The 113,039-nt window shown below is 70.7% G+C and carries 112 protein-coding genes, 3 pseudogenes and 1 riboswitch (2 of these 116 cut by a window edge); of the genes and pseudogenes, 42 read left to right on the top strand and 73 right to left on the bottom strand.

Features of this window, described 5'->3' with window-relative positions; genetic code table 11:
* Positions 1–695 carry the 3' portion of a glycosyltransferase family 4 protein gene (locus OG344_RS11935; protein ID WP_405088270.1) on the top strand. It extends 301 nt beyond the left edge of the window, so only the last 695 of its 996 coding nucleotides appear in the window; its start codon lies off the left edge, out of view; its stop codon occupies positions 693–695.
* Between the two features lie 74 nt (positions 696–769).
* Here the strand turns inward: OG344_RS11935 and OG344_RS11930 are convergent, their stop codons facing one another.
* The 11 genes from OG344_RS11930 to OG344_RS11880 all read right to left on the bottom strand — a co-directional run bounded on the left by OG344_RS11930 (position 770) and on the right by OG344_RS11880 (position 15,576).
* A complete protein-coding gene (locus OG344_RS11930) occupies positions 770–1,876 on the bottom strand; it encodes a DegT/DnrJ/EryC1/StrS family aminotransferase (RefSeq protein ID WP_405088269.1) in 1,107 nt (368 codons plus the stop codon).
* Positions 1,877–1,901: 25 nt separating this feature from the next.
* A complete protein-coding gene (locus OG344_RS11925; protein WP_405088268.1) occupies positions 1,902–2,555 on the bottom strand; it encodes an acetyltransferase in 654 nt (217 codons plus the stop codon).
* Positions 2,552–4,030, bottom strand: a complete 1,479-nt coding sequence (locus OG344_RS11920) for an oligosaccharide flippase family protein (protein ID WP_405088267.1) — start codon at positions 4,028–4,030, stop codon at positions 2,552–2,554. Before OG344_RS11920 ends, OG344_RS11925 begins: the two co-directional genes overlap by 4 nt.
* Entirely contained in the window at positions 4,027–5,280 is a 1,254-nt protein-coding gene (locus OG344_RS11915) for a glycosyltransferase family 4 protein (protein ID WP_405088266.1), read from the bottom strand. The genes OG344_RS11920 and OG344_RS11915 overlap by 4 nt, the downstream gene beginning before the upstream one ends.
* Entirely contained in the window at positions 5,277–6,407 is a 1,131-nt protein-coding gene (locus tag OG344_RS11910; protein ID WP_405088265.1) for a DegT/DnrJ/EryC1/StrS family aminotransferase, read from the bottom strand. Before OG344_RS11910 ends, OG344_RS11915 begins: the two co-directional genes overlap by 4 nt.
* Positions 6,404–7,585, bottom strand: a complete 1,182-nt coding sequence (locus OG344_RS11905) for a glycosyltransferase (RefSeq protein WP_405088264.1) — start codon at positions 7,583–7,585, stop codon at positions 6,404–6,406. Before OG344_RS11905 ends, OG344_RS11910 begins: the two co-directional genes overlap by 4 nt.
* A complete protein-coding gene (locus tag OG344_RS11900) occupies positions 7,582–8,574 on the bottom strand; it encodes an NAD-dependent epimerase/dehydratase family protein (RefSeq protein ID WP_405088263.1) in 993 nt (330 codons plus the stop codon). The genes OG344_RS11905 and OG344_RS11900 overlap by 4 nt, the downstream gene beginning before the upstream one ends.
* A gap of 49 nt (positions 8,575–8,623) precedes the next feature.
* Positions 8,624–9,655 (bottom strand): Gfo/Idh/MocA family oxidoreductase, encoded by a 1,032-nt coding sequence (locus OG344_RS11895; protein ID WP_327049293.1) that lies wholly within the window; start codon positions 9,653–9,655, stop codon positions 8,624–8,626.
* 69 nt (positions 9,656–9,724) lie between these two features.
* Positions 9,725–13,441 carry a DUF4082 domain-containing protein gene (locus OG344_RS11890; RefSeq protein ID WP_405088262.1) on the bottom strand — a complete coding sequence of 1,239 codons (3,717 nt, stop codon included), beginning with the start codon at positions 13,439–13,441 and terminating at the stop codon, positions 9,725–9,727.
* 394 nt (positions 13,442–13,835) lie between these two features.
* Positions 13,836–14,849 (bottom strand): TolB family protein, encoded by a 1,014-nt coding sequence (locus tag OG344_RS11885; protein WP_405088261.1) that lies wholly within the window; start codon positions 14,847–14,849, stop codon positions 13,836–13,838.
* A gap of 115 nt (positions 14,850–14,964) precedes the next feature.
* Positions 14,965–15,576, bottom strand: coding sequence for an acyltransferase (locus tag OG344_RS11880; protein ID WP_405088260.1), 612 nt, complete (start codon positions 15,574–15,576; stop codon positions 14,965–14,967).
* Positions 15,577–15,611: 35 nt separating this feature from the next.
* On the opposite strand from OG344_RS11880, the gene OG344_RS11875 reads away from it, so the two are divergent.
* Entirely contained in the window at positions 15,612–16,463 is an 852-nt protein-coding gene (locus OG344_RS11875) for a glycosyltransferase (RefSeq protein ID WP_405088259.1), read from the top strand.
* A 29-nt stretch (positions 16,464–16,492) separates the two neighbouring features.
* Here the strand turns inward: OG344_RS11875 and OG344_RS11870 are convergent, their stop codons facing one another.
* The 7 genes from OG344_RS11870 to OG344_RS11840 are packed head-to-tail and all read right to left on the bottom strand — an operon-like array spanning position 16,493 to position 25,115.
* Positions 16,493–18,250: a WecB/TagA/CpsF family glycosyltransferase gene (locus OG344_RS11870; protein WP_405088258.1), complete on the bottom strand. Its 1,758-nt coding sequence runs from the start codon at positions 18,248–18,250 to the stop codon at positions 16,493–16,495.
* Entirely contained in the window at positions 18,247–19,392 is a 1,146-nt protein-coding gene (locus OG344_RS11865) for a hypothetical protein (protein WP_405088257.1), read from the bottom strand. Before OG344_RS11865 ends, OG344_RS11870 begins: the two co-directional genes overlap by 4 nt.
* Before the next feature lie 39 nt (positions 19,393–19,431).
* Complete coding sequence (locus tag OG344_RS11860) at positions 19,432–20,718, bottom strand: MFS transporter (protein WP_405088256.1); 1,287 nt, start codon at positions 20,716–20,718, stop codon at positions 19,432–19,434.
* Position 20,719: 1 nt separating this feature from the next.
* Positions 20,720–21,580 carry a dTDP-4-dehydrorhamnose reductase gene (gene rfbD, locus OG344_RS11855; RefSeq protein ID WP_327049285.1) on the bottom strand — a complete coding sequence of 287 codons (861 nt, stop codon included), beginning with the start codon at positions 21,578–21,580 and terminating at the stop codon, positions 20,720–20,722.
* A 46-nt stretch (positions 21,581–21,626) separates the two neighbouring features.
* The gene (gene rfbB / locus OG344_RS11850; protein ID WP_405088255.1) at positions 21,627–22,583 is read right to left on the bottom strand and encodes a dTDP-glucose 4,6-dehydratase; all 957 of its coding nucleotides are present in this window, start codon (positions 22,581–22,583) and stop codon (positions 21,627–21,629) included.
* Positions 22,580–23,644, bottom strand: coding sequence for a glucose-1-phosphate thymidylyltransferase (locus tag OG344_RS11845; RefSeq protein WP_327049283.1), 1,065 nt, complete (start codon positions 23,642–23,644; stop codon positions 22,580–22,582). The genes rfbB and OG344_RS11845 overlap by 4 nt, the downstream gene beginning before the upstream one ends.
* A gap of 1 nt (position 23,645) precedes the next feature.
* The gene (locus OG344_RS11840; protein ID WP_405088254.1) at positions 23,646–25,115 is read right to left on the bottom strand and encodes a sugar transferase; all 1,470 of its coding nucleotides are present in this window, start codon (positions 25,113–25,115) and stop codon (positions 23,646–23,648) included.
* A 509-nt stretch (positions 25,116–25,624) separates the two neighbouring features.
* Between OG344_RS11840 and OG344_RS11835 the strand changes: the two genes are divergently transcribed.
* Positions 25,625–26,647 (top strand): LCP family protein, encoded by a 1,023-nt coding sequence (locus OG344_RS11835; protein WP_405088253.1) that lies wholly within the window; start codon positions 25,625–25,627, stop codon positions 26,645–26,647.
* A 25-nt stretch (positions 26,648–26,672) separates the two neighbouring features.
* On the opposite strand, the gene OG344_RS11830 is transcribed toward OG344_RS11835, so the two are convergent.
* The 3 genes from OG344_RS11830 to OG344_RS11820 all read right to left on the bottom strand — a co-directional run bounded on the left by OG344_RS11830 (position 26,673) and on the right by OG344_RS11820 (position 28,838).
* A complete protein-coding gene (locus tag OG344_RS11830) occupies positions 26,673–27,044 on the bottom strand; it encodes a hypothetical protein (RefSeq protein ID WP_327049280.1) in 372 nt (123 codons plus the stop codon).
* Between the two features lie 56 nt (positions 27,045–27,100).
* Positions 27,101–27,715, bottom strand: coding sequence for a GntR family transcriptional regulator (locus OG344_RS11825; RefSeq protein WP_405088252.1), 615 nt, complete (start codon positions 27,713–27,715; stop codon positions 27,101–27,103).
* Between the two features lie 82 nt (positions 27,716–27,797).
* Positions 27,798–28,838: an EamA family transporter gene (locus tag OG344_RS11820; RefSeq protein WP_405088251.1), complete on the bottom strand. Its 1,041-nt coding sequence runs from the start codon at positions 28,836–28,838 to the stop codon at positions 27,798–27,800.
* Between the two features lie 176 nt (positions 28,839–29,014).
* On the opposite strand from OG344_RS11820, the gene OG344_RS11815 reads away from it, so the two are divergent.
* Both OG344_RS11815 and OG344_RS11810 read left to right on the top strand, forming a co-directional pair.
* The gene (locus OG344_RS11815) at positions 29,015–31,165 is read left to right on the top strand and encodes a nitrate- and nitrite sensing domain-containing protein (protein ID WP_405088250.1); all 2,151 of its coding nucleotides are present in this window, start codon (positions 29,015–29,017) and stop codon (positions 31,163–31,165) included.
* Positions 31,162–31,515, top strand: a complete 354-nt coding sequence (locus OG344_RS11810; RefSeq protein WP_405088249.1) for a DUF742 domain-containing protein — start codon at positions 31,162–31,164, stop codon at positions 31,513–31,515. The genes OG344_RS11815 and OG344_RS11810 overlap by 4 nt, the downstream gene beginning before the upstream one ends.
* 83 nt (positions 31,516–31,598) lie before the next feature.
* Here OG344_RS11810 and OG344_RS11805 read toward each other — a convergent pair whose 3' ends face one another.
* Both OG344_RS11805 and OG344_RS11800 read right to left on the bottom strand, forming a co-directional pair.
* Positions 31,599–32,003 (bottom strand): hypothetical protein, encoded by a 405-nt coding sequence (locus OG344_RS11805; protein ID WP_405088248.1) that lies wholly within the window; start codon positions 32,001–32,003, stop codon positions 31,599–31,601.
* 89 nt (positions 32,004–32,092) lie between these two features.
* On the bottom strand, positions 32,093–32,536 hold the full coding sequence (locus OG344_RS11800) for a hypothetical protein (RefSeq protein WP_405088247.1): 444 nt from the start codon (positions 32,534–32,536) through the stop codon (positions 32,093–32,095).
* 269 nt (positions 32,537–32,805) lie between these two features.
* On the opposite strand from OG344_RS11800, the gene OG344_RS11795 reads away from it, so the two are divergent.
* The gene (locus OG344_RS11795; RefSeq protein WP_405088246.1) at positions 32,806–33,159 is read left to right on the top strand and encodes a hypothetical protein; all 354 of its coding nucleotides are present in this window, start codon (positions 32,806–32,808) and stop codon (positions 33,157–33,159) included.
* A 72-nt stretch (positions 33,160–33,231) separates the two neighbouring features.
* Here the strand turns inward: OG344_RS11795 and OG344_RS11790 are convergent, their stop codons facing one another.
* From OG344_RS11790 to OG344_RS11780, 3 genes are all read right to left on the bottom strand, one after another.
* Positions 33,232–33,717 carry a hypothetical protein gene (locus OG344_RS11790; RefSeq protein WP_405088245.1) on the bottom strand — a complete coding sequence of 162 codons (486 nt, stop codon included), beginning with the start codon at positions 33,715–33,717 and terminating at the stop codon, positions 33,232–33,234.
* A 181-nt stretch (positions 33,718–33,898) separates the two neighbouring features.
* On the bottom strand, positions 33,899–34,333 hold the full coding sequence (locus tag OG344_RS11785; protein WP_405088244.1) for a hypothetical protein: 435 nt from the start codon (positions 34,331–34,333) through the stop codon (positions 33,899–33,901).
* A 69-nt stretch (positions 34,334–34,402) separates the two neighbouring features.
* Positions 34,403–34,867 (bottom strand): hypothetical protein, encoded by a 465-nt coding sequence (locus tag OG344_RS11780; protein ID WP_405088243.1) that lies wholly within the window; start codon positions 34,865–34,867, stop codon positions 34,403–34,405.
* A gap of 97 nt (positions 34,868–34,964) precedes the next feature.
* Between OG344_RS11780 and OG344_RS11775 the strand changes: the two genes are divergently transcribed.
* Positions 34,965–35,801 carry an SAM-dependent methyltransferase gene (locus OG344_RS11775; RefSeq protein WP_405088242.1) on the top strand — a complete coding sequence of 279 codons (837 nt, stop codon included), beginning with the start codon at positions 34,965–34,967 and terminating at the stop codon, positions 35,799–35,801.
* A 25-nt stretch (positions 35,802–35,826) separates the two neighbouring features.
* On the opposite strand, the gene OG344_RS11770 is transcribed toward OG344_RS11775, so the two are convergent.
* Both OG344_RS11770 and OG344_RS11765 read right to left on the bottom strand, forming a co-directional pair.
* Positions 35,827–38,316, bottom strand: a complete 2,490-nt coding sequence (locus OG344_RS11770) for a DUF6185 family protein (protein WP_405088241.1) — start codon at positions 38,314–38,316, stop codon at positions 35,827–35,829.
* A gap of 158 nt (positions 38,317–38,474) precedes the next feature.
* Positions 38,475–39,512, bottom strand: a complete 1,038-nt coding sequence (locus OG344_RS11765) for a lytic murein transglycosylase (protein ID WP_405088240.1) — start codon at positions 39,510–39,512, stop codon at positions 38,475–38,477.
* Between the two features lie 205 nt (positions 39,513–39,717).
* On the opposite strand from OG344_RS11765, the gene OG344_RS11760 reads away from it, so the two are divergent.
* From OG344_RS11760 to OG344_RS11715, 10 genes are all read left to right on the top strand, one after another.
* Positions 39,718–40,827, top strand: coding sequence for a HesA/MoeB/ThiF family protein (locus OG344_RS11760; protein ID WP_405088239.1), 1,110 nt, complete (start codon positions 39,718–39,720; stop codon positions 40,825–40,827).
* 117 nt (positions 40,828–40,944) lie between these two features.
* Positions 40,945–41,070, top strand: coding sequence for a hypothetical protein (locus tag OG344_RS11755; protein ID WP_327049265.1), 126 nt, complete (start codon positions 40,945–40,947; stop codon positions 41,068–41,070).
* A 181-nt stretch (positions 41,071–41,251) separates the two neighbouring features.
* Entirely contained in the window at positions 41,252–41,893 is a 642-nt protein-coding gene (locus OG344_RS11750; RefSeq protein WP_405088238.1) for a DUF6879 family protein, read from the top strand.
* Positions 41,894–41,972: 79 nt separating this feature from the next.
* Complete coding sequence (locus tag OG344_RS11745; protein WP_405088237.1) at positions 41,973–43,136, top strand: hypothetical protein; 1,164 nt, start codon at positions 41,973–41,975, stop codon at positions 43,134–43,136.
* Between the two features lie 93 nt (positions 43,137–43,229).
* Positions 43,230–43,658, top strand: a complete 429-nt coding sequence (locus OG344_RS11740; RefSeq protein WP_405088236.1) for a hypothetical protein — start codon at positions 43,230–43,232, stop codon at positions 43,656–43,658.
* On the top strand, positions 43,652–43,885 hold the full coding sequence (locus OG344_RS11735) for a helix-turn-helix transcriptional regulator (protein ID WP_150935945.1): 234 nt from the start codon (positions 43,652–43,654) through the stop codon (positions 43,883–43,885). The genes OG344_RS11740 and OG344_RS11735 overlap by 7 nt, the downstream gene beginning before the upstream one ends.
* Complete coding sequence (locus OG344_RS11730; protein WP_405088235.1) at positions 43,882–44,871, top strand: NAD(P)-dependent alcohol dehydrogenase; 990 nt, start codon at positions 43,882–43,884, stop codon at positions 44,869–44,871. The genes OG344_RS11735 and OG344_RS11730 overlap by 4 nt, the downstream gene beginning before the upstream one ends.
* A gap of 112 nt (positions 44,872–44,983) precedes the next feature.
* Positions 44,984–45,910 carry an SPFH domain-containing protein gene (locus OG344_RS11725; RefSeq protein ID WP_405088234.1) on the top strand — a complete coding sequence of 309 codons (927 nt, stop codon included), beginning with the start codon at positions 44,984–44,986 and terminating at the stop codon, positions 45,908–45,910.
* A 2-nt stretch (positions 45,911–45,912) separates the two neighbouring features.
* Positions 45,913–46,194, top strand: a complete 282-nt coding sequence (locus OG344_RS11720; protein WP_405088233.1) for a hypothetical protein — start codon at positions 45,913–45,915, stop codon at positions 46,192–46,194.
* 14 nt (positions 46,195–46,208) lie between these two features.
* On the top strand, positions 46,209–46,856 hold the full coding sequence (locus OG344_RS11715; protein ID WP_405088232.1) for a GPP34 family phosphoprotein: 648 nt from the start codon (positions 46,209–46,211) through the stop codon (positions 46,854–46,856).
* A gap of 162 nt (positions 46,857–47,018) precedes the next feature.
* Here the strand turns inward: OG344_RS11715 and OG344_RS11710 are convergent, their stop codons facing one another.
* Positions 47,019–47,600 carry a TetR/AcrR family transcriptional regulator gene (locus tag OG344_RS11710; protein WP_405088231.1) on the bottom strand — a complete coding sequence of 194 codons (582 nt, stop codon included), beginning with the start codon at positions 47,598–47,600 and terminating at the stop codon, positions 47,019–47,021.
* An 83-nt stretch (positions 47,601–47,683) separates the two neighbouring features.
* On the opposite strand from OG344_RS11710, the gene OG344_RS11705 reads away from it, so the two are divergent.
* Positions 47,684–48,892 (top strand): FAD-dependent monooxygenase, encoded by a 1,209-nt coding sequence (locus OG344_RS11705; protein WP_405088230.1) that lies wholly within the window; start codon positions 47,684–47,686, stop codon positions 48,890–48,892.
* Between the two features lie 260 nt (positions 48,893–49,152).
* Here OG344_RS11705 and OG344_RS11700 read toward each other — a convergent pair whose 3' ends face one another.
* From OG344_RS11700 to OG344_RS11690, 3 genes are all read right to left on the bottom strand, one after another.
* Positions 49,153–50,964 (bottom strand): family 43 glycosylhydrolase, encoded by a 1,812-nt coding sequence (locus tag OG344_RS11700; protein ID WP_405088229.1) that lies wholly within the window; start codon positions 50,962–50,964, stop codon positions 49,153–49,155.
* A gap of 307 nt (positions 50,965–51,271) precedes the next feature.
* A complete protein-coding gene (locus OG344_RS11695) occupies positions 51,272–51,862 on the bottom strand; it encodes a hypothetical protein (RefSeq protein WP_405088228.1) in 591 nt (196 codons plus the stop codon).
* Between the two features lie 162 nt (positions 51,863–52,024).
* Entirely contained in the window at positions 52,025–52,603 is a 579-nt protein-coding gene (locus tag OG344_RS11690) for a helix-turn-helix domain-containing protein (protein WP_405088227.1), read from the bottom strand.
* A gap of 7 nt (positions 52,604–52,610) precedes the next feature.
* Between OG344_RS11690 and OG344_RS11685 the strand changes: the two genes are divergently transcribed.
* The 3 genes from OG344_RS11685 (at position 52,611) to OG344_RS11675 (ending at position 55,281) form a co-directional block, all read left to right on the top strand.
* Positions 52,611–53,270: a hypothetical protein gene (locus OG344_RS11685; RefSeq protein ID WP_405088226.1), complete on the top strand. Its 660-nt coding sequence runs from the start codon at positions 52,611–52,613 to the stop codon at positions 53,268–53,270.
* Between the two features lie 317 nt (positions 53,271–53,587).
* Positions 53,588–53,747, top strand: a riboswitch (cyclic di-AMP (ydaO/yuaA leader).
* 246 nt (positions 53,748–53,993) lie between these two features.
* Positions 53,994–54,389, top strand: coding sequence for a C40 family peptidase (locus OG344_RS11680; protein WP_327049251.1), 396 nt, complete (start codon positions 53,994–53,996; stop codon positions 54,387–54,389).
* Positions 54,390–54,537: 148 nt separating this feature from the next.
* Positions 54,538–55,281 (top strand): SAM-dependent methyltransferase, encoded by a 744-nt coding sequence (locus OG344_RS11675; protein ID WP_405088225.1) that lies wholly within the window; start codon positions 54,538–54,540, stop codon positions 55,279–55,281.
* A 19-nt stretch (positions 55,282–55,300) separates the two neighbouring features.
* On the opposite strand, the gene OG344_RS11670 is transcribed toward OG344_RS11675, so the two are convergent.
* Together OG344_RS11670 and OG344_RS11665 are read right to left on the bottom strand one after the other, a co-directional pair.
* Positions 55,301–55,576: a DUF4872 domain-containing protein gene (locus tag OG344_RS11670; RefSeq protein WP_405088224.1), complete on the bottom strand. Its 276-nt coding sequence runs from the start codon at positions 55,574–55,576 to the stop codon at positions 55,301–55,303.
* Positions 55,573–56,841 (bottom strand): RNA-guided endonuclease InsQ/TnpB family protein, encoded by a 1,269-nt coding sequence (locus OG344_RS11665; RefSeq protein ID WP_405088223.1) that lies wholly within the window; start codon positions 56,839–56,841, stop codon positions 55,573–55,575. The genes OG344_RS11670 and OG344_RS11665 overlap by 4 nt, the downstream gene beginning before the upstream one ends.
* 106 nt (positions 56,842–56,947) lie before the next feature.
* Here OG344_RS11665 and OG344_RS11660 point away from each other — a divergent pair, with 106 nt between their 5' ends.
* Positions 56,948–57,118, top strand: coding sequence for a transposase (locus tag OG344_RS11660; protein ID WP_405089076.1), 171 nt, complete (start codon positions 56,948–56,950; stop codon positions 57,116–57,118).
* Between the two features lie 167 nt (positions 57,119–57,285).
* Here the strand turns inward: OG344_RS11660 and OG344_RS11655 are convergent.
* A pseudogene (locus tag OG344_RS11655) lies at positions 57,286–57,924 on the bottom strand (BtrH N-terminal domain-containing protein); the annotation flags it as partial.
* A 704-nt stretch (positions 57,925–58,628) separates the two neighbouring features.
* Between OG344_RS11655 and OG344_RS11650 the strand changes: the two are divergent.
* Positions 58,629–59,993, top strand: coding sequence for a cellulose binding domain-containing protein (locus OG344_RS11650; protein ID WP_405088222.1), 1,365 nt, complete (start codon positions 58,629–58,631; stop codon positions 59,991–59,993).
* A 19-nt stretch (positions 59,994–60,012) separates the two neighbouring features.
* A complete protein-coding gene (locus tag OG344_RS11645; protein ID WP_405088221.1) occupies positions 60,013–60,612 on the top strand; it encodes a prolipoprotein diacylglyceryl transferase in 600 nt (199 codons plus the stop codon).
* A gap of 24 nt (positions 60,613–60,636) precedes the next feature.
* On the opposite strand, the gene OG344_RS11640 is transcribed toward OG344_RS11645, so the two are convergent.
* Positions 60,637–61,251, bottom strand: a complete 615-nt coding sequence (locus tag OG344_RS11640) for a histidine phosphatase family protein (RefSeq protein WP_405088220.1) — start codon at positions 61,249–61,251, stop codon at positions 60,637–60,639.
* Between the two features lie 101 nt (positions 61,252–61,352).
* Complete coding sequence (locus tag OG344_RS11635; protein ID WP_405088219.1) at positions 61,353–62,600, bottom strand: PEP/pyruvate-binding domain-containing protein; 1,248 nt, start codon at positions 62,598–62,600, stop codon at positions 61,353–61,355.
* Between the two features lie 58 nt (positions 62,601–62,658).
* On the opposite strand from OG344_RS11635, the gene OG344_RS11630 reads away from it, so the two are divergent.
* The 3 genes from OG344_RS11630 to OG344_RS11620 all read left to right on the top strand — a co-directional run bounded on the left by OG344_RS11630 (position 62,659) and on the right by OG344_RS11620 (position 64,420).
* Complete coding sequence (locus OG344_RS11630) at positions 62,659–63,054, top strand: DNA-binding protein (RefSeq protein WP_405088218.1); 396 nt, start codon at positions 62,659–62,661, stop codon at positions 63,052–63,054.
* Positions 63,051–63,686, top strand: a complete 636-nt coding sequence (locus OG344_RS11625; RefSeq protein WP_405088217.1) for a transcriptional regulator — start codon at positions 63,051–63,053, stop codon at positions 63,684–63,686. Before OG344_RS11630 ends, OG344_RS11625 begins: the two co-directional genes overlap by 4 nt.
* A 167-nt stretch (positions 63,687–63,853) precedes the next feature.
* Positions 63,854–64,420 (top strand): hypothetical protein, encoded by a 567-nt coding sequence (locus OG344_RS11620; protein WP_405088216.1) that lies wholly within the window; start codon positions 63,854–63,856, stop codon positions 64,418–64,420.
* Positions 64,421–64,882: 462 nt separating this feature from the next.
* Here OG344_RS11620 and OG344_RS11615 read toward each other — a convergent pair whose 3' ends face one another.
* Positions 64,883–65,491 (bottom strand): LGFP repeat-containing protein, encoded by a 609-nt coding sequence (locus OG344_RS11615; RefSeq protein ID WP_405088215.1) that lies wholly within the window; start codon positions 65,489–65,491, stop codon positions 64,883–64,885.
* A gap of 378 nt (positions 65,492–65,869) precedes the next feature.
* Between OG344_RS11615 and OG344_RS11610 the strand changes: the two genes are divergently transcribed.
* Positions 65,870–66,028, top strand: a complete 159-nt coding sequence (locus OG344_RS11610) for a VOC family protein (protein ID WP_405088214.1) — start codon at positions 65,870–65,872, stop codon at positions 66,026–66,028.
* Between the two features lie 176 nt (positions 66,029–66,204).
* On the opposite strand, the gene OG344_RS11605 is transcribed toward OG344_RS11610, so the two are convergent.
* Positions 66,205–66,918, bottom strand: a complete 714-nt coding sequence (locus tag OG344_RS11605) for a DUF2306 domain-containing protein (protein WP_405088213.1) — start codon at positions 66,916–66,918, stop codon at positions 66,205–66,207.
* 108 nt (positions 66,919–67,026) lie between these two features.
* Between OG344_RS11605 and OG344_RS11600 the strand changes: the two genes are divergently transcribed.
* Both OG344_RS11600 and OG344_RS11595 read left to right on the top strand, forming a co-directional pair.
* A complete protein-coding gene (locus tag OG344_RS11600; protein ID WP_327049232.1) occupies positions 67,027–67,767 on the top strand; it encodes a TetR/AcrR family transcriptional regulator in 741 nt (246 codons plus the stop codon).
* Between the two features lie 150 nt (positions 67,768–67,917).
* Complete coding sequence (locus OG344_RS11595) at positions 67,918–68,097, top strand: GntR family transcriptional regulator (protein WP_405088212.1); 180 nt, start codon at positions 67,918–67,920, stop codon at positions 68,095–68,097.
* Between the two features lie 613 nt (positions 68,098–68,710).
* Here OG344_RS11595 and OG344_RS11590 read toward each other — a convergent pair.
* Positions 68,711–69,181: a hypothetical protein gene (locus OG344_RS11590; RefSeq protein WP_405088211.1), complete on the bottom strand. Its 471-nt coding sequence runs from the start codon at positions 69,179–69,181 to the stop codon at positions 68,711–68,713.
* Positions 69,182–69,488: 307 nt separating this feature from the next.
* Between OG344_RS11590 and OG344_RS11585 the strand changes: the two genes are divergently transcribed.
* Positions 69,489–69,668 carry a hypothetical protein gene (locus OG344_RS11585; RefSeq protein WP_405088210.1) on the top strand — a complete coding sequence of 60 codons (180 nt, stop codon included), beginning with the start codon at positions 69,489–69,491 and terminating at the stop codon, positions 69,666–69,668.
* A complete protein-coding gene (locus OG344_RS11580; RefSeq protein WP_405088209.1) occupies positions 69,665–70,099 on the top strand; it encodes a type II toxin-antitoxin system VapC family toxin in 435 nt (144 codons plus the stop codon). The genes OG344_RS11585 and OG344_RS11580 overlap by 4 nt, the downstream gene beginning before the upstream one ends.
* Here the strand turns inward: OG344_RS11580 and OG344_RS11575 are convergent.
* From OG344_RS11575 to OG344_RS11565, 3 genes and pseudogenes are all read right to left on the bottom strand, one after another.
* A pseudogene (locus tag OG344_RS11575) lies at positions 70,100–70,201 on the bottom strand (peptide-methionine (S)-S-oxide reductase); the annotation flags it as partial. It lies immediately after the preceding gene.
* A 26-nt stretch (positions 70,202–70,227) separates the two neighbouring features.
* A complete protein-coding gene (locus tag OG344_RS11570) occupies positions 70,228–70,644 on the bottom strand; it encodes a PIN domain-containing protein (protein ID WP_182884504.1) in 417 nt (138 codons plus the stop codon).
* Positions 70,620–70,931: a hypothetical protein gene (locus OG344_RS11565; RefSeq protein WP_405088208.1), complete on the bottom strand. Its 312-nt coding sequence runs from the start codon at positions 70,929–70,931 to the stop codon at positions 70,620–70,622. The genes OG344_RS11570 and OG344_RS11565 overlap by 25 nt, the downstream gene beginning before the upstream one ends.
* Before the next feature lie 243 nt (positions 70,932–71,174).
* Between OG344_RS11565 and OG344_RS11560 the strand changes: the two genes are divergently transcribed.
* Together OG344_RS11560 and OG344_RS11555 are read left to right on the top strand one after the other, a co-directional pair.
* The gene (locus tag OG344_RS11560) at positions 71,175–72,692 is read left to right on the top strand and encodes a recombinase family protein (protein ID WP_405088207.1); all 1,518 of its coding nucleotides are present in this window, start codon (positions 71,175–71,177) and stop codon (positions 72,690–72,692) included.
* 682 nt (positions 72,693–73,374) lie between these two features.
* Complete coding sequence (locus tag OG344_RS11555) at positions 73,375–74,772, top strand: replication initiator (RefSeq protein ID WP_405088206.1); 1,398 nt, start codon at positions 73,375–73,377, stop codon at positions 74,770–74,772.
* A 198-nt stretch (positions 74,773–74,970) separates the two neighbouring features.
* Here the strand turns inward: OG344_RS11555 and OG344_RS11550 are convergent, their stop codons facing one another.
* The gene (locus OG344_RS11550) at positions 74,971–75,240 is read right to left on the bottom strand and encodes a GntR family transcriptional regulator (protein ID WP_405088205.1); all 270 of its coding nucleotides are present in this window, start codon (positions 75,238–75,240) and stop codon (positions 74,971–74,973) included.
* 131 nt (positions 75,241–75,371) lie between these two features.
* Here OG344_RS11550 and OG344_RS11545 point away from each other — a divergent pair, with 131 nt between their 5' ends.
* The 3 genes from OG344_RS11545 (at position 75,372) to OG344_RS11535 (ending at position 77,804) form a co-directional block, all read left to right on the top strand.
* Entirely contained in the window at positions 75,372–75,713 is a 342-nt protein-coding gene (locus tag OG344_RS11545; RefSeq protein ID WP_405088204.1) for a hypothetical protein, read from the top strand.
* Positions 75,714–76,348: 635 nt separating this feature from the next.
* Positions 76,349–77,080 (top strand): DUF6444 domain-containing protein, encoded by a 732-nt coding sequence (locus tag OG344_RS11540; RefSeq protein WP_405088203.1) that lies wholly within the window; start codon positions 76,349–76,351, stop codon positions 77,078–77,080.
* Positions 76,995–77,804: a transposase gene (locus OG344_RS11535; protein WP_405088201.1), complete on the top strand. Its 810-nt coding sequence runs from the start codon at positions 76,995–76,997 to the stop codon at positions 77,802–77,804. Before OG344_RS11540 ends, OG344_RS11535 begins: the two co-directional genes overlap by 86 nt.
* Positions 77,805–79,186: 1,382 nt before the next feature.
* On the opposite strand, the gene msrA is transcribed toward OG344_RS11535, so the two are convergent.
* Positions 79,187–79,849, bottom strand: a complete 663-nt coding sequence (gene msrA / locus OG344_RS11530; RefSeq protein WP_405089075.1) for a peptide-methionine (S)-S-oxide reductase MsrA — start codon at positions 79,847–79,849, stop codon at positions 79,187–79,189.
* 136 nt (positions 79,850–79,985) lie between these two features.
* Here msrA and rarD point away from each other — a divergent pair, with 136 nt between their 5' ends.
* On the top strand, positions 79,986–80,891 hold the full coding sequence (gene rarD, locus OG344_RS11525) for an EamA family transporter RarD (RefSeq protein WP_405088200.1): 906 nt from the start codon (positions 79,986–79,988) through the stop codon (positions 80,889–80,891).
* Positions 80,892–80,965: 74 nt separating this feature from the next.
* Positions 80,966–81,793, top strand: a complete 828-nt coding sequence (locus OG344_RS11520) for a TIGR03621 family F420-dependent LLM class oxidoreductase (protein WP_405088199.1) — start codon at positions 80,966–80,968, stop codon at positions 81,791–81,793.
* Between the two features lie 354 nt (positions 81,794–82,147).
* On the opposite strand, the gene OG344_RS11515 is transcribed toward OG344_RS11520, so the two are convergent.
* The 17 genes from OG344_RS11515 to OG344_RS11435 form a co-directional block, all read right to left on the bottom strand.
* On the bottom strand, positions 82,148–83,143 hold the full coding sequence (locus OG344_RS11515; protein WP_405088198.1) for a polyprenyl synthetase family protein: 996 nt from the start codon (positions 83,141–83,143) through the stop codon (positions 82,148–82,150).
* A gap of 11 nt (positions 83,144–83,154) precedes the next feature.
* On the bottom strand, positions 83,155–84,705 hold the full coding sequence (nuoN, locus tag OG344_RS11510; RefSeq protein ID WP_405088197.1) for an NADH-quinone oxidoreductase subunit NuoN: 1,551 nt from the start codon (positions 84,703–84,705) through the stop codon (positions 83,155–83,157).
* Positions 84,702–86,207 (bottom strand): NADH-quinone oxidoreductase subunit M, encoded by a 1,506-nt coding sequence (locus OG344_RS11505; RefSeq protein WP_405088196.1) that lies wholly within the window; start codon positions 86,205–86,207, stop codon positions 84,702–84,704. Before OG344_RS11505 ends, nuoN begins: the two co-directional genes overlap by 4 nt.
* Positions 86,207–88,048 (bottom strand): NADH-quinone oxidoreductase subunit L, encoded by a 1,842-nt coding sequence (gene nuoL, locus OG344_RS11500; RefSeq protein WP_405089074.1) that lies wholly within the window; start codon positions 88,046–88,048, stop codon positions 86,207–86,209. The genes OG344_RS11505 and nuoL overlap by 1 nt, the downstream gene beginning before the upstream one ends.
* Positions 88,049–88,114: 66 nt before the next feature.
* A complete protein-coding gene (nuoK, locus tag OG344_RS11495) occupies positions 88,115–88,411 on the bottom strand; it encodes an NADH-quinone oxidoreductase subunit NuoK (protein WP_030506864.1) in 297 nt (98 codons plus the stop codon).
* Complete coding sequence (locus tag OG344_RS11490) at positions 88,408–89,379, bottom strand: NADH-quinone oxidoreductase subunit J (protein WP_405088195.1); 972 nt, start codon at positions 89,377–89,379, stop codon at positions 88,408–88,410. The genes nuoK and OG344_RS11490 overlap by 4 nt, the downstream gene beginning before the upstream one ends.
* A complete protein-coding gene (nuoI, locus tag OG344_RS11485) occupies positions 89,372–89,887 on the bottom strand; it encodes an NADH-quinone oxidoreductase subunit NuoI (RefSeq protein ID WP_405088194.1) in 516 nt (171 codons plus the stop codon). The genes OG344_RS11490 and nuoI overlap by 8 nt, the downstream gene beginning before the upstream one ends.
* Positions 89,874–91,232 (bottom strand): NADH-quinone oxidoreductase subunit NuoH, encoded by a 1,359-nt coding sequence (gene nuoH / locus OG344_RS11480; RefSeq protein ID WP_405088193.1) that lies wholly within the window; start codon positions 91,230–91,232, stop codon positions 89,874–89,876. Before nuoH ends, nuoI begins: the two co-directional genes overlap by 14 nt.
* The gene (locus OG344_RS11475; RefSeq protein WP_405088192.1) at positions 91,229–93,625 is read right to left on the bottom strand and encodes an NADH-quinone oxidoreductase subunit G; all 2,397 of its coding nucleotides are present in this window, start codon (positions 93,623–93,625) and stop codon (positions 91,229–91,231) included. Before OG344_RS11475 ends, nuoH begins: the two co-directional genes overlap by 4 nt.
* The gene (nuoF, locus tag OG344_RS11470; protein WP_327049211.1) at positions 93,622–94,908 is read right to left on the bottom strand and encodes an NADH-quinone oxidoreductase subunit NuoF; all 1,287 of its coding nucleotides are present in this window, start codon (positions 94,906–94,908) and stop codon (positions 93,622–93,624) included. The genes OG344_RS11475 and nuoF overlap by 4 nt, the downstream gene beginning before the upstream one ends.
* Entirely contained in the window at positions 94,905–95,576 is a 672-nt protein-coding gene (nuoE, locus tag OG344_RS11465; protein ID WP_327049210.1) for an NADH-quinone oxidoreductase subunit NuoE, read from the bottom strand. Before nuoE ends, nuoF begins: the two co-directional genes overlap by 4 nt.
* Entirely contained in the window at positions 95,573–96,862 is a 1,290-nt protein-coding gene (locus tag OG344_RS11460) for an NADH-quinone oxidoreductase subunit D (RefSeq protein ID WP_405089073.1), read from the bottom strand. The genes nuoE and OG344_RS11460 overlap by 4 nt, the downstream gene beginning before the upstream one ends.
* Positions 96,863–96,944: 82 nt before the next feature.
* Positions 96,945–97,610 (bottom strand): NADH-quinone oxidoreductase subunit C, encoded by a 666-nt coding sequence (locus tag OG344_RS11455; RefSeq protein ID WP_327049209.1) that lies wholly within the window; start codon positions 97,608–97,610, stop codon positions 96,945–96,947.
* A complete protein-coding gene (locus OG344_RS11450) occupies positions 97,607–98,158 on the bottom strand; it encodes an NADH-quinone oxidoreductase subunit B family protein (protein WP_111699578.1) in 552 nt (183 codons plus the stop codon). Before OG344_RS11450 ends, OG344_RS11455 begins: the two co-directional genes overlap by 4 nt.
* A gap of 2 nt (positions 98,159–98,160) precedes the next feature.
* Positions 98,161–98,520, bottom strand: a complete 360-nt coding sequence (locus OG344_RS11445) for an NADH-quinone oxidoreductase subunit A (protein ID WP_111699579.1) — start codon at positions 98,518–98,520, stop codon at positions 98,161–98,163.
* Between the two features lie 70 nt (positions 98,521–98,590).
* A complete protein-coding gene (locus tag OG344_RS11440; RefSeq protein WP_405088191.1) occupies positions 98,591–99,844 on the bottom strand; it encodes a geranylgeranyl reductase family protein in 1,254 nt (417 codons plus the stop codon).
* A gap of 159 nt (positions 99,845–100,003) precedes the next feature.
* Positions 100,004–100,729: a demethylmenaquinone methyltransferase gene (locus OG344_RS11435; RefSeq protein WP_405088190.1), complete on the bottom strand. Its 726-nt coding sequence runs from the start codon at positions 100,727–100,729 to the stop codon at positions 100,004–100,006.
* Positions 100,730–100,830: 101 nt separating this feature from the next.
* Here OG344_RS11435 and OG344_RS11430 point away from each other — a divergent pair, with 101 nt between their 5' ends.
* Positions 100,831–102,066, top strand: a complete 1,236-nt coding sequence (locus OG344_RS11430) for a hypothetical protein (RefSeq protein WP_405088189.1) — start codon at positions 100,831–100,833, stop codon at positions 102,064–102,066.
* On the opposite strand, the gene OG344_RS11425 is transcribed toward OG344_RS11430, so the two are convergent.
* Entirely contained in the window at positions 102,063–102,272 is a 210-nt protein-coding gene (locus OG344_RS11425) for a DUF4229 domain-containing protein (protein WP_111699583.1), read from the bottom strand. The two genes, OG344_RS11430 and OG344_RS11425, sit on opposite strands and share 4 nt — an antisense overlap.
* 259 nt (positions 102,273–102,531) lie before the next feature.
* Here OG344_RS11425 and OG344_RS11420 point away from each other — a divergent pair, with 259 nt between their 5' ends.
* Positions 102,532–102,753, top strand: a complete 222-nt coding sequence (locus OG344_RS11420; RefSeq protein ID WP_036325312.1) for a BldC family transcriptional regulator — start codon at positions 102,532–102,534, stop codon at positions 102,751–102,753.
* Positions 102,754–102,878: 125 nt separating this feature from the next.
* Here the strand turns inward: OG344_RS11420 and OG344_RS11415 are convergent, their stop codons facing one another.
* Both OG344_RS11415 and OG344_RS11410 read right to left on the bottom strand, forming a co-directional pair.
* On the bottom strand, positions 102,879–103,118 hold the full coding sequence (locus OG344_RS11415) for a hypothetical protein (RefSeq protein WP_327049205.1): 240 nt from the start codon (positions 103,116–103,118) through the stop codon (positions 102,879–102,881).
* 9 nt (positions 103,119–103,127) lie between these two features.
* Entirely contained in the window at positions 103,128–104,048 is a 921-nt protein-coding gene (locus OG344_RS11410; protein WP_405088188.1) for a hypothetical protein, read from the bottom strand.
* A 288-nt stretch (positions 104,049–104,336) separates the two neighbouring features.
* On the opposite strand from OG344_RS11410, the gene OG344_RS11405 reads away from it, so the two are divergent.
* Positions 104,337–104,690, top strand: coding sequence for a PLD nuclease N-terminal domain-containing protein (locus OG344_RS11405; protein WP_405088187.1), 354 nt, complete (start codon positions 104,337–104,339; stop codon positions 104,688–104,690).
* Between the two features lie 6 nt (positions 104,691–104,696).
* Here the strand turns inward: OG344_RS11405 and ccsB are convergent, their stop codons facing one another.
* The 8 genes and pseudogenes from ccsB to OG344_RS11365 all read right to left on the bottom strand — a co-directional run.
* Positions 104,697–105,701, bottom strand: a complete 1,005-nt coding sequence (ccsB, locus tag OG344_RS11400; RefSeq protein WP_405088186.1) for a c-type cytochrome biogenesis protein CcsB — start codon at positions 105,699–105,701, stop codon at positions 104,697–104,699.
* 4 nt (positions 105,702–105,705) lie between these two features.
* Positions 105,706–107,478: a cytochrome c biogenesis protein ResB gene (locus OG344_RS11395; RefSeq protein ID WP_405088185.1), complete on the bottom strand. Its 1,773-nt coding sequence runs from the start codon at positions 107,476–107,478 to the stop codon at positions 105,706–105,708.
* Positions 107,478–108,209, bottom strand: coding sequence for a cytochrome c biogenesis protein CcdA (locus OG344_RS11390; protein WP_327049200.1), 732 nt, complete (start codon positions 108,207–108,209; stop codon positions 107,478–107,480). Before OG344_RS11390 ends, OG344_RS11395 begins: the two co-directional genes overlap by 1 nt.
* Positions 108,202–108,789, bottom strand: coding sequence for a TlpA family protein disulfide reductase (locus OG344_RS11385; protein WP_405088184.1), 588 nt, complete (start codon positions 108,787–108,789; stop codon positions 108,202–108,204). Before OG344_RS11385 ends, OG344_RS11390 begins: the two co-directional genes overlap by 8 nt.
* 354 nt (positions 108,790–109,143) lie before the next feature.
* Positions 109,144–109,746 (bottom strand): annotated as a pseudogene (locus tag OG344_RS11380) (histidine phosphatase family protein); the annotation flags it as partial.
* A 12-nt stretch (positions 109,747–109,758) separates the two neighbouring features.
* Positions 109,759–110,667 (bottom strand): LysR family transcriptional regulator, encoded by a 909-nt coding sequence (locus tag OG344_RS11375; RefSeq protein WP_405088183.1) that lies wholly within the window; start codon positions 110,665–110,667, stop codon positions 109,759–109,761.
* Between the two features lie 283 nt (positions 110,668–110,950).
* Complete coding sequence (locus OG344_RS11370; RefSeq protein ID WP_405088182.1) at positions 110,951–112,093, bottom strand: oxygenase MpaB family protein; 1,143 nt, start codon at positions 112,091–112,093, stop codon at positions 110,951–110,953.
* On the bottom strand, positions 112,086–113,039 hold the 3' portion of the coding sequence (locus tag OG344_RS11365) for a polyprenyl synthetase family protein (RefSeq protein WP_405088181.1). Its footprint extends 36 nt past the window's final position; 954 of the gene's 990 nt are visible here — the last part of the coding sequence; its start codon lies off the right edge, out of view — the gene reads right to left on this strand; the stop codon is at positions 112,086–112,088. The genes OG344_RS11370 and OG344_RS11365 overlap by 8 nt, the downstream gene beginning before the upstream one ends.

Raw genomic sequence — 113,039 nt, 5'->3', positions numbered from 1 at the left:
GGCGCGAGCGCCAGCTCGACATCTACGCGCGCGCGACGGGAGTGCTGGCGATGAGCTCCTGGTTCGCCCGGACGCTCGTGGAGGTGACCGGGCTGCCCGCCGGGAAGGTGCATGTCGTGCATCCGGGCATCACGTCCGTGGGCGACCCCTCCCGTCCCCTCCCCGAACGGGAACGGCCCCGGCGGCGGCTGCTGTTCGTGGGCGGGGACTTCCGGCGCAAGGCGGGAGCGCTGGTGGTCGCCGCCACCCGGCTGCTGCGCCGCGACTTCGACCCGTCCCTCACCCTCACCGTGGCGGGACCCCCCGCCTGGCCGTTGCCCGGCGAGCCACCGGAGGGCGTCCGGTTCCTCGGACAGCTGCCCCCCGCCGAGATCGCCGCGCTGTGGGACGAGCACGACCTGTTCGTCATGCCATCGCATCTGGAAGCCTTCGGGATCGTCTTCGCCGAGGCCCTCGCCCGGGGGGTCCCGTGCGTGGGCCGCGACGCCTTCGCCATGCCGGAGATCATCCGCCCGGGTGAGAACGGCGGCCTGGTCCGCGGCGACGACCCGGCCGAGCTGGCGGAGACGATCGTCGGGATCCTGGACGACGACGGACTCTACGCCCGGTGCCGGAAGGACGCCGCCGCGACCGTGGAGTGGTTCAGCTGGGACCGGGCCGCCCGGCAGGCGCTCGAGGTCGTCACCGCCGCCTGAGCGGCCATGCCGCCGAGTTCCCGGGCGCACGGTCCCGCCGGGCGTCCGGGCCGGCCGAGTTCCCGGGCTGAGGGTCACAGCGCCTTGCGGAGCGCCCCGGCCACTTCTTCCTGCTGTTCCGGAGTGATGTGCGGGAAGATCGGCAGTGAGAGTATCTCTCCGGCCGCGCGCTCGGCCACCGGGAAGTCGCCTGCCCGATAACCGAGATCCGCGAACGCCGGCTGGAGGTGCACCGGCACCGGGTAGTGGATCTGGGCCTGCACCCCCTGCTCGTGCAGACCGGCGAGCACGCGGTCGCGGTCGGGCACCCGGATCACGTAGAGGTGCCAGACATGGTCGGTGCTCAGCGCCTCCTCCGGAGAGGCCGGAATGGTCACGCCCGTGTCCACGAGGTCGGCCAGCAACTCGCCGTAACGGGCCGCCGCCCTTCGCCGCCGATCGTTCCACTCGGCGAGCCGCCGCAGCTTCGCACGCAGCACCACCGCCTGGAGAGTGTCAAGGCGTGAGTTGAAGCCGAGCGTCTCGTGCCGATACTTCACGTCGCTGCCGTGGTTGCCCAGCAGGCGCACCCTTCTGGCCAGTTCGGCCGAGCCGGTGGTGACCGCGCCCGCGTCGCCGTACGCTCCGAGGTTCTTGCCGGGGTAGAAGCTGGTGGCGGCGACGGCTCCGAATCCGCCGGAGCCGATTCCGTCGCGGGTCGCGCCCTGGGACTGGGCGGCGTCCTCGATGACCGGGACGTCCCCGGCGACCTCGGCGATCCGATCCATCCGGGCCAGCCGGCCGTACAGATGGACGGGGACGATCGCCGCGGTGCTCGGGGTGATCGCGGCGGCGAGCCGGTCCGGGTCGATCAGCAGGCAGGCCGGCTCGGCGTCGACGAGAACCGGCCTCGCCCCTGCCCTGAGCACCGCCTCGGCCGTGGCCACGAACGTGTTGGCGGGCAGGACCACCTCCGATCCGGGTCCCACCCCCAGCGCTCGAAGCGCCAGTTCGATCGCGTCGGTGCCGTTCGCGACGCCGACGCAGTGCGCGACGCCGCTGAAGGCCGCGTACTCCTCCTCGAACGCGGCCACGTCCGGCCCCTGCATGAAGGCGGTGGAGCCGAGCACGCGGGCGAAGCCGGCGTCGATCTCCTCCGCCACTTCCTCGTGGGCGGCACGCAGGTCGACGAACGGGATCACGGAAGCTCCTTCTGCCATGAGGCTGTCACGTTGGATTCACGGGGGCCGGGCGGAGGTACCGGGCGGGGACCCCCGCCCACACCTCGCCCTCCGGCACGTCACCGGTCACGACCGAGCCCATGCCGACGAGCGACCAGGCTCCGACGGTGCGGTTCTCCCGGACGAGCGCCCCGGCGCCCAGGTAGGCGCCGCGGTGGATCCGCACCCCGCCCGCGAGCCGTACGCCGGAGGCGATGGTGGCGAAGTCCTCCACCACGTCGTCGTGGGTGAGGGTGACATGGGGCATCACCGCGACATGGGCGCCCACCTCGACCGAGGTGGTCAGCACACACTGTGCGTGCACCACCGATCCGGGGCCCACCCGGGAGGTGGCCGAGACCACGGCGGTGGGGTGGACGAGGGTGGCGTACCGTTCGGCGGGCAGGCCGAGCCGCTCCACGATCCGCAGGCGGCTGGCGTAGTCGTCCGGCCGCCCGGTGCAGACGACGAGCCTGGCGTGGTCCGGCAGCGCGGTGACGCCGCCGAGGACCGGCAGGCCGTCCACGAGGGTCCCATGGCGGGCCGGGTCGTCGTCGAGGAAGCCGAGCAGCCGCCATCGGCCGGCGGACGCCAGCGCCAGCTGGGCGGTTTCCCTGGCGAAGCCCCCCGCCCCCACGAGCACCAGATCCTCGGGGATCACGTCGCGGCCTCCGCCGCCACCGCGCCGGCGCCTCGCAGGCCGCGCAGCGCCCCCCTCTTCAGGTAGACGAGCGCACCGACCAACGCCAGCGTGGCGGAACCCGCCACGAGCAGGGCCACCACGTCGATCCTGATCAACCACGCGAGCAGCGCGGCGGCCAGCCCGGCGAGCAGGCCACCGGCGACGCCGGGTGCGACGCTCGCCGCCAGACCAAGCGAGCCGACCCCGACCCGCCTCAGCTCGCGCAGGTAGATGGGCAGCACGACGAGCACCGCGACGGCGACGTGCGCGACGCCCGCCCCGGCGAAGCCGTACGCGCGCACCGTGACCACGAGCGCCGGGGCGAGCAGGACCAGCCAGATCACCTGCACGGTGAAGACCACCCGTGAACAGGCCAGCACCACGAAGTAGTCGTAGACCAGCTCGAAAGCGATCCGCAACGCGCCGAAGACGGCCAGCCACACCAGGGCGGAGGCGGCCGGCTCCCACACCGGGCCGTAGACGAACCGGACGAGCGGCCCGGCGGCCCCCGCCAGCAGCAGGCACACGGGCACCGTCACCGCGACGAGAAGCCCGGCCGTGGAGGTGAAGGCCCCGCGCAGCGCCAGCGGGTCGTGCTGCAGCCGGGCGAAGGCGGCGGGGGCCACGCTGCGCACCGGCTGGGAGAACACGCTCACCGGCCAGTTGGACAGGTTGAAGGCCAGCACGTAGAAGCCGAGGGCGGTGGCCCCCAGCAGATGCCCCACGACGAACTGGTCGAGGTTGGCGACGAGGAAGACGACGATGCTCGACCCCGCGAGCGGCAGGCCGAACCGCAGCAGCCTGCGGGCCACCGAGAGATCGAACCCCAGCCTGAGCCCGCCGGGCGCGAACCCGATGTACAGGAGGGCCGATCCGGCGGCCCCGGCCAGGCGCCCGACCGCGAGGCTCATCGCGCCCCATCCGGCCAGGGCGAGGGCGATCGACACGAGCGCGCCCAGCCAGTTGTTGACCTGGTCGGCGACGGCCTTCCTGTCCTGCCTGAAGTATCTCTGCAGCATGGCGGCGGGGGCGGCCACCGCCCCGCTCACCAGCACGTTGAGGGCGAGCAGCCGCACGACGGGCGCGGCCTGCGGATTGCCCATCGCCGCGGCGAACGCCGGCGCGCCGGCGAAGCAGGCGAGGTAGATCAGGCCGCTCGAGACGAGGGAGACGGTCGCGACCGTGGGAGCGATCTCCTTCGGATCCCCCGGCCAGCGGACGATGGCCAGGCTCACCCCCAGCTCGTTGAAGCTCAGCACGGCCAGCAGGGCCACCATGGCGACGGCGAACGTGCCGAACTCGGCCGGCCCGAGCAGCCGGGCGAGCACGATGCCGATGGCGAGCGTGCTGAGCCTTCCCACGACGGTGTTGACGAGGCTCCAGCCGAGGGCCCGGGACGCCTGCCCGAAAAGAGAGTCGCCGTCCCTCACCCTGATGCTCCGCAACCGGCTCACCGCTTGTCCACCATCGGCTCCCGGGGGGTGGCACGGGCCGCGGCCACGGCGTTGAAGTCGTCGGCGGGCGCCCTGCCCCGCGCCCGCGCGTACTTGCGGCGCACCTTGTAGCCGACCACGGCGGCCGACGAGCCGAGGGCCGAGCGCAGCGAGCCGCGCGGGCCCGCCCCGGTCAGCGCGTCCCGGTAGACACCCTCCTGCACGCGGGCCGCGCTCTGGAGGCTGAAACGGTCCACGACGAGCGAGCGGCCGAAGGCGCCGAGCTCGGTCCGCAGCCCGGCATCGGCCAGCAGCGGGCGCAGTGCCTCCTCCAGCCTGCGGGGACCCTCGGCTGCGCCGTCCCCGAGGCCGTACCAGCCGCCGGTCAGGAAACGATCGGCGGTCCGCGGGGTGAGCGTCTCGAAGAACCCCGCCTCACCCTGCACCACGAGCGGGCAGCCGAAGGCGAGGGCGCGCAGCGCCGACCCGCCCATGCCGATGGCGATCGCGCCGCACGCGTAGGCCGGTCGGGGGTCGAACAGCTCACCGGTCAGCACGACGACCCGCTCGCCCGCCCCGGCGTTGACCTCGGCCGCCCGGCGCTCCACCTGGTCACGGGCCGCGCCGTCGCCGACGACGACCAGCCGGACCGGCAGTTCGGCGGCCAGGCGGCCCACGACGTCGACGGCCGTCAGCAGGCCCTCCAGCTTGAGCTCCGGCACGAGGCGGCACACCACGACGACGTTGAGCCGGTCGTCCCCCAGCCCGAAGCGGGTGGTGAACTCCCCGGACGGGTGCCCGGGCGCGTTGGCGACGACGTCCACCGGCGGCTCGACGAGACGCACGTACCGGCGGCGCCCGGCCTCCAGCTCCCGCAGTTCCTCCGTACCCACGACGAGCGGCAGCTCGGGGGGCAGGAACGGCGCGACGCCGGCGGACATCACCGTGCACACGGCCGCGGCGGGCGACCTGCCGAACGTGGCGAAGTACGCCTCCAGCCCCGGCGGCCACTCGTATCCGTGCACGACGTCGATGCCGCGCTCGGCCACCAGCCTTCTGAGCATCCGGATGGTGGGCGGATCGGGACGCCGCCTCGCCGGGTCCAGCTCGACGTGTTCCAGCCCCGCCGCCGTGACCCGCTCGACGAGGGGCCCGGGATCGCTCACCACCATGACCTCGTGCCCGAGGTCGCGTACGGCGGCCGCGAGCTCGATGGCATTGAGCTGGCTGCCGCCGACCTCCATGGTGTGGGGGTAAACGAGGATCCTCATGCCCGGCTCGCCGCCCTGATGACCTCCACCACGGCCTCCTGCTGCCGCTCGGTCAGGTCGTGGTGGAGCGGCAGGATCAGCGAGTCGCGGGTCAGCCGCTCGGTGACCGGCAGGTCGGCCTTCGCGTCGGAGGCGTACGCGGGCTCCAGGTGAGCCGCCATGATGCCGCGCCGGGCCGACACGCCCGCCTCGCCGAGGAGCCGCAGCAGCTCGTCGCGGCCGACCGGGAAGTCTTCGGGCGGCAGAACCCAGAAGCCCTGGTAGTTGGTCTCGCCGTACCGCGGGTCGCGGATCGCGTACAGGCCCGGGATGTCGCTCAGCAGACTGTGGTAGCGGGCGGCCAGCGACCTGCGGCGGGCGACCATCGCGTCGAGCTTGGCCAGCTGGACCAGGCCCAGCGCGGCCTGCATGTCGGTCATGCGGTAGTTGAAGCCGGTCTCCAGGTACTGCTCCAGGATGGGGGTGGCGCCGGCGGCGTGCCTGTCGGCCGCGCTGACGCTCATGCCGTGCTCGCGCAACCGCCTGGCGCGGGCCGCCCACTCCCCGTTCCCCGTGGTGATCATCCCGCCCTCACCGGTGGTGAGGAGCTTGCGCGGGTGGAACGACCAGGTGGCGACCAGCGCGTCCGCGCCGACCGGCCGGCCCTTGTAGACCGAGCCCGCGGCGCACGCGGCGTCCTCGACGACGGCGATCCCCCGCGGCTCGCAGACCGCGCGCACCGCGTCGGCGTCCGCCGGAGTGCCCGCCTGGTGCACCAGGATCACCGCGCGGGTGCGGCCGGTGAGGGCCGCCTCCACGGTCTCCGCGGTGAGGTTGGCGGTGGTGGGTTCGACGTCCGCGAAGACGGGGACCGCGCGGAGGTAGCGGGCGGCGTTGGCCGTCGCGATGAAGGAGAGCGAGGGCACGACGACCTCGTCCCCCTCCTCCACTCCGGCGAGCAGCAGTGCGAGGTGGAGCGCGGTCGTGCAGGAGGACAGGGCGACGCCGTGGCCGGCGCTCATCCTCGCCGCGAACGCCGCCTCGAACTCCGCGACCCTCGGCCCCTGGGCCACCCAGCCGGACTCCACCGCCGCGGCGACCGCGGCCGCCTCCTCCGGCCCGAACCACGGCTTCATCACGGGTATCACGCCCGTGACACCTCCCTCGTCTCGTTGTCGAGCAGCCCGGCCAGCGCCAGGGCGCGTTGCGACCAGTCGTGCCGCGCGGCGAAGTTCCTGCGGCGCCCCGTCAGGCCGGGGGTGCGCGGCTCCCGCGCCGCCTCCGCGACCGTCCGGGAGAACTCCTCCGGCGAGCGGGCCGTCCTGATCAGTTCCCGGCCGTCCGGTTCGCCCCGCAGCAGCGCGGTGGCCGGCAGTTCGGAGGAGACGACCGCGCGGCCCGCCGCCAGGTACTCCAGCGTCTTCAGGGGAAAGCTGGCCTGGTTGAACGGGGTGTCGGCGTACGGCGTTATTCCCACGTCGATCACCCGCAGGTAGGACGGAAGCTCCGCGAAGGGTTTGTTCCCCACCCATCGGACGGTGGGCCGCCGGATCAGCTCGTCGAACCGGCCGGGGGCGAAGCCCGGCTTCCGGGGGCCGACGAGGAGCAGTGGTCCGGCGGCGGCCACCGACTCCAGGATCGCGATGTCGGTCCGCTCGTTGATGTTGCCCACGAACCCCGCGACCGGGCCGTCCGCCGGAGTGAAGGGCACGTCCGGGGGAGGCGGCGCGTCGTCCACATTCGCGTAGGCGGCCACGTCGCAGCCGTTCGGGACCAGCTCGGCGGTCCGCCCGAGCGCGGCGAAGCGATCGCGCAGCGCGGGGCTGACCACCGCGACCACGTCCGCCCTGCGCAGTTGCCGCGCTTCGGCTCTGACCATGGCCCGCACCGGCAGTCCCATCATCGGGGCGCCGGCCACCAGGTCGTCGGTGGCGTAGAACAGGGTGCGCGCGCCCTCGGCCGTGCCGAGGACGTCGTCGTAGTTCGCGGCGATCACCGCCTCGGCCCGCCGTCCCAGGCGGCGCAGCGCCCGCCGTACCGCATGGCGGGTCAGCGCGACGCCGAGCGGATAGACGCCCGGCCGGCTGCGGGCGGGCGGCACCCGGACGGTGAGCACGGACAGGCCGGGACCCGCCGCGTCCAGCGGCGGGCGGGCCAGCGTGCCCGCCAGCTCCGGCCTCCGCCTGCGGGCCGCCACCGCGACGGGCGGGTTGACGTAGAGCACGTCGCGTCCGGTGGCCAGGCGGTCGGCGATGTGGCGGTCGGTTCCCGCCACGGAGCCGTCGTAGTAGCTTCCCGCGAAGTAGACGAGGAGCCCTTCGCTCACCGCGCCCGGCCTCCCGCCGCCGCGGCCGTCGTCTCCCGCCACCAGGCGACGAGGCGGGAGAGCCCCTCCTCCAGGCCGATCTCCGGCTTCCAGCCGAGGAGGTCCGCCGCGCGGGAGATGTCCGCGAGCCGCCGCGTGACGTTGTTCGCCCGGCGCGGCGGCCCGTACTCCGGCCGCAGGTCGCTGCCCATCACGCCAAGCAGGGCTTCGGCGAGGCCGGTCAGGCTGATCTCGGCGCCGCCGGCGATGTTGAAGACCTCGCCGCTCACGCCGGCCGCCGCCGCGGCCAGATTGGCCCTCGCGATGTCCTCGGTGTAGACGAAGTCCATCGTCTGCTCGCCGTCGCCGAGGATCAGCGGCGGCTGCCCTCCGGCGATCCGCTCCATCCACCGGATGAGCACTTCCGTGTAGAGCCCGTGGACGTCCATCCGGGGGCCGTAGACGTTGAAGTACCGCAGCGCCACGTAGTCGAGGCCGCGCGTGGCCCGGAAGCTGCGCAGCATGCCCTCGTTGTAGAGCTTGGCCGCGCCGTAGAGCGTGTCGTTGTCGTACGGGTGGTGGTTCTCCGAGGTGGGGAAGACCTCGGCCAGGCCGTAGACGGAGGCGGAGGAGGAGGCCACGACCTTGCGCACGCCCGCGTCCACCGCCGCCTCGACCACGTTCAGCGTGCCGTTGACCAGGACGTCGTTGGCCAGGCGGGGCTCCTCCACGCACTGGGTGATGCGGATGGCCGCCAGGTGGAAGACGTAGTCCATGCCCTCGGTGAGCGTCTTGACCAGGTCGCGGTCCAGGATGTCGCCCTCGACGAGGCGCACGGCTCCGCCCGCCTGAGCCAGGTTCTCCCTGCGGCCGCGGACGAGGTTGTCCAGGACGACGATCTCGCCGGCTCCGGCCCGCGCGAGCTGGTCGGCGACGGCCGACCCGATCGTTCCCGCACCTCCCGTGACGAGGCATCGGCTGCCGGTCAGTGCCGGGTACGCGTGTGTCATTGACTCCTCATTCGATTGGTCGGATCACCGGGCGGGGACGGGGGGATGATCACAGTTCGACCCGTACGCCACCATTGTCGAGGCTGCGGGACGCCGCTTCCAGCAGACGCAGGATTCGCAGGCCGGAACGTCCGTCGGTCAACGGCGCCCGTCCCTCCGCGATGGCGCTCGCGAACTCGCTCATCACCCCGCGAAGGGCCTCGCCTTCGGGCAGGGCCGGCACGTGGATGTCACCCAGACGGTAGGAGATGAGGGCCCGGCGGCGCTCGTCGGGGCCGAGCTCGCCGGGCTGCCGGTCCACACCCCGGTCGTAGACGCCGACCCGCTGGGAGGGGTTCAGGTCGTCCCAGACGATCGTGCGACGCGAACCGCCGAGCACCATCGTCCGGATCTTCGTGGGACTCAGCCAGTTGACGTGGATGTGGGCGATGCTTCCGGTGGACAGCCAGAGGGTGAGGTAGGCCACGCAGGTGCGGCCCGCTCCGATCGGATCCGCGCCGTGCGTCGCCACCGCGATGGGCCGCACGTCGTCGGGGAGGACGAAGTCGAGGATGGACAGGTCGTGGGGCGCGAGATCCCACAGGACGTCCACGTCGGGCTGGACCAGCCCCAGGTTGATGCGGACCGAGTCGATGAACTGGACGTCTCCCACGCCGCCGCCGCGAACCAGCTCACGGATGTGCCGGACGGCGGGGGTGTAGCAGTACGTGTGGTCGAGCATGAGTGCCAGGCCCGATTCCTCGGCCAGCTCGACCAGTTTGCCCGCCTCATCCGCGTCCGGTGTGAGGGGCTTCTCAACCAGCACGTGCTTGCCGGCTTCGAGCGCGGCGCGGACGAGTTCGAAGTGGGTGGCCGCCGGGGTCGCGATGGCGACGGCGGCGACGGACGGGTCCGCGAGCACCTGCTCGACGGACGTGGTGGCCCGCACCGTGGAGTAGGACCCGAGCACCGACCGGGCACGGCCGAGGTCCAGGTCGCAGAGCCACTCCAGCCGCAGGGCGGGCGTCGCCTGCGCGTTGCGGACCAGGTTCGGCCCCCAGTACCCGGCGCCGATGACGGCCAGCCCGATCGGTGAAGACACTGCTGTCCCTTCTGTCGAGACGGACGGCGGCGGGCCGGACCGCTTCCCGGTACGGCCCGCCGCCTCCGGCTAGGGGTGGAAGACGACGTCGACCCAGTAGTTGGCGCCGTTGTAGGTGTTCTGCGGGAACTGGGACGCGCCGCCGTAGGCGTACACGCCGTTTCCGGCCGAGCCGCCGCCGTTGGCGAGCGCGGTCAGGTGACCGTTGACGACGGGACCGGAGTTGAAGTAGCCCCCGTCTCCCGAGTAGCGGCCGTTCGGCGCGTAGTAGGACGCGACGTACGTCGTGCCGGCGGTGATCGGCACCGGGGTGGTGAACGTCAGCGTCTGCCAGCCGCCGGACGTCTCGCCGGAGAAGGTGCCGGTGGCGAGTCGCGTGCCGTCCGCCGCCCACAGACTCCCGATGTGGGTTCCGGTGTTACCTGGGCCCTTGTAGAAGCGGACGCCGGTGATCTGACCGTCGACGTCGGACCGGAACTTGACACCGACCTCGATCCCCGAGGCGTCGTTCTCGGCCACGTTGCCGGGGAGAGCGTCGCTCTCCCAGATGGAGCACGGGCAGTCACCGGTCGTCGTGAACGACCACTGGGTCTGCGTCATCGTGTTGTTCGCGTCGTCCTTGGCTCCGCTCACCCGCACCGTGTACTGCTTGCCGTCGCCCAGCGCGGCGGCCGGTGTGAAGGTGAGCACCTTCCGGGAGGGGTCGAGCGAGGCGCCGCCGGTCACCGGCACGCCGCCCGGCCCCTCCACCGTGATCACCGGGGTGCCGCTCTGCACGGCCTCGCTGAAGGTCGCCCGGATGACGGTGGAGGCCGGGACGCCGGTGGCGGCGTCGGCCGGCGCCTTGCGCGCCACGGTCGGCGGGGTGACGTCCGGCGGCACCGAGAACATCGCGTCGACCCAGTAGTTCGAGGCCCCCCACGACCCGGTGGGGAACCGCCGGGAACCATAGGCGTACAGGCCGTTGCCCCCGTCCTGGCCGTTGCCCAGCGCCGTGAGCGGGCCTCGGGTGACGGCCGAGGACAGCCCGGAACTTGTCACCGCGTAGTTGCCCGCCATGGTGTGGTACGACGCGACGTAGGTGGTGCCCTCCGTGACCGGCACCGGCGAGGAGAAGGTCACCTCCTGCCAGCCGAGGGTGGACTCGTTGGTGAACGTGGCCGAGGCGAGAGCGGTGCCCGCCGCCGACCACAGGGTCCCGATGTGGGTCCCGGTGTTCGCCACACCCTTGTAGAAGCGGACGCCGGTGACCAGGCCGTCGACGGAGGCGCGGAACTTCACGCCCAGCTCCACCTCGTTGGGGTCGTCCGTGCTCGCCGTCGCCGGAAGGGCGAGGTCGTCCCAGATCGAGCAGGGGCACTGCCCGGGGGGAAGCGTCGCCTTCGCCGTTCTGAAGGTGAAGCTGTAGGTCCCCTGCATCGTGTTGCCCGCCGTGTCCTTGGCCCCGCTGACGGCCACGGTGTACGTGGTGCTGTTGGCGAGCGTGCTCGACGGGGTGAAGGTCAGCTTGGCGGCCGAGCCGTCGAGCGACGCCGTACCGGGGACGGAGACGCCGCCCGGCCCCTTGACCGTGAGGGTCGCGGAACCGCTCTGGACCGGCTCGTTGAACGTGATCGTCGGGGCCACGTTCGTCGGGACGCTGGAGGAGCCGGCGTACGGCGTCGAGTTGACGACGCCCGGCGGGAAGGTGTCCTGGGTGGCGAACACGACGTCCACGCCGTAGTCGCCGCCCCGGTAGGAGCTGTTGGGGAATCCGGCGCCCACCCGGTAGACGCCGTTGCCGCCGGCCTCCGCGGTGCTGGGCGCGGTCAACGGCGCCCGCGTGTACGACTGGCCCCAGAAGGCCCCGGCGGTCGAGGAGTAGCGCCCGACCGGCGCGTAGTAGGAGGCGACGTAGGTGGTGCCCGCGGTCACGGTGACGGCGCTGGGGAAGGTCATCGTCTGCCATCCGGTCGCGCTCTCACCCGAGAACGTGCCGGTGGCGAGGAGCGTTCCGTCGGGCTTCCACAGGGAGCCCGTGTGGGTCCCGGTGTTGCCCGTGCCCTTGTAGAACTTGACGCCGGTGACCCAGCCGTTGACCGCCGGGCGGAACTTCACGCCGAGTTCGATGGCGGAGGTGTCGGTGCCCGTCGGGGCCGCAGGGACGTGGGAGGGCGGATAGATGCTGCACGGGCACTTGACGGTCACGTTGCGGCCGGCGCCGGGCGTCTCCAGGTTGGCGCTGTCGTCGACCGCCCGGCTCTTGATGTTCACTGTGCCGGACCCGGTGGCCGTCCAGGTGTAGGACCAGCTCTCGCGGCCGTTCGCGGGATGCCACGTGGCGCCGCCGTCGGTGGAGACCTCCACGCCACCGACCCTGCCACCGCCGGAGTCGGACGCGGTCCCGGTGACGGTCACCGTGGCGCCGCTGTTCAGCGAGGCGTTGACCGCCGGGCTGGTGATCGTCGACGTCGGGGCGGTGTGGTCGGACGACGCGGCGACCGTGGCGAGGCCCGGCATCAGCGAGGCGGGCTGCACGCCCATGTCGGCCAGGACGTTGACCGTCGCCTGCTGCATGTTCGGGTCGGCCGCCGGGGTGTCGCCGTCGTGCTCGGCGTCGAGACCCCACGCCCACTGGACGGTGCCCGCGCCGAACACCAGGGCTCCGCTCGCTGCGCGGTACATCGTCAGACTGTGGGTGGCCGTGCCTGCTGCCACGTTCGTGCCCCAGTCCTGGAGCTTCGCCGGGACGTCGACCGTCGTGCTCGACATGCGGAACAGACCGGCGGGGCGCGACCCGTTGTCGACGTCCTCGTCCCACTCGTATCCGAGCGTGCTGTCGGTCAACGTCGTGGACTGACCGAGCGACGCGCGGGTGGCCAGGTTCGTGTTGCGCCAGAGGCGCAACCTGCCGTCGGCGGAGGGGACGGTGATGGAGTAGGTGCAGCAGTTGACCGTCCACAGGGTGCCGGTGAGGCTGTTCTCCGGCTTACCGCCGTCGGCCGGCGGGCTGAAGCGCGGGTCGCGCCAGGTGCCCGTCCAGACCTCGGACGGATCGGTCTTCGCGTTGTCGTGGGTCTCCTTGTAGGTGACCAGCGTCCGGTACGGGACGTCGCCCGCGCCGTTCTCCCACCTGGTCTTCCAGAAGACCTCGTTGCCGCTGAAGAACGCGAGGTTGACCCCGGCGTCCCTGGCCGCGGTGAAGGCATCGCGCTCGGCCCCCGACCAGTACTCGTCGTGCCCGACCGACAGCAGGGTCCTGTGGTTCAGCAGCGCACCGGGGTTCCGGTCCACGTCCATGCTGCCGGCGTAGCTGACGTCGTACCCGTTGCGCTCCAGGAAGCGGATCATCGGGTACTCGGCGTTGAACAGGTAGTCCCTGGCGGTCGTGCCGCTCCGGTTGTGGAACGGGCGGTTGTAGCTCACCTTGACGGCGCGGCCCGTGGCCGTGTTGGCGCTGCCGCCGTACAGGCTGTTGCCGCCCCAGTCGTTGTACGCCTGCCAGGTGGTGTCGGAGGTCTTGAAGAGCACGGCGCTGGTGCTCGCGTCGTTGCGCACCACAAAAACGATCTTGTTGCCGTCGCTCGTGCCGTCCGTGCGCACGAGGTGGGCGAAGTAGACGCCGGAGATCTGCCCGGACGGGACCGCCCAGCTCGTGACGGTGTTCCAGGAGCACTCGGTGAGGCCCGTGGTGTCGTTCGTGGGGCAGGTGGCCGGGTTGGCCCGGGCGACGGCGACGTTCGGCGTCAGCTCCGTGACGAACCGCGCGCCGTTGCCCTGGTAGTAGCCGATCCGGTAAATCTTCACGGTGAACGCCGTGGCGCTCGTACGGATCTTGAAATTGACCGTAGCGCCGCCGGCGACGCTGAATTGATCGGAATAACCCTCAATAGTGGATCCGTCAGAGGTATCACTCTCTGAATCCCATTCGTCCGGAGATGTACCCGGATTGTCGTTCTCACAGGTGATCGCGTTCCCACCGGTGCCGCAGGCCCCCGCCGCCTGCGCCGGGACGGGAATCGCGAACACGGCGAACAGCGCGCCGAGGATGGCGACTCGAAGTCTCATTGACGTTCCTTACGGAGTAGGTGCCGCGGGCGCATCGAACGCCGGACGTGCACCAGAGAAAACCCACATAATCGACGCCACCTCAGCCACGTTGGTTTACCTGCGTCACGGACCAGATGGATCGATCCATCACTCACCCCGCCACCGCGGGGGAGCGGGCGTCGCGCAGGAGCGGACGCGGCCTCCCGGAGCCGTCGGCGGGCACGGTGTAGACGTCGGTGGTGTTCTCGCCGCGGACGCGCGCGTACATCACGTCGTGGTCGTCGAGCCAGGCCGCCTGGTCGTCGACGGAGGCGGTCTCGGCCAGTTCGACGTCGCGTCCGCTGCGCAGATCGAGGACGTGCAGCCGCCAGGTCGCAGTGCCCTCGGCGACCCGCTTCTTGTAGACGACCCGCGTCCCGTCCGGGGACAGCGACGGGCACTCGACGTTCTCCCGCACCGTCTCCATCCGGCGCCTCGCGAAGTCGCCCCGCACCAGGTAGGTGGAGCCCCCGGTCGCCACCGTCGCGTAGAAGCGGTTGTCGTCCCGATCGAAGGTGACCCCCCAGTAGTTCAGGTCGGCCGCCCGGCGCACCTTGTCATTCATCACCAGCGTGAACGACTCCAGGTCCTCGACCAGGGCGCCGGTCCTGGTGTCGAGGACCCCGGTGCGGGTCGAGAAGCCCAGGCCGGCGTAGGAGTCCCCGTTGACGAAGACCGTCCAGGAGACCATGCGGCCGGTCGGCGACACTCGGGCGCGGCTCGGCGCCCCCGGCAGCTCGATCCGCCGCGTCTCCTTCAACCGGCTGTCCACGACGACCGCGTAGAACCTCGCCACCGCCGCGCGCACCGCCGTCAGGCAGACGCCGGAACCGGCCGCGCTGTAGAAGCGCACGCATTCCAGCCCCGACACCTCCCGCGGCCCGTCGGCGGGGACCGGACCGGACGGCAGACCGGTGGAGGCCACCTTGCCGCCACCCGCCCCGGCGGTCACGAACACCAACCGGCCGGGCCGGTCGAGGTCGACGCGGCCGGGCCCGGCGGATGTCGCGGCCGTCGTCTCCTCCTGCCGCACCCTCTCCGCCGCACGGGCCATGTAGACCCACGCCGCCACCGCCAGGAGGACCGCCGCGACCGCCAGGGCCACCAGACGCGTCCGCGTGCTCATATCGTCACTTCTCCGCTTTCCGCCCCTTGCATCCGGCGTCTCGCGAAGCGCTCGCCGCGCCGTGCCGTGCCGTGCCCGACGGCTGCCAGGGCTGTTCGGTGCCGTTCGGGCGCTCTCAGCCGCCTGTTTCAGCAGGGGCGAGCGACCCCGCGTCCTCCACATACCGCTCGCCCGTCTCCGGACAGATCCATCCGCCGTCCGGAGACTCGGCGAGCGGCCGGCCCGCTCGTCCGACCCATCCGATCCGCCGCGCCGGGTTGCCCGCGACCAGCGCGAAGTCGGGCACGTCCCGGGTCACCACCGCGCCGGCGGCGACCAGCGCGTACCGGCCGATCGTCCGCCCGGCGACGATCACGGCCCGCGCTCCGACGGCCGCCCCCTCCCGCACCTCGACGCCGAGGGCCTCCCAGTCGCCGTCGCGCTTGAGCCGTCCGGTCGTGTCGGCCGAGCGCGGGTAGAGATCGTTGGTCAGCACGGCCGCCGGGCCGATGAAGACACCGTCCTCCAGCACCGCGGGCTCGTAGACGAGCGCGTAGTTCTGGAGCTTCACGTTGTCGCCGAGCACGACGCCGGGGCCGACGTACGCTCCCCGCCCGAGAACGCAGGAGACGCCTGTCCGCGCCTTCTCGCGGACCTGCGCGAGATGCCAGACCCTGGTCCCCCGGCCGATGACGGCGCTCGGGTCGACGTCCGCCGAAGGGGCGATAACGGGTTCCTCGGTAGTCATGCCGCTCCTCGGATGTTCGGTGAATAATCCGGTCCATGACCGAGACCGTTCTGGCCACCATGACCGTCGTCGTCCCGGCCCACAACGAGGCCACCGTGATCGGGCGCCTGCTGTCCGGGCTGCTCCGTGACGCCGAGCCGGGTGAGATGGACGTCGTCGTGGTCGCCAACGGCTGCACGGACGGTACCGCGGACGTCGCCCGCGGTTTCCCGGGGGTCCGCGTGCTGGAGACGCCCGTGCCGTCCAAGCGCGAGGCGCTGCGCATGGGGGCCGCCGCGGCCGGCATCTTCCCGATCCTCTACGTGGACGCCGACGTCGAACTCGGCACGGCCGACGCGCGGGCGATGTGCGCCACGCTGAGGGGCGACGGCGTCCTCGCCACGGCCCCCGAGCGCGCGCTCCCGCTGGCGGACCGGCCCTGGCCGGTGCGTTCCTACTACGCCGTCTGGAGCCGCCTGCCCGAGGTCCGGGCGGGGCTGTTCGGCCGGGGCGTCATCGCCGTGAACGAGAAGGGCCAGGCGCGGCTCGACGCCCTTCCCGCTGTGATGGCCGACGACCTGGCGGCCTCCCTGGCGTTCCAGCCGGGCGAGCGGGCCGTGACGGGGACGGCGAGGGTCGTGGTCCACCCGCCGCGCACCCTCGGCGACCTGATCCGCCGGCGGGTCCGCGCGGTGACCGGCGTGGCGGAGCTGGACGGAGGTTCGGGCGGGCGGACGGCGCGCGCGCGGACCGGTGTGCGCGATCTCGTGGGCATGGCCCGCTCCCCCCGGCTGGTCCCCCACCTCGCCGTGTTCCTCGCGGTGACCCTGCTCGCCCGCACCCGCGCCCGCCGTGCCGTACGGCGCGGGGACTTCACCACCTGGCTCAGGGACGACAGCAGTCGCTAGCGCCGTCCCGCCGGCGTCGCGGAGGCCGGTCATGACGACGATCGGGACGGCCATCCCCGCGTCCACTGCGCCCTGGCGGCCCACAGCGCGCGCCAGTCGTCCCGCCGCGACGTGGGACGGCCCTGCCTGGCCGCGTCGGGCGGGCTCATCCATCTGCTCAGCACCGCCCGCAGGAGCACTCCCGACTTCAGCAGCAGGACCGCCACCCACCGCGCGCCCGGGGGGAAGTGCCGCCGGATCAGGCTGACCTTCCCCGTGTGCAGCATGACCTGCTTGCGCAGGCTGCTCGACGACAGGCCGCCCGGGTGGACGAACGCCGCCGTGGAGGTGACCATCGGGCGGTAGCCCATTCGCGCCGCTCGCAGGCACAGGTCGGCGTCCTCGCCGTACATGAAGAACGCGCGGTCGAACCCGCCGAGCTCGTCCCAGGCGTGCCGGTCCACCAGCATCATCGCCCCCGTGACGATCGGCACGGCGAACTCCTCCGGAGCGCCGCCCGGCGCGGGGCCGGCCCACGGCCGGGGCGTCTCGGGGTCGAGAAGCCGGTGGCCGGGGAAGGCCGTGCTCAGGCCCAGGCCGAAGCAGAGCGCCGACCACAGCGTCGGCCGGCCCCACCACGAGCGGGGGTCGCTCTCCCCGCTCTCGGTGACGCACCTGCCGCCGATGATCCCGGCACGAGGATGGCGCCGCGCCGCGTCGAGCAGCGCGGCGACCGCGCCGGGCTCCAGCTCCGCGTCGGGGTTGACGAACAGCAGACGCCCGCCCCTCGCGATCCGGGCGCCGGCGTGGCATCCCCCGGCGAAGCCGTCGTTCTCCTCGCGGGCCACGACGCGGGCGTCGGGCGCCGCCCCCCGCACCACGTCCACCGTGTCGTCACCGGAGGCGTTGTCGACGACGACGAGCTCCCCCGTGACTCCCTCGCCGCGCGCGTGTTCGAGCGCCCTGTTCACCGCCTTCAGGCATCCGGTCACATAACCCGCGCTGTGGTAGGTCACCACGACGACCGAGACGTCCAGATCCGGCCGGGCGGGCCTCGGCGCCGCGGCGCTCGCCCCCCTCAACCGCTCCAGCGCGGTCATGCGGATGAACGCCCCGTTCGTACGGAGATAGCGCGGCCCGAGTCGCCGGGGCTCCTGGAGCAGCCGGTAGAGCCACTCCAGCCCGGCCCGCTGCCAGGCCAGGGGAGCCCGCCTGACGACCCCCGCCAGCACGTCGAAGGAGCCGCCCACGCCGTGCACCACGCTGGCGCCGGTGCGTTCGCCCCAGGCTTCGACGAACCTCTCCTTCCTGGGTGACGACATGCCGAGGAAGAGCAGGTCGGTGCCCGCCGCGCGGATCTCCTCGGCCACGGAGCCCGCCTCCTCGTCCGGGAAGTAGCCGTCCCTCGCTCCGGCCACGACCAGACCGGGGTGACGCCGGTGGATCTCCGCGAGCAACGCGTCGAGCACCTCGCGGGTCGCTCCGAGGAAGAACACCCGGTGGCCGCGGCGTTCGCTCTCCCCGAGCAGCGACGTGAACAGGTCGATGCCGGCCACACGCTCCGGCAGGGGCCGGCCGAGCAGCCGGGCGGCCCACACGACCGCCTGTCCGTCGGCCAGGATCATGTCGCACTGGACGACGGACCGCCGCAGTTCCGGCTCCGCCCGCATGTGCACGAGCTTCGCCGCGTTCACCATGCCGATCGACAGGAACGAGCGCGTCTCGACGGCGGACACGCACCGCTCCACCGCGTCCCGCAGCGTGAGCGGATCGATCGGCGTACCGAAGACCACGGCGGGCGCCCTCACTTCGCGAGCTCCTCGAACAACCAGGCGTAGAGCAGCCACCCCAGCTCGTACGGCCGGCACTCGTGGTCGACCGCGACGGGCGGGTAGACCCTGTCGAGCACGCCGATCCGCGTGCCCCTGCTGACCGCCGTGGACATCGCGCGTACGCCTCTGACGAGCTTGCGCGGATCCTCCCGGGCGGCCTTGCGCCAGGTCAGGCCGAGCTCTTCGACGATCAGTTCCTCGCCGGTCTCCGGTCGCGCGGTCATCCAGCCCAGCCCCAGACGGATCGCGTCGAGGTACGACGTGCCGCCCGCGTCCGCGAGATCGAGCAACGCCATCGGCGCCATGGACAGCTGGTGGACGCTGTACACCGGGTAACCCTCGACCACCTCACCCGTGCGGGCGTCGTAGTGCCACCACCACTGGCCCTGCGGTCCCTGGACCCCGCAGATGCCCGCCGCCACGCGCTCGGCGGCGGCGAGCGCCTCCGGGTCGCCGCCGCTCACGACGTGCAGCCGGGCGAGGGCCTGCAGCGGGTAGACCTGGTCGGCGAAGCAGCCGACGTGAGCCCGGTACCAGGGCGCGGAGCCGATCACATGCCGGTAGAGCCGGTCGTCGCCGAGCCCATCGAGGAGGCGCCCGCGAGCCTTCCGGAGGCGTTCGCCGAGCCCGGAGGTCTCGCCGGCCGCCGTCGCCGCGGCCAGCGCGGAGAGCGCCCATGCGGCCTCGACTGTCGGGACCGGCCCGTCGAGGGCGTCCTCGACCTCGGCCAGCCGGGTGAGGGCGAGGCCGAGGTCGCCGTGCCCGCTCTCGGCCGCGGCCCAGCAGATCAGTGCCACGTCGCCGAGTCCGGTCACCTCGGGCAGGCGCTTGACCAGGTGCCCGGCCAGGTCGAGGGTGGTGTCGCCGGCGAGCGCGGCGCGCTGCCCGTCCTGCGGCAGGGCCGCGGCGCCGAGCGCGACGATGGCGCTGTACCTGAGGCTGCGCCCCTCCGGCACCGCCGTCCACCGTCCGTCGGGTCCGCGCCGGCCGCGGCGGGTGAACACGAACTCTCCGTCGGAGTACCCCGGAGGAAGTCCGCGGATCGACAGGGCGACCATGCGGTCGACGAGATCGGCGGCGGCGGGGTCGGCGGCGCGGAGGCGATCGAGACGCGTCACCGCTCAGCCCTCCGGCGGCCGAACGACGTACCGCGATGTCTACTCTTCACCGGTACCTCCATTTCGTGGTCTCGTGGTCCGGCGGGACCTGTCTGCGGGAAGAACGAGGAAGGCGGCCCCGAGCGTGATCGTCAGCCCGGCCGCCATGACGCCCACGGCGGCCCGCGGCCCGAGCCAGGACCACAGGGCGCCGAAGATCCAGGAAGCGGTCATCGCGGCGAGCGCCTGACCGGTCTGCACGACGGCGAGCCCGGTGGCCCGGCGCCGTTCGGGGAGGAGCGGCCCGACGAGCGCGCTGACCACGCCGTCCGTGGCCGCGTAGCCGAGCCCCCGGAGAACCAGCACGGCCACGCACGCCACCGGATGGTCCGCGGCGAGCACCAGGAGGTAGCAGCCGAGCAACGCGCCGTACCCTCCGAGGACGACCTTCGACCGGCCGAGGCGATCGGCGAGCCGGCCGGCGGGCACGGCGGCGAGGAGATAGGACGCGGACACGGCGACCGGCAGCAGCGGCAGCCACCGCGCGGCGACGTCGAGCCGCTCCAGCACGAGGAGATAGAGGAAGGCGTCGCTGATCGTCGTCAGCGACAGGGGCACGACGGCGATGAGCACCCGCCGGAAGGGGCCGGGACCGAGCAGCGCCGTGGCCTGGGCCAGCGAGACCCGCGGGCGCCCGCGCACCACCCCGTCCGGCTCCCGGACGAACAGCACGAGCACCAGCACGCCGAGAACGGCCACGCAGAAGCTGGTGAAGAAGACGGCGTCATAGGAGTTGAGCGCCAGTTCCAGTACGCCGAAGGCGACGAGCGGACCGGCGAGGGCCCCGGCGGTGTCGAGCGCGCGGTGCACGCCGAAGGCGCGGCCCTGTGCCTCGGGCGGCGCGCTCAGCGAGATGATCGCGTCACGCGGGGCCGTCCGCAGGCCCTTGCCCGCCCGGTCGACGCCGATGACGAGCCCGAGGAGGGGTGCCGACCGGCCGGCCAGCAGGAATCCGAGCTTGGTCACCGCCGAAAGGGCGTAGCCGGCTCCGGCGACCGCCTTTCGCCGCCGGAACCGGTCCGCGACGTGTCCCCCGGCGAGGCGCAGCACGGCGGTGGCGCCCGTGTACACCCCGTCGAGCATCCCGAACTGCACCGTGCTCATGCCCAGGCCGAAGACGAGGTAGAGCGGCAGGATCGCCGTGACCATCTCGGACGAGACGTCCGTCAGCAGGCTGACCATCCCGATCGCCAGGACGTTGCCCGTGACGACCCGCAGTGGACGTCGTCCGGCCGTCCGCTCCTCCGGGGCCGGCGTGTCTCCCCGTCGCGCCTCGGACAGGTACATGTCAGACCACCAGTGCGGGCCAGGCGGCGTGCAGCGCGTCCCGCCAGTGGCGGATCGGCGCGAGCCCCGCCCGGGACCAGGCGGCGTGGCCGAGCACGCCGAAGGCGGGCCGGCGAGCCGGTCGCGGGAAGGCCGTGGAGGCCACCGGACGCACCCGGTCCGGGTCGGCGCCGAGCAGCGTGAAGACCTCGCGGGCCAGGCCGTGCCAGGAAGTGCTGGCGGAGCTGGTGCCGTGGTAGACGCCGGGGGGCGCGTCGGCCTCGATCATCCGGATGATCTGGCGGGCCAGGTCGTCCGTCCAGGTCGGCTGGCCGATCTGGTCGTCCACCACGTCGACGACGGGCCGCTCGCGCGCCAGCCGGATCATGGTGCGGACGAAGCTCGCGCCGGTCCCGCCGTACAACCACGCTGTGCGCACGACGTGGCCGGAGTCGGGCAGCGTCTTGAGGACCGCCTGCTCCCCCGCCAGCTTGGTGCGCCCGTAGGCGTTCAGCGGAGCCGTCGGCGCGTCCTCCGCGTACGGCAGCCGCCCGGTGCCGTCGAAGACGTAGTCGGTGGACGGCTGCACGAGCCGCGCGCCCACCTCGCCGCAGGCCTGGGCGAGGACCTGGACGGCGCCGCCGTTGACGGCGAGCGCCTCCTCCTCGTGGGTCTCCGCGTCGTCGACGGCGGTCCAGCCGGCGCAGTTCACCACCACGTCCGGCCGCAGTTCGCGGACGGCCAGCCGCACGGCCGCCGGGTCGCGCAGGTCCAGCCGGGCGCGGTCCAGCGGCACGACCTCGTGCCGTCCGGTCCGCAACACGGCGACCAGGGCGCCGCCGAGCATGCCGCCGGCACCGGTGATCATCCATCGGGGGGTCATCAGGTTCGCTCTCGGGGTGCTCGGTCGTGCCGTGTCGTCGTCGGTGTCAGGGCCGGGCCTGCTTGAGGGGGCGCCACCAGCCCGCGTTGTCGGCGTACCAGCGGACGGTGTCGGCGAGCCCCTCGTCGAAGCCGATCCGGGGAACGTATCCCAGGGCACGCAGCTTCGTGTCGTCCAGGGAGTAGCGGCGGTCGTGGCCCTTGCGGTCGGGCACCCGCTCGACCCTGTCCCACTCCGCCCCGAGCGCGGCGAGCAGCTTCTCGGTGAGCCGCAGGTTCGTCAGCTCCGCCGTGCCGGCGACGTGGTAGACCTCACCCGGCTGCCCGACCTCGGTCACGAGCCGGATCGCCCGGCAGTGGTCGTCGACGTGGATCCAGTCCCTGACGTTGCCCCCGTCGCCGTAGAGGGGGACCTTCAGCCCCTCCAGCAGGTGGGTGACGAAGAGGGGGATCACCTTTTCCGGATACTGGTAGGGCCCGTAGTTGTTGCCGCACCGGGTGACGGAGACCGGCAGCCCGTAGGTCACCGCGTAGGCCAGGGCGACCAGGTCTCCCCCCGCCTTCGCGGCCGCGTACGGCGAGCGCGGGCGCAGGGGCGCGGACTCGTCCCACGAGCCGGAGTCGATCGACCCGTACACCTCGTCGGTCGAGACGTGCACGACCTTCCCGATCCCCGCGTTGAGGCACGCCTGCATCAGCGTCTGCGTGCCGAGGACGTTCGTCCGCACGAACGGCGCGGCGCCCGCGATCGACCTGTCGACATGGGATTCGGCGGCGAAGTTGATCACAAGGTCGTGGCCGGGCACCACGTGCGCCAGCAGTTCCGCGTCGCAGATGTCGCCGCGCACGAAGTCGAAGCCCCCTGACACGGGCTCCAGATTCGCCTGGTTGCCCGCGTACGTGAGCGCGTCCAACACGGTGATCTTGTCATCGGTCTCGGCGGCGGCCATCCGGACGTAGTGGGAGCCGATGAAGCCGGCGCCACCGGTGACGAGCACTCTCATGGGGAGATCTGCACCTTACTGTGATCACCGAGCACGAGCCGGTGCGCCTTGGGGGTGTTGGGGGCCGGCGTGACCTCGACATCGTGTCCGATGAGCGAGGCCTCGATCCGTCGTACCCCCTGGATCGACGCACGGGCAAGCACGATGGAGTACTCGATCTCGCTGTCCGTCAACCGGCAGTCCTCCCCCACCGAGGTGAAGGGACCGACGTAGGAGTCCGTGACGACGGTCCGGGGGCCGATGATCGCGGGACCCACGATACGGGAACCGCGGACCGACGCGCCCGCCTCAACCACCACCCGGCCGATGAGCTCGCAGTCGCGGACCTCGCCGTCCACCCGGGGCTCCACCGCTTCGAGCACGAGGCGGTTGACCTCGAGCATGTCGGTGACGTTGCCGGTGTCCTTCCAGTACCCGGAGATCACCTCGGGCTCGACGTCGTGGCCGGTGTCGATGAGCCACTGGATGGCATCGGTGATCTCCAGCTCGCCCCGCCCGGACGGCTTGAGGTCGGCGACCGCCTCGTGCACGGCGGGGGTGAAAAGATAGACCCCCACGAGCGCGAGGTCGCTCTTCGGATCGTGGGGCTTCTCCTCCAGTCCGACGACGCGTCCCCGCGCGTCCAGTTCGGCGACCCCGAACTGGCGCGGGTCGGAGACCTGGGTGAGCATGATCTGGGCGCTCGGGCGCCGGGCACGGAAGCGCCGGACCACCCCGTCGATGCCGCCGACGACGAAGTTGTCGCCGAGGTACATGACGAAGTCGTCGTCGCCCAGGTAGTCGCGGGCGATGAGCACCGCGTGCGCCAGTCCGAGCGGCGCCTCCTGGCTCAGGTAGGTGACGTCGAGCCCGAACGCCGAGCCGTCCCCGACCGCGGCCTCTATCTCGGCGCGGGTGTCGCCCACCACGATGCCGGTCTCCCGGATTCCCGCGGCCGCGATCGCCTCCAGTCCGTAGAACAGGACGGGCTTGTTGGCCACGGGAACCAGTTGCTTCGCCCGTGTGTGAGTGATGGGTCGTAACCTCGTCCCGGCTCCGCCGGCGAGCACCAGGGCCTTCATGTCAGTAGGCCCCTCTTCCCCCGGTCACCGCGGACCACGTCTTCCACAGCACCTGAAGATCCATCATGAGCGACCAGTTCTCGACGTAGCGCAGGTCCAGCCGGACCGACTCCTCCCACGACAGGTCGGATCTGCCGCTCACCTGCCACAACCCCGTCATGCCGGGTCGGACGATCAGGCGCCGGCGCACGTCCGTGCCGTACTCGTCGACCTCGGCGGGCAGCGGCGGACGTGGCCCGACCAGTGACATCTCTCCCCGCAGCACGTTGATGAGCTGAGGCAACTCGTCCAGCGAGTAGCGGCGGAGAAAGTGCCCCACCCCGGTGATTCGTGGATCGTTCCGAATCTTGAACAGCACGCCGTCCGACTCGTTGGATTTCTCGAGGACCGGCTTGAGCCGCTCGGCGTCGACGACCATGGTGCGGAACTTCAGCATGTCGAACTCTCGGCCGTACCGGCCGATACGCGTCTGCCGGAACAACGCGGGACCAGGGCTGGTCGCCCGGACGATCGCCGCGATGACCAGCATCGGGGTGAGGAGGACCAGGAGAAAGGCCGCGGCCACGATCCTGTCGAAGGCGTTCTTGACCAGCCGTCGCGATCCTTCGAGCTCGGGGTGCTCGACGTGCAGCAGCGGCATCCCCGCGACCGGGCGCACGCTTATGCGGGGACCCGCGACGTCCATCAGGGCCGGGGCGACGAACAGGTCGGTTCCCCCTGACTCGATCGCCCAGGCGAGGCGGCGCAGCGCGGCGCCGTGGAGTTCGGGGCAGGCGAGGACCGCGACCGCCTCGGCGTCGACCTTGTTCACCACGGCGGCCACGTCCCGGAAGTCTCCGAGCACAGGAACGCCGTCGATGTCGGAGCGCTGTCTCCGGAACTGCCTGTTCGGCAGGCACGCGGCCACCACCCGCATGCCGTGGTAGGGCTGTCGCCGCAACTGCAGCACCAGCTCCTGAACGGACTGCCGGTGCCCCACGGCCACGACCCGCCGCATGTACTCGCCTCTGGAGCGCAGGCGGTGCAGCCTCTTCCGCATCCTGTGCCGGAAAAGCAGCGTCAGCACCGTGGCGAGCGGCAGCATCGCCATGACATAGCTCCGGGCCACCATCGTCTGCGTCAGGTACGCCCCGATCGCGACGGCGGCGGTGAGCCCGAGCCCGCCCTGGGCCACCGAGCGGAACTCCTCCGTGCCCTCACCGTGAGCGCGTCCCCGATACCCGCCCGCGAGGCCGACGACCAGGGGCCAGCCGAGTGTCAGGGCTGCGCCGAAGGCGATGTCGTACACCGGGATGTAGGCCCCCAACTGGAGCCGGGTCAGTTCGACTCCGCAGAAGGCGAGAGCCCCGCACAGGAAATCCCCCGCCGTGAGGATTCTACGAAAGGATCTTTCCGACACCTTTGCCGGAAGCCGGACGCCGAGGCCGCGGGGAATCACCCCCAGTTCCGCAAGTTCTAACCGCGATTCCATGTCACCACGCCCCAGTAGCCAGACTGCGCAGAAAGATGACGCACCCCCCGCCACACAGGTTGACGCACAACTCATCTTTTTTCAGGGACGAAGGGCATGCACGAGCATGATGGTAGACAGCGACCGCTCAGTACGGAATGTACGCGGTCTGTCCACAGTTGGCCGGGCGACTTCGCGTATTGGACTTGACGGGAACGTTCCAACATGCCCCTCATGTCGGTCGTCCGCAGCACTCCCGGCCGCGGCGACCGCCGCCGGCGCGCAGCTGCGAAGCGGACCGTGCCGGTGACCGCGGACGCAGCCGGCACCGTGGTCTCGGCGGCGTTCGCGGCCCGCTCACGAAGGAGCGACTCGCCGCCATGGCCGCGTCGTGGGCGAGGTGCTCGACGGATGGTCCCGATTTCGCTACCCATTGGTCCGCCTGGTGTGCCTGGTACAGGTGAGTACGGTAGATGTCTGCTTTGGAACATGTCCGCCGCGCGGACAAGGAACCGAGCATTGGACACCTCGTGACGACATCCGGGCAGTTACCTCTCACCGAGACCCCGCCGCCGCGGGTGTCACGCCGGCGCAAGGTGCTGATCGTCATGACCCTCGTGCTCCTCCTCCCGCCGGCCGCCCTCTTCGCGGTGCTGATGCAGCGCCAGCACGTGTACGACACCAACCTCCGGCGGGTACAGCAGGTGTTCCCCGAGGAGTGGGACCGACCTGCCAAAGCGGCTGGAACCGCCCAGAACTGGCTGGTCGTCGGCGCGGACAAGCGGCCGGGAGAGAGCGGCTTCCAGCGGTCGGACAGCCTCATGATCGCGCATATACCCGCCGATCGGAGGCGAATCTTCGTCATCGGCATACCTCGTGACTCGTATGTGACCATCCCGGGACACGGACGGGACAAGATCAACGCCGCGTACGCGTACGGCGGCCCGCGCCTGCTGATCCAGACGGTGGAGAAGCTGGCCACGGTCCGGATCGACCACTTCGCCGCGCTGGATTTCGAGGGTTTCGTCGAGATGAGCAAGGCGCTGGGCGGCGTAGACGTCTATGTGGCCCGTCAGGTTTACGACCCCGCCAACAAAATCACCTGGCCCCAGGGAAACGTTCATCTCGAGGGCGAGCGCGCGTTGCTATTCGTACGCCAGCGTTACGGACTACCCGGTGGAGATTTCGACCGTATTAAACGGCAGCAGGCGTTCTTACGGGCAGTGGCCCAAAAAGTGGTCAGCAAGGGAATGCTGACCAATCCGTTCGCACTGGACGAGTTCCTCCAGGCGTTGACGCGGTCCCTGTCGGTGGACTCCGGGGTCGACATGAAGACCCTCAGGAGCCTCGCGCTCGAACTCCGCGACGTACGCGGCGACGACCTGCGGTCGGCCACCTACCCCGTCGCCGGCACGGACACGGTCAAGGGGGCGAGCATCGTCCGCCTGGACGCGAAGGAGGGCGCCAAGCTCACCGACGCCCTGCGGAACGACACGCTGGAGCGCTACTTCGCCGACCGGGGCGGGCTGAACGAGTCCTCCTTCGTCCGGTGACCCCGCTGGTGGGAGGGCTGCTCCTCTAGTCGTATTCGAGGTCGGGCAGGGGCGAGGGCGGCTCCGGGCTGCGCCACACCACGACGTAGTCGGCGTGCGCGCCGGCCACCGCCGTGCTCAGCCGGTCGAGGTCGAAGTCCGGCAGGTACCGCAGCCGGGCGAGGAAGCTCGCGTCGGTCGCCGAGTGTGGGACCACACAGCCCTCGCCCTCGCGGTCCAGCAGGACGATGAAGACGTCGTCCGGCTGGCCGGACGGTTCCCGGCGTTCGTGCCCGCCCACGCGGACCTCGACGACGTCCTCCCACGCGAGAGCCTCGACGCTGCCGTCGGCATAGTGACGCGTCACGCCTTCTTCGGTGACGTACACATAGGTGTCCGGCACTGGGTTGCCGTGCATGGGCGCGATTGTGACGACTCACAGCGGCCCCGTGCAAGACCGTTCAGGCAGGCGGCTCAGCCGTGCCGCCACCGCAGATGGGCGCGCACCGCCCGCACCGCCGCCTCCGCCGGTCCCTCCGCGATCGTGCGCAGCAGCGCCGCGTGCTCGGCCGCGAGCTCACGGGGGTCCTCGTACGCGTGCCTGAGCCCGACGAGCCCGAGCCGCGTCTCGGCCGCCAGCGTGCCGTACAGACGCTCCAGGCGCGGGCTGCCGGCGGCGGCGACGAGCGCCTCGTGCAGCGCCATGTGCTCGGCCACCACACTCGCCCAGGGGGCGCCGGGCGGCAGGCCGGACAGGCGGCCCAGCGCCTCCTCCGCGGCGCACACCCGGCGGCCGGCGACCGCCTCCGCCATGAGCTCCTCCAGCGGCCTTCTGACGTACATGAGATCGGCCAGGTCGGCGGGGGTGATCAGCGGGACGTACGCGCTGCGGTTGCGCTCGCGCCGCAGCAGCCCCTCGTGGACGAGGAGCGCCAGAGCCTCCCTGACGGTGGGGCGGGCCACGCCGTACCGCGCGGACAGCTCCTGCTCGGGCAGCGCCGCTCCCGGCTCGACGTCCCCCGACAGCACCCGCTCGCGCAGCGCGGCGGCGAGCGCCTCGACGGTGGAGACGGGCCTGAGGGTGGTCACGGGCTGAGCCTACTCATCGGATCAGGCCTGCTGGCCGGGCCTGTTAACCGGGCCTGCTGACCGGGCCTGTTAACCGGGCCCGTCAGCGACGACCGGCCGTCGCCGTCGGCGTCTCGGGCGTCTCGGGCACGCGGGCGTCCGGAGTGCGCGCCCGGGCGGGCAGGGCGACCACCGCCAGCCCCGCGGCGAGCAGCGCGAGACCCGCCCACGAGACCGCGGACAGGTGCTCGCGCAGCGCCACGACGCCGAGCAGGGCCGCGACGGCCGGTTCGGCCAGCGCGAGAGTGGCCGCCGTGGCCACGGGGGTCGTGCGCAGGCCCCGGCCGTACAGGAGGTAGGCGAGGGCCGTCGTGGCGCAGCCGAGATAGAGCGCGGTGAGCAGGCCGCCCGGCCGGGCGAGCCACACCGGGCCGCTCAGCACGAGGACCGGCAGCATGAGCACGGCGGCGCCGCCGAAGAGCACGCCCATGACGATCCCCGAATCCGTCCCCCCGCCGATGGCGCGGGCGGCGACGACCGCGTAGAAGGCGTACAGGAGCCCGCCGAGCAGGGCGAGCCCGATGCCGGCGGCGTCGGGGCCGCCGGTCTCCCCTCCCGCGCCCCCGCCCGTGACGAGCACCGCGCATCCGGCGACGGCGGCGGCCGTGGCGAGGGCCCAGCGCCCGCTCGGCCGTTCGCGCCCCGCGAGCCAGGACAGGACCCCGGTGAAGACCGGGCCGCTGCCGATGGCCACCACCGTGCCGATCGCGACCCCCGTACGGTGGACCGCCGCGAAGAAGCAGAGCTGGTAGGCCGCCACCGCCGCGGCCCCCAGAGCCAGTGTCCAGTGCGCGCGAGCCCAGTGTGTGCGGGCCCAGTGCGTGCGGGCCCAGTGCGTGCGGGCCCACCGGGCCGGGTCCGGTCCGGCGTTCCGTACGCGCTCGTGGGAACGGTCCAGAGGGCGTGGGCGGAGGGAACGGCGGTGCGCCGAGACGGCCAGCGCGGCCAGCACCGCGCCGCCCAGCACGAGGCGGGCCGCCGCCAGAGAGACGGAGTCGGCGGCGGCGAGGGCGCCCGCGGTGCCCGCCGTCCCCCACAGCACGGCCGCGGCGACGACGGCGAGCGGACCGGATCGGGTGTGCATGGAGCCGATTGTCTGACAATCAGACATTAATTGACAAGTCCCTTGCCGCTGGACGCCGAGACTGTCCTGATACGGGGCTGTGGCCCAACTCGTTAGGAACGATCCCTGGTGGGCCGACTCATGGATTGCTAGGGTTTCGCCACTAATTAACACGTATGTAACCGACGGGCGGGGCCATGGCTGGTCGGAAACGGTCCATCCGCTTCAAGATTTTCGCGATCCTGCTGGTGCCGGTGTCTGCTCTGGTGGTGATCTGGGGGTTCGCCGCCACCGTGACGATCGAGCAGGGGCAGCAGCTCCTGCGCATCCAGAAGGTCTACGACAACGTCGTCTATCCCGTCAGCGAGACGATCAACGCGTTGCAGACCGAGCGGTTCGTGTCCGTGAGCTACCTCTCGTGGCGCACCACCTCGCTGCGTACCGACCTCCAGGGGCAGCGGCGCAGGACCGACGCCTGGGCGGCCGAGGTGACCCGCCTGTCGGAGCGGGCCCGGGACGAGACGCCGCCCGCCATGTGGAGCCGGGTCCAGGACCTGATCCGGCAGGTGCGCGGGCTCGACGTCCTGCGCGGCCAGATCGACGACCACACGCTGACCCGTCTCGAGGCGATCGAGGGGTACAGCTCGGTCGTCGAGACCGCCCACCAGGTCTACGACCGGCTCATGATCTCGCCCGACATCGACATCGTCGGGCAGACCAAGGCGCTCATCCTGCTCAACCGCAGCCGCGAGATGGTGAGCCAGCAGTCGGCGCTCGTGCTGGGCGCGCAGGCGGCCGGCCGGATGTCGCAGGACGAGCGGGACGCCTTCTCCGGCATGGTCGGCAAGCGCCGCCTGCTCTACCAGCTCGGCACCAGCCAGCTCGACTCCACCCTTCTCAAGCAGTTCGGCGCCCTGAACGCCTCCCCGGTCTACTCGGCGTTCCTCGCGCTGGAGAACGACGTGATCGCCAGGGTGCGGCCCGGGCAGCCGCTGCCCACGGAGGCGATCGCCTGGCCGACGACGGCCCAGGCCCTGACCAGTCAACTCACCGACGCGACCGGCGTCGCCTCCGACATCACCATCGCCCGGGCTCTGCCACTGGCGCAGGCGGTGCTCTGGCGCATCGGGATCGTCGGCGTCCTCGGCCTGGCCGCGGTGCTCGCGACCGCGTTCGTCTCCTTCCGGTTCGCCCGGACGCTGGCCGGCGAGCTCACCGCCCTCCACCGGGCGGCCCGCGACCTCGCCGAGCGGCGCCTGCCCGACCTCGTACGGCGGCTGCGGCGCGGCGACGACGTCGACGTGGCGGCGGAGACGCCGCCCGTGGTGCAGCGCAGCGACACGGTCGAGGTCGAGAACGTGGGCAACGCCTTCACGTCCGTGCAACAGACCGCCGTGGAGGCGGCGGTGGGCCAGGCGGAGCTGCGCAAGGGCGTCAACAAGGTCTTCCTCAACCTGGCCCGCCGCAGCCAGTCGCTGCTGCAGCGCCAGCTCGTCATGCTCGACGGCCTGGAGAAGGTGACCGCCGACCCCGACCTGCTGGAGCGGCTGTTCGGGGTGGACCACCTCACCACCCGCATGCGCCGCCACGCGGAGGGCCTGATCATCCTCTCCGGGGCCGTCCCCGGGCGCGGCTGGCGCAACCCGGTCCGCCTGTACGACGTGGTGCGCGCGGCGATCGAGGAGGTCGAGGACTACCTCCGGGTGGACGTGACCGTCCCGCACGGATACTCCCTCGTCGGCGGAAGCGTCACCGACATGATCCACCTGCTGGCCGAGCTGATCGAGAACGCCACCGTCTTCTCCCCTCCGCACACCCGGGTACACGTCCGGGGCGAGGTGGTCGGCCGCGGTTTCGCGCTGGAAGTCGAGGACCGCGGGCTCGGCATCCCGCCGGACGAGCTGGAGCGCCTCAACCAGCGCCTCTCCGACCCGCCGGAGTTCGACCTCACCGACAGCGACCGGCTCGGGCTGTTCGTGGTGGGCCTGCTGGCGCGGCGGCACAACATCCGCGTCTCCCTGCGCAGCTCGCCGTACGGCGGGACGAGCGCCGTCATGCTCCTCCCGCAGGAGATCGTGGTGGAGGCCGGGATCCACGAGCCGGTGATGGAGCCTCTCTCGCAGCCGGAGCAGGTGGTCCCGGCGCTCGCCCTCACGCCGCCGGTCGGCGGCGGCCACGACTCCCTGCCCAAGCGGGTACGACAGGCCAACATCGCTCCGCAGCTCAGGGAGGACCCGCAGCCCAGGGACGATCGCCAGCCCAGGGATGATCGGCAGCCCAGGGATGATCGGAACGACGTGTTCTCCTCGTTCCGGTCCGGCTGGCAGCGCGCCCAGGAGGACTCGTGACCGAGCAGGAGGAGGGGCCCCTGCTACGCCCCTACACGATCACTCGGGGACGCACCCGCCCGACGGGGCCGGACTTCGACCTGATGACCATCATCAGGACGGCCCCCGCGGCGTACCGCGGGGTCTCGGGGCTGGCCCCGGAGCACTGGCGGATCCTGCAGCTGTGCCGGGGGCCCTCCTCCGTGGCCGACCTGGCCTCGGAGCTGGGCCTCTCGCTGAACGTCGTACGCATCCTGCTGAGCGACCTGCGCGACCAGGAGCTGATCACGGCACGGCCGCCGGCCACCGTGGCCCAGCTGCCCGAGGAGCGTCTCCTGCGCGAGGTGATCCAGGGACTCCAGGCGTTGTGACGCTGGTGACGTCTCAGGGGTGACGTCTCAGGGGTGACGTCTCAGGGGTGACGTCTCAGGGGTGACGTCTCAGGGGTGACGTCTCAGGAGTCCGCCGCGCAGGACTCCACGAGGCGCTGCACGTGCCAGCGGGCCGGAGTCGTCAGTTCGTCGGCGTACCGCTCCAGCAGGGCCGCGCACTCCACCGGATCGGCGATCTCGACGGGCGGCAGGACCAGGATCGCCTCCTCTCCGTCCAGCACGAGCTCGCCCCGCACGCCGAACGTGCCGTCCCCGGCCGCGACGGCGGTCTCGAACACGAGGTCGTGCCCGGGCAGCGCCAGCGCCACGCCGAGCCGTACGGCGGGCCCGGCCAGGTCGGAGATGATCTCGACGCGGACATGGGGGAAGAAGTCACGGGAGAGGGACCGTCCCATCTCGCTGAACCGCGCCGCCGTGCGCTGCAACGCCCGCAGAAGCTCGGCGGCGCCCTGACTTTTGGCGTCCACCTCCGCAGGGTAGATCACCGCCGGTAGCGGTTTGGCCGGATATTTAGGTCGGCCCGGAAATTTCCCCAGAAACCGCCGTCAGCGGGCCGTCAGCGGAAGGCGTAGCACTCGACCTCCGCACGCCGGCGGGTCAGCCCGCCGCCCGTCGACTCCTCCACGCACGCCCGCTGCGCGGCGCTGAGTTCGAGGGTCCCGCAGACGGAGATCCCGGAGTACGTGCGGCAGTCGAGAGCGGGGTTGAACGCCCCCACGACGTATTTCGCGCGCACCTGCGTCCGGCACCGCTCTCGCGCCTGGCCCGTCTTTGGGTATCGGCACTGGCCGATGAGCACGCCGTACTGCTCCTGGCTCACCTCCTGCCGCTCGACCCCTCCCTCGGGCCAGCCTTCGGGCGGCGTGGGAGCCTGCCGGTACGCGCTCCGCGGGCCGTTCCCCGGGCGTACGCCGGTCCCGGCGGCGACCGCCGCGACCGCGGCGGCCGTGCCGAGCGTCGTCATGGCGGCGAGCACGGAGACAGCGACGATCTTTCTCATGCGATCCCCCCGAGGAGGAACGTACCCACGGGCGACCACCCACCCCAGGTGCCTCCGGGGACCACACAGGACCACAAGGGACGACCGTGACCTCACATCATCGTGAGATCGGAGAAGTCGCCACGTTCCGTAAACAGAACATTGCGGAGTGTGGCCAAAGAAGATCGCGGGTAGATGTGGTCCCGGAACCGAAGGGGACGGCCTTCCGCCATTCAAACCCATTTTTCTCGGTCCAAATCCGGTCATTCTCGACACAACGGAGCTTTTACGTGCGATTTGTTCACGCAGTCACAACAGGCGCCCTGGTTCTCGCCGGGCTGACGGGCACGAGCGCGGCCGCGCTGGCCGCCGCCGGACCGTCGACTCCCTCCGGGGCGGTGGTCGACGGCTACCAGATCGTCACGCTGCCCAACGCGAACGTGCCGAACTTCACCCGGCGCACCGTGTACTGCCCGGCCGGCAAGCGGGCCGTCGGCGGCGGCGGTGAGGCGCAGGGCAACGACGCCGTCCTCGTGGGCAGCTTCCCCACGGCCGACGGCACCGGCTGGATCGCCCTCGGCCGGCAGACCGGCTTCAACAGCGTGGGCATCAGCGTCTACGCCATCTGCGCGTACACCAGCTGACGCACCCTGCCCTCACCCTGCCCGCGGCGCGCCCACAGCGCGCCGCGGGCGCGGTACGGCGAGCAGCAGGGCCTACCCCGAGGCGCGGGACGGGTGTCTTCCGGCCTGGGCGGGGGTGCGGGACATCCCGCGTGATGTCCTGCGTGCCATCGTGTGGGTCAGGGTGCGCGCGGCGCGGCGGGCGAGCGCCTTCGGGCGGGAGAGCCCCCGCGGGGCGGGGCGCCCGGCGGGCGGGTCCTCCCCGGAGGGCGCGGCGAGCACCTGGGCGATGTCGCACGCCCGGCTCCCCCGGCACAACGCGTTCTGGATGCCGATTCCCTCGTTCGCGACGTTGACGGAGACCTGCTGGGTGCCCCGGTTGCTGATGGGGCTCGACGCGGAAAGCGCGGGCTGCGCCTCTTCCCGCCCCGCCGACGCTCCCCGATCCGGCTGTGGCCCCCGCGAATGAGAGCCCGCGGCGGCGGGCGCCGCGGCGGCGAGAGTCAGCGCGAGCGACGCACAGGCGAGAAGCACCGAACCGCTCGGCAGAACCGGCCCGCCGTACCATCGCCACCTCATCGCGCCGCTCCCGTCAGCCGGACCGCTCCTGCGGCCCTTCCTCGTGCGGGCCGTTCCTCAGGCTAGTGATCCGGCTTTCCCCGACGTCCGGCACGCGCGGCGTCTTACGCCATCATTGCCATTTCCGTGGCACACGACCTGTTTTCATGAACGCACAGCCCGGAAAACGGGGCGGGTCAGGTCACCAGCCGAAGGCGTTGACCGGCATGTTCTGCCAGATCTTGCAGCGCTTCGGGCCGGGGCCGCAGAAGGCGCCCTGGGTGTTGATGCGGCCGCCGACCGTGATGCCGGTCTGCTGCTGGCCCATCATGAAGGTCGGGCTGTAGACGCCGTTGAGATTCTGGTTGAACCTGCCGTTCCCCGAGCCGAACTGCCGGGCCGTGGCCACCCCTCCGGCCGCCACCTGACCCCCGCCGCCGCCTCCGTGCCCGTGTCCGCGCCCGGCGGCGTACGTCGCCACTCCGCGGCGCAGCGGCGGAGTGCTCGCGCTCGCCTCCCCCGCAGTGGCGACCGAGACGGCGGCCGAGGCGAGCGCGACCACAAGGGCGGCCAGTGTCAGGCGGCCCGCCGCGAGCGCCGGCACCGTTCGCACCCGGGGCGCGCAGTCGCGGGACATCTGGAAACACACCTACTCACCAAGGCCATCCGGCGATGGGCCTCGTCGTGGATATGAGCAACGATGCCCTCATACCCCGTTCGACGACCTCGGTTCCGGCCATGCCAAGCGCGTCGTGGGTCGTGACTCAGCTTTTGCCGCGAGCCACGGCACCCGCACGTCACTGGGCGGCCGGTGCCGCGGGTGCGGACACGGGAGCGGACGACGGGTCCGGCCTGCCGTCCTGCCTCGGTGACGTCCAGTCAGGCCACGCCGGCGAAGACGTCCGCGGCGCCGGGGAGACGGACCGCGCCGGCAGTCCTCGCACAGGGCGCGCGGCCGTACGCGTGGCTCGCCGATGGGCGGCCCGCACTCACGACAGCGGACCAGCGGGTAGAGATGCCTGCGCCCGCGCGGGTCGAACAGCTCGCGTACGCAGTCGGGGCAGATGCGGTGCTCCTTCCGGAGGCCGTGCGTGTCGAGGTCCACCGGCACGCTTCCCGCCCGCGCGGAAGCACCGGCGGCCCGGCCGCCGGGAGAGGTCAAGATGCCCATGGCGTCCGCACTGCCCCGGGTGATCGGGGCTAATCCCACGAGCATCGATCGCCACAGACGTCACATATTGTGTATTTCGACCACCGGCGGGAGACTGATGATCTCGATCGGCACGGCAGACCGGAGAACCACGGTGACCGACGGATCAGGATCCCCCGCGATCGACTCCTCCGCCTCACACTCGGCCCGCGTCTGGAACTACCTCCTGGGTGGCAAGGACCACTACGCCGTGGACCGCGAGGCCGGCGACATGATCCTCCGGATGTTCCCCGACATCGCCCGGATCGCCCGCCAGCAGCGGCGTTTCCTCGTCCGCGCGGTGCGCTACCTGACCGCCGAGGCCGGTGTGCGCCAGTTCCTCGACATCGGCACCGGCCTGCCGACCGCCGACAACACCCACCAGGTCGCCCAGCGCGCCGCCCCCGAGAGCCGGATCGTCTACGTCGACAACGACCCGCTCGTCCTGGTGCACGCGCGGGTGCTGCTCACCAGCACGCCGGAGGGCAGGACCGACTACATCGAGGCCGACGTGCGCGACACGGACACGATCCTGGCCGCCGCCCGGAACACGCTCGACTTCGACCGGCCCGTCGCGCTGATGATGCTCGGGATCCTGGGCCAGCTTCGCGACGAGGAGAACCCGGGGGCGGTCGCGGCCCGCCTGCTCGACGCCCTGCCGTCCGGCAGCTATCTGGCGGTGAGCGACGGCACCGACACCAGCGAGGCGCTCGTGCGGGCCATCGAGGTCTACAACGCCAACTCCGCGAGCTCCTACCACCTGCGCACCCCCGAGGCGATCGCCCGCTTCTTCGACGGCCTGGAGCTCGTCGACCCCGGCGTGGTCACCACCTCCCGCTGGCGGCCCGACGTCGCGGACGCCGAAAGCGGCCCCCGCGCGGTGGCCGCGTTCTGCGGCGTCGGCCGCAAGCCCTGACGGCGCGGGCCGCCAGGCCGGGCGGCTATCCGCCCGGGCGGCTCTGGAACAGCTGGGCGTCGGTGCTCGGTGGCGCCTGTGCCGAGGTGTCGACCTGGGAGGTGATGTCGATGCCGTGCCTGAGCTGGGTCCACAGGCCGAGGATCGCCGCTGCCTGGGCCACGATGAGGGCGATCCCGCTGCCCGCCGTGCCGAGCCGGTAGACGACGGCCACGGGGGTGAGCCGCGACGCGAGGCCGCCCGGACGGGTCTGGAGCGTGCGCGCGTCCATGAGGACGGCGACCACGGTCAGGACCAGGAAGAGCAGCAGGACCCGGACGAGAGAGCCGCGCACGGGGGCCTGTCCGATGAGGTTGTTCACCATGGCGTGCGCCCCCGTGGCCGCGCCGTACGCGAGCACCGGCACCACCCCCTTGAGATAGCCGCGCCTGCCGGGCAGGCGACGCCACAGCGCGCCCAGCACGAACCCGGCGACCGGCCAGATCAGCAGCCCTCCGATCAGGTCGCCGGCCAGCCCGTAGAACCCGCTGGGCTCGCGGAGCCGGTCGAGCCAGCCGTCGTGGCCCGTGCTGTCGGTGCTCCAGGTGGCCCAGATGAGGAACACGGCGGCAGGAGCGCCCACGGAGGACGCGTACCGCGAGGCGAGCCGCGCGTTGGCCCACCACGAGCCTCCCGGGCCGCGCGACAGCGCGAGGTCGAGCGGGGCCAGGCCGTCCTCTCGTCGGGGATCGAGGCCGATCTCCCCGCGTAACCGCCCGATGCGCTCCACGACCGGCTCGTTCTCCCTGTGGTAGGCGGCGTCGTCCATGTCGCCCGCGGCCCAGCGCCGGCGCAGGCCCTTCTCCCGCGCCTCCAGGGCCCGGTGCTCCTCGACGATCACGGCGAGCCGGCGTCGCGACACGCCCGGGTCCGGGGGCTCGGCCCGGCGCGTCAGCCGCAGCAGCAGGGGCAGCACCGTCAGACCGGCGAGCGCGGCGAGCGGCACGGGCATCCCCGCGTACGTGCTGGGCCACCTGATCGTGCCCACGACGAACAGGAAGACGACGAGCCACGCGGTGAGCGGCCCGACGGTGTCCGTGCGCCGTCCGTGCAGGCGCAGCAGCAGCAGAAGCAGGAGCACCACCAGCGGCCACATCAGGTACGCGAGGTTTTCCAGCAGGAAGAAGGGCGACCCGACGACGCGCGGCAGATTCGCCCAGATCTGCAGCATGCCGGTGACGGCCGCGTGGGCCACGAACCCCAGGGTGAGCAGCGCGAGCCCCGGGACGCTCCATCGGAGCAGCGCGCGGACGGCCCGGGGCGTCCTCCTGTCCGGCACGCGGGCCGCCCGCACCGCGATCACCCACGCCGCGCCGGTGAGCAGCAACGCCGTCGCGGCCGCCGACGCCACCAGCGTCAGGTTCGGCTGTTCGTCGACGTGCCGCACGGCCAGGGGCCCCAAGCCGCTGACGGCGACGAGCGCCACTCCCGCGAGCACCACGCCGCCGAACGCCGGACCGGCGAGCGCGTCGAGCCCTGAGCCGGTGGGCCCCGCCCCGGTGGACGCAGGGCCGGGCCGCCGGATTCGCCGGCGCGCCGACCGCCACGCGGCCGTGCCTAGCGGCGCCGCCAGGATGACGATCGCCCCCACGTCCGTCAGGCCGAAGAGGTGGGCCGCGAACGCCGTCCCGCTGAGGACGAGGACGGCCATGATCGTCTCCACCGCGATGATCATCGCGAGTGCGCCGAGCATGATCCTGATGAGCGCGCGCTCGCCCGGGTCGGCCGCGCGCCGGCGGAGCAGCACGAGCAGGACGGCCAGCAGCAGGTACGGCAGGGCGAAACCCAGGTAGCTCGCGACCGTGAGCACATCCGCCCCCCGCGAGCCGGTCCAGCGCTGGAACGCGGACCGCGCGGACATCCGGAGGGCCACCTTGACGCGTGGCGGGGCGGCGGCGTCCCGCCACACGTACGTGTGGCCGGGCCGCACCTCCGACGGCAGGGGCGTCACCCCGCGCACCTCGGAGTCCGGCGTCCGCACGGCCACGGCCCGCCACCGCGCCCGGGCCAGCCCGGGCGGCGGATCGGCCGGTACGGGCAGCAGCGCGACATAGCAGGTCCGGCCGGACGTGCGACTCGACCACAGCCCGGCGGACTCCCCGGCCCACTCCTCGCCGTACAACCGCACGGGAGTCTCCTCCGTGCTCCGGACCACGACCTCGGCGCCGTCCGGCGACATCGTGGCGCTCGACGGGCCGCCTTCCGGAAGCAGGCAACCGTCGGTGGTCGTGGCGCCGAGCAGGGCGGCGGCCCCCGCCCAGTCGCGGGGCACGCCGACCCACGTGGTGCTCCTCAGCACGGCGGTGTCGTGACCGCGTTCCTCGACGGTCACGGACGTCTCGACCCAGGCGGACGGTGGCGGGCCCGACGCGCACGACGCGGCGGCGGCGAGCGCCGGGCGCGGGCCGAGGGCCGGCACCGCGAGGAGCGCCGAGGTCAGGGCGGCGGCGCCGAACACCGCCGCGACGCGCGTCATTCCCCTGACAGCCGTCATCCACCGCACAGCCGGCCTCCCCGCCGCGATTAGACCCCCAGAGGATCAGTCGCTCGGAAGGCGGCATTGGTTACATCGAGTCAGGCGAAATGTGGGTGAGAAGGCCGCCGCCCCGCCGTCAGGGACCGCTCAGGGGCCGCTCAGGGGCCGCTCAGCCGCCGCTCGCCCTTCGTCGTGATCACGTACACCTGCCAGTTGTAGTAGGCGTAGTAGTTCCTGATGTCCCGCTTCATCTGGCGTGCGTGCAACAGGACGGCGTCGACGTACGCCTGCGAGTGGTTGTAGGCGTACAACGCCCGCCGGTAGTCGCCCGGCGCCCCGGACGCGTGCAGATAGTTGGCCGCGGCGAGCAGGGCGTCCGTGGTGTCGTCGATGTCGCCGCCCATCCCGTACGCCTTCCAGGTGCCGGGCATGAACTGCATCGGCCCCTTGGCGCCGACGTAGCTCGGCGACCGGACCCGGCCGAACTTCGTCTCCACCAGCATGACGGCGGCCAGCACCTGCCAGTCGATCCCGAACCGGCGCCCGGCCCGGCGGAAGCCGTCGAGCAGGACGTCCGCCGGTTCGGGCGGTTCGATGCGGAACTTCACCGGCCCGCTCACGGGGTGGGCGAGGGACAGCAGGTCGCGTACGGCCGTCACGTTGTCCCGCGCCCGCACGGCCTGGTCCTTCGGCAGCCTGCCGTAGGTGCGGGACGCGACTTCGGGGTCGCGGGCCAGATGACGGTAGAGGCGCTGCTCGTACAGGGCGAGCAGGACCACGGGCTCGGGGGCCTGGCCCTTCGCGGGGTCCCCCGTACGTCTCCAGTCGTCGACGGCGTCCCGCAGCAGCGCGGTCGTCCGGGTCAGCGCCTCGGCCAGCGCGGCGGGGTCCTTGGGGATCTTCGCGTCGGGCGCGGGCGGCTCCGCCTGTGCGTCCGGCTGTTCCGGTGTCTCCTGCCGTTCCGGTGTCGCCGGCGCGGACGGGTCTCCGGAGGGCCGCTCCGGCGGCGTCGCGGAGGCGGCCGGAGCCTCGGCCCCGCCGGAGACCGCCGGCGACCCCTCGCCCCGCGCGCCGGCGCAGCCGGACAGCGAGACCAGGCCGGCGAGCCCGCCGGCGAGCAGACCGGCGAGCAGGCGCGGACGCCGCGACACGGAGCGGAACGGGACACGACTGGTACGGGCACGCTGATCGTTCATCGCCTACAACGTATGCCCGGCGGCGCGGTTTCCCGTCGTCTCGGCGCCCGGGGCGCCGCGCGCCGCCGTACCCACGCCCGCCCGGGCAGACGGCGGCGACGGGAGAGAAAGAGCCGGCCGTAACCTTTTCTGGCCGTACCCCATATCCCGATTATACCGAATCGGCTATTGACCGGATAAGTGACCGGGCAGTAATGCTCGACTCGTGCGCCTGCCCCGGGTGAAATACGAGCACCGGCCCTACCGGTACGAGGACGGCACCATTCGCATCGGCGGCGAGATTCACGGAATCGCCGCCGAGATCGAGGATCCCCGCGGTTGGGTCTGGACCGCCCTGTGCCTGATGGACGGCACCCGCTCCCGCGAGGACATCGCCGACCGGCTCCGCCTCGCCCATCCGGAGTTGCCGGACGCCGAGTCGGTCGTCGAGCAGCTCGTCGCGACCCGATACGTGGAGGACGCCGCCACCGCGCCGCCCGCCGCGCTGAGCGAGCGGGAGCTCGACCGGTACAGCAGGAACCAGGCGTTCTTCCGGGTGGTCGGCCCGGGCCCGCACAGCTGGGAGGCTCAGCTGCGGCTCAAGAGCGCGCGGGTGGTGGTGCTGGGGCTGGGCGGCACGGGCAGCCACGCGGCGTGGGCCCTCGCCGCCGCGGGCGTCGGCCGGATCCACTGCGTGGACCCTGATCGGGTCGAGCTGTCGAACCTCAACCGCCAGGTGCTGTATGGCGAGGCCGACGTGGGACGGCCGAAGGCGGAGGCGGCCGTCGCGCGGCTGCGTGGCGTCAACTCCGACATCACCGTCACCGGCGACCGGCGGCGCGTCGGCAGCCGCCGCGAACTCGACACGCTGATCGCGGGCTACGACGCGCTCGCCCTCTGCGCGGACCGGCCGGACGGGCACGGCATCAGGGTGTGGGCCAACCGCGCCTGCGCCGCGGCCCGGATCCCGTGGGTGGGCGGCGGATACAGCGGGCCGCTGGTCACCGTGGGCTGCTTCACCCCGGAGGCCGGCACCTGCTACGAGTGCCTGTGCGACGGCGAGGAGGCCCGGCGCCGCCCGGGTACGCCGGTGGACCTCGGCGGGCCGGGAGTGATCGCCACATCGGCGGGCCTTTCCGGGCAGTTCGTCGCCCACGCGCTGATCGGGCTGCTGACCGGGGTGTCCGCGCCGCCGGCCGGCGTCATCCGGGGAGTCAACCTGCTCGCCGCGGACCACCTCGTGTGGGTCAGCCATCCACCCCGCCCCAGCTGCCCGGTCTGCGGGACAGGGATACGCGCCCGTTTCGATTCGACGGAGCACATTTCCCCGGCATGACCGAAACGGCGATTACCAGAAGGAATTGACACAATCCTTGACTGCGTGGCGACGGCGGCGAATGCTGAACGCGTTCTCGCGAGAACATCCCTGTCCCTCACCCACGAGAGGAACCGGATGAACCCCAACGAGCCCGACATCGAGACCGCCGACGAGGCGGCCGCACCGGTCAAGACGAAGATCACAATCCGGCTGCTCGACAAGATCGAGACGACGAACGCCAGCAACAGCGTCGGCAACTGACCGCCGGTCCCGGCACCGTGGCGTGCGGGCGCGCAGCGGGAGCGCCCGCACACCGCCGATGCTCGCTCCCGCGCGGTGGCCCCGACCGGCCCTGCCCCGCACCCCGACGCCGTACCGGCCCCGTACCGGCCCCGCACCGGCCCTGCCCCGCACCCCGACGGACGGCCCGAAGGAGGGAAGGGTGGACTCCACCCGCACCATCTTTGACGACGTACGGCAGGCCGACGCGCGGACGCTGCCCGCCGGCGCCTACCAGGCCGAGTTCGCCGAGGAGTTCGACCGGGCCCCCGGTGTGGTGTGGAAGCTCGAACGCGCCCAGGAGTTCCACGAGCCCGAGGTCCCCAGCTGGCGGGCGATGATGGCCGGCGACTGGGAACGTTCCCTCGCCCTGATCGCGGAGATGCGGGAGCCTCTCACCGGCTACTACCGGACCCACCCGGAGACCCGCAGGCTCCGCGTCGTGGAGACCCCGCTCAGCCCCTATCTCCAGTGGGAACTGCGCGTCCTGGCCGTCCGGGCGGCCGCCGGCGAGCGGCCGCGGGTGCTCCCCGCCGGCGCCATACGGGAGTTCGAGCGCACCGCGCCGCTCCCCGAGATCGTCGTGGTCGGCCCGTCGCTGCTCTACGAGGTGCTGTACGACGAGATCGGCGAGCACGTCGGCGCCCGGCGCGTCACCGACCCGCGCCTCGCCGGCCGCTGCCGCACCGCGATCGGAACGCTCTACGAGCGGGCGGAGGACGTGCGGTCGTACGTCGAGCGGGAGGTCCTCCCGCTGCCGCCTCCCGCCGTCTCCTCCCGGTCGCGCGGCACCTTCCGCCGCTGACCCCCGGTCGCACACCTTGAGGCCGCGATGAGCCAGGACGCCGGGCGGCGGACGGCGGACGGGACCCGGATCCGGCTGCGTGACCTCGCGTTCCGGCGGGACGGGTCCCAGTGGATCGTCGGCCGCCCGGACGGAGGAGTTCGCCGCCGTGCCGTACGAGGGCATGCGGGCCATCAGGCTGCTGACGGAGGGGGCGACCGTCGAGGAGGCCGAACGGCGGCTGCGCGGCGAGACGGGCGCCGACCTAGACGTGCGCGACTTCGTCCGCACCCTCGGCGAACTCGGTTTCCTGGAGGAACCGGGCGGGCCGGCCACCCCGCCCGAGCGGCCGACGTTCCCCCGGCTGCGCGCCCGCCACGTGCGGTGGACGCTGAACCCGCTGCTCCACACGGCGGTCGCCGGCCTGGTCGCCGCCGGAGCCGTGACCGCGGTGATCAGGCGCGAGACGTTGCCGGGCTGGCACGACCTGCTGTGGTCCGAGCGCGGCACGCTCGTCCTGCTCTCGCAGATCGCCGTCGGCTGGACGCTGATCTTCCTGCACGAGATGGCGCATCTGTCGACCGCCAGGGCGGCCGGGGTGCCGGGCCGGATCCGCCTGGGCACCCGGTTGCAGTTCCTGGCCGTCCAGACCGAGGTGTCCGGGATCTGGCTGGCCGGCCGGCGCGTCCGCCTGACGGTCTACCTCGCCGGGATGGCCGTGGACGCCGCGGCCTGCTCGGCCGCGGTCATCCTGGCCGCCGTCCTGGGCCGGCACACCGTGCTGTCCCTCGTCACGCTGACCTCGGTGTCGATGCTGACCACCCAGTTCCTGGTGTTCATGCGCACCGACGTCTACTTCCTGCTGCAGGACCTGACCGGCTGCCGGAACATGTACGGCGACGCCACCGCCTGCGCGCGGCATCTGGGGCTCCGGCTGCTCGGCCGTACGGAGCCCGACCCGCTCGCCGGGCTGCCCCGGCGGGAGCGCCGCAGCCTCCGGGCGTACGCGGTGCTGCTGGTCGTGGGCACCGCGGTCTGCCTCGGGACGGCGTTCGCGGTCACGCTGCCCGCGACGCTCGTCCTGCTCGGCCGGGCCGTGCGCGCGCTCCTCACCCCCACCGGACTCCTCCCCGTCCTGGACGCCGCGGCGGTGCTGCTGACCGCGCTCGCGTTCCAGGTGGCCTGGGCGCGGGCCTGGTGGCGCAGGCACGGCCCCCGCCTGCGCGGCACGCTCCCCCGCCCCCTCAGCCGCCCGCGGCCGTAGCCATCCGGAGTCGTGTAAAAAATCCTGTACATGAAGTCAAAGATTGGCTACCTTGGAGATGTCAAAGATGTTGGACATCGAGAGGAGTCGGTCATGACTCACCTGGAGAAGCGCGCCTGGATCAGGCTGGTCGTCGCCGTGCTCGCCTACACGGCGTACGTCGTCGCCGTGCTCAGGCGGGCGGACGGAGGCCCGTTACCGGACGTGCCGTACACCGCCGCCCTGCTGTGGTCGGTCGGCGGGGCCATCGCCGCCACGATCGCGGCCGAGATCGGGATGGCGATCGTGAACCCCCGCGCCTCCCGCGTGCAGGACGCGCGTGACCGGGAGATCGGGCGGTTCGGCGACCACGTCGGCCAGGCGTTCGTCGTCATCGGCGCGGTGGCCGCGATGCTCATGGCGATGGCCGGGTGGGACCGGTTCTGGATCGCCAACGTGGTCTACCTCTGCTTCGTGCTGTCGGCGGTCCTCGCCGGGATCGCCAAGGTCGTCGCCTATCGCAGGAGCCTTCCGGAATGGTGAAGCCGACCCGCGTGACCAACCGCATCCGCACGCTGCGGTTCACGCACGACGAGATGACCCAGGCCGAGCTCGCCGAGCGCATCGGCGTGACCCGGCAGACCCTCATCGCCATCGAGCAGGGCCGATACTCGCCGTCCCTGGAGATGGCCTTCCGGATCGCCCGTGTGTTCGGCGTTCCGCTCGACGACGTGTTCCAGTACCCCGAATCCCCGGAGGAGACGCCATGAAAGCCATCGTCCAGGACGCGTACGGCCCGGCCGACGTGCTCGAACCGCGTGACGTCGACCGGCCGTCCATCGGGGACGAGGAGGTGCTCGTCGAGGTCCGCGCCGCCGCCGTGGACCCCGGCGTGTGGGTCCTCATGACCGGCCGGCCGTACCTCATGCGCCTCGCGGGCTTCGGGGTGCGCCGGCCGAAGGTCCCGGTCCGGGGCCGTGATCTGGCCGGAGTGGTGGCGGCCGTCGGCGCCCGCGTGACCCGGTTCCGGCCGGGTCAGGAGGTGTACGGCACCTGCGAGAGCGGCTCGTACGCGGAGTTCGCGAGGGCGCGGCAGGGCAGGCTCGCGCCGAAGCCGGCCGGCCTCACGTTCGAGCAGGCCGCCGCGGTGCCGGTCTCCGGCATGACGGCGCTGCAGGCCGTCCGCGACGTCGCCCGCGTCCGATCGGGGCAGCGGGTGCTGGTCATCGGCGCGGCGGGAGGCGTGGGGTCGTTCGCCGTGCAGATCGCCAAGGCGTACGGCGCGAGCGTCACCGGCGTGTGCTCGGCGGCGAAGGCCGGACTCGTGCGGTCGCTCGGCGCGGACGACGTCGTCGACTACGCCCGAGAGGAGATCGACCGGGACGGGCCGCGTTACGACGTCGTCATCGACACCGCGGGCAACCGGCCGCTGTCCCTGCTGCGCCGCGCCCTGACCCCGCACGGCACGCTGGTGATCGTCGGCGGCGGGCACACCGCGTACCGCTTCACCGGGGGCATGGGACGCACGTTCCGGGCGCCACTGCTGTCGATGTTCGTCGGTCAGCGGCTGCGCCCGGTGATGAGCCGGGAGCGGGCCGAGCACCTGGAGGAACTGACCCGGCTCGTCGAGTCCGGCGCCGTCACCCCGGTGATCGACCGTGTCTGTCCCCTCGCCGCCGCGCCCGACGCGATCCGCCACCTCACCGGAGGACACCCGGGCGGCAAGGTCGTCGTCACCGTGAGCGGAACGGCCTGAGCGACGGCGAAAGAGGCACGGCGAAAGAGGCACGGCGAAAACGGCGATGGGCGACCGTAGGCAAAGTGATATCACTTTGCTACTATCGTGCTAGACACCGAGGAGCGTGGACATGACAGACCTGCGGATCGCCGTCGACATGCCGGCCCCCCAGACACACGAGCGAGCGGCCCGGGAGACCGCGGGATGGCCGATGCTGATCCTGTCCCTGGTGGGCCTGCTGAGCCCCTGCGTGCTGGTCCCGGCCGGGATCAGCATCGCGGCCGACGGCAGCGCCGGGCCGGGAGTCGTGCTGGCCGCCGCCGGGGTGCTGATCCTCCTGGCGGCCGTCGTCGTCCTCACCGGGCTCACCGCGGTCGCCCCGGGCGAGGCGCGGGTGATCCAGTTGCTCGGCCGCTACGTGGGCACGGTCCGCACGCCCGGCCTCCGCTTCGTGGTCCCCTTCACCCAGAAGCGCCGGGTGTCGACCCGGATCCGCAACCACGAGACCGACGTCAGCAAGGTCAACGACGCCGACGGCAACCCGATCGAGATGGCCGCGGTGGTGGTCTGGCAGGTCGAGGACACCGCGAAGGCCGTCTTCGAGGTGGACGACTTCGTGGAGTTCGTCGCCTTCCAGACCGAGACCGCGGTCCGCCACATCGCGGGCGGCTACCCGTACGACGGGCACGACGACGTGCTCTCCCTGCGCCAGAACGCCGACGAGATCACCGGCCGCCTGTCGGCCGAGATCCAGGCCCGGGTGGCGTCGGCGGGGGTCAGCGTGATCGAGTCGCGCATCACCCGCCTGGCGTACGCTCCCGAGATCGCGCAGGCCATGCTGCGCCGCCAGCAGGCCGGAGCGGTCGTCGCGGCCCGTCAGCGGATCGTGGAGGGCGCGGTCGGCATGGTCGAGGCCGCCCTGGCCCGCCTCGACGAGCACGACGTGATCGAGCTGGACGAGGAGCGCAAGGCCACCATGGTCAGCAACCTGCTCGTCGTCCTGTGCGGCGACCGGGACGTGCAGCCCGTGGTCAACACCGGCTCCCTATACCGCTGACCGTGGCGACCGACCGGAAGAGCATCCTGCTGCGGCTCGATCCCGCCGTGCACGACGCGCTGACCCGGTGGGCCGGCGACGAGCTACGCAGCACCAACGCGCAGATCGAGTTCCTGCTCCGCCGGGCGCTGGCGGACGCGGGGCGGCTTCCCCGCGACGCCGCCCGCATCCCCCGGCGTGGCCGGCCTCCCAGGGCCTCGGCCCCGCCCGACGGCTCCGCGGCCCCCCAGGAGCCCGAGAAGCCCGAGAAGCCCGAAGGCGGCGCTCCGCCCGGAGACGACTGAGAGAAGGCGACCGTATGGACGTTCCCGGCTCCCTGCCGGCCCGGCTCTACCTGCTCGGCTACGACTCACGCAAGGAGCGGGTGGTGACGAACTACCGCTTCCCGTACCTGCTCCGCGCCGCCGCGCTCACCGAGCTGCTCATCGGCGGCCGGATCGCCGACGAGCGCGGCAAGGTGCGGGTGGTGAGCGAGGACCCGCTCGGCGATCCGGTCCTGGACGACCTGCTGCGCCAGATCGCCGAGGGCCGCCCCAAGCCATGGCGGCACTGGATCGGCAAGGACGGCCGCGCGACGGTCCAGGCGGTCCGGGACGAGCTGGAGACGCGGCACTGGGTCCGCGTGGAGCTGCGCCAGCCGGTCCTCCTGGTCTTCAACAGAACCCTGGTGCGAGTGCGCGATCCGCGCGTGGTGAAGCGGCTCGCGGCGCAGGTCGCCAGCGCGCTCAACGGTCCCATGTCCCGGGTCGGCGAACGGGAGGCCGCCCTGGTCGCGCTGGCCGCCGCGGGAGAGCTCGGGACGGTGCTGCCGCGGGCCAGGCGGAAGGCGCACAAGCAGCGCATCGCCGAGCTGAGCGAGCGCGGCGGACCGGCGGCGCCCGCCCTGCACAAGGTCATCCAGCAACTGCACGCGACGTCCGCCGCCGCTGTGAGCTGGGGCGGCTGACCCCCCGTACGACGTCGTACGTCCCGGCGTTCCGGGGCGGCGGGTCCGGGGCGGCGGGTCCGGGGCGGCGGGTCCGGGGCGGCGGGTCCGGGGCGGCGGGTCCGGGGCGGCGGGCGGGCCGGCGGGTGGGCCGGCGGGCGCGGCGCGCTCGGGCCGGGGGCGTCACTGCGCGGCCAGACCCGGGGTGATCGTGCGCAGCGCCTCGGCGAGGTCGGCCGCCGACGGCGCCTCGCCGGGATCGACGAGCCACTGCGCCGCCATGCCGCCGAGCAGCGCCTGGTAGAACGCGCCGACGGCCATCGCCTTCCGCGCGTCCGCGGCGGGGTCGAGGTTCTCGAACAGCGCCGCGAGTCCCAGCTTCGCCTGCCGGTTGGCCGCCGCGAACGCCTCCCGCAGCTCGGGCAGGCGATCCATCTGCGCGATGAGCTCGAACTGGATGGCCCACAGGGGCCTGAGCCTCGCGAAGGACTCGATGATCCGGGTCCAGGTGGCCTCGAACCGCTGCGCGGGCGTCCCGACGGGCGCCGGTCCGGCGGCCAGGGTCCGCTCGATCTCCTGGCCCCACTCCTCCATCGCCTCGACGAGGGCCGCGTTGAGCAGCGCCTTCGTCGACCTGAAGTGGTAGCCGATGGAGGCGAGGCTGGTGCCGGCCGCGGTCGCGATGTCACGCGCGGTGGTCCCGGAGTACCCCTTCTCCATCAGGCACCGCCTCGCACCGGCGAGCAGGTCTTCCCGGTTTCCCATGCGCAGATCTTAGCCGATCCACATACCGATGTCTGAGACATCTGTACTAGACAAAATATTGAGACGTTTGTACAGTCCGGGTTGTGACGAACATCCTGATCTCCGGCGGAAGCGTCGCCGGGTTGACGCTCGCCCACTGGCTGCGCCGGTACGGGTTCACCCCCACCGTCGTCGAACGCGCTCCCCGGGTCCGGGAGGGCGGCTACAAAATCGACATCCGGGGCGCGGCACTCGACGTCGTCGGCCGCATGGGACTGCTGGACGAGGTGCGCCGGCACAACACGGACATGCGCGTCGCGCGCTTCGTCGACGCCCGCGGGCGGCAGGTCGCGACGATGAGCGCCGAGGTGTTCGGCGGCCGCGAGGGCGACGACGTCGAGATCATGCGCGGCGACCTCGTCCGGATCCTGCACGCCGCGACCGGCGACGGCGTCGAGTACGTCTTCGACGACTCGATCACCGCCCTCGACCAGACGCCCGAAGGGGTGCGTGTCACCTTCGAGAACGGTCCCCCGAGGACGTTCGACCTGGTGGTGGGTGCCGACGGCCTGCACTCCAACGTCCGCGCGCTGGCCTTCGGCGAGGAGTCCCGGTTCGTCCGCGACCTCGGCCACCACATCTCGATCTTCACGGTGCCCAACCACCTCGGCCTGGACCGCACCGAGATGATGCACCCCGCGCCGGGCCGGAGCGCCGGGATGTACGGCACCCGGCGAGACGCCGACGCCAGGGCGATGTTCCTGTTCTCCTCGCCGCCGGGGGCCGGCGACGGGCGGGACGTCACCCGGCAGAAGAAGCTGCTCGCCGAGGTCTTCGCGGGCCAGGGCTGGGACGTCCCGCGTCTCCTCGACGCCATGTGGGACGCGCCCGACTTCTACTTCGACTCGATCAGCCAGGTGCGCATGGACCGCTGGTCGTCGGGCCGCGTGGCCCTCGCGGGCGACGCCGCCTACGGGCCCTCACCCGCGTCCGGGCAGGGCACCAGCCTGGCCCTGGTCGGCGCGTACGTGCTGGCCGGCTGCCTGGCCACCGCGGCCGGGGACCACGCCGCCGGGTTCGCCGCGTACGAGCGCGAGATGCGGCACTTCGCCGAGGAGAACCAGAGACTCGCCGCGGCCAACATGAAGGGCATGGTCCTGAGGTCCGCGGCGCGGATCCGGTTCCAGATGCTGATGCTGCGGCTGATGCCGCACCTGCCGGGGAAGGACCGGATGATCGAGCGGGTCACCGGGCCGATCCGCCGGGCCGCGACCGCGATCACGATCAGGGACTACCGGGTGCCGTCCGTATGAGCCGTCCCGCCGGGCCGATGGGCCGGGCGTCTCGGGCCGGGCGTCTCGGGCCGGGAATGCCGGTGCGCCCGGCTGCGCCCCCACGACGGAACCGGGCGCACCGAGTCTGCCCCGGGCCGGCCCCGAACCGGCGGAAAGACGGCGGCGAGACGGCAGGGGAGGGCGGCGAACCCACGTCCGCCGTCGCGAGGCCGGTGCTCGCGCGGATCCGGTGGGTTCGCCGCCTCCTGGTGGACGGCCCCGTCAGGGCGCCGCCGGCCTCACGAGCCGGTGCAGGTGAGGGTGGGAGTCGACGCCGTGCCGTTGGCGAGGAAGCCGAACGTCGTCGACGCGGACGGCGCGAGCGAGCCGTTGTACGAGGCGTTGCTCACGGAGACGGCCGAGCCGCTGGTGGTCAGCGTGCCGTTCCAGACCTGACTGATGGTCTGGCCGCTCGCCAGGGTCCACTTGACGGTCCAGCCGCTGATCGCCGAGCTACCGGCCGTCACGGTGACCTCACCCTGGAAACCGCCGGACCACGTGTTGGTGGTGCTGTAGCTCGCGCTGCAGGCACCGGTGACCGGCGGAGTCGGCGTCCGCGTGGGTGTGGCAGATGGCGACGGCGACTGGCTGGGCGACTGCGTCGGGGACGGGGAGGGCGACGGGGAGGGCGACTGCGTGGGCGTGGCCGACGGCGACGGCTGGCCCGCACCGCTGAACTGCCACCAGTTCACGTTGAACAGGTTGCCGCTGCCGCCGGTGAACTTGAAGTACAGGTCGTGGGTGCCCGTCGCGCCGTTCACCGAGCAGGAGACGGTGGTCCAGGTCTGCCACCCGCCGGTGCCGGGGACGTTGCACGTCCCGACCAGCGTGCCGTTGACGCCGTCCAGGTGAAGCTCGATCTTGCCGCCGGAGGCGGCCGAGGCCACCCGGGCGCTGAACGACGTCGCGCCGGACCCGAAGGCGACGCCCTTGACCTTGATGTAGTCGCCGTTCTCGATGAACCCGACGTTCATGCCGCCCTCGGTGGACACCTCGGTCTCCACGCCCGACTCCCACGCGATCGTCTCGGCCTCCTGCCGGACGTACGGGTTGAGCGTGCCGATCTGCGGTGCCCCGGTCGTGGTCATGTTGATCGTCGGGATCGAGCCGTCGGAGCCGTAGGTGAACTTCTCCACCGCGACCGAGCGGGTGTAACCACCACCGCCCGGCAACGCGCCGTTGTGGTAGAAGAAGTACGACCCGCCGTTGTAGTCGATGATCCCCGGGTGGTTGGTGAAGCTGCTGCCCTGCGTCGACATGATCGTGCCGCGGTAGGTCCACGGCCCGGTCGGGCTGGACGACGTCGAGTAGGCGATGAACTCCGAGCAGCACTTGGCCGCGAACACCATGTAGTACAGGCTGCCCCGCTTGTAGAACCAGGGCCCTTCCTCGAACAGCGTCGGCCGGTTGGCGTCACCGGTGCGGGTGCCGAACCCCGAGGTGGTCAGGCTGACCTTCGTCGCGCTGCCCGAGTAGGAGATCATGTCGGTGTTCAGCTTGACGTACCACAGGTTCGGGTTACCCCAGTAGAGGTAGGCCTGCCCGTTGTCGTCGATGTAGACGGTGGGGTCGATCTCGCCGTTCTCGACCAGCGGCCGCCCGATGGCGTCCTTGAAGGGACCGGTGGGGCTGTCGGAGACGGCCACGCCGATGGCCATCCGGCCGGTCGACCGGTTGGTCGTGGGGACGTACCAGTAGAACTTGCCGTTGCGGTAGATCGCCTGCCCTGCCCACGCGTCCGACTTCGCCCAGCTGAAGGTGGCCACGCTCAGCGGGGAGCCGTGGTCGGTCCAGTTCACCATGTCGGTCGTGGAGAAGACCCGCCAGTCCTTCATGGTGAAGTAGGTCGAGCCGTCCTCGTCGTGACCGGTGTAGAGGTACACCCGCCCGTTGTAGACCAGCGGAGCCGGGTCAGCGGTGTAGATCGTCTGGACGATGGGGTTGTCCGCCCTGGCCGTGGTGGCCGGCAGCAACGCCATCACCGACAGCAGGCCCGCCATCCAGACGACACCGCGCTTGAGCCGGGCCCGAAGCGTGAACGCCGATCCCATACTCACCTCCTGGGATAGTAACCACTCGACTCGCGCATCGACACGTTCGGCGGCGCCAGGTCCTAGCTAGTTGTTAGCGCTAACAATTATCGACGCGTACCGCGGCGACCGTGGACATCGCCACCGCGCGGAGCCAATCCCATACGGGCGTGGTGGTCAAGGTTCCGGGCCCGCACGGCGGCGGCGTCACGCGCGCGGGCCACCCGTCCTGAACTGTGCCCGGAGTGCCGCTGCCGGGGCCTGCGCACCCGCGAAGGGTGTGAAACTTTCAGCTCCCCGACGGGGCGGAAACCCGCCCATCCGCGGGTCAGCCACCCGGGCCGACCGCGTTGTCCGGCGCGCCGTCGCCCGCCGTGGGAAGGTCGCCTCGTTCCACCGGCACGCGGGGCGGCGTGGTGCCGGCCTTCCCGTCGCCGGTGGCGCGTCGTGCCCCGCCGACGGCCGTCTTCAGCGCCGCCCGTCCGACGTCCGTCACCCCTCCGCCCAGCTTGATGAGGACGTCTCCCCGGAGCGCGACGTACTCGTGACGGTCGCCGGCCATCCGATACCAGCCGACCTCGTCGTGGACGCAGAGGACCAGCGCGTCCGGCGGTGTAGCGAGGTTGATCGGAGTGCTCCGGCACACGTCGTCGCCGAAGGTGCCCCGATCCACCCGCAGTTCCACCTGACGCCCCCCGGCCGAGGTGTAGAAGACGCCGAACCCCTCCTCGCCGATCCCGCCCATGGACTGCTCGGCCATCTCGTATCCCGGCAGGTCGACCAGATAGACGAGGTCGGGCGCGACCCCCAGCGCCCGCAGGCGGCCCATGTCCACACCGGAGGACCCCGCCACCACGGACCCGCACGCGCTCAGGCAGGCGAGCCCGAGAGCCGCCACCGTGACCCATGCGCCCCTCATCCGATCAGTGTCCCAGCCGCGCGGCCGGAGCGCCTCACCATTGAGGAGAAGGGCGTTCGACCACCGCGCGAACCGCATCGTCGCTCCTTGACGGCCTGAAGGTGGCCCCATGATGCGGTGGAGGGCCGCGATGCGTCCCCGGGACGGTTCAGCGGGCGTCTCCTACGCGCCGCGGGGTTTCGCCCGGACGTGCATGCGTTCGCCCTGCGTGCCAAACAGGCTGAGGATCTCCACCGGCGCCTCGCCGGTGCTGCCGAACCAGTGCGGCAGCCGGGTGTCGAACTCCGCGGCCTCCCCCGCCTTGAGCACGAGGTCGTGTTCGGCGAGGACCAGTCGCAGCCTCCCGTTGAGCACGTAAAGCCACTCGTAGCCCTCGTGCGTACGCGGCTCGGGCTCACAGCGGTCCACCGAGATGATCATCTTGTACGCCTGCGGCCCGCCGGGGTGCTGGGTCAGGGGCACGATCGTGGAGTCCCAGCGGGTGATGGGCTTCAACCGCACCCGGGGGTCGCCGACCGGCGGCGCCCCGACGAGTTCGTCGAGCGGCACCTGGTAGGCCCGCGCCAGCGGCAGCAACAGCTCCAGCGTGGGCTTGCGTTCGCCGGACTCCAGGCGCGACAGGGTGCTGACCGAGATGCCGGTGGACTCCGCGAGCCGACTCAGCGTGCTGCCGTTCTGCCTGCGCAGGGCCCGCAGCCGCGCGCCCACGGAGGCCAGGACCGCGGCGTCGTCGTTTGCCATACCGGCAATGCTACTTGTCGAATCCGCACAGAGGCTCGCGCCAGCGGCGAGGCACTGGACCGGGTCCGCGTGGCGGAGCGTCCGGCTGCCGGGCCGCGCCTCCGCCGTCGACGCGTACAAGACCGGCGTGGCCTGGGCGGCGGGCGTCAAGGGCGACCGGCCCTCGATCATGCGGTGGAACGGGAAGTCGTGGACCCTGGTCCCGGCGCCGGCCCTCACCCTTCCCGCGCCGGACGCCGTCGTGACCATCCAGGACATCGCGGTCGTGGGGTCGAAGAACGTGTGGGCCGTCGGCGGGGTCGGCTGGGAAGGCGCCGACGAGCAGGGTGACGACGTGAACTTCGGCCGCACCCTGGTGATGCACTGGAACGGCAGGTCGTGGACCGTCTCCGTCGGCGCCGCCGACGCCCAGCCGTACACCGGGGTCGAGCCGGACGGCAGGGGCGGCGTGTGGGTCCTGCAGGGGCACTGGAACCCCACTCTGTGGCAGGTCACGGGCTCGACGTGGCGACAAGCCCGGCTCGTCCGGAAGCCCGGCACCGGCGCCGTCGTGTTCTCCGTCGCCCGCAGGCCGGGAACGACGACGATGTGGGGCGCGGGCTTCACCGTGCCGCAGGGTGACCCCGACGACCCCTCGGCGAACGGCACGTTCTGGCGCACGCAGTGACCCGCTGAGGTCACCGGGGAGCGGTGCCGTCCCCTGTGGGGTGCCGCTTCCCGGGTCCCGTCGCGAAGGTTCCGCATCTCACGCTGCTCCGGCCCATGCCCGGAAGGGTGTGACGCGCGTCACTTTCGGCAACCCCGGAAACCACTCTGACCTGCGACTTCTCGTTTTATGATCCCTTTATGCGCTCATAATCCCATTTGCACCCTTTGCGGCAATATGGCGTTACTTGGTAGTTTCCTTGCCCAACGAACCCGGCAGTCCGTGTTCGGAAAGAGCATCCACTGTCACCGGCGCCATGTCCTCTCCCGCCCCCCTGGGCGCCGGTGACGCCGAATCCGTGCAGCAAGGAGGCCCGGAGCCGGGGAACCAATCGACCTTCGACCCGAAGGTCCGGGGTGAATCGGCGCGTCAGCGCTGTAGGGCGACTTCCCTGCCCGAATCCGTCAGCTAACCCGGTAGGCGCAAGCGGAAGACCGTAGGAGAGATCCCCTGTTCGCCAACCCCACCACCCTGCTTCGCGCTGCCTGCGTCACCCTGAGTAGCGCAGCGCTCACCGTCTCCCTGGGAGGCTTCGGCGCACTGCCCGCCGGCGCCGTCACGGGGACCGTGCCGGCCCCGCCCCCGGACTCGACGGCCATCCCGCCGGAGCCCCCCGTAACGGCGTTCACCCCGTACGCCGGAGAGACCGCCGCGGCCACCACGGCCACCACGGCGGAGGCCTCCGTGAACACGAAACTCACCAAGGCCGCTCTCCAGCAGGAGAAGGCCGAGCACGCCATCGAGGTGGCCAGAAAGCACCTCGGCGATCCCTACGTGTGGGGCGCCACGGGCCCACGCGCGTTCGACTGCTCCGGGCTGGTCCAGTTCGCCTGGCGCAAGGCCGGCGTCAAGATCCCGCGTACGACGTGGTCCATGCTCAGCGCCGTCAGGAAGAAGGTCTCCCTGGCGAGTCTCAAGCCGGGTGACCTCATCTTCACCAGTGGCGGCGGCCACGTGGGCATGTACATAGGGCACAAGAAAGTGATCAACGCTCCGCACTCCGGCGCGGTGGTCCGGGTCGACCGCCTCAAGGGCTACTGGCGGAGCAACTTCGTCACCGCCGTACGCCCCGGAGCGTGACCCCGGCGTCGCGGACGACACCCCCGGCGGAGATGTCCGGTCACATGTGACGGCGTCTCCGCCGGAGGGCGGCCCTGCCGGCGACACGCCGCCCGCCGCCGCGAATCCGGCTTGCCGAAAGCGTGCAGGGATGCGGAAGGATTGGGTCATGGATCGCCAGCTGATCAGCCATCTCGCTCATCGGGACCACCCCATCGCCGCACCGGTCTCCGGCGCCAACGTGACCCGGCTGCTGCGCCGGGCGCGGCTGGCCGAGGGGGCGCGGATCCTCGATCTCGGCTGCGGCGAGGGCGCCTGGACGCTGCGCGCGCTGGCCCTCTACCAGGACGCGACCGCCGACGGCGTGGACATCGACGCGCACGGGCTCAAGGCGGCGGAGCACGCGGCCGAGGTCCAGGGCGTCTGGGAGCGCATCCGGTTCCACGAGCGACCGGCCGCCGGCTTCCCGGTCGCCGAGCAGTACGACCTGGTGCTCTGCGTCGGGGCCACGCACGCCTTCGGCGGGCTCGGCCCGACCGTCGAGCACGTCCGCCGCTATCTGCGGCCGAACGGGCTGGCGCTGGTCGGCGAGGGGTTCTGGGAGCGCGAGCCGACCGAGGAGGCCCTCACCCGGCTGGGCGCCACGAAGTCGGAGTTCCTCGACCTGCCCGGCACCGTCGCCGCCGCCGAGGCCGCCGGTTTCGACGTGGTGTACGGGTACACCAGCGACCTGGCCGAATGGGACGAGTACGAGTGGTCCTGGACCGGCACGCTGCTGCGCTGGGCCAACGAGCATCCCGGCCCGGACGCCGACGACGCTCGCGCGGCGGCGCTGGAGCACCGCGACATGTGGCTGCGCGGTTATCGGGGCGTCCTGGGGTTCGTCACGCTCCTCCTCCAGCGGAGGAACTGACCCGATCGCCCCGGGGTCCCTACAGCTGACGCAGCACCTCCATGGCGTCCTTCTCCACGCGCGAGAGATCGTGGAGGATGACGCCGGCCTGCTCCAGGTGTCCCGCGTCACCGCTCTCCCCCGCCTTCTCGATCAAGGTGGACACCCCCGTCCACAGACCGGCGGCCTCGGCGTACAGCCGATGTCCGGCGCGGAGGCGGCCGTCGCCGATCAGTGCGGCGCACTCGTCGAGGAAGTCACGTTGAACTCCTCCCCGGCCTGAAGGCCGGAGATTCTCCCGTCGCGTCGCGGTCAAGCGGCGTGCGGGGGTTGACGCTTCGCGGACCGGGCAGCCCCGAGGTCTCCACGTCCTGACACCGCGGTTCCTGCGGCGTTGCGTATGTTGATCGCGGCGTTGGTGTCGGCGTGCCCGGCCCACCCGCACGCGGGATTCACGCACGAGTACCGGGTGCCGTCCCTGGAAGCCGAGTCACGGTGCCCGCACCGGTGACAGGTCTGCGACGTGCCCGGGGCGGGCACCTTCACCATCAGGCCGCCGCGATCACGGGTTTTGTACTCCAGCAGGGTGACGGTCCGGCCCCACGCCTGCCCGGTGATGGCGCGGTTCAGCCCGGCCTTCTGCCGCACGTTCCGGCCGGGTTGGTCGATCGTGCCGCTGGCGGAGCGGACCATGTTCGTGATCGTCAGGTCTTCCACCACGACCACGCCGAAGGTGCGCGCGAGTTCGGTGGTGGTCTGGTGCTGCCAGTCGACGGCTCGGCGCTTGGCTGTCGCGCGGAGCCGGGCGATCCGGTCGTAGGTGCGGGCCAGCCGTTTGGACGTGGGCCGGCCGGGAGTGCGAGTGCGGCGCTGCCGGGCGGACTTCTTCTCCAGTCGGCGCAGGCGTTGTTTCTCGCCGTCGCGCAGCCAGGGCCCGTGCTCGCGCATGGTGCCGTCCGACAACGCCAGAGCGACGGCGATTCCCCGATCGACCCCTGCCACGGGGCCGGGGTGGGCGGCCGGGGCCGCCGCGACCACTGCTTCGGTGCGGAACACGATCTGCCACCCGAAGGCGTCCTTCACCAGCCGCGCGCCGGTGATCCGCCCGGCCGGGCCGCCCCTGGTGACGCCGGGAAGATCCCTGGTCCACCGAAACCGGACCCGCCCGACCTTCGGCAGACTGACCGCACCCCACCGCCGGTTCACCCGCGTGACCTGCAGATCGCGGGCCTGCGGCACATCCACCGCCAACCGGGTCCGGAACCGGGCCTTGAACGTGGGCCGTTTGGCGGGGTGGCCGGGATCGAAGAAGTTCGCCCACGCCTGCCGGTAGGTTTTCAGCACCGCTTGCGCTGCCTGGGCGGGCAGCCGGCCCATCCAGTCGATCTCATGGCGGGCCGCCCGGATCGCGGTGTCGCACTCCTTCACCGTCGGAAACCGGCCCTGCCGGAAGGTGACGTACTCGTGCAGCAGGTTCCACAGCGCGCGGGCGGTGTGCGCCTGACCGTCCAGCACCGCCACCTGGGCCGTGCTCAGGTCGAGTCGCGCCACGTGCGCACGAGCCTGCCTGGTCACCTCCACGCCCTGATCGTATCCCTCTGGTTTATGTCATCGTGATGGAATCCACACCCTGAGTGACCCCGATGTACGCATCGAACGCCATGGTGTCCACACCCTCCACGCCCACGTGGTGTGCGTGACGAAGTACCGGCGTGGGGCTTTCACCGGCCCGATGCCGGCCCGATACGAGGAACTCATGCGCGAGGTCTGCGCCGACTTCGAGGTCGAACGTCGGGAGTTCAACGGCGAACAAGCAGTACATCGAGCAGCGGCAACGCCCACTGTGACCTGCGGGTGAAGGCACGTTCGCGCCCTAGCGGGCACTCCCGCGCGGGCCTTCACCCCCGGCCTGAAGGACGGAGCACTGGCCCGCATTCCGGTAGAGGGCGCGGAACAGGCCGCCGGGCCGCCCCGCTCCATGAGGAGGGCGGCCTGCGGCAGGTCCCGCCGCGGCTCGGCGGCGCGGAGCAGCCATCCGGGCACCCGGCTGCCGGCCTTCTCGATGCCCCGGTAGCCCAGGTTCGCGATGGGAGCGGCGAGGAAGGCGTCGGCGCAGTCCCTGACGGCGGGGATGATCTGGTCCTGCCAGGAGAGCGGGCGCTCCGGCACGGTGATGGTGAAGGACCGGTTCCTGGCGGTCATCGGGCCGCGTTCGGCCCGTGCCCTGGCGAGGCCGGCCCGGCTGGTGCGCACCGCTCCGCCCTGCCTGCCGGTGTCCACCAGGTAGACCTCGTGCTCGTCGTAGCCGTACATCGCGACGACGTGACCGCCGAAGTGCACCTTGGTGCGGAAGTAGTCCAGGTGGTAGCAGTCGAGCTGGAGGCCGACCGGCCGGCCCGCGTCGACGGACGCGGCCACGTTCTCCCACGCCCTGCGCGACGAGGTGGTCTCCTCGGCCACCAGCGTCAGCCCCAGCCGGGCGGTCAGGTTCCTGGTGAGCTCGAACGGCTTGACCCGGCCCCCGAGAAAGGGGACCGGCATGGCCTTGGCGTCCCAGTAGACGAAGGACAGGCCCGACCCCAGCCCGAACAGCATGGGCTCGGACAGGTCGAGGCCTTCGTGCCGTAACAGCACCCCCAGCGCCGTCGTCTCGCAGTGGTGCATCCCGCGGGCCTCGACGTCCTTCACGAAGGTCATGCGTCGCTCTCCTCATGCCGGCCGGGCGAACGGCCGCCCCGGCACCTCCATGATCGGCCATCCGGCCCGCCGGAAGTGGCCCGCGGAAGGGATCGCCGGCCCTGCGGCGGAAGCGATCCACCCAGGCGATCGCGGGACTCCTGGACGGCCCTCCCATCGAAACCGCCGCCGATGAAATTTACATCGCGGCGGCGGCGGTGACCGCGGCCTTTTCCCTGGTCAAAACCGAATGAATGGCCCCGCGCCGGCGCGGGGCCGCCGAAGCGAAGACAAGATCCTTGACATGTCGCATGACTTCTTATTTGCTCCGGTTCACCATCACGACCAGTCGCCCGTTAGAGAGGAGCACTAGGCCGCCCCCGGTCGCTGTTAACGCTAACACGCACTGGACCCAACGCCGGGCGGAGCGCCATGCCGACGCTGACGGACATCTGACCTCGCCCTGCTCTTCGCAGCGGGGCAGGGGCGAGCACGCACACGCCGACGTTGGTCGGCCGCCGCGCCGCCCCGGGCCGACTGACGGGTGGGCTCACTCACTTGCGTATGAACCCGGAAAGTCCGCCGGGCCAGGCATTCACCTGCCGGCCGCGGACGCCCCGGACGAAGGAAAAACAAAAGGCTGTTCTGTCGACGCACGTCGAATTTCGAATGGTAAAGGGAGTTGCGTGAAATTGAGACAGAAATCCATCTTCGCCGCTGTCGCGGCGGCCGCGCTTCTCGTTCTGGCGACGGGACAAACGGCTCTGAGTGACAGCCTCGGCGCGACCAAGACCTCCTCGGCGAGCGCCGTCGCGGCGTCGACCGCCGGATGCGGTAAGACCCCGACGCTGAGAAGCGGCTCGCAGACGATCACGACCGGCGGCAAGAGTCGCAGCTGGATCCTGAGGATTCCCGACAACTACGACAACAGCCGCCCCTACCGGTTGATCATGGCCTATCACTGGCTGAACGGCACCGCCCAGATCGTCGACTCGGGCGGCTCGGACGGAGCCGTCTGGGCCTACTACGGGCTCAAGCAGCTTTCCAACAACAGCACGATCTTCATCGCGCCACAGGGCATCAACAACGGCTGGGGCAACTCCAACGGTGAGGACCTGACCTTCACCGACGACATGCTGAAGCTTGTCGAGAACGATCTCTGCGTCGACACGACGCAGCGCTTCGCCATGGGTTGGAGCTACGGCGGCGCGATGAGCTTCGCGGTCGCATGTGCCCGTCCGACCGTCTTCCGCGCGGTCGCGGTCTACTCCGGCGCGCAGCTCAGCGGGTGCAACGGCGGCACGCAGCCCGTCGCGTACATGGGGATCCACGGCATCCACGACTCGGTGCTCAACATCTCCCAGGGACGGTCACTGCGTGACAAGTTCGTCTCGAACAACGGCTGCACGCCCCAGAGCCCGCGCGAACCCTCGCAGGGCAGCCTGACGCACATCATCACCGCCTACTCGGGGTGCCGGGCCGGATACCCGGTCGTCTGGGCCGCGTTCGACGGGGACCACACCCCCTCCCCGAACGACGGGTCCACCTCCACCAGCGGCGCCAGGACCTGGACGACGGCGGAGGTGTGGAAGTTCTTCACCCAGTTCCAGTCCGGTCCGACGACTTCTCCCTCGGCTTCGCCCTCCCAGTCCCCGTCGCAGTCCCCGTCGCAGTCCCCGTCGCAGTCTCCTTCCCAGTCGCCGTCGCAGTCCCCGTCCCAGTCGCCCACCGGCGGAACGGGCGCCTGCCGCGTCACGGCCACCGTCAACGCCTGGAACAACGGCCTGACGGAGAACCTCGCCATCACCAACACCGGCTCCTCCACCATCAACGGCTGGTCGCTCGTCTTCACGCTCCCCAGCGGGCAGACGATCACCAGCGGGTGGAACGCCACCTACTCGCCCACCAGTGGCCAGGTCACCGCGAAGAACATGAGCTACAACGGCACGCTGGCGCCCGGAGCCACCACTGAGGTCGGCTTCCAGGCCAACCACACCGGCAATGCCGGCAAGCCCACCTCGTTCACCCTCAACGGGAGCCCCTGCACCGTCGCCTGATCGGCGAGTACCACCGGGGGTGGCGCCCGACCGGGCGCCACCCCCGGACGCGTCCGGGCGTACGGCCGCGAGGATCGGCTTCGGCATCTGGCTCAGTGAGCGCCGCTGGCGCGACCGTGGCGGCGAGAAGGGCACGATCACCGACCTCGCGGTCCCCGCGGTGGTCTTCGGGTTGATCGGCGCTCGCCTCTACCACGTCATCACCGACTGGCAGACCTACTTCGGCCCGCGCGCGATCAAGGAACCCTACCGGGCGCTGTTCGTCTGGGAAGGCGGGCTCAGCATCTGGGGCGCGGTCGCCCTGGGAGGCGTGGGCATGTGGCTGGCCTGCCGCCGCCGGGGAGTGTCCCTGGGCGCCGTGGCCGACACGGTCGCGCCCGCCATCGCCTTCGGGCAGGCGATCGCCCGCTGGGGCAACTGGTTCAACCAGGAGCTGTACGGCGGTCCGACCACGTTGCCATGGGGCCTGGAGATCGACCAGGCGCACGGCGGCGAGCCGGGCGTGCTCTACCACCCGACCTTCCTGTACGAGTCGTTGTGGGACGCGGCGCTCGGTTTCGGACTGCTCCTGGCCGGCCGGCGGTTCACTCTGCAGGATGTCCACCTACACGGGCATTGACCTGGTCGAATACCCGTAGCCGCCTCACGGCCTGATGCCTTCCGGGAACCCGGTCCAGCGCAGGTCGGCCGGGAGGTGGCTCATGTCGTTGAACATCACGATCGTGGGCGGCAGGCCGCTGCGATACTCGATGACCGTCAGTGCGGTGTTGGCGCTGTTCAACCCGAGCCACCGGCATGGCGGCGCGTCCAGCGCGTGCCGCACCAGCCACGCGATCGGGTAGGCGTGCGTCACCAGAACCTCGTTCACGTCGGGCCCGGTCCCCTGCGGGGTCGGGTCGGGAACTTTCGCGAACCTGGCGACCAGGGCTTCGGCGAGCCTCTGGCCCGAAGCCGCCTCGGTCTCGTCGTAGCCGTCGAAGAAGCCGGCCCAGGACCGGGGCGTCTCGGCCGCGCCGGGAACGTAGGGCACGTGGTCGACGAGTTCGGCGGCTTCGGTCACGGGCACGTCCGGCAGATGACGGGCGAGCTCGTGCGCGCTCGCCTCGGCGCGCGGCAGCGGAGAGTGCCACACGGCGTCGACCGGTACGCCCGCGAGCCGTTCGCCCAGCAGGCCCGCCTGCCGGCGCCCGATGTCGGTGAGTCGACCGAACGCGTCGGCCGCGCCGTGGCGTGCCAGGTAGAGGCGTCGAGTCGTCATACGGGGTCAGGGGCGGGGTCCGTGCGGGCCCGTCTCCCCTCTCCTTTCTGTCGGTGCGTACGGGTTCGGCGGGATGCCCGGGTGGGCGCGGCGGGGCCCGGTCACACGCCTGTCGCCGTGACGGTGCCGGCGGTGCCGTCGACGGTGATGAGGGTGTCGTCGCGGAGCCTGCTGGTCGCGTCCGGGACGCCGAGGACGGCGGGGATGGCGTGCTCTCGGGCGACGATCGCGGCGTGCGAGAGCACGCCCCCGGTCTCGGTGACGACACCGGCGGCGACGCGCAGCAACGGCGTCCACGCGGGGTCGGTGAAGGGGCAGACGAGGATGTCGCCCGGGCGTACGCGCGCGAAGTCGCCGCGACCGCGGACGATCCTCGCGGTTCCGGTCACGGTCCCGCGGCTGCCCGGCGTACCGGTGAGCGTGGCGGCCGGAACGCCGGATGCTCCGGAAGGTGCTGCCGACGGTGGGGGTGCGGCGGTGACCGGCCGTGCCTGCAGCACCCAGGTGCGGCCGCCGGCGATCGCCCACTCGATGTCCTGCGGTCCGCCGAGCACGGCGGCGATCCGCCTGCCCAGCTCGGCCAGCCGCGTGGCGGTCGCGTCGTCGGCCGTCGGCCGGTTCCGCGCGGCGGTGGGCACGTCCCCGACCACGAGCCGCGCGCCGCGCCGGTCGAGGCGCCGCCGTTTGTCCGCGACGGTGCGGGTGACCGACCCGTCCGCGGCGACGCGGTAGGCGTCAGGGGTGACCTTGCCCTCGACGACGCTCGGGCCGAGGCCCCAGGACGCCTCGATCCGGGTCACGTCGCCGGAGTCCGCGGGGGTGAACATGACCCCGGACACCTCGGCGTCCAGATGGCGTTGCACGATGACGGCCATCAGAAGATCGTCAGGTGGTTGGCCGGTGCGGCCGGAGGCGGCCCGGTAGGCGATGGCGCGCGGGGAGAACATCGAGCCCCAGCAGGCACGTACGGCCGTGGCGACCTCGCCGGCTCCCCGCACGGCGAGGAAGCTCTCGTGCTGGCCGGCCGCCGATGCCCGTCCGGTGTCCTCGCCCGCCGCCGACGACCTGACCGCCACGGGCGGATCGCCGAGCTCGCCGAGCGCTCGCCCCAGCGCGTCGGCGACGGCCTCGGGGACCGGGCGGGCTGCGATCGTCCACCGCGCCGCATCGGCGTCCTCCGGCTCGTCGCCGATCCGCCCGAGGTCCAGGTCGCGGACGGCGGCGAGGTAGGCGGCGAACGGGACGACGAAGCCGTCGGGCACCGGCAGACCCGCACGGAGCAACGCGCCGAGCGCACCGGCCTTGCCTCCACAGGTGTCGGCGGCGGCCTCCCTGAGGGGTACGATCACCCGCCCTCCTTTCAACAGAAGATTGACAACAATTTGTTGATTGTGCATTGTGGGACCCATGGAACGCAAGGACGACATGGCGCACAGCGCGCACGCCGACCACGTCCAGGCCCAGCGTGAGCGGGACGCGCGTGAGCGTCTTCTGAACCTGGGCGCGAACGCGCTCGACGCCCGCCCGTGGCGGCCCCCGCCGGCCCCGCCGTCGGCGGTCGACCTCGCGCAGTTCGTCGTCTGGCGCAACGCCGACCTGGACCCGGAGGACATCCTGAGCGCGCTCGCCCTCCTGCCCGCCGCACGAGCCGAGGTCGAAGGACTCGAATCCGCCCTGCTGTTCATCGCCCGGAGCGCGGGCCTGACCTGGGCGCAGATGGCGCAGGTGATGGGGTTCAACTCTCCGCAGGCGTGCCAGCAGCACTACACCCGCCTGGCGGCACGACAGGACGCCGAATCGTGACGCGCGACTCCACGCCCGGCCTCCTGGTCCTGCACGCCGTACGTATCACCGGATTCGCCGACACCCCGGTGCTCGCCCACCGATACGGGCTCGACACAGCCACTGCCGAAGGGGTGCTGCGCGACGCCGAGGCCCGTGGCTGGGTCGAGCACACCGCCTTCGCCGGCACCGCGGGCTGGTCGCTGACCGAGCAGGGCCGGGCCCAGAACGAGCGCGAGCTCGCGGCCGAGCTCGCCCGCGCCGGCGCCGCCGACGAGGTCCGCGACGTCTACCGCAGGTTCCTCCCGCTGAACGCCCTCCTGCTGCAGGCCTGCACCGACTGGCAGCTCCGGCCCGCCGCCGGCGATCGGCTCGCCGTCAACGACCACTCCGATCCCGCCTGGGACGACGGAGTGCTCCACGAGCTCGGCTGCGTCGACCGGGCGCTCACGCCACTCGCGGACCGGCTCGGTCGCGTCCTCACGCGGTTCCGCGGATATGACACGCGATTCACCGCGGCCCTGGCGCGCGCCCGGGCCGGAGACGGCGCCTGGGTCGACCAGACCGACGTGGACTCCTGCCACCGGGTCTGGTTCGAGCTCCACGAAGACCTCATCGCCACGCTCGGCCTCGACCGCGGCGCGGAACCCTGACCCGCCATCTCGGTCGAATCCGCGGACGGGATCCGAATATATTCACACCGATTTCTCCCCTCTTGACGCTCCGGCGGCAGCGGCCACAATGACGGTGTCGTCGCGAGTTGCGCCCTCTCGACGTGAACCATCTCTCTTGGTTTCGGATCGAGAAGTGGAGTTCACACATGCGCTCAGCGATCTCGCGCGCGTTGATGGCGGCGGTCATCGCCGCCGCGGCGACTCTCGTGCCGTCGGGGCCCGCGTCCGCGGGGATCTGGCAGCTCACCGACGGGTTCGAGCCGTCGACGAATCCGGCGACCAGATGGACGTTCACCGCGAACGGGGGGTGCAGCGGGCCGGTGTTCGGCAGCGCGTCGAACACGCCGCGTACGGGGAGCGGCATGGCCGCCATGGCGGCCTTCACGCAGGGCGACTGGTGCGCGCTCGGGCGGACCATCACCCTCACGCCGGTGAGCGCTCATCCCGGGGCACGATGCACGGCCGGCGTCTGGACGGACCTCTGGGGCGAGTGGGCCCAGTTCAACCTGGAGGTGATCGACCCCGACACGTGGAAGTACATCGCCCTGAAGTCGATCACCCAGGACTGGGTCCACGGCTGGGAGCTCCAGACGGTGAGCTGGACGGCGCAACGCTCCGACGTCGTGCTGCGATTCGCCGTCCTGCAGCGGAACCCGTACTGGCACTCCGCGGAGGTCGATCTCGACGACGTCGTGGTGCAGTGCGCCTACTGATCGGCCGAGCCGTCCGGCCGATGTGCCATCGAAGATCACTGAGGCCTGCAAGCCCCCCGCTCGTCGCGCTGATCGACGGTGACGAAGCGGTCGGCCACGACGTACCGGGGGCTGTCCCCCGGCAGGTCCAGAACCTGGCCGCCGCCTCCGCTTTGCTCCCCTGCCGCTTCTCTACGAGTTGGCACACCTCCGTGACCACGGTCGCGGGGACGAGCAAGGGCCCTGGGTGGGTCCGCAGGAGTCGGGCGCAAGCCTGATGATGGCGGTCCCGGGCGTTCACGGCGGCAACCAACGGACCCGAGTCGATGACGATCACAAAGAGTGGTTGTCCTCTGCACGGAGAATCTCCTCCGAGCCACTACGTCCACCTAGCGGGGAAGACGCTGACCGCTCAGGCCTGCTTTTCGGCGGCTTCGATCACCTGACCCATATCGCAACACTTAACGATCCACAGCTGGCGTATCAGTGGGCGACTCTGACGGAGGTGGGGACGCTCCACGGGCCGCAGTCGGAGCCGGCCTGGAATAGGCCGCTGCGGTCGCAGCCCTGGACGATGAAGGCGAACTTGTTGACCTCGTGGCCGGCGGTGGTGCTGCAGACCTCACCGTCGCAGTAGGGGGTTATCGAGTAGGAACCGCTCCACGGATCGATCCTGCCGACCTTCACCTGGGTGGCCTTGCCGCCATCCTTGCTCCAGCGGACATTGAAGTAGTCCCAGTCACGCCCCAGGCCGCTCCAGCGGAAGACGACCTTGTGGCCGGACCTGTAGGCGCGCACGAGGGTGCCGTTGCCGAGGTTGGGCGACCAGACGATTTTGCCGTTGCGGAATTCTTGCCAGGAGCCGCGCTTGTCGGGGTAGCCGTACTCCTTGCTGACCGGGCAGCCGTAGACGCTGCTCTCACCGCCGTTGGAGCGCCACAGGTTGCCGATGAGACTGCCGGCCGGTGCCACCAGGGAGGAGTCACAGCCAGATGTGGCGGCGAACGCGGGGGTGGCGGTGACTGTGACAGGGAGAGTGACAGCGAGGCCGGTGATCGTGGCGGCGGCCAGACCGAATGCGATGCGCTTCATCGGAATCTCCTGAGTGCAGGCGCGTCCCGGTCTGGCCTCTGCCTGTGCCTCCCGGGCTTGTGCAACCAGTGAAAGGCCGCCCGATTGCAGATTCCTTGATCACAGCTGACCGCCGCAATGCAAGTAGCCTGAAAGGCGCTGGGCCCCGCCCGCCACCTGGTGACGGCAGCCGAAGAGAGGCGTGCGCAAGGCAGTGCAACCCTGCGGCATCTACTCGTCAGAAGAGGTCTTCAGTCTCGGCGTCGTCTGACTGATAACGAAGGCCGGCCGCCCCGCCTGGGGCAGCGGAGAACCGCCTTCACTGAACTCCAAGCGTCAGCACTGACATCTGTAGCCGTCGGTCGCCTACCCGTCTAACCTGCCCGTGGAGTGGACGGCGTGCATCGGAATCTGTCCGGCTTCGTCGAGGAGTTCGTCAACGAGCCCACCACGATGCCCTGGGGCAACCGCTCACTCCTGTTGCGTGACCCCGACGGCAACCTCGTCAACTTCTTCACCCCCGTCACCCCAGCCGCCCGCGATAAGTTCGCGCGCTGACGACGCGGCAGGGGCCTGCCGGCGGGTCTTACCTTCACTGAGACGAACGATCGGGGCTCCGGTCCCCGCTGGTCACCCGGCCAGAGCCACAGCAAAGGCTGTAGCTCCCGATACTGCTCGGCGTAGTCCGAGTGGTGCCAGGGAAACCGGGGTCGGCCTGAGACCGGCCTCCGGGATCAGGTAGCGAGGGCGGTGCGGCGGCCGCGGCGGGCCACCTCGCGCTCCAGGTACCACTCCACGACCAGCAGCGGGATCGTCCAGCCGAGCCAGCCGGACAGGCCGGAGATCGTCCACGCCATCAGATCGGGATCCCCGTGGAAGAGAGTGTCCTGCAGCGGGGGCAGAGCGATGATCAGAATCCCGGTCCACACCCGGTTGGTGATGATGGAGTAGGTCAGCACGGCGCTGCGCAGCATCCAGCGCCGGTGGTCGGCGTACCGGCGGGCGCGGGCGGCGCGCCAGCCCGCCACGGTGAAGGCGAGCCACAGCAGGGCGAGGAGCACGTCGCTGACCGCGAGGAACAGCCCGAACGGGGAACGCGCCCCGATAACCAGACCGGTCAGCCCGGCAGGCAGCACCCCGGCGAACACGTAGACCCGCCCGGCGCGCCGGTGCCCCACCGGGTGCCGCCGCCGGAACCACGGCCACACCTGGAAGAACGCGGTGACCATAGCGACCGAGGCGAACAGCACGTGCGCCACGAGCAGCGGGTAGTGCGGGCCGAACCCTTGTGGCTGCGGCACCCGGGACAGCGACGGGTCCCCGGTCAGGTACGGCGGCAGCGAGAACGCGAGGAACCCGGCCGTGACCAGGCCGAGCGGCACCGTCCAGCGGCGCCGCCACCACGGACGCCGGCGGGCCGATACCGGCGGAGGTCTGTCGATCGTCATGTGCATGACGGCTCCAGGGGGACGGTCGAGTGAATGCGTATGTCATACGCTTAATGCGTACCATATACGCAACGCGTAGACCATACGCAAACTGGTAAGCTCCCTGGAATGCCGGACGACATCGGGAACGAGCTGCCGCACGCGCTGAACGTGCTGTGGGGGCGGGCCAAGCCGAAGGGGCGGGGACGCACGCCCGCGCTCAGCCTGGAGCGGATCGTGACGGCGGCCATCGCCCTCGCCGACGAGGAGGGCCTGGCCGCGCTGTCCATGGCCCGGCTCGCCGAACGGCTCGGCTGCGCGCCCATGTCGCTGTACCGGCACGTGACCGGCAAGGACGACCTGCAGCTGTTCATGCTGGCCGCCGCGCCCGGCCCGCCGCCGGAGTTCGGCACGGCGCCGGCCGACTGGCGCGGCTCACTCACCCGGTGGGCCGTCGAACTGTTCGACGTCTACCTGCGGCATCCGTGGATCGCCCAGCTGGCGAACTCCCCGCCGATGGACCCCGGCCAGCTCGCCTGGCTCGACGCCGCGCTGCGCTCCCTCGGCGGCACGCCGCTGGACCCGCGGGCCCGGTTCTCGGTGGTCATGCTGGTGCTGCACTACGTGCGCGGTGCCGCCCAGCTCTTGACGTCCATGACCGCCGAACCAGAGGATAGGGCCGACGGGGCGTACGCCGCCCTGCTCACCGAGCTCGCCGACCCCGGCCGATTCCCGGCGCTGGCCCGCGCCGTCGAGGCCGGGGTGTTCGCCCCCCACGCGGGGGCCGCTCCGGATGACGACTTCCGCGCCGGCCTTGACCACCTGCTCGACGGGGTGGGAGTGGCGATCGAACGCGCCGCCCGGGCCTGAGCGATGAGCCGGTACTCGTGGGAAGCGGAAGCGCTCCTACCGGGCACGGAACTGTGCGCTTGGATTTCCGGATAGGCTGCCGCGCGGCTTCCGTCCTCGGCCTGTTTGGGCTTGTATGTCTTGTTCGGAGCTACTACCTACAGTTGCCGAGTGATCGACTATGACCCGACGCGACCCGGGTGGGTGCAGATCTACCAGGTCGTACGCACACGCATCGAGACGAGCGAGTACCGGCCTCGCTACCTCATCACCGAAGTCCAGATGGAAGGCGAGTTCGGCGTCGCCCGCGTGACCATCCGCAAGGTGACCGCCAAGCTCCGCGAGGACTAGAGAGTGCGGGAGACGCCCAGTTCCGTTAAGGCGATCACATGCGCCAGCAGCGCGAATCCGATCTCCTCGTTGCCCCTCGTCACCTTCCCAAGGGGCAACGACTCACGATCCTGCCGGGCGACTGATCAGGTTTCGCCGGCGATCAGGCCGACGGGGCAGCTCACGCCGGTGCCGCCGAGCCGCAGTAGCCGTTTGGCACCTTAAAAGGTATTGCTGGTGATAGACCTTTGCTTCAAGCAATGGAGCGGCAAGTAACGGATCACGCGTCCGTGTCTTTAGGATGGCGAGGCGAAGCGTAGATCAACCACACGGTGCGCGTCCCGTCGTCGATGACGTACCGGACACGGCCTCCATTTGTGACCTCGAACTCCCACTGTTCGAGGTCCTTGCCGTTGTGGCGGTGAACTGCGAGGTCGCCGCGGAGACGATGCTGGCGCTCGTGATCTGCTCGCGAGCGTGGATCCGTGCGCAAAGCTTCAAGGCAGCGCCGTGCGTTCGCCAGGGCGTGCCTGCACAGTTCCTCCCACCCCCTTGCCGCATCACTGGTAGCGAAGCGAACGTCCCACTCATCGTCAGGAGGGGGAACGGTGACACGATCCCCCGCGTTTGGGACTCATACAGAGACCTCAACCGGTCCGAAGTCCCCGCTCGTAGGCTTACGCGCGTCCGCGTACTCCGCCGGGTCCGCTTTGATCCGAGCCGTCGCCCGCCAGCCCACGATCACTTCTTCGGTCCTGCTGTCCAAGTCCAGCTCTGCAGCGTCGGACAGAGCCTCGACCAGTTCGAACGTGAAATTCCGCAGTTCGTCCGTGGTGAGGTGGCGGACCCAGGGGAAGACCTCAGGCATTGCGATAGCCAATGTCCTGGCTGTCGGATCATGTTTGAGGAGCGCAAGGAACAAGCGAGACGCCGTCGCGAGTGTCCGGTCTCGCTGCTCCTCGCGGTCTGCAGCCGTCAAGTAGAAGTCCGGTGCATCCCGATGCGTGACACGGACCCGCCCCAGACGTGTCGCACGCTCCGCGACCGCTCGCGGATTCCGTGACAAGTCTGAGAACGTCACCGACTCTGCATGGCTCGCGCTCATATCACCATCATACTCAGAACGTGTTCTGATCTGCCGGTGACGGGCCGGAGACGGCTCCGGCCCTCGGTCGGCACCGGGTGAACCGGGCGGCCAAGGGCCAGGATCAGTCGGTTGATGCAGGTCAGGCTTCGCCGGCGGTCAGGCCGACGGGGCAGCTCACACCGGTGCCGCCGAGGCCGCAGTAGCCGTTTGGCACCTAAAAAAGGTATTGCTGGTGGTAGCGATTCACCTCAGGCAATAAGTTCGACTCACCGCACTCTGTGACTTCTCACTGGCTGCGGGCAGGTCGGCGCCTACACTTGGAAGCATGGACTTGGACAACGAAGGCTGGGCCGAAATCGAGGAGCCCCTCGACGCCCCCGCGCTTCCACGGCATCTCTCCGCGCTCGTCGGCGCGCTACAAGGGCCGGCAGACCTCGGCGTCCACCATGACCGGTACCTCACCTATCCCCATCACGAGGAGTCCGACGGAGCGATCACCGCGTGATCCTCTGCGACACGGGACCCCTCGTCGCGGCATTCAACAGGGCGGACAAGGATCACGCCCGATGCGTCCGGTTCCTGGCGCAGAACTGGACCAGGCTCGTCGTGCCGTCGCTCGCGGTAACAGAGATCTGCCACCTGCTCTCCGATCCGGTGCGCCGCGGCAGCCCCACTCTCGCCGCCGAGTTCTGCGCTGCCATCGCCGACGACGAACTCCGCGTGATCGAGGCGACGCCCCACGACTATCGGCGAATGTCCGAGCTGCTCTCCGCCTACGCCTCGCTCCGCCTACAGGCTGTGGACGCCTGCGTGATAGCCCTTGCCGAGCGCTTCGACCTTCGCCAAGTCGCCACGCTGGATCAGCGCGACTACCTCGTCGTTGCCCCTCGTCATCTTCCCAAGGGGCAACGACTCACGATCCTGCCCGGCGACTGATCAGGGTTCGCCGGCGGTCAGGCCGACGGGACAGCTCACACCGGTGCCGCCGATGCCGCAGTAGCCGTTTGGCACCTTAAAAAGGTATTGCTGGTGGTAGTCGTATCGCTGGGGCAGTAATTCAGCACCTACACCCGCACGAGGCGGACTGCCTTTCCGCAGAGCTTGCTCATGTCGTCCTCGTCCGAGGTGAGGACGATGACGGGCCGGGTGGAGCGAAGAGCCGTGGCGGCCACGACGGCATCGATCGCGTACTTGTGGCCGTGAAGACCGCTCTCACGGAGCAGATCCAGCGCGTGGACGGAGACCTCCTCGGTCACCGGCTCGACACGCAGCCGGGACAGATGCCAGCGCAACCGGTCGTTTGTCACCCGGCCGTCGAAGGCCTCGATAGGCGTCAAGGCACTGATAACAACGCGGAAGTCGTTGTTCTGTGCCTCTCGGACGATCGCCGTAACTCGCTGGTCGGCCGCGCACCACTTCGAGAGTCCCTCGGAGTCGAGGATGACCGTCCCCGCACTCAGCTTGCTTCGTGCGCGTGCCATCCACGCTCCTCGTGTAGCTCCGGAGCGGACTTCACGCTACGGAACAGCTGCTCAGCCTCGTCCCGCAGATGCTGCGGGATGGGACCGCACTCGTTCTCGTTCGCCTGCAGGGCCTCCTCCAGTAGGTCCCGCTCGATCTGCCGCTCCACAGCGGCGTCGACGTACGCGGAGAACCCGCGCGCGCCGACACGCTCCTTGATGGCGCGGATGTTGCCGGCTCGCAAGGAGACGCTCACCTTGGCCGCGGGCCCGTCCCCGGGCGGGAAGGCCTGTTCAGGTGTACTCATAGCGGCAGTTTACTACTTCAAGTAGCAAACCACCGGCACCGGACGCAGGAAACCTCCGAGTAGCGCCAGGCCGCTCGGAGGTCTCACGATCCCGCCCGGCGACTGATCAGCTCTCGCTGGCCGTCAGGCCGACGGGGCAGCTCACACCGGTGCCGCCGATGCCGCAGTAGCCGTTTGGCACCTTAAAAAGGTATTGCTGGTGGTAGACCTTCGCTTCAAGCAATAATTCTTGCGGAGGTCGCCTTGCCTGAGCCATCCCCCATCCCCGTCGTCTCCTACGCTCGCATCTCCGCCGACATCAGGCGGGACGAACACGGAGTCCAGGACCAGCACAAGCTCAACCGGGAGACCGCTGCCCGGTACGGCTGGACCGTCGTCCACGAGTTCACGGACAACGACAAGTCGGCTGCGAAGGCCGATGTCGTCCGCGACGAGTTCGAGGCCATGTTGAAGGTGCTCCGCTCGGGCGAGCTTCCGGACGGCGCGGAGGTGCGCGGCGTCGTCATCGTGGCTGAGGATCGCCTCGCCCGACGTCCGGGTGACTACGAGCGCTTCGTTGAAGCGATCACCTACCTGGACGGCCGCGTGTTCGCGGATGCGCGGGGTCAGAAGGATCTCTACAGCGAAGACACCGAGAGCATGGGCCTGTTCGGCGCGGTCATCTCCAAGATGGAGGTGCGGAAGATGCAGCGCCGTATGCGTCGCTCCCATCGGGCACGGGCCGAGCAGGGACTACCCGTTGGCGGGACACGCCCCTTCGGCTGGCTGCCCGATCGGTTGACCCTCGATCCGAAAGAGGCGCCTCTCGTACGTCAGGCGATCCTCGACCTCGTCGCCGGCCGATCGCTCAACTCCATCGTGAACCAGTGGCAGCGGGATGACGTGAAGACCTCCCTGGGCAACCTCTGGACTCCCCGCTCCTTGAAGATCACGGTCACCAACCCTCGGGTCTGCGGCTGGCGCGAGATGAACGGCGAGTTGATCCGGGACTCCGAGGGCAACCCGGTGGTCGGGCAGTGGCAGCCGATCGTGACGCCGGAACAGTGGATGGCGGTCAAGTCCATCTTCGACGCGCGCAAGGGTCACTTCGTCTACCGGGACGGCCGACTCGGCCCGATCCTTCCGCGAGACTTCAAAGAGCCCCGCCACCTGCTCACCGGGTTCCTCCGGTGTGGCCGGACCCAACCGGACGGCGCGCTGTGCAACGCGTCCCTCCGGGTCACGCACCAGAAGCACTGCGTGCAGCACATCTACATCTGTCCGGCCAAGACGGTGGGCGGCTGCGGAGGGCTCGGCAGACGTGGGGACATGGTTGACCTCTACGTCTCGGAAGCGGTCCTCGCGAAACTCGAAGAGGTGCAGTTGGCCTCTTCCACAGGTCCTACCGAATGGCCTGGCCAACAGGATTACGAAGACGCGAAGGCCCGGCTCGAAGAGCTACGCGCGCAATGGACGGCAGGGAATATCAGCAACGAGCTGTTCTTCTCGGCGGCTCCCGATCTGGAGAAGCGCATATCCCGCCTTCGCACGGACGCGCAGAGCTTCGCGGCGACGGCCCAACGACGCCAGGCCCGCTCGGCTACCGACGTGGCCGAGATACGGCGGCGGTGGTTCCTGTCGGAGAGTGAGGGCGGTCTACCGCTCTCCTTGAAGCGGTCCTACATCCGGGAGGCGCTGCACGCCGTGATCATCTACCCGAGCGGCAAGGGGCGCAGGCGCTTCGATCCCGACCTTCTTGAACTGGTTTGGCGTGAGGACTGAGAACACGAGAACGCCCAAGACGCCCAGGACGTCTTGCGGTCGGCGGTAGCTCCTCCAGCCTTACCGCCAGGCGACAACCCCCTTACCGGCCTCCCGCCACAGCCGGACGTCTACGGACGCCGCTGGACGCCAGCGGACGCACTGGGACGCCGTCAAAGACGTCCTGCCGATTCCGGTTTCGGAACTGACCGGTACGCATACGCGTCCTACTGGGGTAGAACAGAACTGCAAGAAGTCACCGTCTCCCTGACGGAATGACACAGGCGAGAAGCTACGCGACCCATTTTCCGGCGTGCATGAGATCCGGGCGGCAAACAAAACAACTAACGCCGTACCGCTGGAGGGACCCGGCCCAGCGGCAGGCGTCACGCCCTTTCACTTTCTGGTCGCACACTCCCAGGTTCTCTCGCTGACGTGCCCGTGTTCGGCCGATCGGCTGCTGGCTCACGGTGCTCGGCGTCTGTTCCGCATGCGCGGCGGTGGCTCCACCCGCGAGGAAAGGAGCCCACCTGACCACACAGACCCCCATGTCTGCCCAGGAGTGGGGCAGACGCAAAGCCGCCGAGTCTCCTCGTTGGTCTGCCGACAAGTGGCACCGGGTGGCCACCGTTCTCGGTGCCGTGCTGGCCGACGAACCTGGCCGTACCGAGCCCGCCGACGAGAAGAGCGGGAGGGATGCCGCGTGAGCGAGCTTCCTCCCCTCTCCCCCGATGTCCTCGCTGCTGCCCAGCGCGCCGCCATGCCGGACTTCGCCCGGTGGCAGGAGATGGTGCGCGCCACGGGTGGCTGTGCCCAGCCGATCCGGCTGCAAGGTCACCGGATCACCTTCGATGCTGGGTTGGAGGTGCTGGACGTCTACCGGACGGCTGACGAGCCGACCGGGTACCTGCTGACCGCGTGCGGCAACCGTCGTGTGTCCCGATGCCCGGCCTGCTCGGAGGTCTACCGGGACGACACCTACCACCTGATCTTGTCCGGCCTGCGTGGCGGCAAGGGTGTCCCCGAGGACGTGAGCGCGCATCCCCGCGTGTTCGCCACGTTCACCGCCCCCTCGTTCGGCGCGGTCCATGCTCGTCGACAGAAGGGTGACAAGGTGCTGCCGTGTCGTCCTCGGAGGGACAACCCGGTGTGCGAGCACGGCAGGCCGGAAGGCTGCGGGGTCCGGCATGCCGACGATGACCCCCAGGTCGGGCAGCCGATCTGCGTGGACTGCTACGACTACCGGGGCGCGGTACTGTGGAACGCGCACGCGGGCGAGTTGTGGCGGCGCTTCACTCAGGCGCTACCGGCGACGTTCGCCCGGCACCTCGGCGTCTCTCGGTCCGAGCTTCGGCGGCGGCTGCGGCTGTCGTACGCCAAGGTGGCCGAGTATCAAGTGCGGGGCCTGGTCCACTTCCACGCGGTGATCCGTCTCGACGGCCCGGATGGTCCGTCGGATCGTCCGCCGGACTGGGCAACGGTGCCGGTGCTCCGGGAGGCGATTCGGGAAACCGCGGCTGTGGTCTCGGTTCCCGTGCCGGACGATGACCCGTCGTTCGTCGCCCGGTGGGGAACGCAGCTCGACGTGGACCCCATCTACGTCGCCACGGCACTGGAAGGGCTCGCGGATCAGCGGGTGGCGGCCTACATCGCGAAGTACGCGACGAAGGGGGCCGAGTCCGCCGGGACCGTGGACCGGCCGATCCGGGAGGTCGCCGGCGTCGCGCGGCTCGACGTAACCGAGCATCCCCGGCGCATGATCTACACCTGCTTCGCCCTGGCGAACAATCCGGCCTACCGGCTGATCCCGTTGCGGCAGTGGGCGCACATGCTCGGCTACCGGGGCCACTTCTCGACCAAGAGCCGTCACTACTCGACCACGCTCGGCGCGCTGCGCCAGGTGCGGGCCGATCACCAGGCCGAGCAGGCTCGGGAACGGCGCGGCCTGCCTGATCCCGCCGAGCGGGAGACGGTGACGGTCGGTGAGTGGCGTTTCGCCGGGAGCGGCTACCGGCACGGGGAACACCTGTGGGCCGAGATGATCCGGCAACGCGTCACCACGGCGCGCCGGATCGCTCGTGAGCGGGGAGAGTCGGCCTGACCTTGCCGGATGTGAGGCGGGAGTGGTGCGGCCGGCGCAATGCCGTAGGCACCCGGAGGGCCGCGAAGCGGTTGGGCCGGCGGCGCCACGGCCGAAGGCTACTGTCCTCGGCTTGTCGGCTCTACGCTTGGTGCGCCTTCCATCGTCTCGCTGACAACCGATAGAAGGCTGAAGGCCCCTGGATTCGTTCGAGGGCCTTCACTCGTCTTCGGTGTCTCTCCTGGGCGGGGCGCCGGTCTCGGGGTCGGCGACGAAGGTGCCTTTGCCGAGAACGGTGTAGACGTCTCCTGCTTTGAGCAGTTCGTTGATGACACGCCGTGCGGTGCCCTTGGCGATGCCGAACTCCTCGGCCATGCGGGGTTCGCCAGGGATGGGGTGTCCCACCTGGTATTCGCCCGTCCGGATACGGCGTCGTATCTCTTCGAGGACGGCTTCCCATTTGAGCTGGTCAGGCCGGAACTCGATCACGGGCTCAAGAGTAGGAACGAAAGCGTTCCATGTCGTTACCAGTGGTACCTAGAGGTACCTAGGAGAAGGACTAGGTAGGAGTAGGAAGGTGGGCGTACGCTCAACCCGTCAGCGAGACAGATGGGAGAGCCATGCGTCAGAACACGATCAACAACCGAACCACCGACCAGCAGGCGGGCATCCTGGCCGCCCTCGGCGACCTACTTCGATCCCAGGAGGTCCGTACCCGGCTCATCAGCCACATCACCGTGCGGATGACCGGGTTCCCCGTCTGGGACTCGGCGGGCTCGGAGCTGGACATCTACGGGCTCGGAGGCCAGGTCGCGACGGTCACCATCGACTTGGAGAACAAGCCACGCCGTTTCCTGATCAAGCTACCGAAGTCCGGGACCGTCGTTCCGCTGTCCACGGTCGACCAACCACTGTCCGCCGTCCGCTGGATCGCCGGCTGGGCCAACGGCGGGACACGGTAAGGCGGCGGCACTCATGGTGGCTTCCATCCCGCACCTGGACGAGTGTCTGAGTCCGCACTGGGAGACGCGCCACAAAGATCACGTGAAACTCGTCTGGCACGAATCGTTTGAAGGGGTCCGGCGGGCGCGAGCACTCGCATGGACGTGCGACTGCCGAGCCGTCGTCTACGAACTACTTCAGGCTGGTGGACAGGCGTTCATCCGCAAGACCACCCAGACCGAACCCACACCGGAGATCGAAGAGACACACCGCTGGCCCATGGAGGAGGCGCGCAGGGTGTGGCATGCCCTGCTCCTCGGCGAGATGCGATAGACGGTTCAGCCCTCACGCGGCCCCGCTCACCTCCGGCGGGGCCGCACTCACGTTTACGACCCGCGCCACTCCTCCCCCGCCCCCGATAGCTGCCGACATCAGTGACCCGACCGAGGTGTCAATGCCGTCTTCGCGTGTCCGTCCGCCAACGACGTACACCGCAACCGCACACCCAACCCGCATAGACGGCGTTGACACCGACCAAGGGCCACGAACAATCGAGCAGCGGGGGCGGACCATGAACCGCCAGTCAGAGGTAACCATTCAGAAGTTCGTGATCATGGTGGCGTGAGGATCGCCCGGGCGGTGGGATGATCTTTGGGTGTCGAAGACCCCGGATCGCCGCCCGTCGTATGACGAGCTGGCCGCGCTGGTGGTCCGCCAGATGGCCACGATGGAGGCCCAGCGGCAGACGATCGCGCAGCTGGAAGCGACAGTGGAGCGGCTGACGGCGCGGGTCGCCGAGCTGGAACGCAGGCAGAACCGCAACTCGGGGAACTCGTCGTTACCACCGTCCAGCGACACCTTCGTCCGGCCGGATAAGAAGACGCCGGCCAAGAGCGGGCGCAGACGGGGCCGCCAGCCCGGCGCGCCGGGAAGCGGCCTGGCCATGGTCGAGGTCCCGGACGAGGTCGAACACCACGTCCCGGCCGCCTGCGGCGGATGCGGGAAAAAGCTGTCGGCCACCGACAGCGTCGGGTACACCCGCCGCCAGGTTCGCGACATTCCCCTGGTCACCGTTACGGTGACCGAGCATCGGGCGCATCGCTGCCGTTGTGGCGGGTGCGGTGCTGTAACCAGCGCGGACATGCCCGAGATGGTGGCGGGCGCGCCGTCGTCGTACGGGCCGAATCTACGCGCCCTGGCCGCGTACCTGCTGGTGTTTCAGCATGTGCCGGTGGAACGCTGCCCCGCTGATCGCCGACGTCACCGGAGCACGGGTCTCGCCCGGCTGGGTATCGTCCGTCTTGGCCGAGGCCGCCACCCTGGTCGCCGACAGCATCATGCTGATCCGCGCGCTGTTGACGCTCACGCATGTGCTGCACGTCGATGAGACCACCACCCGGATCGGGGCGAGGCGCCGCTGGCTGCACGTGGCCTGCACGACCACCTTGACCCTGCTCGGCCTGGGCGAACGCTCCCGCCAGGGAGCCAACTCCCTCGGTGTTCTGCCACAGTTTCGGGGCGTGCTGGTGCACGACTCGCTGTCGCTGTACAACGGCTACCCGCACGCCCGGCACCAACTGTGCGGAGCCCACTTGGTCAGAGAGCTAAGCGCCGCGGCCGAAGACCACCCCGGGCAGCGGTGGCCGGCACAGATCCGCTGGGCACTGGCCGAGCTGAACAAACAGGCCATCAAGGCCCGCGACAGCGGGTTGACCGAGATCCCACCCGAGCGTGTACGGATCTACCTGCAAGCCTTCCACCGGGGGATCGCGGTCGGGCTGTCGCTGCATCCCCGCGCGCCGGGACGCAAACAATCCCAGGCCCGTAACCTGCTGGAACGCCTGCGGGACCGGGCCGGTGACGTGCTGCGCTTCGCCGACTTCCCCGGCTGGGTGCCATTCACGAAAAACACGGGCGAGCGCGCGCTGCGCCCGGTCAAGACCCAGGTGAAGATCTCCGGCTGCCATCAATCCGAAGATGGCGCCGCGCACTGGCTGACCGTCCGCTCCTACCTCGACAGCGCCCGCAAGCACGGGCTGAGCGCCTTCGAAGCGATCCACCGCGCCTTCACCGGCAACCTCTGGATGCCACCCGTCGCACTCGACGCCTGATCAGCGCATATCACCCAGCGTCACAGAACCTTCTGATTGCTTACCGAACTTCTGAATGGTTACCAGGTATGAACGACGACCAGCCTCCTGTCATCACACCGTAACGATACAACTGCATAACGTCATTCGTTAAAGCCCTCTAGCGGTTCTGAGGGCCGGATGATATCTCTATATTCGGGAACCACGCGACCCCGGAAATAGACGTCCATGGAGGACTGAGTGGTCAGAGCCAGATTTCTCGTCACTGCAGCATCGGTCATGGCTGCTATGGCGTTCATGCCGACTGCGCACGCCGCTGGGAAGGCACCCGCAGTCGCACCTGCATCCCAAGCCACCGTGGGTGGATGTAACTGGTGGCCAGCTGGTTCCAGCCCGGGAAGTGTTCACGTCATAAAAACCACGCCGGTTGCGACCCATACCGGACCAGCTGCAGCGTGCGACATCACCGGGCATTATGGTTATGGTGAGGTGTTCTGGATCAGGTGCAAGTGGGTGAATTCGGCTGGAAACCTGTGGTACTACAGCGACGCTGCCGGGTGGATCTATAGTGCCTACGTCGATAATCCCACAAAAGCCATACCTACCTGCCCCTCCTAGTTTCTAGACGGAGAGAAATCCAGGCGGCCCCCGGGAAGTGTCCCGGGAGCCGCCTCGCTATCACTTGGCGTCGTCGAGGACTTGCTTCCGGCGCCCTTTGAGGCCACGTGAGACTAACCAGGCGAACAAGGGTCGCGCCCGCGAAGAAGAGTACGAGAGAAGCACCGAAGCATGTTGGACGACCTCACCGCTGCCTGTCCCGAGGTAAGCATTCACGTCCGACGCATTCCGGTGTTGAGTGATCGCGTTATGTGATCGCTGATGGGCGTACGTGATTGCGGGTGGTAGCCTGCGAATCAGGCCGGGTCGGGGGGGGATCCAGGCGCGGCCGAGCAGGGCGTCGCGGATGGCGGTCATGAGGTCGGTGCCGTGCTTGAGAAATGTCGAAGTCCGTCAAACGGCCAATGTCGAACCTGTCCATCCCGCCTCGCAAGCGCCGCCTCAAAGGATCGCACAGTCAGCGTAATGCCTGCAGATATGGCGGAGCGGTCTCGACCAAGCCTTGGACAAGATCATCGAAGGCGCCCTTACCCAAAAGGCGGACACGCGGATAGAACGCAATCGTCGCCTTCCGGCCCGGACGCGGGCGGCGGCGGGCGCGTACGGCCCTCCAGGGCCGCATGCGCAAGCCCGCCAGGCCGCTGAGCGGCCGGGCGGCCTTCTGGGGCGAGCGAAGCGAGCCCCTTGACCCTGTAGTGAAGGTTCTCGCCGGAAACGACTGTGGCCCTCGATCGGCGCCGGGCTAGCCGGGCGACCAAGGGCCAGGATCAGTCAGTTACCGCAGGTCAGGCCTCACCGGTGGTCAGGCCGATCGGACACGCGACGCCCGTGCCTCCGATGCCGCAGTAGCCGTTAATGTTGCGGAAAAGGTACTGCTGGTGATAATCCTCGGCGAAGTAGAACTCGCCGGCTGGGGCTATGTCGGTGGTGATCTCGCCGTACCCGGCTTCGGTCAGCACCTTCTGATACGCCTCCTGGGACGCCAGGGCGGCCTCCAGCTGCTCGGGGCCGTGGGTGTAGACGGCCGACCGGTACTGCGTGCCGACGTCGTTGCCCTGGCGCATGCCCTGGGTGGGGTCGTGCGCCTCCCAGAAGACCTTGAGAAGCTCCTCGTACGACACCTGGGCCGGGTCGAAGACCACCCGGACGACCTCGGTGTGCCCGGTGAGGCCGGAGCAGACCTCCTCGTACGTAGGGTTGGGCGTGTACCCGCCCGCGTAGCCCACCGCCGTCGAGACGACGCCCGGGGTCTGCCAGAACTTGCGCTCGGCGCCCCAGAAGCAGCCCAGCCCGAACTCGGCGATCTCCGTTCCCTCGGGGTACGGCGGAGCCAGCGGCGCGCCGAGGACCTGGTGGCGCGTGGCCACCGGCATGATCTCGGCCCGGCCCGGCAGCGCGTCCGTGGGCTCCACCATCGTCGTCTTGTCCCTGCCGAACAGCCAGCCCATCACGAACCTCCCCTTCTGTTCTGCCATCACCAACCACCCACCCGGCCGCGTTGTTCCTTGCGTAAGGAGTCCTAAAACTCCGGGCATAGTGATCCTTATTTGTCCTGAATCCTGGTAAGCAGCGAAGATAGGCGACATGCCTGATACCCGCCGCGGCCTCCTGTTCGGCGTCGCCGCCTACACGATGTGGGGTCTCTTCCCTCTCTACTGGCCCCTGCTCAAGCCGTCCGGAGCGGTGGAGATCCTCGCGCACCGGATGGTCTGGTCGCTCGTCGTGGTGGTCGCGGTCCTCGCCGTACGGCGCCACTGGTCGTGGATCCGCACCGTCACCCGCCGCCAGCTGATCCTCCTCACCGTCGCGGCCGTCACGGTCTCGGTGAACTGGGGCACCTACATCTACGCCGTCAACACCGGCCATGTGGTCGAAAGCGCCCTCGGCTACTTCATCAACCCCCTGGTCAGCGTGCTCTTCGGAGTGCTGGTCTTCCGCGAGCGGCTGCGCGTGTGGCAGTGGGCCGCGGTCGGGCTGGGCGGGCTCGCGGTTCTCATCCTGACGCTCGACTACGGGCGCCTCCCCTGGATCGCCCTCGTGCTCGCCTTCAGTTTCGGCTCGTACGGCCTGATCAAGAAGAAGGCGGGGGTGGGCAGCGCCGAGAGCCTGACCATCGAGACCCTCGTGCTGCTGGTGCCGGCCCTCGCCTACCTGCTCGTCCTGGAGGCGAACGGCACGGGCACCTTCGCCCACCACGGCGGCGGCCACGCCCTGCTGCTGGTGGCCGCCGGCCTGATCACCGCGGTGCCGTTGCTGTTCTTCACCGCCTCGGCGCTGCTGGTCCCCCTCACGGTCCTCGGCCTCCTGCAGTACATCGCGCCCGTTCTGCAGTTCCTGTGCGGCGTGCTGATCGTCCACGAGACCATGCCCGCCAGCCGGTGGGCTGGCTTCGTCGTCGTCTGGCTCGCGCTGAGCCTCTTCACCTGGGACAGCATCCGCGCCGCCCGCACGTCCCGCCGCGAGCGCGCCGCCGCGCTCCAGACTGTGTAGTACGCCCCGGGGAGTACGGCTCCCGCCACCGACGGGGGGACGACCTGACCGTCCACGGCGGCGAGGATCGGCCCATGAGCAAGGACTTCCGCTTCGGGATCGTCGCCGGCCTGGCCCCCGACGCCGCCGCGTGGACGGCCACGGCCCGCCGGGCCGAGAACCTCGGCTACTCGACCCTTCTCGTCCCCGACACGCTGGGGACGCTCCCGCCGCTGCTCGCCATGACGGCGGCGGCCACCGCCACGACGACGCTGCGCGTGGGCACGTTCGTGCTGGCCGCGCCGTACCGCAATCCCCGGTTGCTGGCGCACGAGCTGGCCGGGCTCGACTTCCTGTCCGGCGGACGGCTGGAGGTCGGCGTGGGGGCCGGACGCCCCGGCGCCGAGCAGGACGCCCGCACGCTCGGCATGCCGTACGGCCCGGCGGGCGAGCGCGTCGCCCAGGTCAGGTCGGTGATCGGCGAGGTGCGGACGGCATTCGCCGAGGGCGGTCTCAGCCTGCGCCGTCAGGGGCCGCCCATCCTGGTCGCGGGCGCCGGTCCCCGCATGCTGGCGCTCGCCGCCGAGGAGGCCGACATCGTCGCGCTCGCGGTGGCCGCCCACACGCCCGAGGAGGGGCTGCGCGGGCCCGTCGGCACGCTGCGGGAGGCGGCCGGGGCGAGGTTCGACGACATCGAGCTGAGCCTGAACCTCTTCCAGGTCGGCGATGTGCCGGCCCCATGGATGCCCGAAGGGTCCCGCAGCATCCCCGACGGCGCGGCCGCCGTGCTGCGCGGCTCACCCCGCGAGATGGCCGACACGCTCCTGCGCCGGCGTGACGAGCTTGGTATCTCCTACGTCACCGCCAACGGTTTCTACGCGGACGCGTTCGCTCCAGTCGTCGAGCTCCTCACCGGCCGCTGAGCCGTCCGACGTGCGTCGAGTGGCCCTGCTCGCCGGGGAACCCGCGGCAGGAGCCCACCGCGTCCCTCGAAATACCGCTTCGCGGAGGGTGCCGGAGACGGACCGACCGGCGCGGGCGAGGCCGGCAGGCTTTTCAGCGCGTCGAAGAGCGACTGCGTCGGGTCCTCGGCCGGGTCGAGCGTGACGGTCTGGTCCTTGTCCACGACGATGGCATTGCCGGACGCCGAATCCGGTGGCGCCGGGGCGGCGGAGGTGCCCGCTCGTTGCGTCGCGCAGCCTGTCGCAGCCAGGGAAAGACACAGGGCGGCCGCGGGCCGGGTGAGTCTCACCCCGCCAATGATCTACGAAAAGGCGTCAGCCCGTACGCTCGACGACGTAGTCGCACAGGGCGACCAGAGCCGTACGGGCGGGGATGTCGGGCAGGCCGGCGAGGGCGGCCTTGGCCCGATCGGTCCAGCGGATGAGCTCCGCGCGGGCCTGCGTCATCGCGTGGTTGGCCCGCAGCAGCGTGAGCGCCTCCTCGACGTCCTCCTGCGCCACCGGCCCGGACAGCAGCGTACGGAGCCGCGCGTCGGCGGGGTCGCCGGAGGCCAGGGCGTACAGCACGGGGAGCGTGCGGATGCCCTCGCGCAGGTCGGTGCCGGGGGTCTTGCCGGAGTCGGAGGTGGGGGCGGCCACGTCGATGAGGTCGTCCCCGAGCTGCCAGGCCACGCCGATCGCCTCGCAGGCGTCGGTGAGGCGATCCACGACGTCGGCGGGAGCGCCGGCCAGCATGGCGCCGAAGCGGCCCGAGGTGGCGATGAGCGAGCCGGTCTTGTCGGCGAGCACGCCGATGTAGTGGGCGATCGCGTCGCGGCCCTCGGCCGGGCCGATCGTCTCGCGGATCTGGCCGCGCACCAGCCGGGAGAACGTGCGCGCCTGGATCCGGATCAGCTCGCTGCCGAGGTCGGCCAGGATCTCCGACGCCTGGGCGAATAGATAGTCGCCGGTGAGGATGGCCACCGTGTTGTCCCACCGCGCGTTGGCGGACGGGGAGCCCCGGCGCACCGGGGCCTCGTCCATCACGTCGTCGTGGTAGAGCGTCGCCAGGTGGGTCAGCTCCATGACAACGGCCCCGGGTACGACGCCCGGGGCGTCGGGAGTGCCGAACTGGGCGGCGAGCAGCACGAGCATGGCCCGGAACCGCTTGCCACCCGCCTCGATGAGATGCCGGGACGCCTCCGTGACGAAGGCGTCCTCGCTCTCGACCGACGAGCGCAGCAGCTTCTCCACCGCCGCGAGCCCGTTTCCGAGGTCCTCGGCCAGCCGCTCGTCGACGAGAGGAATGTCCACTACGGGCGGCGCGGCCATACAGGGATCTCCTATCGGACGAACAGGGACTGCGCAGCCGTGTGCGCGAGGTCAAGCAGGGGCTGAGGGAACACCCCAAGAACTACCGTAGCCAATGCCGCGATACCCACCACAGCCGCGGTCCCCCGCGAGGGCAGGACGACGGACGGGCCGTCGGCGGCCGGGTCGCTGAAGAACATCAGCACGATGACCCGCACGTAGAAGAACGCGGCGACGGCCGAGGCCACCACGCCGACGATGACCAGCGGCAGCGCGCCCCCGCTGACGGCCGCCTGGAAGACGGCGTACTTGCCGAAGAACCCACTGGTCAGCGGGATACCGGCGAAGGCCAGCAGGAAGAAGGCGAACGTGCCGGCCAGCAGCGGCGAGCGCTTGCCGAGCCCGGCCCAGCGCGACAGGTGCCACGCCTCGCCGCCCGCGTCGCGCACCATCGTGACGACCGCGAACGCGCCGACCGTGGTGAAACCGTACGCCACCAGGTAGAACAGCAGGCCCGAGAGGGCCGCGGTGTTCTGCGCGGCGCTGCCGGTGGCGATCACAGCGATGAGCAGGAAGCCGCCGTGGGCGATCGAGGAGTAGGCGAGCATCCGCTTGATGTCGGTCTGGGTGATCGCGAGGATCGCGCCGGTCACCATCGTGAGAATCGCCACACCGTAGAACACCGGGCGCCAGTCCCAGTCGAGGCCGCCGAGGCCGACCCAGAACACGCGCAGCAGCGCGCCGAAGGCGGCCACCAGGGTGCCGGAGGCCATCAGCGCCGTGATGGGCGTGGGCGAGCCCTGGTAGACGTCGGGCTTCCACGCCTGGAACGGCGCCGCGCCGATCTTGAACAGCAGGCCGACGCCGAGCATGGCCGCGCCGATGTAGAGCAGGGTGTCCTGGCCGCCGACCGAGCCGAGGGCCAGGTTGATCTTCGCGAGGTCGACCGACCCGGCGTAGCCGTACAGCAGGGCGGTGCCGTACAGGAAGAACGCCGACGAGAAGGCGCCGAGCAGGAAGTACTTGACCGCGGCCTCCTGCGACAGCAGGCGGCGGCGGCGCGCGAGGCCGCACAGCAGATACAGCGGCAGCGACATGACCTCCAGGGCGACGAACGCCACCAGCAGGTCGTTGGCCGCCGGGAAGAGCAGCATGCCGCCCACCGCGAACAGCAGCAGCGGGTAGACCTCGGTGTGCGCTGCGCGCTCCACCAGCGACTGCTCCTCCTCGGCCGAGCCGGGCAGGGCCGCCGCGGAGCCGACGAAGTGCTCCTCGTCCTTGATCAGCAGCACGCTCAGGAAGGCGAGCACCAGGATGGTGCCCCAGATGAACAGCGCCGGGCCGTCGACCGCCACCGCGCCCATGGCCGCGGGCTTGGTCGGCACGCCCTTGACCACCTGCCACACGGTCAGGGCGAACGCGCCGGCCAGCGAGAGGAGCGTGAGCGGCAGGTGGATCGCCGAGCGCAGGTAACGCGGGGCGAACGCCTCCACCAGCACACCGGCGATCGCCGCGCCGAAGACGACGAGCATCGGCGCCAGCAGGGCGTACTCGATGATGGGCGCCTCAATGGTGCCGTTCACTTGCCCTCCTGAGCAACGGGTACGGCCGGCTTCGGGTCCGTGACCGAGACGCTGGACAGCGTGTCCTTCACGGCGGGGTTGATCACGTCGAGCAGCGGCTTGGGATAGAAGCCGAAGACCAGCAGCAGCGCGATCAGCGGTGCCACCACGAACTTCTCCCGCGCGTTGAGGTCCGGCAGCGTCTTCACCGACTCGGCGGTCGGGCCGTTCATCGTCCGCTGGTACATCCACAGGATGTAGATCGCGGCGAGGATGACGCCGGTCGTCGCGATCACGGCGGGCACGAGGTACCGCTCATAGGTGCCGATCAGCACCATGAACTCGCTGACGAACGTGCTCAGGCCCGGCAGCGAGAGGCTGGACAGACCCGCCACCAGGAACGTCCCGGCGAGGATCGGCGCCACCTTCTGCACGCCGCCGTAGTCGGAGATGAACTGCGAGCCCCTGCGGTAGATGAGGAAGCCCGCGACGAGGAACAGCGCGCCGGTCGAGAAGCCGTGGTTGACCATGTAGAGCGTCGCGCCCGAGGCCGCGTTGGTCGTCATGGCGAACACGCCCATCGCGATGAAGCCGAAGTGCGAAACCGAGGTGTAGGCGATGAGCCGCTTCATGTCGGTCTGCCCGATGGCCACGATCGCGCCGTACACGATGCCGATCACCGACAGCGTGATGACCAGCGGCGTGAAGAACTTCGCGGCGTCGGGGAAGAGTTCGAGGCAGAAGCGGAGCATGCCGTACGTGCCGACCTTGTCGAGCACGCCCACGAGCAGGACGGCCGCGCCGGCCGGAGCCTGGGCGGCGGCGTCCGGCAGCCAGGTGTGGAACGGCCACAGCGGCGCCTTGATCGCGAAGGCGACGAAGAAGCCGAGGAACAGCCACTTCTGCGTCGTCACGTCCTGGATGGTCCCGACCAGGTCGGTGAACATGAACGTGCCCTTGCCGGCGATCGAGTAGAGCGCGATCACCGCCACCAGCATCAGCAGCCCGCCGAACAGCGAGTACAGCAGGAACTTCACGGCCGCGTACGACCGCTGCGCCCCGCCGTACGACCCGATCATGAAGTACATCGGGATCAGCATGGCTTCGAAGAAGACGTAGAAGAGGAAGACGTCGGTCGCCGCGAAGACGCCGATCATCATGGCCTCGAGCACCAGCAGCAGCGAGAAGTACGTGCGGACCGAGCGCTTGCCGGCCTCCGCGTCGTGCCACGAGGCGAGCACCACGATCGGCACGAGGATCACCGACAGCAGGATCAGCACCAGGGCGATGCCGTCCACCGCGACGCCGTAGTGGACGCCGAACGCGGGGATCCAGTCGTACGTCTCCGGGAACTGGAACTTGTCGCCGTTCGGGCTGAACTGGACCGCCATGGCGACGGTCAGCGCCAGCACGATCAGCGACACCACGAGGGTGAACTGCTTGGCGAGCTTGTCGTTGCGGACAAGGGTCACGCCCAGCGCGCCGAGCACGGACACGCCCATCAAGGTGGAAAGCCAGGGCATCACAGGTTCCCTACGACGAGCCAGGCACCGGCCAGGATGGCCGCGCCCAGGAATATCGACAGCGCGTACGAGCGGACGAACCCGGTCTGGATCCTGCGCAGCCGCCCGGAGGTCCCCCCGATGCCGGCGGCCAGGCCGTTGACCAGGCCGTCGACGCCGCGGTTGTCGAAGAACACGGCCAGGCGGGTCAGCCACTGGCCGGGGCGCATGAACAGCGCCTCGTTCAGGGCGTCGCCGTACAGGTCACGACGGGCGAAGGTGGTGAGGAACGAGCCGCGCGGGGCGACCGCCGGCACCTCGGCCGCGCCGTACCGGAACCAGGCGAACACCGCGCCCACCGCGACGAGCGCGAGCGTGGCCAGCCCGGTGAGGCTGAACGGGTGGAAGGACGGCATCTCCTCCGGCGCGCCGACGGCCGGCGCGAGGAAGGTCATGAACCGGTTGCCGAGGACCAGGAACGCGCCCAGGCCGACCGCGCCGACCGAGAGGATGACCAGCGGCCAGGTCATGACGCCGGGCGACTCGTGCGGGTGGGCCGTCGGCTCCCAGCGCTTGGCGCCGAAGAACGTCATGAACACCAGGCGCGACATGTAGAAGCCGGTGATGCCGGCGCCGAGCACGGCCAGCCAGCCGAGGACGGCGTTGTGCTCCATCACGGTCTCGATGATGCCGTCCTTGGTGAAGTAACCGGACAGCAACGGGAACCCGATGATCGCGAGGTAGCCGATGGCGAACGTCGCGAACGTGACCGGCATGACCTTTCGCAGCGCGCCGTACTTCCTCATGTCGACCTCGTCGTTCATGGCGTGCATGACCGAGCCCGCGCCGAGGAACATGTCGGCCTTGAAGAAGCCGTGCGTGATCAGGTGCGCGATCGCGAAGGCGTACCCCGCCGGGCCGATGCCCGCGGCGAGCACCATGTAGCCGATCTGCGACATCGTCGAGCCGGCCAGCGCCTTCTTGATGTCGTCCTTGGCGGTACCGATGATCGCACCGGCGAGCAGGGTCGCCACGCCGACGATCGTCACGACGAGCTGCGCGGTGCCGGCACCCTCGAAGATCGGGCCGGACCGGACGATGAGGTAGACGCCGGCGGTGACCATGGTCGCGGCGTGGATGAGGGCCGAGACCGGGGTCGGGCCCTCCATCGCGTCGAGAAGCCAGGACTGCAGCGGCAGCTGGGCCGACTTGCCGCACGCGCCGACAAGCAACAGCAGGCCGATGGCGGTGAGCGTGCCCGACGACGCCTTGGACGCGTTCGCGAAGACGTCGTTGAAGGCCAGCGTGTGGAACGTCGCGAAGATCGTGAAGAGTCCGATCAGCAGGCCGAAGTCGCCGACGCGGTTGACGATGAACGCCTTCTTGGCCGCGGTCGCCGCCGAGGGCTTGTGCTGCCAGAACCCGATCAGCAGGTACGACGCGAGGCCGACGCCCTCCCAGCCGACGAACAGCGCGACGTAGTTGTCGGCCAGCACCAGCAGGAGCATCGCCGCGACGAACAGGTTCAGGTAGGCGAAGAACCGCCGCCTGTTCGGGTCGTGCGCCATGTAGCCGATCGAGTAGATGTGGATCAGCGAGCCCACACCGGTGATCAACAGGCAGAACGAGATCGACAGCGGGTCGACCAGCAGGCCCATCTTGGCCAGGCCCGGGACGAAGTCGTACAGCTCGACGCCCCGGCGGCGCTCGCCGGGGGCGAAGCCGAGGAGCTGGACGAACGACAGCGCGGCCACCGCGAACGACGCCACGGCCATGAGCACGCCGAGCAGGTGGCCGAACCTGTCGGTCCTCCGGCCGCCCAGCAGGAGGATCGCCGCTCCCACCAGGGGCAGAGCGATCATCAGCCAGGCGGCCCCGATCGCTCCACCGGAGTGCTGGATGATCTCAGCGGGTTCCACGGCCACCTCTTAGTACTTCAGCAGGCTGACGTCGTCGACCGACGCGGACCTGCGGGTTCGGAAGATCGTCACGATGATGGCCAGGCCGATGACCACCTCGGCGGCAGCCACGATCATCACGAAGAACGCGATGAGCTGGCCGTCGAGGTTGCCGTTCTGCCGGGCGAAGGTGACGAACGCCAGGTTGCAGGCGTTGAGCATGAGCTCGACGCACATGAACACCACGATGGCGTTGCGCCGTACGAGCACGCCGACGCCGCCGATGGCGAACAGCAGCGCGGAGAGCACCAGATAGTGGGTGGTCACTTGCCGTCCTCCTCGGTCGCCGCGGACTCGCCGCGGGGACGGACCACGCGACCGGCCACGACGGTGTCCTGCCCGGTGCCGTCCTCGGGCATCGGCGCGGTGTCGGGACCGCCGTCCCGGGCCTCGTCCGCCACCGTCGGCGTGCCGTGCTCACCGCCGTGCCCGCCGCTGTGACCGCCGCTGTGCCCGTTGGCCTGGGTGGCGGCGCGCCGTGCGGCCTCCTCCTGCTCCAGCACCTCGGCGACCTCCGGGGGCAGGATGCCCTTGGACTCCTCGTACCGGGCGATGTAGCGGTTGACCGACAGCGGCGCGATGGTCCCGTCGGGCAGCAGCGCCGGCATGTCGATGGCGTTGTGCCGGGCGTAGGTGCCGGGGCCGGGCAGCGGCGCCGGGTTCCTGCCGGTCCGGCCGAAGGCGGCGAAGCGCTGCCGGGACAGGTCCCGCTGGGTCGGCTTGGGCTCGGTGCGCTCCCGGTGCGCCAGCACCATCGCGCCCAGGGCGGCGGTGATCAGCAGCGCCGAGGTCACCTCGAAGGCGAACACGTGACGCGTGAAGATCAGCTGGGCCAGGGAGGACACGTTGCCGCCCCCCTGAGTGGCCGCGGCCAGGCCCTTCGGCGAGCCGACCACCGCGTTGCCGATGCCGAGGGCGAGCAGGGCGGCGAAGCCCAGCCCTCCCACGACGGCCCAGAACCGCTGCCCCCTGATCGTCTCCACCAGGGAGTCGGAGGAGTCCACGCCCACGAGCATGAGCACGAACAGGAACAGCATCATGACCGCGCCGGTGTAGACGATGATCTGCACGGCCGCCAGGAACGGAGCGTCCTGGACGGCGTACAGCACCGCCAGCGAGAGCATGACGACGCCGAGCATCAGGGCCGAGTAGACGGCCCTTCGGCTGAAGACGAGTCCGAGCGCGGCGGTCACCGAGACGACCGCGAGCACCCAGAACGTGATGGACTCACCCATTGCTTCGACCCAACCGGTAGTAGTCCTCCTCGGTTTCGCCGAGGCGCATCGGGTGGGGCGGCTGCTCCATGCCCGGTCCAAGCGGCGCGAGCAGCATCTCCTTGGTGAAGATCAGCGACTCGCGGCTGGAGTCGGCGAGCTCGTACTCGTTCGTCATCGTGAGCGCCCGGGTGGGGCACGCCTCGATGCAGAGCCCGCAGAGGATGCAGCGCAGGTAGTTGATCTGGTAGATGCGGCCGTACCGCTCACCCGGCGAGAACCGCTCCTCGTCGGTGTTGTCGGCGCCCTCGACGAAGATGGCGTCCGCCGGGCAGGCCCAGGCGCACAGCTCGCAGCCGACGCACTTCTCCAGGCCGTCGGGCCACCGGTTCAGCTGGTGCCGCCCGTGGAAACGCGGCGCGGTGGGCCGCTTCTCCTCGGGATAGTTGACCGTCACCGGCTTCTTGAACATGTGGTGGAAGGTGACGCCGAATCCCTTGATCGGATTCAACCAATCAGTTGCTCCCACTGGTCACCTCCTTGGCGTCGGTAGGGACACGCGCAGCGGGCACGGCGCCGTGATAGTGCGGGAGGTCGAGCGCCGGCACCGGGAACCCGCCCGCGGCCGGCTCCTCACGCAGTTGCTCGAACTCCTCCTCGACCTGGGCGGCCCTGGCCTCCTTGCGGCGCTGGTTGACCGTGTCGAACCGCAGCCAGACCACGAACGCGACGATGATCACCACCGCGCCGAAGGCCATGATGCCCATCCGGTCGATCTCCGGCATGCGCAGCGCCCTGAACGCCGCGGCCACCAGGATCCAGACCAGGTTGAGCGGGATCAGCACCTTCCACCCGAAGGCCATGAGCTGGTCATAGCGGACGCGCGGTAGCGAGGCGCGGACCCAGACGAAGAACCCGAACGCGATGACCAGCTTGGCGAAGAACCACAGCATGGGCCACCAGCCGGTGTTCGCGCCGTCCCACAGGGAGATCGGCCACGGGGCCCGCCAGCCGCCGAAGAACAGCGTGATCGCGATGGCCGAGACCGTGAACACGTTCACGTACTCGGCGAGCATGAACATCGCGAACTTCAGCGACGAGGAGTATTCGGTGTGGAAGCCGCCGACCAGCTCGCCCTCGCCCTCGGGGAGGTCGAACGGCACGCGGTTGGTCTCGCCGAGCATGCACACCGCGTAGATCAGGAACGACGGGAACAGCGAGATCACGTACCAGGACGGCGTCGGGACGTGCAGCCCGAAGATGTCCCAGGTGCCGCCGCCCGCCTGCTTGGCCACGATCTCCGACGTGGACAGCGTGCCCGCGTTCAGGAACACCGCGACGAACGACAGGCCCATCGCGATCTCGTACGACACGACCTGGGCGGCCGAACGCAGGCCGCCCAGCACGGCGTACGGCGAGCGGGAGCCCCACCCGGCGAGCACGATGCCGTAGACGCCGATCGAGGCGGTGGCGAGCACCAGCAGGACCGCGACCGGCAGGTCGGTGAGCTGCAGCGGCGTCCGGTGGCCGAACATCCAGACCATCGGCCCGAACGGCACCACCGAGAACGCCAGGAAGGCCGGGACGGCGATGATGACCGGGGCCAGGAAGTAGATCACCTTGTCCACGGTCCGCGGCATGAGGTCTTCCTTGAGGCCCATCTTCAGGCCGTCGGCCACCGACTGCAGCAGGCCGAACTTGCCCGCCCGGTTGGGGCCGTAGCGGTGCTGCATGCGCGAGATGAGCTTGCGCTCGGTCCACACGGCGAGCAGCACGCCCAGCATCAGGAACACGAAGATCGCGACGGCCTTGACGATCGTGATCCCCAGGGGATCGTGGCCGAAGTCGCTCAGCGTGGGTCCGGGGTTGTTCACGAGACGCTCCCGATCTTGACGACGTCTCCGGCGACCGCTCGCAGGTCGCGCGTGACCGACAGGCCGGCGGAGTTGGACGGCACCCACACGACACGGTCGGGCAGGTCCGCGACGCGCACCGGCACGACGACGTCGTCACCGATGGTGATCTTCCCGCCGTCCACGGCGCCGATCTCGGCGGCGGTGGCCTCCGACAGCAGGGCCGCCGTCGAGCGGGCGGTGCCCGCCAGGTACGGCTCGCCGTCCTGCAGCCGGCCGTCGTCGAGCAGCAGGTGCCAGGTGGCCAGCACCGCCTCGCCCGCCCGCGGCTCGGCGACCACGAGGCCGCTGACCGCGGGAGCGGCCGGGCGCGGGCCCTTCCAGGCGCCGAGCGTGGCCATCTCGCGCCGCGCGGCGGCGTCGTCGGGCAGGCCGAGGTGCACGTCCATCAGGTCGGCGATCGAGCCGATCGCCCGCAGGTCGCTCATCATGCCCGGTACGGCGGTCGCCACGCCGAAGGAGCGGCCCCTGCCCTCCCAGTCGACGAACGTGCCGGACTTCTCGGCCACCGCGGCGACCGGCAGGACCACGTCGGCCCGGTCGGTGACGGCGCTGGCGCGGATCTCCAGGCTGACGATGAACGGGGTGTTCTCCAGGGCGGCCAGGGCCCTCGCGGGGTCGGGCAGGTCGTAGGGGTCAACGCCCGCCACGACCAGCGCGTCGACCTCGTCGTTCAGCGCGGCCTCGATGATGCCCGAGGTGTCGCGGCCGGGCGCCTCGGGCAGGGCGGCGACGCCCCACGCCCTGGCGACCTCCGCGCGGGCGGTCTCGTCGGCGGCCGGGCGGCCGATCGGCAGCAGGCCGGGCAGGGCGCCCGCCTCCAGCGCGCCGCGCTCCCCCGCCCGCCGCGGCACCCAGGCGAGCCGGGCGCCGGTGGCGAGCGTGAGCCGTACGAGCGCCGACAGGGCGCCGGGGGCGGCGGCGAGCCGCTCACCGGCGAGGATGACCGTGCCGGGCGGCAGCAGGTCGCCGGAGACGAGGTCGCCGAGCGCCTCTGCCTCCGCGCCGGGCAGCGTGCGGATCAGCGAGCCGTTCATCTTGGCCAGGCCCGGCGTGGCGAACGGCGCGATCGCGTGGACCTTCAGGCCCCGCTTGCGTGCCGCCTTGCGCAGGCGCAGGAAGACGATCGGCGACTCCTCCTCGGGCTCGAAGCCGGCGAGGAGCACGGCCGGGGCCGTCTCCAGGTCGGCGTAGGAGACCTCGATGCCCTTGCCGGCGACGGCGTGGGCGAGGAAGCGCGCCTCCTCCCCGGAGTGCGGCCGGGCCCGGAAGTCGATGTCGTTGGTGCCGAGGGCGATCCGGGCGAACTTGCTGTAGGCGTAGGCGTCCTCGACCGTGAGCCGCCCGCCGACCAGCACCCCGGCCCTGCCCCGGGCCCGCGCGAGGCCCTCGGCGGCCGTGGCCAGCGCGTCCGGCCAGGAGGTCGGGACGAGCCTGCCGCTCTCGTCGCGCACCAGCGGCGAGCGCAGCCGGTCGGGCGCGGTGGCGTAGGCGAACGCCCAGCGGCCCTTGTCGCAGTTCCACTCCTCGTTGACCTGCGGGTCGTCCCCGGCGAGGCGGCGGGTGACCTTGCCCCGGCGGTGGTCGGTGCGCAGCGAGCAGCCCGACGCGCAGTGCTCGCACGCGCTCGGCGTGGAGACCAGGTCGAACGGGCGGGAGCGGAACCGGTAGGCCGCGCCGGTCAGCGCGCCGACCGGGCAGATCTGGATCGTGTTGCCCGAGAAGTAGGACTCGAACGGCTCGCCGTCGGCGACGCCCACCTGCTCCTTGGCCCCGCGGTCGAAGAAGTCGATGAGCGGGTCGCCCGCGATCTGGTCGGAGAAGCGGATACAGCGCGCGCACTGGACGCAGCGCTCGCGGTCGAGCAGCACCTCGGTCGACAGCGGGATCGGCTTGTCGAACGTGCGCTTCTGCTCGACGAACCGGCTCTCGCCCTGGCCGTTCGACATGGCCTGGTTCTGCAGGGGGCACTCGCCGCCCTTGTCGCAGACGGGGCAGTCGAGCGGGTGGTTCAGCAGCAGCATCTCCATCACGCCGCGCTGGGCCTTCTCGGCCACCGGCGAGGTGAGCTGCGTCTTGACCACCATGCCCTCGGCGACCTCGATCGCGCAGGACGGCTGCGGCTTGGGGAAGCCGCGGCCGTTGCCCGCGTCGGGGATGTCGACGAGGCACTGGCGGCAGTTGGCCGCGGGCGAGAGCAGCGGGTGGTCGCAGAACCGGGGGATCTGGATCCCCAGCAGCTCCGCGGCCCGGATGATCAGCGTGCCCTTGGGGACACTGACCAGGAAGCCGTCGATGGTCAGACTGACCATGTCCACGACCGGCTGTTCCGGCTGCGTCGTCTGAACTGTCACTTGGACCCCCACACCGTGGAAGCGGCGGGATCGAACGGGCAGCCGCCGATCTCGAAGTGCTTGAGGTATTCGTCGCGGAAGTGCTTCACCGACGAGTGGATCGGGCTCGTCGCGCCGTCGCCGAGCGCGCAGAAGGACCGCCCGAGGATGTTGTCGGCGATGTCGGTGATGGTCGCCAGGTCCTCCTCGGCGCCCTGGCCCTTCTCCAGCCGCTTGAGCACCTGCTTGAGCCAGTAGGTGCCCTCGCGGCACGGAGTGCACTTGCCGCAGGACTCGTGCGCGTAGAACTCCGTCCAGCGCAGGACCGCGCGGACCACGCAGGTGGTCTCGTCGAAGATCTGCAGGGCGCGGGTGCCCAGCATCGAGCCCTTGGCGCCGACCGACTCGAAGTCGAGCGGCACGTCGAGGTGCTCGGCCGTGAAGATCGGCGTCGAGGAGCCCCCCGGCGTCCAGAACTTCAACTCGTGGCCCTCGCGGATGCCGCCCGCCATGTCGAGCAGTTCGCGCAGCGTGATGCCCAGCGGGGCCTCGTACTGGCCCGGCCGGGTCACGTGGCCCGACAGCGAGAAGATGCCGAAGCCCTTGGACTTCTCGGTGCCCATCCCGGCGAACCAGTCGGCGCCGTTGGCGATGATGCTCGGCACGCTCGCGATCGACTCGACGTTGTTGACCACCGTCGGGGAGGCGTACAGACCGGCGACCGCCGGGAACGGCGGCTTGAGCCGGGGCTGGCCGCGGTAGCCCTCCAGCGAGTCGAGCAGCGCCGTCTCCTCGCCGCAGATGTACGCCCCGGCGCCGCTGTGCACGACGAGGTCCAGGTCGTAGCCCGAGCCGAGGATGTCCGCCCCGAGGTAGCCCTTCTCGTACGCCTCGCGGACCGCGGCCTGCACCCGGCGGATGACGTGGAGCACCTCGCCGCGGATGTAGATGAACGCGTGGTTCGCCCGGATCGCGTACGACGAGATGATCACGCCCTCGACCAGCGAGTGCGGGTTGGCCATCATGAGCGGGATGTCCTTGCAGGTCCCCGGCTCCGACTCGTCGGCGTTGACGACGAGGTAGTGGGCCTTGCCGTCACCCTGCGGGATGAAGCCCCACTTCATGCCGGTGGGGAAGCCCGCGCCGCCGCGGCCGCGCAGGCCGGAGTCCTTCACCGCCTGGATGACCGCGTCGGGGTCCATGCCCAGGGCCTTCTTCGCGGCCTCGTACTCGCCGTACCCGTCGAGGGTGAACGAGCCGGCCACGTCCCAGTTGTCGGTAAGGACGGGCGTAAGCGTTGTCACTTCTCGCTCCCCTCGGCCTTGGGGGCCTGCCAGCCGTTGGCCCTGGCGATCTTCAGACCCTCAAGGGATGGACCGGCGGCCGACGGGCCGTCGGCGGCCAGGCCGTCGGGGAACCCGGCGAGGACCCGGGAGGCCTCCCGGAAGGTGCACAGCCGGCCCGGGCCGCGCGTGGGCGCGACCTCCTTGCCGGCGCGCAGGTCGTCGGCGAGCTGCTTGGCCGACTCCGGGGTCTGGTTGTCGAAGAACTCCCAGTTGACCATCATGACCGGCGCGAAGTCGCAGGCGGCGTTGCACTCCAGCCGCTCCAGCGTGATCCTGCCGTCCGGGGTGGTCTCGTCGTGGCCGACGCCGACGTGCTCGCTGAGCTCGGCCCAGATCTGGTCGCCGCCCATGACCGCGCACAGCGTGTTGATGCAGACGCCGACGTTGTAGTCGCCGGCCGGCCTGCGCTTGTACATGGTGTAGAAGGTCGCCACGCCGACGACCTCGGCCTTGGACAGGCCCAGCATCTCGGCGCAGAACTCCTGCCCGTCGTCGGAGACGTAGCCGTCCACCGACTGCACGAGGTGCAGCAGCGGCAGCAGCGCCGAACGCGGCCGGGGGTAGCGGCCGATGATCTCCTTGGCGTCCGTCTCCAGACGCTCGCGGACCTCAGGCGCGTAAGTCATCGGTCCACACCTCCCATGACCGGGTCGATCGAGGCGACCGCGGAGATGACGTCGGCGACCATGCCGCCCTCGCACGTCGCGGGCACCGCCTGCAGGTTCGTGAACGACGGGTCGCGGAAGTGCACCCGGTAGGGCCGGGTGCCGCCGTCGCTGACCACGTGCGCGCCGAGCTCGCCGCGCGGCGACTCGACCGAGGAGTACACCTGCCCGGCCGGCACCCGGAAGCCCTCGGTCACCAGCTTGAAGTGGTGGATCAGGGCCTCCATGGAGCCGCCCATGATGTGCGCGATGTGGTCGGGCGAGTTGCCGAGTCCGTCGGGGCCGAGCGCGAGTTGCGCCGGCCAGCCGATCTTCTTGTCCTCGATCATCACCGGGCCGCCCTTGAGCGGGCCGGACAGGCGGTCGAGCGCCTGCTCGATGATCTTCAGCGACTCCTCCATCTCGTCCATGCGGACGAGGTAGCGGCCGTACACGTCGCAGGTGGTCTGCGTCGGGACCGCGAATTCGTACGTCTCGTAGCCGCAGTAGGGCTGCGACTTGCGCAGGTCCCACGGGAGGCCCGCGGCGCGCAGCATGGGCCCGGTGATGCCCAGCGCCATGCAGCCGGTCAGGTCGAGGTAGGCCACGTCCCTGGTGCGCCGGGTGTAGACCGGGTTCGCGTCGAGGAGCTTGCGCATCTCCTTGAGCCGCCCCGGCATGACCTTGAGGAACTCACCGATCTTGTCCACCGCGCCGGCCGGCAGGTCGACGCTGACGCCGCCCGGCCGGACGTACGCCATGTTCATCCGCAGGCCGGTGATGTACTCCATCAGGTCGAGCACCATCTCGCGCTCGCGGAAGCCGAACAGCATCGGCGTCGTCGCGCCCAGCTCCAGGCCGAACGTCGCGATCGCGACGAGGTGCGAGGAGATCCGGGTGAGCTCCATCGTCAGGACCCGGATGGCCTGCGCCCGGTCCGGGATCCGGTCGGTGATGCCGAGAAGATTCTCGACACCCATGCAGTACGCCGTCTCGTTGAAGATCGGCGCGAGGTAGTCCATGCGGGTGACGAACGTGACCCCCTGGGTCCACGTCCGGAACTCCATGTTCTTCTCGATGCCGGTGTGCAGGTAGCCGATCACCGTGCGGGCCTCGGTCACGGTCTCGCCGTCGAGGGTCAGCACGAGCCGGAGCACGCCGTGGGTCGACGGGTGCTGCGGGCCCATGTTGACGACGAGGCGCTCCTCGGCCGACTCGCTGACGGTCTTGACCAGCTCGTCCCAGTCCTGGCCGGCGACGTCGTAGATCCGGCCCTGGGTTTCGGCGGCGGTCTCCGTGGTGCTCACGACGCTCTCCTCGCTGCCCTCGTTGCCTGGTGCGGGTAAACGCTCACGAGTAGGACCTCCTCCGGTCCGGCGCGGGGACCTCGGCGCCGCGGTACTCGACCGGGATGCCGCCGAGCGGGTAGTCCTTGCGCTGCGGGTGCCCCTCCCAGTCGTCCGGCATCTCGATGCGGGTCAGCGCCGGGTGGCCGTCGAAGACGATGCCGAAGAAGTCGTACGTCTCACGCTCATGCCAGTCGTGCGTGGGGTAGACCTGAACCGTGGAGGGGATGTGCGGGTCGGCGTCGGGGCAGGAGACCTCCACCCGGACGCGCCGGTTGTGCGTGATGGAGCACAGGTGGTAGACGGCGCGCAGTTCCGCGCCGGTCTCCTCCGGGTAGTGGACCCCCGAGACGCCGAGCGACAGCTCGAACCGCAGCGCGGGGTCGTCGCGCAGGTGCTTCATCACCTCGGCCAGCCGCTCGCGCCGCACGTGGAACGTGACCTCGCCGCGGTCGACGACCACCCGCTCGATCGCGTCGGCGAACGCCCGCTCCAGCGCGTCGGCCACCTCGTCGAAGTAGGACCCGTACGGCCGGCCGCTGACCAGCTTGGGCGGGCGGCGGACGACCAGGCGGTTGTAGCCGGAGGTGTCGCCGCTGTCCCTGGCGCCGAACATGCCCGTACGGGCGACCGGCTCCTCGGGCAGGCCGGGCAGGTTCTCGGTGGTCACTTCCCGGCCCCCTGGTCGATGAGCGGCAGCGTCCGCAGCGCCTGGAGCTCCAGCTCCTCGACCTGCTTCTCGCGGTGCGCGCCGAACTTCATGTTCTGGATCTTGTCGTGCAGCTTCACGATGGCGTCGATCAGCATCTCCGGCCGCGGCGGGCAGCCGGGCAGGTAGATGTCGACGGGCACCACGTGGTCCACGCCCTGCACGATGGCGTAGTTGTTGAACATGCCGCCGCTCGACGCGCAGACGCCCATGGCGATGACCCACTTGGGCTCGGCCATCTGGTCGTAGATCTGGCGGAGGACGGGCGCCATCTTCTGTGACAGCCGACCGGCCACGATCATGAGGTCGGCCTGCCGCGGGGAGGCGGAGGCGCGCTCCATGCCGAAGCGGGCCAGGTCGTGCTTCGGGCCGCCGGTGGCCATCAGTTCGATGGCGCAGCACGCGAGACCGAAGGTCGCCGGCCAGACGGAGTTCTTCCGGGCCCAGCCGGCCACCTGCTCGACGGTGGTGAGGGCGAATCCGCTCGGGAGTTTCTCTTCAAGACCCATGGCTAATCCCAATCGAGGCCGCGGCGGCGCCACACGTACGCGTACGCCACGAGGACGGTGACGATGAACAGCACCATCTCGACCAGACCGAACACGCCGAGTCTGTCGAAGGCCACCGCCCACGGATAGAGGAAGATGATCTCGATGTCGAACACGATGAACAGCATCGCGGTGATCATGTACTTCAGCGGGAAGCGGCCACCGCCGACCGGCTGCGGCGTCGGCTCGATGCCGCACTCGTAGGCGTCCAGCTTCGCGCGGTTCCAGCGCTTCGGCCCGGTGAAGGGGGCGATGCCCACGGAGAACACGGCGAACCCCGCCGCGAGGACCGCGAGCACCAGAATCGGCACATACAGCTCCATGGCTACATGTCCTCGCTTACTCGGTGAAATTGCGTGATCACAATCCGACTCTCGGTCATACGGGCCTCGGTCATGCGGGCGGAGCCACCTTCGACAGGGCGTTGATTATGCGGTCGGAGACGTCGCCCCGCCGGTCTGTGAGATTAGCGAGAAGCTTGAACGCGAATCTCATCAGGGTGGGATGGGGCATCCCGTGCCGGGTGGCGAAGCTCATCACCCCCGGCCTCCCGATCGCCTCGACGAACAGGCGGCCGAGAGTGAAGTATCCGCCATAGGCGTCTTTGAGGATACGCGGGTACGCGAGTAATACGCGCTCACGCTGGGCGGGCGTCGGCCGGGCCAGTGCCTGCGCGATCACTTCGGCGGCGGTCCGGCCGGTCTCCATGGCGTACGCGATGCCCTCGCCGTTGAAGGGGTTGATCGAGCCGCCGGCGTCCCCGACGAGGACCAGGCCGCGGGTGTAGTGCGGCTGCCGGTTGAATCCCATCGGCAGCGCGGCGCCCCTGATCGGGCCCGTCATGTTCTCGTCGGTGAAGCCCCACTCCGGCGGCGTGTTCTTCATCCAGCGCCGCAGCAGGTCGCGGTAGTCGATGCTCTTGAACGCGTCGCTGGTGTTCAGCAGGCCGAGGCCGACGTTGGCGGTGCCGTCGCCCATGGGGAAGATCCAGCCGTAGCCGGGGAGCAGCCGGTCGCCGTCCCACAGTTCGAGCCACGTCTCCAGGTAGTCGTCGTCGTGGCGGGGGCTCGTGTAGTAGGTGCGCACGGCCACGCCCATCGGACGGTCCTCGCGCTTGTGCAGGCCCATCGCGATCGACAGCCGGGTCGAGTTGCCGTCGGCCGCGACCACCAGGCGCGAGCGGTAGACGACCTCCTCGCCGTCCGCCCTGGCCGTGACGCCGATCACGTGGCCGCCGCGCTCGTCCAGCAGCGGGCCTGTAACGTTCACGCCCTCGCGCAGCCGCACGCCCGCGCGCTCGGCGTGCCGGGCGAGGATCTGGTCGAAATCCGCACGGGTGCGCACCAGGCCGAAGCCGGGATAGCTCGACAGCTCCGGCCAGTCGAGTTCGAGCCGCACACCGCCGCCGTAGACGCGCAGCCCCTTGTTCCTGACCCAGCCGGGGGCGTCGACGTCGACGCCCATCGCGATGAGTTCCTTCACCGCACGCGGCGTCAGGCCGTCACCGCAGACCTTCTCCCGGGGAAAGCGCGTCTTCTCCAGCAGCAGCACCTGGAGGCCGGCGCGGGCGAGGTGGAAGGCCGCCGTCGAGCCCGCCGGACCCGCACCGACGACGATGACGTCGGCGTCGACCTCTCTCCGCGTCACGCGGGTTTGCTCGCTCACGGAGTCCTGTCCGTTCCAGGGAAGGAAGGCCTCGAAACTGGTTTGGACCTTCGTGCCTTTGTGAACAACTTCACAAACTGTCGCGCCGCAGTCTAACCCCTACTCGCGGCGGGATGTCAGAGGGGTGTGGACAACCACGCATCACCGGCCCTTCACGGCGCGGTGCAGGGCGACGACGCCGAGGGTCAGGTTGCGCCAGCCCACCGTCTCCCAGCCCGCCTCCTGGATGATCCCCGCCAGCGCCCGCTGGTCGGGCCAGGCCCGGATCGACTCGGCGAGGTACTCGTAGGAGTCGGGGTTGGAGCTGACCATGCGGGCGACCGGCGGCAGCAGCTTCATCAGATACTGCGAGTAGACGAGGTCGAACGACTTCGGCGTCGGCCGGGAGAACTCGCAGATCACCAGGCGCCCGCCCGGCCGGGTCACCCGCAGCAGCTCGCGCAGCGCCTGCCCGATGTCGGCGACGTTGCGCAGGCCGAAGGAGATCGTGACGGCGTCGAAGGTCTCGTCGCGGAACGGCAGGCGCAGCGCGTCGCCCGCGACGAACGTCACGCCGCGCACGCCCCCGCCGTACAGGCCGGACCCGCCGCGCCGCGCCACGCCGGTGCTGAGCATGCCGAACGAGAAGTCGCACGCGATCGCCCGGGCGCCGAGCGCGGTGAACGCGTCAGTGGAGGTGCCGGTGCCCGCGGCGAGGTCCAGGACCAGCTCGCCGGGGCCCGCGTCCACCGCCGCCGCCGTGGCCCTGCGCCACACGCGGTCCTGGCCCAGGGAGAGGACGTCGTTGACCAGGTCGTAGCGCCGGGCCGTGCGATCGAACATCGCGGCGACCTCGTGCGGCTGCTTGTCCAGCGATGCGCGCGTCATGCACGCAAGCCTAGGCCGCGGCGCTCACGCCCCCTCACCACCCGGACAGGATGAGCGGAACGTAGTTCATCGATTACGCTCAGTCTGCTAGAACTTGGGGAATGCGTCTCACCACCGCACTGATCGCAGTGACCTCGCTCGCCGTCCTGCCGGCCGCGCCGGCCTCCGCCGGCCTCCGGCAGCCCCACGTGGTCTCGGAGAACCCCGTGAACACCACTCCGCACGTGCTCGACGGCATCGTCACCGCGTTCGCGCTGGTCGGCCGCACCGTCGTGGTGGGCGGCGAGTTCAGCGCGGTACGCGAGGCACGCGGCGGGGCGGACCTGCCGCGCGCCAACGTCTTCGCCTTCGACCTGCCCACCGGCCGCGTCCTGCCCGGCTTCGCGCCGGACCTCGACGGGCCGGTGTCCGCCCTGGCCCCGGGCCCGGACGGCACCGTCTACGTGGGCGGCGCCTTCACCTGGCCGGCCCGGGGGCTGACCCGGCTGCGCGTCTCCGACGGCGCTCCCGTCTCCTCGTTCTCCGCGCCCGTCTACGCGGGAGAGGTGACCAGCCTGGTACGTCTCGGCGGGGCGCTCTACGTCGGCGGCGACTTCGCCAGGATCGGCCGCAGCGCGCGGACCGCCCTCGCCCGCGTGGACGCCGGGACCGGCGCGGTGGACCCGCACTTCACCGTCACCCCCGGCGACGGGCGCGGCGGCGGGGTCCGGATCTACGCGATGGCCGCGACGTCCGACCGCTTAGTCGTCGACGGCTCGTTCACCACGCTCGACGGCCTGCGCCGCCCGCAGCTCGGGGTGATCGACCTGACGACGGGCCGGGTGGCCGGCTGGCACACGGAGGCGTACGCCCCCGCCTGCAAGCCCGACTTCCCGTCGTACGTCCGGGGGCTGGACCTGTCGCCCGACGGGCGCTACTTCGTGGTCGTCACAACGGGCGGGCCGGCGCCGCGCACCACCAAGCTGTGCGACTCCGCCGCGCGGTTCGAGACGTACGCGAAGGGCGACGCGATCCGTCCGACCTGGGTCAACCTGACCGGGGGCGACTCGCTCTACGCGGTCGCGGTGACCGATTCGGCCGTCTACGTGGGCGGACACCAGCGCTGGCTGAACAACCCGCGGGGGGCCGACACGGCCGGCCCGGGAGCGGTTCGCAGGCCCGGCATCGGGGCGATACACCCTGTAACGGGACGTGCGCTGAGATGGAACCCGACGCGGGAAAGGGGAATCGGGGTAAAGGCCTTCCTGACCGTAAAGACAGGTCTTTTGGTGGGAAGCGACACGACGGAGCTCGGGCATGAGTACCATGCCCGGGTCGGCATGTTCCCGGCGGCCTAGGAGTTCCCGGGTCCCCGACGTTTCGTGGCGATGCGCTCGCTCACCGCGTCGCGCTGTTTCGACAGCAGAACGTAGCTGGCCAGACCGCTGACCAGCACCGCGACCAGCAGCAGCGGGAACGACCGCAGGCCGACGAGATACAGGACGCCGACCGCGACCGCGAACAGGCCGAGGCGCGAAAGGGTGTAAACGACAACCGGATGCACAGCGTCGAGGTTACGTCACTCTCCCGGTGCGCTGGTCGCTCTTCGCATCTGCTGCGAGCACTGCTAGTGTTCACAACAAGGCGCTTTTGTAAAGAAACACCCATGAGCGCCCCAAAGAGGCTCTATCATATAACAATCGGGCACTGAGCCGGTAACAACCCGTGATCTTCTCCGAAAACCACGGATAAATCAGGCTTCGCTCGGCACACTGGTTACCTGTCCGCCCGCTGCAGGACGCGGGACGCGAGGGGGAGAGATTGTGGAGAGTAGCAGCGAGCGACTGCTGACTCCTGGAGAGGTTGCGGCTCTCTTCAGGGTCGACCCGAAGACCGTGACCCGTTGGGCCGCGGCCGGGCGAATCAGCAGCATCCGTACCCCCGGGGGGCACAGGCGGTTCCGTGAATCGGAAGTACACGCCCTCCTTCGCGGAGAGGACGTCCTCACGGCCGATCGGCCGAACGGCGACTCACCGCGAGTCTGACGCAGTACCAGCACCGGGTGATCCTGCGCTCTACCAAGACGCCGCAGGGTCACCGGAGTCAGTCCCACCTCTACTTCAGGCTGCCTAACAGGCCCTCCCGGCTCGTCCTGCTCCCTTGCCGGGGTTCATCGGTCCTGCTCCGCCTTGAAGGCCAGGAACGCCTGCTCCAGCGCGTCGTCGCCATCCCGCCAGCGACGACGTCGCTCGGCGTCCTCCTGCTCGGTGATCGACTCGGCCAGCCAGCCTTCGTAACCGGGTTCCCCCGGCGTGACCTCCACGTACGCGTTGCCGATGAGGCGCCCGTCATCGGTGGTCAGGGACCGGGGCACGCGCAGCGTCCCGTCGCCGAGCCGGATAACGTACATCCGAATCACCTAGATTCCGTAACGCCGGTTGAAGAACAGCATGACGTTGAGGGCCGTCCTCGTGTCACCGCCCAGCATGTCCACCAGGGCCGGGCGCTGCCGGGACGCGATCGCCGCGAACGCGTCGGCGAAGAACTCCTTGCATCCCAGGCCGGCGGGCTGCCGGTGGAACGACGACGCGAGCAGCGGCAGACACTCCTCGTAGAGCGCCGCGAACTCCGGGGAGTCCGAAACCCACTCTCCCGGACCGGCGTCGACGTCGTCCAGCGCATGCCCGACTTCGTGCATCATCACGTCCGGCGTGGGCGACGGCCGGTCCCCCACCACGATCTTGCGGTCGCCGTACGCGCCGGCGCAGATGTCCCAGGTGGCCCGGCCCGAAGGCAGCGGGGCGCCGCGCAGGTAACCCATGTCGTCCAGGTCGGGCACCCCGCCCCGGCCCACGTAGATGCCGTCGAGCCCGATGGCGAGCTTGGTCTTCAGCTGCTCGGGCAGCCGCGCGAGGCCGTCCACGGCCCGTACGGCGTCGGCGGAGGGAGGGCCCTCCGCGGCGTCCCACTCACGGAACAGGACGCGTTCCAGCGGCCCGCAGTTTCTCCTGCCGTCCCGCAGATCGGGGGCGTCGGGCGGATGGGGCGCGGCCCGGGTCGGCAGGTCGTCGAGCTCGAAGTCCTGCCAGGTGTACTGGGGGCGGTCGTCGACCACCGGCGCGGTCACGGCGTACACGCGCTCCGGGTGCCGCTCGGGCGACCACTCGGCACCCCACTCCACGCCCCACTCGGTGCCCCACTCGGTGCCCCAGTCAGCGGCCCGCTCCGGGGCCCGGCCGGCGGAACGGTCGGCGGAACGGTCGGGGGCGCGGTCTGGTCCACGATCGGAGGCGCGGTCCTCCGCGCGTCCGGGGACGTCGGTGCGGCGGCGGGAGGACACGTAGGGCCCTCGCTGCCACCACCGCGTCCCGCGCCGGTGGCGGCCCCTGTCGCCCGGCTCCGCCATCGCGCCCCTCTGTTCAGGCCGAATCCGTCAGGCTGCTGGTTCCGTCGGGTGTTCCGTCGGGTGTTCCGTCACGTGGTCTCCACGGGCGTCTCCGGCAGGCTCCGCGGCCCCGTCGGGCGCGGTCTCCGGACGCCGTGTACCGGTCCACCGTACGATGCCCGGCTGTCCACGTCACCCCGAAGCCGGACACGATCAGTCGCCGGCATGGCTTACCGTGTGGGCATGCCTAGCGTGTTTATCGGCCTGGCGCTGCTTGCCTTCTGGCTCTACTGCCTGTTCGACGTGATCACGACCCCCGAGGAGGACATGCGCAACCTCCCCAAGTTCATGTGGGTCCTCATCGTCGTCTTCCTGGCCGACCTCGGCGCCCTGACCTGGCTCCTCGTGGGCCGTCCCCGGGTCGTGCACAGCGTGTACGGCCCGAACGGCCCCGTGGGCGGGCCGGGGGCGCAGGCGGAGGCCCAGTCGGGCGGCCGGGGCGGGGCATGGTCCCGGCGCGGCGACGCACCGCGCGGGCCCGACGACGACCCGGATTTCCTGCACAGCCTGGAGCGCCGCCTGCGCGGCGACGACTGACCGGGGTCACTTGGGGACGTCGGCGTAGGAGTGCAGTCCCGAGAAGAAGATGTTGACGCCGACCAGGTTGAACAGCAGGCAGCCGAAGGCGACCAACGAAATGATCATCGTGGCCTTGCCGCGCCATCCGGCCGTCGCCCGCGCGTGGAGATAGGCGGCGTAGACGACCCACGTGACGAACGCCCACACCTCCTTCGGGTCCCAGCCCCAGTAGCGGCCCCACGCCCGGTCGGCCCACAGCGCGCCGGCGATGACGGCGAAGGTCCAGATCGGGAAGGAGATGACGATCGCACGGTGCGCGACCCGCTCCAGGGTCTCCCTGGCGGGCAGCACCGACGGCCGCCCGTCCCGGCGGATCAGGTAGAGGATCGCGCAGACGCCCGCCACGATGAACAGCCCGCTGGCCACGATCGCCGCGGTGACGTGGATCGCGATCCAGTAGGAGTGCAGCGCGGGCATCACCGGGCCCGCCTGGACGTGCAGGAACAGCACGGCGAAGCCCAGCCCGAGCGCCGCGGTCACGGTCACGAACGCGCCGAGGTAGCGGATCGGCTGGCGGATCAGCAGCGCGAGGAACGCGGTGACGGCCGCGAAGCAGATGGCCACCACGAACTCGTACATGTTGGCCCACGGCCACCGGTCCACCGCGATGCCCCGGGTGAGGATGCCGGCGAGGTTGCCGGCCCACGCGATCCAGGCGAGGGCCACTCCGGCGAGCCCGGCCCGGACCGCCCACGCCGCGGGTTGCGGGGGCGTGCGGGTGGTCCCGGCCGTGCCCTCCCCTGTGCCCATCCCCGGGCCCATCCCCTGGTCCACCGCGGGGAGCGCCGGGCCGCCCGCGCCGACGAGCTCACGCGTACGCGTGGGCGCCGCCGTACGGACCCGGCCGAAGGCGAGCTCCAGCGCGAAGCAGATCATCGCGGCGAGATAGAGCAGCACGGTGACCAGGATGAGCTGGTCGCTCACCATGGCGAGAGTGTCGTTGACGGCTTGGCTGACCGGGGCGGGCATGACTTCACTCCTCGTCCGGGCGGACGCCCGGTGCGGCGTTTCCGGTGGGCGGCTCGTCCGGCTCGTCCGGTGTGGCGTTTCCGGTGGGCGGCTCGTCCGGCTCGTCCGGTGCGGCGTTTCCGGTGGGCGGCTCGTCCGGTGTGGCGTTTCCGGTGGGCGGGCCGCCGCGCAGGGCGGTGACGATCTGCGCGAACTCCTCGGCGAAGGCCGCGCCGCCGCCTTCGGTGCGGGTCAAGCCTCCCACCGTGGCCCTGCCGTCCTTCACCCGCACCCAGACGCGGCGGCGGCGGATCGTGAGCGACAGCACGAGCCCGATCACCGCGGCCGCCGCCGCGAGCAACGCGGGCTCGCGGCCCGGGTCGTAGGTGATCTGAAGGCTGATCCACTCCTTGACGCCGGTGAACTGGATCTTTCCCGCGCCGTCGGCGAGTTCCTTGGTGTCCCCCACGTTCAGCGGCGCCGGCTGGGCGGACATCTTGCCGAGCGGCTTCAGGCGCGTGGTGTCGAGCTGATACACCGACTGCGGCAGTCCCGACCTCAGGCCGAGGTCGCCCGCGAACGGGAAGACCTGCACGGTCGGGTTGGCCGCGCCGGGGAAGACCGACACCCAGGTGTCGCCGCTCGGCACGGTCGTGGGCAGGAAGCGGGCCAGGAAGCCGAGCTGGGACGGCTGGGCGTCCGGCACCTTGATGACGCACTCGGACGTGTACGTCGCCTGGTCGCCGGCCAGGCAGGGCACCGGGCCGTCGTAGGCCACCTGGCCCTCGCCGTCCGTCACCCGGAACGTGGGGGCGTAGCCGTGCCCGATGAGGTAGGTCAGTGTGCCGTCGACGTCCAGCGGCTCGTTGACCTTGAGGTCCACCTGGCGCGGGGCGGACTCCGGGGAGTCCCGCACCTCCAGCCGCGCGAGGTAGTCGAGCGGCTGGCCCTGCTTGGCCCCGGCGGCGACGTAGCTGGCCTGGAAGTCCTTCAGCGTGAAGGAGAACGGCTCCAGCGACTCGGCGGTGACCCGGCTGCCCGGCATGAACCTGTCGTAGGCCGCGACGGCGTTGGAGAAGCCGTCGCCCTCCACCACCAGCACGTTGCCGCGATAGCCGTACAGCCCTCCGGCGCCGACGGCGAACAGCAGCACGAGCAGCGCGAGGTGGAAGAGCAGGTTTCCGGTCTCGCGGAGATGGCCCTTCTCCGCCGCCACCCAGCCGTCGCCGGTGACCACCCGGAACCGCCTGCGCCGGAGCACGGCCGCGGCCCTCTCCAGGGTGAGATCGCCCTGGAACTCCTCGGCGTGCGGCAGGCGGAGCAGGTTGCGCGGCGCGGCGGGCGGTTTGCGCCGGATCTCCCTGAGATGCGCCAGCGCGCGCGGGAACACGCACCCGGCCAGTGAGACGAACAGCAGCAGGTAGATCGCGGCGAACCAGGGCGAGGTGAAGACGTCGAACAGCCAGAGGCGGTCGAGCCACTTCGCCTGGGTGGGATTGTCCTTGAAGTACTGCGCGACCCTGCCCGGGTCCACGCCGCGCTGCGGATAGACGGAGCCCGGCACCGAGCCCAGCGCGAACAGGAACAGCAGGATGAGCGCGGTGCGCATCGAGGTGAGCGTGCGCCAGGCCCAGCGCAGCCATCCGACCGGCCCGAGGCCGACCGGCCTGGCCGGCTCCCGCGGCGCGCCCCCGGCCTCCGTTCCCCCACCCGCCGCCGCCTCGTCGAGAAGCGCGGGCTCGTCGAGAAGCGCGGGCTCGTCCCGTACGGCGCGGGCGAGGTCGTCGGGCGCGCTCATCAGATCACCGGCCGGAAGCCGCCGACCCACACCTGCAGGTGGACGATGATCTCGGCCCACTGCCCGGTCACGAGCAGCACGCCGACGGCCACGAGCATGCCGCCGCCGACCCTGGTGATCAGCGGGGTGTGCCGGCGGACCGCCCGGAACGCGTGGAGGGCCCTGCGGTAGGCCAGCCCGGCCAGCACGAACGGCAGGCCGAGACCCAGCGCGTACGCGAAGGCGAGGGCCGCGCCGCGCAGCGCGCTGCCCTGGTTCACCGACAGCGTCATGACCACCGCCAGCGTCGGGCCGATGCACGGCGTCCAGCCGAGGCCGAAGACGACGCCGAGCAGCGGGGCCCCCGCGAGCCCGGCGGCGGGCAGCCGGTGGAAGCGCACGTCCCGCTGGAGGCCGGGCAGGACGCCCACGAAGGCCAGCCCGAGGATGATCGTCACGACCCCGAGGACCCTGCTGATCACGTCGGCGTTGCCCTGCAGCGCCGCGCCGAGACCGCCGAACAGCGCCCCGCCGAGCACGAACACCAGCGCGAACCCGAGCACGAACAACGCGCTGCCCAGCACCATCCGGCTCCGCTTGGGGTCGCCGCTCATGCCCGTGACGTACGACAGGTAGCCGGGCACCAGCGGCAGCACGCACGGGGAGACGAACGACACGAGCCCGGCGGCCGCCGCGATCGGCGCGGCGAGCAGCAGCGAACCCGTCGCGACGGTGCCGCCGAGGTCACTCATCGGTCACCTTGGTGACGGCCGCGAGGAGGTCGTCGTACTTCACGGCCCCGAGCGCGCGGGCGGCGATCCGGCCCTGCGCGTCGATGATCAGCGTGGAGGGGATGGCGGCGGGCGGCACCGTGCCCTGGAACTTCAGCAGCGTCCTGCCGCTCTGGTCGTAGATGCTCGGATAGCCCGGCTTCACCGCGCGGTCGTACGCCCGCGCCGACGCCTGGAGGTCCTTGAAGTTGACGCCGAGGAACTCCACGCCCTTCGGCTTGGTGGTCGCCGCGATGTCCTTGAGCACGGGCGCCTCGGCCCGGCAGGGCGCGCACCAGGAGGCCCAGAAGTTGAGCACGTGGACCTTGCCCGCGGCGAGTGTGGCGGTGCCGCCGTCCAGGGTCTGTCCCTCGATCGCGGGCGCCTTCTGGCGCTGCGCCGCGCTGAAGAACTCGACCCGGCCGTCGCCCGGGACGAAACGGGTGTCGCCGGAGCGGGGCTGGGCCGCCTGGCCGCCCGCGCAACCGGCGAGGGCCGTGACGGCCGCGGCCGCGGCGGCGAGCGCGGTCAGGCGCGTTGCGGTCAGGCGCTTGGCGGACACGGGAGATGGATCTCCTTGTACTACAACCGGTAGAGCTGTAAGCCTACCGACCGGTGCGGGTGCCCCGTTCCCCGGGGCACAGCCGCGTGTGTGGCGTCACCCGGGAGACGATCACGCCCCGGGCATCGCTCGCGGGCCGGGCGTCTCCTCGTCCTCCGGGCCGGCCCCCGCCGCCTTGGGATCAAAGCGCAACGCCTCGAAATCGGCGCGCGATGCCTTGGGGTCGACGCGCGACGCCTCGGGGAGGACGTCGGCCTGCCCGGGATGGGTGCGCAACGCCTCCGGAAGGGCCTCGCCGGCCTGCTCGAACAGCGCGGCCTCGCCCTGCGGCTGCGCGACCTCCCGCAGCAGCGCCCCGGCGGGCTCGCTGTAGCCGACGCTGATCAGCCGGTTTCCCTCGAAGGTCAGGCTGGTGAGGCTGGCCAGCGCGCACTGGCGCCGGCGCGGGTCGTGCCACAGCCGCCTGCCCTCGGCGGCGAGCCGGATGACCCAGATCGGCAGCTGATGACTGACCAGCAGCGCCTCGTGGCCGCGCGCCGCCGCCCGCGCGTCGTCCACCACCGACTTCATGCGGGCCACGACCTCGCGGTACGGCTCCCCCCAGGACGGCCGGAACGGGTTCCTGAAGTGGCGGTAGGACCGGGGATCGCGGAAGACGGTGTCGCCGCCGGTCATCCGCAGGCCCTCGAAGACGTTGCCCGCCTCGATGAGCCGCTCGTCGGTGGTGATCTCCAGGCCCAGGGCCTGCGCGGCCGGCTCCGCGGTCTCCTGGGCGCGCTCCATCGGCGAGCTCCAGACCGCGACGATGTCCCTGCCCGCGACGGCCTTGGCGACGATGTCGGCCATCCGGCGGCCGGTCTCGGACAGGTGGTAACCGGGCAGCCTGCCGTACAGGACGCCGCGAGGATTGTGGACTTCTCCGTGCCGGAGCAGGTGAACGATGGTCATCTCTGTCATGACCTGCACAGCCTACCCATCGGACGGCTCCGGGCACGCGGAGCGCAGCGCCTCGACGGCGGCGCGGATCGCGGGACGCCTCGCGGCGTCGGTCCGCCACACCGCGTAGATCCGCCGGACGGGCGGCGGCTGGACGGCCAGGACGGCGACGCCCTCCGGCAGCGGTCCCCGGCCGAGCCGCGGGATGAGCGCGCATCCGTGGCCCTCGGCGACCAGCGCGAGCTGGGTGGGGTACTCGTCGGCCATGCAGACGATGTGCGGCTCCCGTTCCTCGGAGCGCAGCAGGAACACCAGGAAGTCGTGACAGACGGTGCCGGGGGTCGAGCTGATCCAGCTCTCGCCGTCGAGGTCGCTCAGCCGCACCCGGTCGGCGCCCACCAGGGGGTGATCGGCCGGCACGACGACGTCGGCCACGTCGTCGAGCAGCGCCGTACGCGACAGCCCCTCCGGCAGGGCCATCGGCCGGTTGAGCCAGTCCTGGAGGACGGCGAGATCGAGGTCGCCGCGCGACAGCTCGCGGATCTGCCGCTCGGGCTCCCGCTCGTACACGAGCAGGTCGAGGTCGGGGTGCTGTCTCTTCAGTGTGCTGAGCGCGCGCGGCACGATGCCCCGCGCCGCGGTGGGGAAGGCGGCCATGCTCAGCCTGCCGACCACCTCGCCGCGCAGCGCCTCGAAGTCGGCCTCCGCCGTCTCCACGAGCGCGAGGATGCGCTCGGCGTGGTCGGCGAGCAGCCCGGCCGCGTCCGTGAGCCTCACGCCGCGCCCGTTGCGCTCGATCAGGACCGAGCCGGTCTCCCGTTCGAGCTTGGCAAGCTGCTGGGAGATCGCCGACGGGGTCACCATCAGCGCCTCGGCGGCGGCGCCCACGGACCCGTAGACGGCGACCGCGTGCAGTGCCTTCAGCCGGTTCAGATCCAACATGTAGCCAGTCTAAACCGTCCGGGTAAGAAAAACTCGCTTGTGCTCAACTGTTTAGCGATGCGATGATTTTGTCATGCGAATCTTCAACAAGTTCTTCACGAAGCCGTCCCGTTCCGAGCAGACCTCCTACCTGGAGACCCTGGCGAAGCAGGCCAGGCAGAGCCGGGACCGGCGCCCCTCCCGCTGACCCTTCCGGGCGACCGGTTCACGCGCCGCTCTCATCCTCGCCGACCTCCTCTCCACCGGCTCACGCCCCGTACGGCCCCCGCGACTGTCGTCACAGTCAGGCCGGGGGCGGCGGCGTCCACCGGGCGGCCGCCGGGCGGATGCCGTAAAGGGGCTTGAGTTCCTGCGGGACCGCGTAGTGCATGACGCGCCCGCGGGTCAGCGACGACAGCTCCAGCATCGTCACCAGATACCCGAGACGGTCGGCCAGCTGCGCCGCCCAGGGCCCGCGGTCCTCGAACCTCTCCAGCTCCCGCAGCAGCACGGGCGCGACCTTGATGACGGAGTCCCAGCGGGAGCGGGGGACCTCCAGCCAGTCGGCCGCGGTGTCGCCGACAAGGAAGCGGATGAGAGCGGGCACCACCGGGTCCAGCAGCGTTCCCGGCACGACCTGCTCGTACATCTCGATCAACTGCCGGGTCAGGTGTGCCCCTTCGGGTGACGGCCCCATGTGGCGCACCATGTACCGGTCGGAGAACTCCCGAGCCGCCGGCAGATCCGGTGGAATGTCCGCCGGATCGCAGCCGAGGATCGCCCCCACCACCCGCCAGGCGTAGTAGTACGCCTCCGCCCCATCCGGCGTGATGTGGACGCCCATGCGATGCAGCGCGTCCAGGACCTGCAGACTGAACATCATCAGCCCGCCAAGCATGTCCTCCTGGCAGATCGGAACCGGCTCCGGCCACCTGTCGTCCTGCTTGAGGTGACGGCGGATGGAGGCGTGCAGCAGTCGCACCTTCTGCGCGGCGGGCAGGAACCGGCCGCCGGCCTCGAACGCGTCGGGCCGCATCAGATACACGGTGAACTGGCCGGTCTCGGCCATCCGCCGCGAGGGGTAGGCCAGCGAATGTGTCGCCGACAGCAGCCTGGCCACGTGCGGGACGACATAGCACGCCGGCATCGCCGCGAACGAGAGCGCGGTGGATATGTGCACGTCGTTGTCGATGAAGAACTGCCTCGCCTGCTCCATGACCGCCCAGTCGACCCAATCCGGCGGCATTGCCGTCGCCCTCAGGTAGTCCCTGGCGACGCCGGGGAGCCCCTCGGGCACTTCCTGGCCCGAGGTCGTGAACCAGCGCATCAACGTGTTGAACCTGCCCACCTGCCCGTCCGCGAACAGGGCCTCTACCGTCGCGTCCGCCAACTCGTCCCCGCGCAGCCGCAGACCGTCCATGTACTCGTCCGTGCAGCGGTCAGGCATTCACCGTCACCTCGTCGATCAGTTCGGTCAGGGCGTCTGCGGCACTGGAAGCCAGCCGGGCCGTCCGCAGCGCCGCCCGCGCGGTCTCGGCCCGTTCCGCGATCATCAGCCGGACGCCTTCCGGCGCTCCCGACCGTCGCATGATGTCCCGGATCTCCATGGCGCCGTCCGGAGTGACGACGTCGTCGAGCAGGTCGTGCAAGCGCCGGCGGTCGGGCTCCGGGGCCTCGGCCAGCGTGAGGGCCAGCAGCGCGGTCGGCTTGCGGCCGTGAAGGTCGTCCAGCGCCGATTTGCCGGTCCGCTCCGGTTCGCCGAACACTCCCCACAGGTCGTCGCGGAGCTGGAACGCCTCACCGAGCGGACGGGCGTAGGCCGCCAGCGCGGCCAGCACGGCTGGGTCCGCACCGCCCAGCACCGCGCCGATCCGCAGGGGCCCCTCGACCGTGTACGACCCGGTCTTGAACCTCACGATCTTCAGGGACCGGGCCAGTTCCGGAGAGCCCCCGGTATGCAGGATCTCCAGGCATTCGCCCGCCACCAGCTCGCGGCCCATCGCCGTCCACAGCGGCACGCCGCGGGCGAGGAACGCCCGCGGCAGGCCCGAGGTGTGGAACATCTGGGCCGCCCACACCATCAGCAGGTCACCGACCATGACAGCGAGAGCGTCGCCCAGCTTCTCGTGTGCCGTGGGCCGTCCGCGGCGTAACGGGCTGCGGTCGACGAGATCGTCGTGGACGATCGCGGCGGCGTGCACCAGCTCCAGCGCGGCCGCGGCGCGGACCAACGCGTCCGCATCGGGCTGTCCTGACGCCCGCCATCCCCAGTAGCAGAAGACCGGGCGGATTCGCCTGCCGCCGGAGACTGACACGCGTAACTGCTCGGCGACGGGCGCGAGCTCCTCGTCCAGTGCCAGCAGCTCGGCGATCTCCGTGTCGACGAACGCCCT

The sequence above is a fragment of the Microbispora sp. NBC_01389 genome (assembly GCF_045040095.1).
Classification (GTDB): domain Bacteria; phylum Actinomycetota; class Actinomycetes; order Streptosporangiales; family Streptosporangiaceae; genus Microbispora.
The sequence above is the reverse complement of the archived record's forward strand: the minus strand, read 5'-3'. Positions and strand labels throughout refer to the sequence as shown.

Bases quoted from the DNA above. Each gene is read 5' to 3' on its own strand.
- OG344_RS11915 (WP_405088266.1), bottom strand. From the start codon at position 5,280: ATGAGGATCCTCGTTTACCCCCACACCATGGAGGTCGGCGGCAGCCAG.
- OG344_RS11900 (WP_405088263.1), bottom strand. From the start codon at position 8,574: ATGACACACGCGTACCCGGCACTGACCGGCAGCCGATGCCTCGTCACG.
- OG344_RS11885 (WP_405088261.1), bottom strand. From the start codon at position 14,849: ATGAGCACGCGGACGCGTCTGGTGGCCCTGGCGGTCGCGGCGGTCCTC.
- OG344_RS11880 (WP_405088260.1), bottom strand. From the start codon at position 15,576: ATGACTACCGAGGAACCCGTTATCGCCCCTTCGGCGGACGTCGACCCG.
- OG344_RS11875 (WP_405088259.1), top strand. From the start codon at position 15,612: ATGACCGAGACCGTTCTGGCCACCATGACCGTCGTCGTCCCGGCCCAC.
- OG344_RS11860 (WP_405088256.1), bottom strand. From the start codon at position 20,718: ATGTACCTGTCCGAGGCGCGACGGGGAGACACGCCGGCCCCGGAGGAG.
- rfbD (WP_327049285.1), bottom strand. From the start codon at position 21,580: ATGACCCCCCGATGGATGATCACCGGTGCCGGCGGCATGCTCGGCGGC.
- rfbB (WP_405088255.1), bottom strand. From the start codon at position 22,583: ATGAGAGTGCTCGTCACCGGTGGCGCCGGCTTCATCGGCTCCCACTAC.
- OG344_RS11845 (WP_327049283.1), bottom strand. From the start codon at position 23,644: ATGAAGGCCCTGGTGCTCGCCGGCGGAGCCGGGACGAGGTTACGACCC.
- OG344_RS11840 (WP_405088254.1), bottom strand. From the start codon at position 25,115: ATGGAATCGCGGTTAGAACTTGCGGAACTGGGGGTGATTCCCCGCGGC.
- OG344_RS11830 (WP_327049280.1), bottom strand. From the start codon at position 27,044: ATGCACGGCAACCCAGTGCCGGACACCTATGTGTACGTCACCGAAGAA.
- OG344_RS11820 (WP_405088251.1), bottom strand. From the start codon at position 28,838: ATGCACACCCGATCCGGTCCGCTCGCCGTCGTCGCCGCGGCCGTGCTG.
- OG344_RS11815 (WP_405088250.1), top strand. From the start codon at position 29,015: ATGGCTGGTCGGAAACGGTCCATCCGCTTCAAGATTTTCGCGATCCTG.
- OG344_RS11800 (WP_405088247.1), bottom strand. From the start codon at position 32,536: ATGAGAAAGATCGTCGCTGTCTCCGTGCTCGCCGCCATGACGACGCTC.
- OG344_RS11790 (WP_405088245.1), bottom strand. From the start codon at position 33,717: ATGAGGTGGCGATGGTACGGCGGGCCGGTTCTGCCGAGCGGTTCGGTG.
- OG344_RS11785 (WP_405088244.1), bottom strand. From the start codon at position 34,333: ATGTCCCGCGACTGCGCGCCCCGGGTGCGAACGGTGCCGGCGCTCGCG.
- OG344_RS11780 (WP_405088243.1), bottom strand. From the start codon at position 34,867: ATGGGCATCTTGACCTCTCCCGGCGGCCGGGCCGCCGGTGCTTCCGCG.
- OG344_RS11775 (WP_405088242.1), top strand. From the start codon at position 34,965: ATGATCTCGATCGGCACGGCAGACCGGAGAACCACGGTGACCGACGGA.
- OG344_RS11770 (WP_405088241.1), bottom strand. From the start codon at position 38,316: ATGACGCGCGTCGCGGCGGTGTTCGGCGCCGCCGCCCTGACCTCGGCG.
- OG344_RS11765 (WP_405088240.1), bottom strand. From the start codon at position 39,512: ATGAACGATCAGCGTGCCCGTACCAGTCGTGTCCCGTTCCGCTCCGTG.
- OG344_RS11755 (WP_327049265.1), top strand. From the start codon at position 40,945: ATGAACCCCAACGAGCCCGACATCGAGACCGCCGACGAGGCGGCCGCA.
- OG344_RS11740 (WP_405088236.1), top strand. From the start codon at position 43,230: ATGACTCACCTGGAGAAGCGCGCCTGGATCAGGCTGGTCGTCGCCGTG.
- OG344_RS11735 (WP_150935945.1), top strand. From the start codon at position 43,652: ATGGTGAAGCCGACCCGCGTGACCAACCGCATCCGCACGCTGCGGTTC.
- OG344_RS11730 (WP_405088235.1), top strand. From the start codon at position 43,882: ATGAAAGCCATCGTCCAGGACGCGTACGGCCCGGCCGACGTGCTCGAA.
- OG344_RS11725 (WP_405088234.1), top strand. From the start codon at position 44,984: ATGACAGACCTGCGGATCGCCGTCGACATGCCGGCCCCCCAGACACAC.
- OG344_RS11715 (WP_405088232.1), top strand. From the start codon at position 46,209: ATGGACGTTCCCGGCTCCCTGCCGGCCCGGCTCTACCTGCTCGGCTAC.
- OG344_RS11710 (WP_405088231.1), bottom strand. From the start codon at position 47,600: ATGGGAAACCGGGAAGACCTGCTCGCCGGTGCGAGGCGGTGCCTGATG.
- OG344_RS11700 (WP_405088229.1), bottom strand. From the start codon at position 50,964: ATGGGATCGGCGTTCACGCTTCGGGCCCGGCTCAAGCGCGGTGTCGTC.
- OG344_RS11695 (WP_405088228.1), bottom strand. From the start codon at position 51,862: ATGAGGGGCGCATGGGTCACGGTGGCGGCTCTCGGGCTCGCCTGCCTG.
- OG344_RS11690 (WP_405088227.1), bottom strand. From the start codon at position 52,603: ATGGCAAACGACGACGCCGCGGTCCTGGCCTCCGTGGGCGCGCGGCTG.
- OG344_RS11685 (WP_405088226.1), top strand. From the start codon at position 52,611: ATGCTACTTGTCGAATCCGCACAGAGGCTCGCGCCAGCGGCGAGGCAC.
- OG344_RS11675 (WP_405088225.1), top strand. From the start codon at position 54,538: ATGGATCGCCAGCTGATCAGCCATCTCGCTCATCGGGACCACCCCATC.
- OG344_RS11640 (WP_405088220.1), bottom strand. From the start codon at position 61,251: ATGACGACTCGACGCCTCTACCTGGCACGCCACGGCGCGGCCGACGCG.
- OG344_RS11630 (WP_405088218.1), top strand. From the start codon at position 62,659: ATGGAACGCAAGGACGACATGGCGCACAGCGCGCACGCCGACCACGTC.
- OG344_RS11620 (WP_405088216.1), top strand. From the start codon at position 63,854: ATGCGCTCAGCGATCTCGCGCGCGTTGATGGCGGCGGTCATCGCCGCC.
- OG344_RS11615 (WP_405088215.1), bottom strand. From the start codon at position 65,491: ATGAAGCGCATCGCATTCGGTCTGGCCGCCGCCACGATCACCGGCCTC.
- OG344_RS11605 (WP_405088213.1), bottom strand. From the start codon at position 66,918: ATGACGATCGACAGACCTCCGCCGGTATCGGCCCGCCGGCGTCCGTGG.
- OG344_RS11600 (WP_327049232.1), top strand. From the start codon at position 67,027: ATGCCGGACGACATCGGGAACGAGCTGCCGCACGCGCTGAACGTGCTG.
- OG344_RS11590 (WP_405088211.1), bottom strand. From the start codon at position 69,181: ATGAGCGCGAGCCATGCAGAGTCGGTGACGTTCTCAGACTTGTCACGG.
- OG344_RS11585 (WP_405088210.1), top strand. From the start codon at position 69,489: ATGGACTTGGACAACGAAGGCTGGGCCGAAATCGAGGAGCCCCTCGAC.
- OG344_RS11570 (WP_182884504.1), bottom strand. From the start codon at position 70,644: ATGGCACGCGCACGAAGCAAGCTGAGTGCGGGGACGGTCATCCTCGAC.
- OG344_RS11565 (WP_405088208.1), bottom strand. From the start codon at position 70,931: ATGAGTACACCTGAACAGGCCTTCCCGCCCGGGGACGGGCCCGCGGCC.
- OG344_RS11545 (WP_405088204.1), top strand. From the start codon at position 75,372: ATGCGTCAGAACACGATCAACAACCGAACCACCGACCAGCAGGCGGGC.
- msrA (WP_405089075.1), bottom strand. From the start codon at position 79,849: ATGGGCTGGCTGTTCGGCAGGGACAAGACGACGATGGTGGAGCCCACG.
- rarD (WP_405088200.1), top strand. From the start codon at position 79,986: ATGCCTGATACCCGCCGCGGCCTCCTGTTCGGCGTCGCCGCCTACACG.
- OG344_RS11520 (WP_405088199.1), top strand. From the start codon at position 80,966: ATGAGCAAGGACTTCCGCTTCGGGATCGTCGCCGGCCTGGCCCCCGAC.
- OG344_RS11515 (WP_405088198.1), bottom strand. From the start codon at position 83,143: ATGGCCGCGCCGCCCGTAGTGGACATTCCTCTCGTCGACGAGCGGCTG.
- OG344_RS11505 (WP_405088196.1), bottom strand. From the start codon at position 86,207: ATGCCCTGGCTTTCCACCTTGATGGGCGTGTCCGTGCTCGGCGCGCTG.
- nuoL (WP_405089074.1), bottom strand. From the start codon at position 88,048: ATGATCGCTCTGCCCCTGGTGGGAGCGGCGATCCTCCTGCTGGGCGGC.
- OG344_RS11490 (WP_405088195.1), bottom strand. From the start codon at position 89,379: ATGGGTGAGTCCATCACGTTCTGGGTGCTCGCGGTCGTCTCGGTGACC.
- nuoE (WP_327049210.1), bottom strand. From the start codon at position 95,576: ATGACTTACGCGCCTGAGGTCCGCGAGCGTCTGGAGACGGACGCCAAG.
- OG344_RS11450 (WP_111699578.1), bottom strand. From the start codon at position 98,158: ATGGGTCTTGAAGAGAAACTCCCGAGCGGATTCGCCCTCACCACCGTC.
- OG344_RS11445 (WP_111699579.1), bottom strand. From the start codon at position 98,520: ATGGAGCTGTATGTGCCGATTCTGGTGCTCGCGGTCCTCGCGGCGGGG.
- OG344_RS11435 (WP_405088190.1), bottom strand. From the start codon at position 100,729: ATGACGCGCGCATCGCTGGACAAGCAGCCGCACGAGGTCGCCGCGATG.
- OG344_RS11430 (WP_405088189.1), top strand. From the start codon at position 100,831: ATGCGTCTCACCACCGCACTGATCGCAGTGACCTCGCTCGCCGTCCTG.
- OG344_RS11415 (WP_327049205.1), bottom strand. From the start codon at position 103,118: ATGTACGTTATCCGGCTCGGCGACGGGACGCTGCGCGTGCCCCGGTCC.
- OG344_RS11405 (WP_405088187.1), top strand. From the start codon at position 104,337: ATGCCTAGCGTGTTTATCGGCCTGGCGCTGCTTGCCTTCTGGCTCTAC.
- ccsB (WP_405088186.1), bottom strand. From the start codon at position 105,701: ATGCCCGCCCCGGTCAGCCAAGCCGTCAACGACACTCTCGCCATGGTG.
- OG344_RS11395 (WP_405088185.1), bottom strand. From the start codon at position 107,478: ATGAGCGCGCCCGACGACCTCGCCCGCGCCGTACGGGACGAGCCCGCG.
- OG344_RS11390 (WP_327049200.1), bottom strand. From the start codon at position 108,209: ATGAGTGACCTCGGCGGCACCGTCGCGACGGGTTCGCTGCTGCTCGCC.
- OG344_RS11375 (WP_405088183.1), bottom strand. From the start codon at position 110,667: ATGTTGGATCTGAACCGGCTGAAGGCACTGCACGCGGTCGCCGTCTAC.
- OG344_RS11370 (WP_405088182.1), bottom strand. From the start codon at position 112,093: ATGCCTGACCGCTGCACGGACGAGTACATGGACGGTCTGCGGCTGCGC.